This is a genomic window from Streptomyces sp. NPDC048411, from assembly GCF_040704695.1.
Lineage (GTDB): Bacteria > Actinomycetota > Actinomycetes > Streptomycetales > Streptomycetaceae > Streptomyces.
Genome location: NZ_JBEZKL010000018.1, coordinates 1 through 86688 on the forward strand (window position 1 = coordinate 1; position 86688 = coordinate 86688).

General features: G+C 69.7%; 65 protein-coding genes, 2 tRNA genes and 1 pseudogene. 57 read left to right on the forward strand and 11 right to left on the reverse strand.

Annotated elements, in window-relative coordinates; genetic code table 11:
- Positions 1 to 59: 59 nt before the first annotated feature.
- Positions 60 to 1055 carry a hypothetical protein gene (locus tag AB0915_RS09575; RefSeq protein WP_366690535.1) on the reverse strand — a complete coding sequence of 332 codons (996 nt, stop codon included), beginning with the start codon at positions 1053 to 1055 and terminating at the stop codon, positions 60 to 62.
- Positions 1056 to 1195: 140 nt separating this feature from the next.
- On the opposite strand from AB0915_RS09575, the gene AB0915_RS09580 reads away from it, so the two are divergent.
- The 20 genes from AB0915_RS09580 to AB0915_RS09675 all read left to right on the forward strand — a co-directional run bounded on the left by AB0915_RS09580 (position 1196) and on the right by AB0915_RS09675 (position 30395).
- On the forward strand, positions 1196 to 3817 hold the full coding sequence (locus tag AB0915_RS09580; protein WP_366690536.1) for a valine--tRNA ligase: 2622 nt from the start codon (positions 1196 to 1198) through the stop codon (positions 3815 to 3817).
- 304 nt (positions 3818 to 4121) lie between these two features.
- Positions 4122 to 5645: a folylpolyglutamate synthase/dihydrofolate synthase family protein gene (locus AB0915_RS09585; RefSeq protein ID WP_366690537.1), complete on the forward strand. Its 1524-nt coding sequence runs from the start codon at positions 4122 to 4124 to the stop codon at positions 5643 to 5645.
- A gap of 4 nt (positions 5646 to 5649) precedes the next feature.
- Complete coding sequence (locus tag AB0915_RS09590; RefSeq protein WP_366690538.1) at positions 5650 to 6006, forward strand: DUF4233 domain-containing protein; 357 nt, start codon at positions 5650 to 5652, stop codon at positions 6004 to 6006.
- Positions 6007 to 6310: 304 nt separating this feature from the next.
- Positions 6311 to 6724, forward strand: a complete 414-nt coding sequence (gene ndk, locus AB0915_RS09595) for a nucleoside-diphosphate kinase (protein WP_366690539.1) — start codon at positions 6311 to 6313, stop codon at positions 6722 to 6724.
- 290 nt (positions 6725 to 7014) lie between these two features.
- Positions 7015 to 8034, forward strand: a complete 1020-nt coding sequence (locus AB0915_RS09600) for a rod shape-determining protein (protein WP_266361529.1) — start codon at positions 7015 to 7017, stop codon at positions 8032 to 8034.
- 110 nt (positions 8035 to 8144) lie between these two features.
- Positions 8145 to 9182: a rod shape-determining protein MreC gene (gene mreC / locus AB0915_RS09605; RefSeq protein ID WP_366690540.1), complete on the forward strand. Its 1038-nt coding sequence runs from the start codon at positions 8145 to 8147 to the stop codon at positions 9180 to 9182.
- A gap of 11 nt (positions 9183 to 9193) precedes the next feature.
- Positions 9194 to 9853 (forward strand): rod shape-determining protein MreD, encoded by a 660-nt coding sequence (mreD, locus tag AB0915_RS09610; protein WP_366690541.1) that lies wholly within the window; start codon positions 9194 to 9196, stop codon positions 9851 to 9853.
- 58 nt (positions 9854 to 9911) lie between these two features.
- Positions 9912 to 12086 carry a penicillin-binding protein 2 gene (gene mrdA / locus AB0915_RS09615; RefSeq protein ID WP_366690542.1) on the forward strand — a complete coding sequence of 725 codons (2175 nt, stop codon included), beginning with the start codon at positions 9912 to 9914 and terminating at the stop codon, positions 12084 to 12086.
- Positions 12086 to 13276: a rod shape-determining protein RodA gene (gene rodA / locus AB0915_RS09620; protein WP_366690543.1), complete on the forward strand. Its 1191-nt coding sequence runs from the start codon at positions 12086 to 12088 to the stop codon at positions 13274 to 13276. Before mrdA ends, rodA begins: the two co-directional genes overlap by 1 nt.
- A 279-nt stretch (positions 13277 to 13555) precedes the next feature.
- On the forward strand, positions 13556 to 15082 hold the full coding sequence (locus AB0915_RS09625) for a CYTH and CHAD domain-containing protein (RefSeq protein WP_366690544.1): 1527 nt from the start codon (positions 13556 to 13558) through the stop codon (positions 15080 to 15082).
- A 50-nt stretch (positions 15083 to 15132) separates the two neighbouring features.
- Positions 15133 to 17058, forward strand: a complete 1926-nt coding sequence (locus AB0915_RS09630; RefSeq protein WP_366690545.1) for a TIGR03960 family B12-binding radical SAM protein — start codon at positions 15133 to 15135, stop codon at positions 17056 to 17058.
- Between the two features lie 104 nt (positions 17059 to 17162).
- Positions 17163 to 18392 carry a hypothetical protein gene (locus AB0915_RS09635; RefSeq protein ID WP_366690546.1) on the forward strand — a complete coding sequence of 410 codons (1230 nt, stop codon included), beginning with the start codon at positions 17163 to 17165 and terminating at the stop codon, positions 18390 to 18392.
- A gap of 124 nt (positions 18393 to 18516) precedes the next feature.
- A complete protein-coding gene (locus tag AB0915_RS09640) occupies positions 18517 to 19299 on the forward strand; it encodes a TIGR03936 family radical SAM-associated protein (RefSeq protein WP_366690547.1) in 783 nt (260 codons plus the stop codon).
- Positions 19300 to 19531: 232 nt separating this feature from the next.
- Positions 19532 to 23575 carry an Rne/Rng family ribonuclease gene (locus AB0915_RS09645; RefSeq protein WP_366690548.1) on the forward strand — a complete coding sequence of 1348 codons (4044 nt, stop codon included), beginning with the start codon at positions 19532 to 19534 and terminating at the stop codon, positions 23573 to 23575.
- Positions 23576 to 23840: 265 nt separating this feature from the next.
- The gene (locus AB0915_RS09650) at positions 23841 to 24593 is read left to right on the forward strand and encodes a phosphocholine cytidylyltransferase family protein (RefSeq protein ID WP_366690549.1); all 753 of its coding nucleotides are present in this window, start codon (positions 23841 to 23843) and stop codon (positions 24591 to 24593) included.
- Positions 24581 to 25642, forward strand: coding sequence for an iron-containing alcohol dehydrogenase family protein (locus AB0915_RS09655; RefSeq protein WP_366690550.1), 1062 nt, complete (start codon positions 24581 to 24583; stop codon positions 25640 to 25642). Before AB0915_RS09650 ends, AB0915_RS09655 begins: the two co-directional genes overlap by 13 nt.
- A 195-nt stretch (positions 25643 to 25837) precedes the next feature.
- Complete coding sequence (gene rplU / locus AB0915_RS09660) at positions 25838 to 26158, forward strand: 50S ribosomal protein L21 (protein WP_030921216.1); 321 nt, start codon at positions 25838 to 25840, stop codon at positions 26156 to 26158.
- A gap of 14 nt (positions 26159 to 26172) precedes the next feature.
- Positions 26173 to 26430, forward strand: a complete 258-nt coding sequence (gene rpmA, locus AB0915_RS09665) for a 50S ribosomal protein L27 (protein WP_028813462.1) — start codon at positions 26173 to 26175, stop codon at positions 26428 to 26430.
- 142 nt (positions 26431 to 26572) lie between these two features.
- On the forward strand, positions 26573 to 28012 hold the full coding sequence (gene obgE / locus AB0915_RS09670; RefSeq protein ID WP_366690551.1) for a GTPase ObgE: 1440 nt from the start codon (positions 26573 to 26575) through the stop codon (positions 28010 to 28012).
- A gap of 400 nt (positions 28013 to 28412) precedes the next feature.
- The gene (locus AB0915_RS09675; RefSeq protein WP_366690552.1) at positions 28413 to 30395 is read left to right on the forward strand and encodes a glycosyltransferase; all 1983 of its coding nucleotides are present in this window, start codon (positions 28413 to 28415) and stop codon (positions 30393 to 30395) included.
- A gap of 82 nt (positions 30396 to 30477) precedes the next feature.
- Here the strand turns inward: AB0915_RS09675 and AB0915_RS09680 are convergent, their stop codons facing one another.
- Together AB0915_RS09680 and AB0915_RS09685 are read right to left on the reverse strand one after the other, a co-directional pair.
- Positions 30478 to 34053: a CDP-glycerol glycerophosphotransferase family protein gene (locus AB0915_RS09680; protein ID WP_366690553.1), complete on the reverse strand. Its 3576-nt coding sequence runs from the start codon at positions 34051 to 34053 to the stop codon at positions 30478 to 30480.
- A gap of 23 nt (positions 34054 to 34076) precedes the next feature.
- Positions 34077 to 36308, reverse strand: a complete 2232-nt coding sequence (locus AB0915_RS09685; protein ID WP_366690554.1) for a CDP-glycerol glycerophosphotransferase family protein — start codon at positions 36306 to 36308, stop codon at positions 34077 to 34079.
- Positions 36309 to 36589: 281 nt separating this feature from the next.
- Here AB0915_RS09685 and galE point away from each other — a divergent pair, with 281 nt between their 5' ends.
- The 4 genes from galE to rfbD all read left to right on the forward strand — a co-directional run bounded on the left by galE (position 36590) and on the right by rfbD (position 40777).
- Complete coding sequence (gene galE / locus AB0915_RS09690; protein WP_366690555.1) at positions 36590 to 37561, forward strand: UDP-glucose 4-epimerase GalE; 972 nt, start codon at positions 36590 to 36592, stop codon at positions 37559 to 37561.
- 269 nt (positions 37562 to 37830) lie between these two features.
- On the forward strand, positions 37831 to 38901 hold the full coding sequence (locus AB0915_RS09695; protein ID WP_366690556.1) for a glucose-1-phosphate thymidylyltransferase: 1071 nt from the start codon (positions 37831 to 37833) through the stop codon (positions 38899 to 38901).
- Positions 38898 to 39884 carry a dTDP-glucose 4,6-dehydratase gene (gene rfbB, locus AB0915_RS09700; RefSeq protein WP_366690557.1) on the forward strand — a complete coding sequence of 329 codons (987 nt, stop codon included), beginning with the start codon at positions 38898 to 38900 and terminating at the stop codon, positions 39882 to 39884. The genes AB0915_RS09695 and rfbB overlap by 4 nt, the downstream gene beginning before the upstream one ends.
- Positions 39881 to 40777 (forward strand): dTDP-4-dehydrorhamnose reductase, encoded by an 897-nt coding sequence (gene rfbD, locus AB0915_RS09705; RefSeq protein WP_366690558.1) that lies wholly within the window; start codon positions 39881 to 39883, stop codon positions 40775 to 40777. The genes rfbB and rfbD overlap by 4 nt, the downstream gene beginning before the upstream one ends.
- 68 nt (positions 40778 to 40845) lie before the next feature.
- Here the strand turns inward: rfbD and rfbC are convergent, their stop codons facing one another.
- Entirely contained in the window at positions 40846 to 41445 is a 600-nt protein-coding gene (rfbC, locus tag AB0915_RS09710) for a dTDP-4-dehydrorhamnose 3,5-epimerase (RefSeq protein WP_366690559.1), read from the reverse strand.
- A 371-nt stretch (positions 41446 to 41816) separates the two neighbouring features.
- On the opposite strand from rfbC, the gene proB reads away from it, so the two are divergent.
- The 5 genes from proB to AB0915_RS09735 all read left to right on the forward strand — a co-directional run bounded on the left by proB (position 41817) and on the right by AB0915_RS09735 (position 46996).
- Complete coding sequence (gene proB / locus AB0915_RS09715; RefSeq protein ID WP_366690560.1) at positions 41817 to 42923, forward strand: glutamate 5-kinase; 1107 nt, start codon at positions 41817 to 41819, stop codon at positions 42921 to 42923.
- A gap of 143 nt (positions 42924 to 43066) precedes the next feature.
- Positions 43067 to 43579 (forward strand): hypothetical protein, encoded by a 513-nt coding sequence (locus AB0915_RS09720; RefSeq protein WP_366690561.1) that lies wholly within the window; start codon positions 43067 to 43069, stop codon positions 43577 to 43579.
- 79 nt (positions 43580 to 43658) lie between these two features.
- Positions 43659 to 44942 carry a glutamate-5-semialdehyde dehydrogenase gene (locus tag AB0915_RS09725; protein ID WP_366136354.1) on the forward strand — a complete coding sequence of 428 codons (1284 nt, stop codon included), beginning with the start codon at positions 43659 to 43661 and terminating at the stop codon, positions 44940 to 44942.
- A 65-nt stretch (positions 44943 to 45007) separates the two neighbouring features.
- Entirely contained in the window at positions 45008 to 45607 is a 600-nt protein-coding gene (locus tag AB0915_RS09730) for a hypothetical protein (RefSeq protein ID WP_366690562.1), read from the forward strand.
- 228 nt (positions 45608 to 45835) lie between these two features.
- Positions 45836 to 46996: a hypothetical protein gene (locus AB0915_RS09735; protein WP_366690563.1), complete on the forward strand. Its 1161-nt coding sequence runs from the start codon at positions 45836 to 45838 to the stop codon at positions 46994 to 46996.
- Here the strand turns inward: AB0915_RS09735 and AB0915_RS09740 are convergent.
- Positions 46941 to 48047, reverse strand: coding sequence for a M48 family metallopeptidase (locus AB0915_RS09740; protein WP_366690564.1), 1107 nt, complete (start codon positions 48045 to 48047; stop codon positions 46941 to 46943). The genes AB0915_RS09735 and AB0915_RS09740 overlap by 56 nt on opposite strands.
- 109 nt (positions 48048 to 48156) lie before the next feature.
- Here AB0915_RS09740 and AB0915_RS09745 point away from each other — a divergent pair, with 109 nt between their 5' ends.
- The 7 genes from AB0915_RS09745 to AB0915_RS09775 all read left to right on the forward strand — a co-directional run bounded on the left by AB0915_RS09745 (position 48157) and on the right by AB0915_RS09775 (position 52340).
- On the forward strand, positions 48157 to 48309 hold the full coding sequence (locus AB0915_RS09745; protein ID WP_366690565.1) for a hypothetical protein: 153 nt from the start codon (positions 48157 to 48159) through the stop codon (positions 48307 to 48309).
- 84 nt (positions 48310 to 48393) lie between these two features.
- Positions 48394 to 48558, forward strand: a complete 165-nt coding sequence (locus AB0915_RS09750; protein WP_366690566.1) for a hypothetical protein — start codon at positions 48394 to 48396, stop codon at positions 48556 to 48558.
- A 38-nt stretch (positions 48559 to 48596) separates the two neighbouring features.
- Complete coding sequence (gene nadD, locus AB0915_RS09755; RefSeq protein WP_366139088.1) at positions 48597 to 49214, forward strand: nicotinate-nucleotide adenylyltransferase; 618 nt, start codon at positions 48597 to 48599, stop codon at positions 49212 to 49214.
- Between the two features lie 20 nt (positions 49215 to 49234).
- Entirely contained in the window at positions 49235 to 50911 is a 1677-nt protein-coding gene (locus tag AB0915_RS09760) for an LCP family protein (protein ID WP_366690567.1), read from the forward strand.
- A gap of 115 nt (positions 50912 to 51026) precedes the next feature.
- Entirely contained in the window at positions 51027 to 51458 is a 432-nt protein-coding gene (gene rsfS / locus AB0915_RS09765) for a ribosome silencing factor (RefSeq protein ID WP_366690568.1), read from the forward strand.
- Positions 51455 to 52111: a histidine phosphatase family protein gene (locus AB0915_RS09770; RefSeq protein WP_366690588.1), complete on the forward strand. Its 657-nt coding sequence runs from the start codon at positions 51455 to 51457 to the stop codon at positions 52109 to 52111. The genes rsfS and AB0915_RS09770 overlap by 4 nt, the downstream gene beginning before the upstream one ends.
- A gap of 156 nt (positions 52112 to 52267) precedes the next feature.
- Positions 52268 to 52340, forward strand: a tRNA-Ala gene (locus AB0915_RS09775).
- 93 nt (positions 52341 to 52433) lie between these two features.
- Here the strand turns inward: AB0915_RS09775 and AB0915_RS09780 are convergent.
- Positions 52434 to 53213 carry a helix-turn-helix transcriptional regulator gene (locus tag AB0915_RS09780; protein ID WP_366690569.1) on the reverse strand — a complete coding sequence of 260 codons (780 nt, stop codon included), beginning with the start codon at positions 53211 to 53213 and terminating at the stop codon, positions 52434 to 52436.
- Between the two features lie 348 nt (positions 53214 to 53561).
- On the opposite strand from AB0915_RS09780, the gene AB0915_RS09785 reads away from it, so the two are divergent.
- The 10 genes and pseudogenes from AB0915_RS09785 to AB0915_RS09830 form a co-directional block, all read left to right on the forward strand.
- The gene (locus AB0915_RS09785; protein WP_366690589.1) at positions 53562 to 54929 is read left to right on the forward strand and encodes an MFS transporter; all 1368 of its coding nucleotides are present in this window, start codon (positions 53562 to 53564) and stop codon (positions 54927 to 54929) included.
- A 217-nt stretch (positions 54930 to 55146) separates the two neighbouring features.
- Complete coding sequence (locus tag AB0915_RS09790; protein WP_018487125.1) at positions 55147 to 55380, forward strand: hypothetical protein; 234 nt, start codon at positions 55147 to 55149, stop codon at positions 55378 to 55380.
- A gap of 126 nt (positions 55381 to 55506) precedes the next feature.
- Positions 55507 to 55579, forward strand: a tRNA-Ala gene (locus tag AB0915_RS09795).
- Between the two features lie 580 nt (positions 55580 to 56159).
- Positions 56160 to 59033: a leucine--tRNA ligase gene (gene leuS, locus AB0915_RS09800; protein WP_366690570.1), complete on the forward strand. Its 2874-nt coding sequence runs from the start codon at positions 56160 to 56162 to the stop codon at positions 59031 to 59033.
- Positions 59034 to 59190: 157 nt separating this feature from the next.
- Positions 59191 to 59940, forward strand: a complete 750-nt coding sequence (locus AB0915_RS09805) for a hypothetical protein (protein WP_366690571.1) — start codon at positions 59191 to 59193, stop codon at positions 59938 to 59940.
- 231 nt (positions 59941 to 60171) lie between these two features.
- Entirely contained in the window at positions 60172 to 61017 is an 846-nt protein-coding gene (locus tag AB0915_RS09810; RefSeq protein ID WP_366138805.1) for a DegV family protein, read from the forward strand.
- A 102-nt stretch (positions 61018 to 61119) separates the two neighbouring features.
- On the forward strand, positions 61120 to 62196 hold the full coding sequence (locus AB0915_RS09815) for a helix-hairpin-helix domain-containing protein (RefSeq protein WP_366690572.1): 1077 nt from the start codon (positions 61120 to 61122) through the stop codon (positions 62194 to 62196).
- Positions 62193 to 64745, forward strand: a complete 2553-nt coding sequence (locus AB0915_RS09820) for a ComEC/Rec2 family competence protein (protein WP_366690573.1) — start codon at positions 62193 to 62195, stop codon at positions 64743 to 64745. The genes AB0915_RS09815 and AB0915_RS09820 overlap by 4 nt, the downstream gene beginning before the upstream one ends.
- Positions 64746 to 65104: 359 nt before the next feature.
- A complete protein-coding gene (locus AB0915_RS09825) occupies positions 65105 to 65989 on the forward strand; it encodes a YceI family protein (protein ID WP_366690574.1) in 885 nt (294 codons plus the stop codon).
- A 7-nt stretch (positions 65990 to 65996) separates the two neighbouring features.
- Positions 65997 to 66119 (forward strand): annotated as a pseudogene (locus AB0915_RS09830) (IS5/IS1182 family transposase); the annotation flags it as partial.
- Between the two features lie 78 nt (positions 66120 to 66197).
- Here AB0915_RS09830 and AB0915_RS09835 read toward each other — a convergent pair.
- Complete coding sequence (locus AB0915_RS09835; RefSeq protein WP_366690575.1) at positions 66198 to 66836, reverse strand: LysE family translocator; 639 nt, start codon at positions 66834 to 66836, stop codon at positions 66198 to 66200.
- Positions 66837 to 66900: 64 nt separating this feature from the next.
- Positions 66901 to 67146, reverse strand: coding sequence for a hypothetical protein (locus tag AB0915_RS09840; RefSeq protein ID WP_366690576.1), 246 nt, complete (start codon positions 67144 to 67146; stop codon positions 66901 to 66903).
- Positions 67147 to 67229: 83 nt separating this feature from the next.
- Between AB0915_RS09840 and holA the strand changes: the two genes are divergently transcribed.
- Positions 67230 to 68219 (forward strand): DNA polymerase III subunit delta, encoded by a 990-nt coding sequence (gene holA / locus AB0915_RS09845; protein WP_266985789.1) that lies wholly within the window; start codon positions 67230 to 67232, stop codon positions 68217 to 68219.
- 365 nt (positions 68220 to 68584) lie between these two features.
- Here the strand turns inward: holA and rpsT are convergent, their stop codons facing one another.
- Positions 68585 to 68851, reverse strand: coding sequence for a 30S ribosomal protein S20 (gene rpsT / locus AB0915_RS09850; protein ID WP_030921110.1), 267 nt, complete (start codon positions 68849 to 68851; stop codon positions 68585 to 68587).
- A 215-nt stretch (positions 68852 to 69066) separates the two neighbouring features.
- On the opposite strand from rpsT, the gene lepA reads away from it, so the two are divergent.
- The 4 genes from lepA (at position 69067) to hemW (ending at position 76576) form a co-directional block, all read left to right on the forward strand.
- Positions 69067 to 70941 carry a translation elongation factor 4 gene (gene lepA, locus AB0915_RS09855; protein WP_366690577.1) on the forward strand — a complete coding sequence of 625 codons (1875 nt, stop codon included), beginning with the start codon at positions 69067 to 69069 and terminating at the stop codon, positions 70939 to 70941.
- A 327-nt stretch (positions 70942 to 71268) separates the two neighbouring features.
- On the forward strand, positions 71269 to 73158 hold the full coding sequence (locus AB0915_RS09860) for an AMP-binding protein (protein WP_366690578.1): 1890 nt from the start codon (positions 71269 to 71271) through the stop codon (positions 73156 to 73158).
- Positions 73159 to 73375: 217 nt separating this feature from the next.
- A complete protein-coding gene (locus tag AB0915_RS09865; protein WP_366690579.1) occupies positions 73376 to 75301 on the forward strand; it encodes an ATP-binding SpoIIE family protein phosphatase in 1926 nt (641 codons plus the stop codon).
- A 42-nt stretch (positions 75302 to 75343) separates the two neighbouring features.
- Complete coding sequence (hemW, locus tag AB0915_RS09870; RefSeq protein WP_366690580.1) at positions 75344 to 76576, forward strand: radical SAM family heme chaperone HemW; 1233 nt, start codon at positions 75344 to 75346, stop codon at positions 76574 to 76576.
- Positions 76577 to 76752: 176 nt separating this feature from the next.
- On the opposite strand, the gene AB0915_RS09875 is transcribed toward hemW, so the two are convergent.
- Entirely contained in the window at positions 76753 to 77571 is an 819-nt protein-coding gene (locus tag AB0915_RS09875; RefSeq protein ID WP_366690581.1) for a DUF3097 domain-containing protein, read from the reverse strand.
- A gap of 24 nt (positions 77572 to 77595) precedes the next feature.
- Positions 77596 to 78318: an MBL fold metallo-hydrolase gene (locus AB0915_RS09880; RefSeq protein WP_366690582.1), complete on the reverse strand. Its 723-nt coding sequence runs from the start codon at positions 78316 to 78318 to the stop codon at positions 77596 to 77598.
- Between the two features lie 181 nt (positions 78319 to 78499).
- Between AB0915_RS09880 and hrcA the strand changes: the two genes are divergently transcribed.
- The 6 genes from hrcA to AB0915_RS09910 all read left to right on the forward strand — a co-directional run bounded on the left by hrcA (position 78500) and on the right by AB0915_RS09910 (position 86583).
- Positions 78500 to 79516 (forward strand): heat-inducible transcriptional repressor HrcA, encoded by a 1017-nt coding sequence (gene hrcA, locus AB0915_RS09885; RefSeq protein ID WP_266985805.1) that lies wholly within the window; start codon positions 78500 to 78502, stop codon positions 79514 to 79516.
- Entirely contained in the window at positions 79517 to 80653 is a 1137-nt protein-coding gene (gene dnaJ, locus AB0915_RS09890; protein WP_366690583.1) for a molecular chaperone DnaJ, read from the forward strand.
- A 143-nt stretch (positions 80654 to 80796) separates the two neighbouring features.
- Entirely contained in the window at positions 80797 to 81870 is a 1074-nt protein-coding gene (locus AB0915_RS09895) for a nitronate monooxygenase (protein ID WP_366690584.1), read from the forward strand.
- Positions 81867 to 82613 carry a 16S rRNA (uracil(1498)-N(3))-methyltransferase gene (locus AB0915_RS09900; RefSeq protein WP_366690585.1) on the forward strand — a complete coding sequence of 249 codons (747 nt, stop codon included), beginning with the start codon at positions 81867 to 81869 and terminating at the stop codon, positions 82611 to 82613. Before AB0915_RS09895 ends, AB0915_RS09900 begins: the two co-directional genes overlap by 4 nt.
- A gap of 94 nt (positions 82614 to 82707) precedes the next feature.
- Positions 82708 to 83250 carry a hypothetical protein gene (locus AB0915_RS09905; RefSeq protein WP_366690586.1) on the forward strand — a complete coding sequence of 181 codons (543 nt, stop codon included), beginning with the start codon at positions 82708 to 82710 and terminating at the stop codon, positions 83248 to 83250.
- A gap of 81 nt (positions 83251 to 83331) precedes the next feature.
- A complete protein-coding gene (locus AB0915_RS09910) occupies positions 83332 to 86583 on the forward strand; it encodes a PDZ domain-containing protein (RefSeq protein WP_366690587.1) in 3252 nt (1083 codons plus the stop codon).
- Positions 86584 to 86688: the final 105 nt, after the last annotated feature.

Genomic DNA, 86688 nt, shown 5'->3' on the forward strand with positions numbered 1-86688 from the left:
TCACCCGCGGGGGGCCCGGGCTTTTCACGGGGCCGGGCGCCCCTTCGGCGTTCGGGAACCTACTCCTTGACGCGGATCTCCTTGCGGAGATCCGTCGTGATCTTGGCAGCGGTGTCCTTGTCGATGTTCTTGGTGGCGTCGCCGGGTGACACCATCGCCATGGTGCTGTAGTCCGACCAGGCGCAGAACCAGTCGGTCTTCAACTTGCCGGACGCGGCGTCCTTGCCCTTGGCGGCCTGGCACTTCATGATGCCGTTCTCGAAGCCGGAGGGAGACACCTCCTCCGGTTCGCCGACCAGCTGGGTGTCCTTCTTCGAGTCCTCGGATGCGCTCTTCTTCAGCGTGGCGAAGAATGTGTCCAGCGCCTTGGCAGGGTCCTTGACCTTGCCGTAAGCACCGATATAGGTGATGCCCTTCGCGGTTGCGATGTCGGGCGCGGTACTTGGATCGCTGGGGTCGAAATTGCTGAGATCCGCGGTCGAGTAGATCCCGGTGACGGCCTTGCCGTTCTCGATGCCGCTGGCCGTCAGTTCCTTCGTGGTCTTGTCGTCCTGCTTCACGCCCGAGTTGTCACCGCCGAAGCGGTTGTACTCGCCCAACACCTTCGCCGGCGTGGCCAGCTTGTGCGGACCGTCGTCGCTGAGCGTGTTGCTGCCGCCGCCCGACGTCAGGAAGTACGCCCCGCCCGCGATGACCGCCAGCGCCACGACCGCGCCGCCGATGATCAGGCCGGTCTTCTTCTTCGGAGGGGCCGGGGGCATCGGCATCTGGCCGCCGTATGGGGCCTGGCCGTACGGAGCCTGGGGCTGCTGGCCGTACGGGCCCGGCTGCTGGGCCTGCGGGTACCCGTAGCCCGGCTGAGGCTGCTGCGGAACACCTTGGGGGGCCTGCTGCGGGTACCCGTAACCCGGCTGGCCGCCCTGCGGCGGCTGGCCGTACGGGCCCGGCTGCTGGTCGTACGGGCCGGGCTGACCCTGCGGAGGCTGGCCGCCGTACGGTCCGGGCTGGCCCTGCGGAGGCTGGCCGCCGTACGGGCCCGGCTGGTTGTAGCTCATCTGCGGTGTCCCCTGTTCGTCATGCTTATGCGTTCCGAACATCCTGACGGAAGCTTCACCCGCGTGGAGCAACGGGAGTCACACCGTTACTCGACAAACCAGTTTCAGTACACGACTGTGGCGGCCCTAAACTGTCCCCCGTGACCGAGAACACTCAGCAGACGCCAGCCAGCAACCCCGAACTGCCGACCCAGTACGCACCGGCCGAGGTAGAGGGGAAGCTGTATGAGCGCTGGGTAGAACGTGGTTACTTCGAAGCCGACGAGCACAGCGAGAAGCCGCCGTACTCCATCGTCATCCCGCCGCCGAACGTCACGGGCAGCCTGCACCTGGGGCACGCCTTCGAGCACACGCTGATCGACGCCCTTGTCCGGCGCAAGCGCATGCAGGGCTTCGAGGCGCTGTACCAGCCCGGCATGGACCACGCCGGCATCGCCACCCAGAACGTCGTCGAGCGTGAGCTCGGCAAGGAGGGCAAGTCCCGCCACGACCTGGGCCGTGAGGCCTTCGTCGAGCGCGTCTGGCAGTGGAAGAACGAGTCCGGCGGCCAGATCTCCGGACAGATGCGCCGCCTCGGCGAGGGCGTCGCATGGTCCCGTGAGCGCTTCACCATGGACGAGGGTCTCTCCACCGCCGTCCAGACCGTCTTCAAGAAGATGTACGACGACGGGCTGATCTACCGCGCCGAACGCATCATCAACTGGTGCCCCCGGTGTCTGACCGCGATCTCCGATATCGAGGTCGAGTACCAGGACGACGACGGCGAGCTCGTCTCCATGAAGTACGGCGACGGTGACGCGACCATCGTCGTCGCCACCACCCGCGCCGAGACGATGCTCGGTGACACCGCCGTCGCCGTCCACCCCGACGACGAGCGCTACAAGCACCTCGTCGGCACGCGCATCAAGCTGCCGCTCACCGACCGTACGATCCCCGTCGTCGCAGACCACCACGTCGACCCGGAGTTCGGCACGGGCGCCGTCAAGGTGACGCCCGCGCACGACCCGAACGACTTCGAGATCGGCAAGCGCCACGACCTGCCGTTCCTCACGGTCATGGACGAGCGCGCGGTCATCACCGTCCCCGGCCCCTTCGAGGGACTCGACCGCCTGGAGGCCCGCTCCGCCATCGTCGGCGCGCTGCGCGCCGAGGGCCGGATCGTCACCGAGAAGCGTCCGTACCTCCACTCCGTCGGCCACTGCTCGCGCTGCAAGACCACCATCGAGCCCCGGCTGTCCCTCCAGTGGTGGGTCAAGGTCGCCCCGCTCGCCAAGGCGGCCGGTGACGCCGTCCGCGACGGCAAGGTCAAGATCCACCCGCAGGAGATGGAGAAGCGGTACTTCGACTGGGTCGACAACCTCCACGACTGGACGATCTCGCGCCAGCTCTGGTGGGGTCACCGCATCCCCGTCTGGTACGGCCCGAACGGCGAGGTCGTCTGCGTCGGACCGGACGACGAGGCCCCCACGGGCGAGGGCTGGACGCAGGACAGCGACGTCCTGGACACCTGGTTCTCCTCCGGCCTGTGGCCGTTCTCCACGCTCGGCTGGCCGGAGCAGACCGACAGCCTCGCGAAGTTCTACCCGAACTCCGTCCTCGTCACCGGCTACGACATCCTCTTCTTCTGGGTCGCCCGGATGATGATGTTCGGCCTGTACGTCAACGATGGTGTCCCGCCCTTCGGGACCATCGTTCTGCACGGCATGGTCCGTGACGAGTTCGGCAAGAAGATGTCGAAGTCGTTCGGCAACGTCGTCAACCCGCTCGACTGGATGGACAAGTACGGCTCGGACGCCCTGCGGTTCACCCTGGCGCGCGGTGCCAACCCGGGCGTCGACGTCCCGATCGGCGAGGACTGGGTCCAGGGCTCCCGCAACTTCGCCAACAAGATCTGGAACGCCACGCGCTTCGCGCTGATGAACGGCGCCACGATCGAGGGCGAGCTGCCCGACCCGTCGCAGATGTCGGCGACGGACCGCTGGATCCTGTCGAAGCTCAACAAGACCGTCGCCGAAGTCGACGCGTTCTACGACGACTTCCAGTTCTCCAAGCTCAGCGAGGCGCTCTTCCACTTCGCGTGGGACGAGGTCTTCGACTGGTACGTCGAGCTGTCGAAGACCACGTTCTTCGCGGGTGGCGAGCAGGCGAAGGTCTCCGGCCGGGTCCTCGGCGAGGTCCTCGACGTGATGCTGCGGCTCCTGCACCCGGTCGTCCCGTTCGTCACCGAGACGCTCTGGACCACGCTGACCGGCCGCGAGTCCGTCGTCATCGCCGACTGGCCGAAGGACTCCGGCTTCCGCGACGCGGCCGCCGAGCAGGAGATCGAGCTCGTCCAGCAGGTCGTCACCGAGGTCCGCCGGTTCCGCTCCGACCAGGGCCTCCAGCCCGGCCAGAAGGTGCCGGCCGAGCTCACCCTGACCGGCACGGCGCTCGCCCCGCACGAGGCGGCCATCCGCCAGCTGCTGCGCCTGCAGCCCGCCGGTGACGGCTTCCACGCCACCGCGTCGCTGCCGGTCGCGGGCGCCACCGTCGCCCTCGACCTGTCCGGCACCATCGACGTGGAGGCCGAGCGCAAGCGCCTGACGAAGGACCTCGGCGCCGCCGAGAAGGAGAAGGCCCAGGCGGGCGCGAAGCTCGGCAACGAGGCGTTCCTGGCCAAGGCTCCGGACAACGTGGTCGACAAGATCCGTACCCGGCTCGCCAAGGCCGACGCGGACATCACGCGGATCACCGCTCAGCTGGCGAACCTGCCGCAGAGCTGATGATCTGAGCGCGAAGCCCCCGTGCCCCTGACCGACCAGGGACACGGGGGCTTCGCCGTACCCGTTCCGGCGCCCGCGCCGCGGCCGGGTCCGCGGCAGCGGCTCGTACGGCGTGTCCGGTACAGGGCAGCCGTCCGCCCGGACTCCGGGGCGCGCACCGCTCGGGCGCCGCAGTCAGGCCCAGAGGGCAGGGACCATCATGTGCCCCCTGGGCGCGTCGTGCCGTCAGCGGCTCGGGAGGGCGATTCGTGACCGTTGCCGGGCCCCGCGCCGGATGTCCGTCCCGATCCGTAGACTGGGACCCGTGAGTGAGCCCCGCCCTTCAGACCGGCACGACGCGTCCGAGTCCGACGACACCTTCGCGGAGATCGTCGACGAAGCGACCCAACGCGACCCCGACCTGGCGGTGATCGAGGCCGGCAGCCGCACCCTGCGCACGGTCTCGGGACCGGTCCCGGGTGACGAGGTCCCCGCCCGACCCGCCGACCCGGAGGTGGACAAGGCGCTGCGCGCGGTGGAGCAGGAGCTCGCCGGCCGCTGGGGCGAGACGAAGCTCGAACCGTCCGTGTCGCGGATCGCCGCACTGATGGACGTGCTCGGCGAGCCGCAGCACGCGTACCCGTCGATCCACATCACCGGCACCAACGGCAAGACCAGCACCGCCCGCATGATCGAGGCCCTGCTCGGCGCCTTCGAGCTGCGCACCGGCCGCTACACCTCGCCGCACGTCCAGTCGATCACCGAGCGGATCAGCCTGGACGGTTCGCCGATGGACCCGGAGCGGTTCATCGAGACGTACAACGACATCAAGCCGTATGTCGAGATGGTCGACGCCCAGCAGCCCTACCGGCTCTCCTTCTTCGAGGTGCTGACCGGCATGGCGTACGCGGCCTTCGCCGACGCGCCGGTCGACGTCGCGGTCGTCGAGGTCGGCATGGGTGGCAGCTGGGACGCGACGAACGTGATCGACTCCTCGGTCGCCGTCGTCACCCCCATCTCGCTGGACCACACCGACCGGCTCGGCGCCACGCCCGCCGAGATCGCCGGTGAGAAGTCCGGGATCATCAAGCAGGACGCCACCGTCATCCTGGCCCAGCAGCCGGTCGACGCCGCGCAGGTCATGCTGAAGAAGGCCGTCGAGGTCGACGCCACGGTCGCTCGCGAGGGCATGGAGTTCGGCGTCGTCTCCCGCGAGATCGCGGTCGGCGGCCAGCTTCTGACGCTGCGCGGCCTCGGGGGCGAGTACGAGGAGGTCTTCCTCCCGCTGTACGGCGCCCACCAGGCGCACAACGCGGCGGTGGCGCTCGCCGCGGTCGAGGCGTTCTTCGGCATCGGCGCCGAGCAGCCCGGCTCGCTCGACATCGACACGATCCGCCGGGCCTTCGCCTCGGTCCGCTCGCCGGGCCGCCTCGAAGTCGTCCGGAGCAGCCCGACCGTCGTCCTGGACGCGGCCCACAACCCGGCGGGCGCCCGCGCCACCGCCGACGGGCTGTCCGAGGCGTTCGGCTTCTCCCGGCTGATCGGCGTGGTCGGCGCGAGCGACGACAAGGACGTCCGGGGGCTCCTCGAAGCCTTCGAGCCGATTTTCGCCGAGGTCGTCGTCACCCAGAACTCCAGCGGCCGCGCGATGGACACCGACGAGCTGGCCGCTGTCGCGGTCGAGGTCTTCGGCGGCGACCGCGTCCAGGTCGAACCGCGCCTCGACGACGCGCTGGAGGCGGCGATCACCCTCGCCGAGGAGGAGGACGAGTACGCGGGCGCCGGCGTCCTGGTGACCGGCTCCGTGATCACGGTCGGCGAGGCCCGGCTGCTTCTGGGAAGGCACTGACCCTGTGCGTACGCTCTGCGCGTCGACGCTGATCGGCGAATTCTTCGTGATCGGTTTCGCCGGACTCGTCGCCATGAAGTCCGACGACCTCTCGAACACCACCGTCTGGTCGGTCTGCGGCATCGGCATGCTGCTCTCCGTCCTGCTCTGCGGGATGATCACCCGCCCCGGCGGCACAGCCCTCGGCTGGGCGCTCCAGGTGGCACTCGTCGCCAGCGGGTTCGTCGTCCCGATGATGTTCATCCTGGGGCTGGTCTTCGGCGGACTGTGGTGGGCCTCGGTGCACTACGGTCGCAAGGTCGACGAGGCGAAGGCGCGCTGGGCGGCGCAGGCGGCGACCGAAGCCTCGGCCGGCAGCTGAGAGCCTGTCGGGTGACCTCTGATCGGGCGGCCACGCCCTGGCACGCACGCTTCCCGCGTTGCCGAAATGCCCTAGTAGCTCCTTCCCCGAGCTCTCAGCTTCGTTCGAGCAGGGGAGACCCCATCCGAGGACCTTCCAGCGCCTTGGAATCGCACGCACCAGACCGCGTCCGCTTTCCGGTCAAGGTCACCCGACAGGCTCTGAAACCTGAAGCCGGGCACGTCGGGCAAACCCGGCCGCCGGCCCGTCTCCGTGCCCCTGTAACCTCGCCTCACCGCACCCGCATGCCCTCAAGGAGCCACACATGACTCAGCGCACCCTCGTCATTCTCAAGCCCGACGCTGTCAGGCGTGGGCTGATCGGCGAGATCGTCGGCCGGATCGAGCGCAAAGCCGGCTGGCAGGTCACCGCGCTGGAGCTGCGCACGCTCGACCGTGCGACCCTGGAGCAGCACTACGCCGAGCACGTCGGCCGCCCGTTCTACGAGCCGCTCGTCGAGTTCATGCAGTCCGGCCCCGTCGTCGTCCTGGTCGCCGAGGGCGAGCGGGTCATCGAGGGCGTCCGTGCCCTGGCCGGCCCGACCGACCCGATCGCCGCCGCGCCCGGCTCCATCCGTGGCGACTTCGGCACGATCACCCGCGAGAACCTCATCCACGCCTCGGACTCCGAGGAGTCTGCTGAGCGTGAACTGAAGCTGTTCTTTCCGGGGCTTTCCTGACCTCGAATCAGCCAAACAGCGCTCATGGCCCGGGGCGACCGAAGTAATTCGGTCGCCCTTCGGCATAGGGTCCCCGATCGCGGGAACGCATCCCTCCGACTTAACGTCACCATGAGTGGAACGGCCACCCGTTCCGCCCACAATGGCGAAGGACCCTCGCGCGGTGTCCGTGAACACGGCACTACGATGGAATCTTCCACGCCCGCAGCGCTCACCTCGCCTACCAAAACAAGCCATAACCGCTTCTTGGGAAGGCCCGACGCATCCTCATGGGGAACAAGGGGAACTCAATGTCGTTCATCGGCCGTGACATGGCTATCGACCTAGGGACTGCCAACACGCTGGTGTACGTCAGGGGGCGCGGCATCGTTCTGAACGAGCCGTCCGTCGTGGCCATCAACACCAACACCGGCGGCATTCTGGCGGTCGGTTCCGAGGCCAAGAAGATGATCGGGCGTACACCGGGCAACATCGTTGCCGTACGGCCCTTGAAGGACGGCGTGATCGCCGACTTCGAGATCACGGAGCGGATGCTTCGCTACTTCATCCTGAAGATCCACAAGCGCCGCTACCTGGCCCGCCCGCGGGTCGTCGTCTGCGTGCCCTCGGGCATCACCGGGGTCGAGCGACGCGCCGTCATCGAGGCGTCGACGCAGGCCGGGGCGCGGCAGGTGCACATCATCGAGGAGCCCATGGCCGCGGCCATCGGTTCCGGGCTGCCGGTCCACGAGGCCACCGGCAACATGGTGGTCGACATCGGTGGCGGCACCACCGAGGTCGCCGTGATCTCGCTCGGAGGAATCGTCACTGCCCAGTCGATCCGGGTCGCCGGTGACGAGCTGGACAACGCGATCATCCAGCACATCAAGAAGGAGTACTCACTCCTCCTCGGTGAGCGCACCGCCGAACAGATCAAGATCACGATCGGCTCGGCGTACGACCTGGACAAGGACGAGCACACCGAGATCCGCGGCCGCGACCTGGTCTCCGGCCTGCCCAAGACGGTCGTCGTCTCCGCCGCGGAGGTCCGCAAGGCCATCGAGGAACCGGTCAACGCGATCGTCGACGCGGTGAAGACCACGCTCGACAAGTGCCCGCCGGAGCTCTCCGGCGACGTCATGGACCGCGGCATCGTCCTCACCGGCGGCGGCGCGCTGCTGCGCGGACTGGACGAGCGGCTGCGCCGTGAGACCGGCATGCCGATCCACATCGCCGAGGACCCGCTGGACTCGGTGGCACTCGGATCCGGTAAGTGCGTCGAGGAGTTCGAGGCGCTCCAGCAGGTGCTGGACGCCCAGCCCCGCAGGTAACACCGGGAACGACAACACAGCGGTCCGCCGTACGGGCGCTGCCGCCCCATACGGCGGATCGTTGATATACAGGCACGAACATTCCGACGAGGAAGGCACGGCCGCCGCACGTGAGGGACACACGAGAGAGCCGGCTGCTCCTGGTGCTGCTGATCGCCATCGCATTCGCACTGATTACGGTGGACATCCGCGGCGGCGAGGAGTCACCGGTGGACGGCGCCCGGCGGGCCGCCGCAACGGCCTTCGGGCCGGTCGAGAACGGCGTTGCGGCAGCCGTCGATCCGGTGGGCAACGCCATAGGGGCGATCCGCGACTCCGGTGAACGGCACAACCGGATTGCCGCCCTGGAGCAGCAGAACACCGCGCTGAAGATGAAGCTCGGCAGCGACGACCGCAACCGCAACCGGGTGCGCGAACTCGACAAGATGCTGAAGAAGTCCGCCGCCGGGCAGTACGGCATCAAGGCCGCCGAGGTCATCGCCATAGGAGCGGCCCAGGGCTTCTCCTGGACCGTCACCATCGACGCGGGCTCCAACGACGGCCTCAAGCGCGACATGACCGTCATCAACGGCGACGGACTCGTCGGCCGCGTCACCACCGTCGGCCCGGACACCGCGACGGTGCTCCTCGCCAACGACCCCGACTTCACCGTCGGCACCCGGATGGAGAAGACCGACGAACTCGGCTTCGCCACCGGCCAGGGCGACCGCCCGATCTCCGTTCAATTCCTCAACGGCAAGGCCCAGGTGAAGAAGGGCGACCGGCTGGTCACCTTCGGCTCCAGCAAGGACAAGCCGTTCGTGCCCGGAGTCCCGGTCGGCGAGGTGGTCCGCGTCGACCCGTCCGGCGGCGACCTCACCCGTACCGTCTATGTCCGCCCGTATGTCGGCTTCAGCCGACTCGACATCGTCGGCGTCGTCGTCCAGGCACCGCGCGAGGACCCGCGCGACATGGTCCTGCCGAAGCAGCCCGCCAAACCGAAACCCACCCCCACCCCGACGGTCACCGTCACCATCTCGCCCAACGGTGACATCGTCGATACCAACGGAAAGGTCGTGGGGAACGTCAACGGGACCCCGAGCGGCAGTCCCAGTGGGAGTCCCAGCCCCACCGGAACCACCGGCAACGCGGTCAACGAGCAGAGGTAGAGCTGATCCCCATGCGCTTCAACCGGACTCTGCTCTCCGCCGTTCTGGTCGTGTTCGCCCTGGTCGTCCAGGTCTCCGTACTCGCACGCCTCCAACTCCCCGGCGCCGTCCCCGATCTGCTGCTGCTCGTCGTCGTCGGCCTTTCCCTGGTGTACGGGCATGTGGCCGGTGCCCTGATCGGCTTCGGCGCGGGGCTCCTCACCGACCTGGCGCCGCCCGCCGACCACGCCGCCGGGCGCTACGCCATGGTCCTGTGCATCATCGGCTACGCCGCCGGACTGGCCCGGCCGGAGAACGGCCGGCTCAAGTCCGCGTTGGCGCCGATGACCGTGGTCGTGGCCGCCGCAATCGGATCCACGCTGCTGTACGCCCTCGTCGGCGCCCTCGTCGGCGACACCGCCGCCCGTCATGTCGGCCTCGGCGGCCTGGTGTTCACCGCCGCTGTCTACGATCTGCTTCTCGCGCCGTTCACCGTTCCACTGATCATGGCGCTCGCCAGACGCACCGAGAACGACCCGATCTCCGAACCCTCCGGCGGAGACGTGGCCTCGGGCTGGCTCTCCTCCGGCACCGGACTCAGGATCGGCAGCCAGCGCGGCGGACTGCGGGTGAAGGTCGCCCGCAACCGGTCGGCACGGGCCGGACGGATCAAGGGAGCCAAGCGACTGTGAGGCTGTATCTCCCAGGGGGCACCCCCCGGACACCCGGCCCGACCACCGGGGGCGCCCCGTGAGCAACATTCCGGAGACGGGCCGGACCCAGCGGGTCCAGATCAGGCTCATCGTCATCCAAGTCCTCGTCTTCTCCCTGCTTCTGACACTCGGCGGCCGCCTCTGGTACCTCCAGATCCGCAACGGCCGGGAATACACCGACGAGGCGAGGAGCAACCACGTCCAGCAGGTCGTGCAGCCCGCCGTCCGCGGCTCCATCCTCGACGCCCGCGGCGCGCCCCTCGCCGATAACGAGACCCGCCTCGTCGTCTCCGCCAGCCGCACCGAGCTGCTGAAGATGGACGACGACGGCAAGAGCGTTCTGACCCGGCTCGCCGATGTGCTCGACATGAAGCCGAAGGACGTCCTCGACAAGGTCCGGCTCTGCGACGCGAAAACCCCGCAGCCCTGCTGGAACGGCTCGCCGTACCAGCCGATCCCGGTCACCGACAAGGCCACCACCCAGCAGGCCCTGACGATCCGCGAACGCGCCGAAGACTTCCCCGGCATCACCGCCGAACCCACCGCCGTACGCCGCTACGCCTCTCCCGGCAAGTCCAACACCGCCCAGGTCCTCGGCTACCTCTCGCCCGTCACCGACGAAGAGATCACCAAGGCCCAGAACACCAACTCGCCGTACCTCCGCTCCGACCAGGTCGGCCGCTCCGGCCTGGAGCGCACGTACGACAAGGAGTTGCGCGGCAAGGCCGGCGTCACCCGCTACGAGGTCGACAACCTCGGCCGGGTCATCGGCCAGGCGAAGAACGACAAGGCGGAGCCCGGATCGAGCGTCGTCACCTCCATCGACGCCCGGGTCCAGGCCGTTGCGGAGTACGAGCTCAACGAGGCCATGAAGACGGCCCGTAAGACCTTCGACAAGAACACCGACCAGAACTACAAGGCCGACTCGGGCGCCGTCGTCGTCATGGAGGCCAAGACGGGCCGAGTCGTCGCGATGGCGTCCAACCCCGACTACGACCCCAACGCCTGGGTCGGCGGCATCTCGGGCAAGGACTACGCCCGGATGACCAGCAAGAAGTCCAACTATCCGCTGCTCAACCGGGCCATCCAGGGCCAGGCTGCACCGGGCTCGATCTTCAAGGTCATCTCGACCGCGGCCTCCGTCAGGGCGGGCTACCCGTTCGACGGCCGCTACAACTGCGGCAGCTCGTACAGCGCCGACGGCCAGACCTACAAGAACTTCGAATCGCAGAGCCACGGCCCGATCACCCTGGGCCAGGCGCTCGAGGTCTCCTGCGACACCGTCTTCTACGCCCTCGGCCACCAGCAGTGGCAGAAGGACGGCGGGCTGAAGCCCAAGAAGAACCCCAAGGACTGGTTCTTCAAGACCGCCCACCAGTTCGGTCTCGGCAAGGAGACCGGCATCGACCTTCCCAACGAGGTCACCGGCCGGGTCCCCGACCGCCAGTGGAAGAAGGACTTCTGGAAGGCCAACAAGGACGCCTGGTGCGAACAGGGCAAGCAATGGCCCAAGAAGAAGGACTTCGGCACCGTGCTCGCCCACGAGAACTGCCTCGAGGGCATGAAGCTGCACGCCTATGACGCGATCAACTACTCCATCGGCCAGGGCGACACCCTCGTCACCCCGATCCAGATGGCGACCATCTACGCCGCGATCAGCAACGGCGGCACGCTCTACGACCCGACCGTCGGCAAGGCGATCATCAGCCCCGACGGCAAGAACGTCCGCATGATCGAGCCCCATTCGCACGGCAAGCTGCCGGCCAGCGCCAAGACCCTGAAGCAGATGGAGGGGGCGCTGGCGGGAGTCGCGACCCGCGGCACCGCCGCCTGGCGATTCGGCGGTTGGCCGCAGGACAAGATCCCGATGCACGCCAAGACGGGCACGGCCGAGGTCTACGGCAAGCAGACGACCTCCTGGTTCGCCACGTACACCAAGGACTACTCGGTCGTCATGACGATCTCCCAAGGTGGTACGGGCTCCGGCGCCTCCGGGCCCGCCGTCCGCAACATCTACGACGCGATCTACGGACTCGACGACTCCGGCAAGCAGGACCTCAAGAAGGCACTGCTGGCCACCCCGCAGAAGTCCCTGCCCAAGATCCAGCACGACGGCTCGATCGACGCCCCGACGATCAAGCCCTACGACCCGAACTCACAGAAGACCCCGGAGGAGCAGACACTCGCCGCGGTGCTCGGGAGGCGCGACTGATGGCCGGCTTCTCCGTCTCCCGGTACGCCCCCGACCGCGGCATCTGGGGCAGACTCACCGCCCGCGACTCCGTCGTGCGCCGGCTCGACTGGCCGATGCTCGGCTCCGCGGTCGCGCTCTCCTTCATCGGCGCGGCCCTGGTCTACTCGGCGACCCGCGGCCGGGAATCCCTCAACCACGGCGACCCGTACTACTTCCTGCTGCGGCACGCCCTCAACACCGGCATCGGCTTCGCCCTGATGGTCGGCACGATCTGGCTCGGCCACCGCACCCTGCGCGGCGCCGTCCCGGTCCTCTACGGCCTCTCGGTACTCCTGATCCTCGCGGTCCTCACCCCGCTCGGCGCCACCGTCAACGGTGCCCACGCCTGGATCATCATCGGCGGCGGCTTCTCCCTGCAGCCGTCCGAGTTCACCAAGATCACCATCATCCTGGTGATGGCGATGGTCCTCGCCGCCCGCGTCGACGCCGGCGACCAGCTGTACCCCGACCACCGGACCGTCGCCAAGGCACTCGGTTTCGCGCTCGTCCCGATGGTGATCGTCATGGGGATGCCGGACCTCGGCTCCGTGATGGTCATGGCCGTCATCGTGCTCGGCGTCCTCCTGGCCTCCGGCGCGTCGAACCGCTGGGTCTTCGGACTCCTCGGCGCCGGCGCGGCCGGAGCCATCGCCGTCTGGCAGCTCGGCCTGCTCGACGACTACCAGATCGCCCGCTTCGCCGCCTTCGCCAACCCGGCGCTCGACCCGGCGGGCGTCGGCTACAACACCAACCAGGCCCGCATCGCCATCGGCTCCGGCGGACTCACCGGCACCGGCCTCTTCCATGGCACCCAGACCACCGGCCAGTTCGTTCCCGAGCAGCAGACCGACTTCGTCTTCACCGTCGCGGGCGAGGAACTCGGCTTCCTCGGCGCCGGACTGATCCTCGTCCTCCTCGGCGTCGTCCTGTGGCGCGCTTGCCGGATCGCCCGCGAGACCACCGAGCTGTACGGCACGATCGTCGCCGCCGGAATCATCGCCTGGTTCGCCTTCCAGGCGTTCGAGAACATCGGGATGACGCTCGGCATCATGCCGGTCGCCGGACTCCCGCTGCCGTTCGTGTCGTACGGAGGGTCATCGATGTTCGCCGTCTGGGTGGCCATCGGACTGCTCCAGTCGATCCGGGTGCAGCGGCCGATGTCGGCGTAGGCGTGTCCTCGCCGCGTGCAGTCCCTAGCCGGAACCGGGTGTGCACCAGGTCCCGGCAAGGGACTGCTCAGGGAACGGAATCGATCGCGATGCGAGCGAGCGAGCGTCTAGATTCGGTTCGTGACTCCTCCGCCCCGAGAACGGGGCGGCTTCTCACTCGGTTCAGATGAACCTCCTGACGGCCAAGCCCTGACCGCTGCCCGAGGACAGGTGTACAACTTAGAACACGCCTCAGCGTTGCTGCGGGTGAAGCCGACGGTTCACTCGAAAGTAGGTCCGATGGCGGACTCGAAGCGTGAAATCGAGCGAAAGTACGAAGCCACCGTCGATACCCGGCTTCCCGATCTGACCCGGGTGGCCGGCGTCGCGGCCGTGGACCACCGCGGCGTCACGGAGCTGGACGCCGTCTACTACGACACCGAGGACCACCGGCTCGCGGCCGACGCGCTCACCCTGCGCCGCCGCACCGGCGGCGCCGACGCCGGCTGGCACCTCAAATTCCCGGTCGCCTCCGGGATCCGCGACGAGATCCAGGCCCCGCTCTCCGACACCCTTCCGAACAGCCTCGCAGGGCTGCTGCGCTCCCGGGTCCGCGAGACGGAGCTCGTCCCCGTCGTCCGGCTGCTCTCCACCCGGGACGTCCACCACCTGCTCGACGCCGACGGCACGCTGCTCGCCGAACTCAGCGTCGATGAGGTCCGGGCCGAGCGTCTCACGGGCGGCGGCGGCACCGCCGCCTGGACCGAGATCGAGGTCGAACTCGCCGACGACCAGGACCCCGCCTTCCTCGACGCCGTCGAACGCCGGCTGCGCAAGGGCGGCGTACGTCCCTCCGCGGCGGCGTCCAAACTGGCCAGGGCCCTCGACGAGACAGCCCCGAAACAGAAGCAGCGCCCGAAGGGGGACGGCAAGCCGCGGCCCCGGACGGCGGGCGACCACGTCCTGGCGTACGCACGCGACCAGATCACGGCGATCGTCGCCCTCGACCCCGCCGTACGCCGCGATCTGCCCGACTCCGTGCACCAGATGCGGGTCGCCACACGCCGGCTGCGCAGCGCCTTCAGGACGTACCGGAAGATCCTGGACCGGACGGTCACCGATCCGATCGGTGACGAACTGAAGTGGCTGGCCGCGGAGCTCGGTGTCGACCGGGACCAGGAGGTCCTCGACGAACGGCTCCGCACCCGGATCGCGGACCTGTCCCGCACCCTCGTCCTCGGCCCCGTCCGCAGCCGCCTGCGCATCTGGTCCACCGCCCGCCGCTCAGGTTCCCGGCGCCGGACCGTCGGCGTACTCGACGGGAAGCGGTATCTGACGCTCCTCGACACACTCCACGCGTTCCTCGCCGACCCGCCGCTGCTGCCCGGCGCGGACCGCGGCCCGCGGGACGCCCTGCCGCGCGCCGTCCTGAAGGACTACGCGCGGCTGGCCACCCGGATCGGCCACGCCCTGGACCTCCCCGCGGGCCAGAGCCGGGACGTGGCGATGCACGAGGCCCGCAAGGCCGCCAAGCGGGCCAGGTACGCGGGGGAGGCGGCCACCCCCGCGCTGGGCAGGCCCGCCGAGAAGTTCGCCAAGCGGATGAAGGCTGTGCAGACCGTGCTCGGCGACCACCAGGACAGCGTCGTAGCCCGCGAAGCCCTGCGCACCGTGGCCGCCCAGGCGCACGCGGCGGGGGAGTCCACCTTCACGTGGGGTCTGCTGTACGGGCGGGAGGAGGCGGACGCGGCCGCCCGCGAACGGGAACTGCCCGGGGTGTGGGAGCGGGCCTCCCGGCCGGAATTGCGGTCGGAGCTGACAAGCTGAGCGCCGGGGTACGCTGGATGGTCACCACTGCCGGCTCTCGAAAGTTCGCGATGTCTGTCGATTCGGTCTTCCCACAGCTCGAAGCTCTGCTCCCGCATGTGCAGAAGCCCATCCAGTACGTCGGCGGTGAGCTCAACTCCACCGTCAAGCCGTGGGACGAATGCGACGTCCGCTGGGCGCTCATGTACCCGGACGCGTACGAGGTCGGGCTGCCCAACCAGGGCGTCATGATCCTGTACGAGGTACTCAATGAGCGCCAGGGCGTCATGGCCGAGCGCACGTACAGCGTGTGGCCGGACCTCGAAGAGCTGATGCGCGAGCACAAGGTGCCGCAGTTCACGGTGGACAGCCACCGCCCGGTGAAGGCGTTCGACGTCTTCGGACTGAGCTTCTCCACGGAGCTCGGCTACACCAACATGCTCACTGCCCTCGACCTCGCCGGCATCCCGCTGGATGCCAAGGACCGCGGTCTCGACGACCCGATCGTCCTCGCCGGCGGCCACGCGGCGTTCAACCCCGAGCCGATCGCGGAGTTCATCGACTGCGCGGTCATCGGCGACGGCGAGCAGGCGGTCCTGGAGATCACCGAGATCATCCGCGCCTGGAAGGCCGAAGGCCGGCCCGGCGGGCGCGAGGAGGTGCTGTTCCGCCTCGCGCGGACCGGTGGCGTCTACGTACCGCGGTTCTACGACGTCGAGTACCTCCCGGACGGCCGTATCGGCCGCGTCGTGCCGAACAAGTCGGGCGTGCCGTGGCGCGTGTCCAAGCACACCGTCATGGACCTCGACGAGTGGCCGTACCCGAAGCAGCCTCTCGTCCCCCTCGCCGAGACCGTCCATGAGCGGATGTCCGTCGAGATCTTCCGCGGCTGCACCCGCGGCTGCCGTTTCTGCCAGGCCGGCATGATCACGCGCCCCGTGCGGGAGCGAAGCATCACCGGCATCGGCGACATGGTCGAGAAGGGTCTCAAGGCGACCGGCTTCGAAGAGGTCGGCCTCCTTTCGCTCTCCTCCGCGGACCACAGTGAGATCGGCGACATCGCCAAGGGGCTCGCGGACCGGTACACCGAGGACAAGATCGGCCTCTCACTGCCCTCCACCCGCGTCGACGCGTTCAACGTCGACCTGGCCAACGAGCTGACCCGCAACGGCCGCCGTTCGGGTCTCACGTTCGCCCCGGAGGGCGGCTCCGAGCGCATGCGCAAGGTCATCAACAAGATGGTCTCGGAGGAAGATCTCATCCGGACGGTTGCCACCGCGTACGGCAACGGCTGGCGCCAGGTGAAGCTGTACTTCATGTGCGGCCTGCCCACCGAGACCGACGAGGACGTCCTCCAGATCGGCGACATGGCGGTCAATGTGATCGCCAAGGGCCGCGAGGTCTCCGGTCAGAACGACATCCGCTGCACCGTCTCCATCGGCGGCTTCGTACCCAAGCCGCACACCCCGTTCCAGTGGGCCCCGCAGCTGAGCGCCGAGGAGACCGACGCCCGGCTGGAGAAGCTGCGCGACAAGATCCGCGGCGACAAGAAGTACGGCCGCTCGATCGGCTTCCGCTACCACGACGGCAAGCCCGGCATCGTCGAGGGCCTGCTCTCGCGCGGCGACCGCCGTGTCGGCTCGGTCATCCGCGCCGTTTACGAGTCCGGCGGCCGCTTCGACGGCTGGCGCGAGCACTTCTCGTACGACCGCTGGATGGCCTGCGCCGAGAAGACGCTTCCCGAGTTCGGCGTGGACGTCGACTGGTACACCACCCGCGAGCGGACGTACGAGGAGGTCCTGCCCTGGGACCACCTGGACTCCGGTCTGGACAAGGACTGGCTCTGGGAGGACTGGCAGGACGCGCTCGACGAGACCGAGGTCGAGGACTGCCGCTGGACCCCGTGCTTCGACTGTGGCGTGTGCCCGCAGCTCGGCCTGGACATTCAAATCGGTCCGACGGGCAAGAAGCTGCTCCCGCTGACGGTCGTCAAGTAACACCGGACATCGCGTCACACAGGGCGTCACCGTTCGGGTGACAACTCGATGACGAAGGCCCGGCCCGGGAAACCCTGGGCCGGGCCTTTCGCGTCCTGTGTCCCATGGACCAGGAGAAGCAGCCCCACGTGTACGGCGGGCATCAGGCACCCGCGCACTACGAAAACGGCGACGGCTGCCTGACCACGCTCATCAGGATTCCGGTACGGGTCGTGGTGCTGGTCGTCGTCCTGCCCGTACGGATGGTCTGGGACGCGCTCGTCGCCACCGCCCGCGCCGCCGACCGGGTCCTGCTACGCCCCCTGGGACGGGCCGTGTCCTGGCTGGGCAGGGTGCTCGTGGTCGTCCCGCTGGTCTGGCTGTACGAGTCGGTCCTCACCCCGCTGGGGCACGGGCTGCGGTGGCTGGCCGCCGCGGTCGGGCAGGGACTGCGATGGCTGGGCGCGGCCGTCTTCGTGTGGCCGTGGGTGGCGCTGTGGCGGTATGTGGTCGTGCCCGTGGTCCGGTACGGGGTCGTGGCGCCGCTGGTCCGGCTGTACAGGTGGGTGCTCACCCCGGTCGGGCATGGGCTGCGGTGGGTGTACCGCGAACTTCTCACCCCTGCCGGACGGGGCGTCGCCACCGCGGTCGGCCTGTTGCTCACCGTGCTCTTCGTCCGGCCTGTTGTCGGCGTGTGGCGCTACCTCCTGGTGCCGCTCGCGACCGCCGTCACCTGGCTGGTGGAGCACCTGGTCGTGCTGTCGCTGGCATGGACGTACCGGGAACTGCTCACCCCGCTCGGCCACGGCATCGCCTGGCTCGCCGCCCTGCTGGCCCGTGGCGCCGTCGCCGCCGCCCGCGGGTTCGGGGCGGCCGTCGCCCGGCTCTTCACGACGCTGCTCGTCGCCCCCGTGACCTGGCTGTACCGGCGGGTCCTCGCCCCGGTCGGCCGCGAGATCGCCGCCGCGATCGGCGTCGCCTGGCGTATCGCAGGACACATCTCGCGGGCCGTCGGCCGTGGCCTTGCCTGGCTGGCGTGGCATCTCATCGGCGCCCCGATGGCCTGGGCGTACCGCACGGTGTGCACCCCGGTCGGCCATGTCGTGCGCGACGCGGTCTGGGCCCCCGCGAAGCGCGCCGCGGTCGAGGCGGGACGTGCGGCCCGCAGCGCGCTGCGCACCGCACGCGAGACCGTGCGGCAGGCCCGCCGCGACGCATGGCGCGCACTGGTCGGCAAGGGCCCGGTCCACGAGCCCCGGGAACCGGTGGGCCGCCTTGCGCGTACTCTGGGTAGTACAACGACTGTGCCCAGCGCGGCGCCCGAACCCGAGATCTCCCTGCGCAAGCAGGGGTGAGCCGGACCGGACACCCCCGGGCCACCCCGTATTTCGAGGGCGGCGTGCCACCGCGTCCGCTCCGCACCGAGGAGAAGAACCACTGGGCAAGCGACAGCCCGAAGGCCCGCCGCCCGCACCGGCAGTGCAGCGCATCCGACTGCGCTACACCAAGCGCGGCCGCCTCCGGTTCACCAGTCACCGCGACTTCCAGCGCGCTTTCGAGCGGGCGCTGCGGCGCGCCGAGGTGCCCATGGCCTACTCGGCGGGCTTCACCCCGCACCCCAAGGTTTCGTACGCCAATGCCGCACCCACCGGCACAGGCAGCGAGGCCGAGTTCCTGGAGATCGCCCTCACCGAGCCGCGGGACCCCGACACGTTGCGCGCACTGCTCGACGCGTCGCTCCCGGACGGCCTCGACATCACCGACGCGGTGGAGGCCCGCACCTCGGGTCTCGCCGACCGGCTGACCGCCTCCGTGTGGGAGATGCGGCTCGACGGGGTCCCCTTCGAGGACGCCGAGAAGGCCGTCGCCGGATTCCTCGGCGCCGAGACCGTCGAGGTCCAGCGCCGTACGAAGAACGGCATGCGGACCTTCGACGCCCGTGCGGCAGTCGCCGGTCTCGAGGCCGTCGATCCCGGCGCTGATAGGCCGGTGGACACGCCCTGTGCGATACTGCGGCTGGTTGTTCGGCACGTGACACCTGCCGTGCGACCTGACGACGTCCTGTCCGGTCTCCGCGTTGTGGCCGACCTGGCGCCGCCGGTCCCCGCAGCGGTGACCAGGCTGGCGCAGGGGCTCTTCGACGAGGAGTCCGGCACGGTGACCGACCCGCTCGCGCCCGACCGCGAGGCAGCCCCGGCCGTGCCATCCACGGCCACCGGGACCGCTGTCGCGACGGCGTCGGAAGGTGCAGGTTCCGCGTAAGGCGGTCGTTGTAGCGCAGCCCTCGGGCTCGGGAGCCACCTGGGCCGGGCCGCGCGCTGACCCATAAGACTTTCGCCAGGCCGTACGCACATCGCGGACGGAACCGGCGAGCCAGACATCAAGCTCCCGTGCGGCGCCCGCGCCCCGGACGGCGGTACCGCGTTTTGCATGCGGACCGTGTCGGACCGGAATCAGGCGCGGCGCCCGGGAGCGTGACGGGAGAACCGCCCGCATGCTCGAACCGATCGAACCCGGTACGTCCGGGAACGCCGAAGAGAACAACGCCCCCGGCGACAAGCTGCCGCCGCGCCGCAGGCGCCGTGCAGCGTCCCGCCCGGCAGGCCCGCCGTCGGCGACTGCCACGGGCGCGGAAGCCGCCGAGGCAGTCGCGCCGGCCATACCGGCCGTTGACGCCGAAGCGTCCGGCACCGCTGCCGCCGAGGCGGACGCCGCGCCGCCGGCGCGTACCCGCCGCCGCGCGGTCCGCAAGGCGACCACCCCCGCGGGCGCCCCGCAGGCCGCCGAGGCCGTCGAGGCCGTCGAGGTGGAGAAGCCTGCCGAAGCCGCTGCTCCCGCCGAGGCGCCCCGTGCGCGTCGTCGGGTGACCCGCAAGGCAACCGCTCCCGCGGGTGCGCCGAAGGCCGAGGAGACCCCCGAGGCTGCTGCGCCTGTCGAGGCCGCAGAGCCCACTGAGGCCGCTCCGGCGCCGCGTGCGCGTCGCCGCGCGACGCGCAAGGCCACGGCTCCCACTGGTGCCCCGCAGGCCGCTGAGGTCGTCGAGGCGGCGCCGGTCGTCGAGACCGCCGCTCCGGTCGAGGCGCCCGTCGCCGAGCCTGTCGAGGCCGCCGCCCCGCGTGGCCGTACCCGCCGCCGGGCGTCCGCTCCGGCGGGTGCCCCGCAGCCTGTGTCGGGCGACACCACGAGCGCCGAGATCGTCGAGCCCGTCGCGGCCCCGGAGGCCGTACAGGTCACCGAGACCGCAGAGGTTGCCGAGCCGGCTGCCCCGCGTGGTCGTCGTCGGGCCTCCCGCAAGGCCACCTCGCCCGCGGGCGCCCCGCAGGCCGCCGAGATCGTCGAGCCCGTCGCGCCGGTGGAGGCCGTGGTCGAGACCGAGGCCGCCGAGGAGCCGGTCGCCGAGCCGGAGGAGGAGACCGAGGCCGCCGCGCCGCGTGGCCGTCAGCGCCGCCGGGTCACCGCCCCCGCAGGCCGGCCGGAGTTCACCGGCAACGTCGAGGAGCCCGCCCGCGAGAGCCGTCGGGCGACGCGTCCCGCCGTGGCCGTCTTCCAGGCGCCGGTCTTCGCCGAGCCGATGTTCCAGACCCCGGAGACCGCCGCTGCCGCCGCTGCGGCCGCTGGTCCCGCGTACTACGACGAGGCCGAGGAAGAGATCGAGACGGTCGAGGAGACCCCGTCGGTCGAAGAGGCGGCTCCGGCCGCCGAGGCCGCACCGCAGGCCGGTTCCCGTCGCCGTCGCCGCCGTCGCGGTGAGGCCGTCGAGGCCGAGCCGGTCGCCGACCGGGCGCCCGCCCCTGTCGCCCCGGTGGAGGAGCACGCAGAGGACGAGCTCGAGGCGGAGGCCGAGGGCGAAGCCGAGCACGAGGGCGAGGAGTCGGACGAGTACGGGGACCGTCCTTCGCGTCGTCGCCGTCGTGGTGGCCGTCGCCGTCGCCGCGGTGAGCCCAGCGAGGCGGACGAAGCCGCGGAGCAGCACGCCGACGAGCACGCCGCCGACACGTCCGAGGACGAGTACGAGCGCGGTCACGAGGCCGAGGAGGAGGAAGAGGACCACGAGGCGGCCGCCTCCGGTTCCAGCAGCAGTCGTCGCCGTCGTCGTCGCCGCCGTCGCAGTGGTGACGTGTCGCCCGAGGCCGAGTCCGGCACGGACGACCCGGAGCGTACGGTCGTCAAGGTCCGCGAGCCGCGCGAACGGCGTGGGAAGGAAGCGGCCGAGCGCGAGCCCGGCACCGGCTTCGACGAGGTCCAGTCCATCAAGGGCTCGACCCGTATGGAGGCGAAGAAGCAGCGTCGCCGCGAAGGTCGCGAGCAGGGCCGGCGCCGCGTCCCGATCATCACCGAGGCGGAGTTCCTGGCCCGCCGTGAGGCCGTCGATCGCGTGATGGTCGTCCGCCAGAACGGCGACCGCACCCAGATCGGTGTCCTCGAGGACAATGTGCTCGTCGAGCACTACGTCAACAAGGAGCAGGCCACCAGCTACGTCGGCAACGTCTACCTGGGCAAGGTGCAGAACGTACTGCCGTCCATGGAGGCCGCCTTCGTCGACATCGGCAAGGGGCGCAACGCCGTCCTGTACGCCGGTGAGGTCAACTTCGAGGCGCTCGGCATGGCCCACGGGCCGCGCCGGATCGAGACCGCGCTGAAGTCCGGCCAGTCCGTCCTCGTTCAGGTGACGAAGGACCCGATCGGCCACAAGGGTGCCCGCCTGACCAGTCAGGTCTCGCTGCCCGGCCGCTACCTGGTCTATGTGCCCGAGGGCTCCATGACCGGCATCAGCCGCAAGCTGCCCGACACCGAGCGTGCCCGGCTGAAGACCATCCTCAAGAAGATCGTCCCCGAGGACGCGGGCGTCATCGTCCGTACCGCGGCCGAGGGTGCGAGCGAGGACGAGCTGCGCCGTGACGTCGAGCGGCTGCAGCAGCAGTGGGAGGACATCCAGAAGAAGTCGAAGAGCAACGGCAGCGCCAGCGCGCCGACGCTGCTCTACGGCGAGCCGGACATGACCGTCAGGGTCGTCCGCGACATCTTCAACGAGGACTTCTCGAAGGTCATCGTCAGCGGTGACGACGCGTGGCAGACCATCCACGGTTACGTCGCGCATGTCGCCCCCGACCTGACGGACCGGTTGTCGAAGTGGACCTCCGAGGTCGACATCTTCGCGACGTACCGGATCGACGAGCAGCTGATGAAGGCGCTCGACCGGAAGGTCTGGCTGCCCAGCGGCGGTTCGCTGGTGATCGACAAGACCGAGGCGATGGTCGTCGTCGACGTCAACACCGGCAAGTTCACCGGTCAGGGCGGCAACCTCGAGGAGACCGTCACCAGGAACAACCTGGAGGCGGCCGAGGAGATCGTGCGTCAGCTGCGGCTGCGCGACCTCGGTGGCATCGTCGTCATCGACTTCATCGACATGGTCCTGGAGTCCAACCGCGACCTGGTGCTGCGGCGCCTGCTGGAGTGCCTGGGACGCGACCGTACGAAGCACCAGGTCGCCGAGGTCACCTCGCTGGGCCTGGTCCAGATGACCCGCAAGCGGGTGGGCCAGGGGCTGCTGGAGTCGTTCTCCGAGACCTGCGTTCACTGCAATGGGCGCGGCGTGATCGTGCACATGGAGCAGCCGAGCTCGATCGGTGGCGGCGGCAACGGCAAGCGGGCCAAGAAGCGCGGCCGCGGTGGTGCCGGTGAGCAGCCCGAGGCTCTCGTCGAGCACGAGCACGTAGAGGCCGAGGTGGAGACCGAGGCCGAGGTGGCTGCCGAGGTCGCCGCTCCGGTGGCGCTCCCCGAGCCGGAGTTCGTACCGGACGAGGAGCTGTACAGCAGCGCGGCCGAGGCCGAGGCGGCTGCCTCGCGTGGCCGTGGCCGTCGGCGTGCGACCCGTAAGGCATCGGCCCCGGCCGGCGCCCCGAAGTCCGCACCGGCGCCCGCTGCAGGCGTGGAGCCGGAGCCGGTCGTCGAGCCCGAGCCGGCCGTCGAGGTCCCGGTGGCTGTCGAGGCCCCCGTGGCCGAGGCGCCGCAGGGCCGTACGCGCCGCCGGGCGACCCGTAAGGCGACTGCTCCGGCGGGATCGCCGGCCCCGGCCGAGCAGGTCGCGCCGGTCGAAGCGCCGCTGTCCGTCGCGGACGTGGTGGCCGAGGCCCCGGTGGCCGAGGTGCCGCAGCCGGAGGCAGCACCGGAGGAGGTGGCCGCTCCGGCCGCCCCGCCGCGTGCCCGACGCCGGGTGACCCGCAAGGTCACCGCCCCCGCGGGATCGCCCGCGGGTGCGGACGGCGCCGAGGTCGTCGTGGTGACCGGCTCCACCGAGCCGAAGCCCGAGGCCGAACCGGCCCCGGCCGACGTCACCGCCGTTGCCCCGGAAGTCGCGGAGACCGCGGAGACCGAGGCCCCGGCGAGGAAGACGGTCCGCAAGACCGCCAAGAAGGCAGCCACCAAGAAGACGGCTGCCAAGAAGACCGTCGCGAAGAAGACGGCTGCCAAGAAGACCGTCGCGAAGAAGACGACGGCCAAGAAGGCGGCAGCGAAGAAGACGGCGGCGGAGCAGTAGTCGCCGCAGCTTTCCAGAGGCCGGGCCTGGCGGGCCCGGCCTCTGCAGCAGCCGACGCACCCGGACCGGCCCCACCGGCCGGTCGGCGTGCGTCAGGCGCACCCGCCGCACCCGACCCGGTCCTCCGAGACTGCGAGGATCCGGGCCCGGCCGGGGCGGCTTCGCTCAAGTGACCGAGGCAACTGTCCTCGGGGCGTCGGTGGACGCGCCGTGACCGGACAACGAACTCGTAGAGCACGAGAACCAGGAAGCAAGGAGAACCTTCATGATCGGCCTGATACTCGCAGCCGGTGCCGGACGGCGTCTGCGCCCGTACACCGACACCCTTCCGAAGGCCCTGGTGCCGGTGGGTCCCGAGGGCGACGAGGAGAGCCTCACCGTCATCGACCTGACGTTGGGCAACTTCGCCGAGGTGGGGCTGACCGAGGTCGCGATCATCGTGGGTTACCGCAAGGAGGCCGTGTACGCCCGCAAGGAGGCTCTTGAGGCGAAGTACGGCGTCACGATCACGCTCATCGACAACGACAAGGCCGAGGAGTGGAACAACGCGTACTCCCTCTGGTGCGGCCGCGACTCGATCAAGCAGAGCGTGATCCTCGCCAACGGCGACACCGTGCACCCGGTCTCCGTCGAGAAGACGCTGCTGGCCGCCCGTGGTGACGGCAAGAAGATCATCCTTGCCCTCGACACGGTGAAGCAGCTCGCCGACGAGGAGATGAAGGTCGTCGTGGACGCCGAGAAGGGTGTCCAGCGGATCACCAAGCTGATGGACCCGGCGGACGCAACGGGCGAGTACATCGGTGTCACCCTGATCGAGGGCGACGCGGCCGACGAGCTCGCGGACGCGCTGCGGACGACCTTCGAACGCGACCCTGACCTGTACTACGAGGACGGCTACCAGGAGCTCGTCAACCGCGGCTTCAAGGTCGACGTGGCCCCGATCGGCGACATCCAGTGGGTCGAGATCGACAACCACGAGGACCTCGCCAAGGGCAGGAAGATCGCGTGCCAGTACTGACCCGCCTCATACCGGCGCCGATCGTCGTCGATATCCGTGCGGGTGCCCTGGCCGACCTCGCGAACGTCCTCGCGGACCAGAGGATCTCCAGCTCGGGCAAGCTGGCGGTGGCGATCAGCGCAGGGTCCGGTCAGGCGCTGCGCGAGCGGCTGTCGCCGAGCCTGCCGAGCGCTTCCTGGTTCGAGGTGGGCGGCGGCTCCCTCGGGGACGCGGTCAGGCTCGCCGAGGCCATGAAGTCCGGGCGGTACGACGCCGTGGTCGGTCTCGGCGGCGGCAAGATCATCGACTGTGCGAAGTTCGCCGCGGCGCGTATCGGGCTGCCGCTGGTCGCGGTGGCGACGAACCTCTCCCACGACGGTCTCTGCTCGCCGGTCGCCACCCTGGACAACGACGCGGGCCGTGGCTCGTACGGAGTCCCGAACCCGATCGCGGTCCTGATCGACCTCGACATCATCCGTGAGGCCCCGGCTCGTTTCGTGCGCTCCGGGATCGGCGACGCGCTGTCCAACATCTCCGCGGTCGCGGACTGGGAGCTGGCCCATCAGGTCAAGGGCGAGGACATCGACGGCCTCGCTGCCGCGATGGCCCGCCAGGCCGGTGAGGCGGTGCTGCGCCACCCCGGCGGCATCGGGGACGACAGCTTCCTGCAGGTGCTGGCCGAGGGGCTGGTGATGACCGGTATCTCGATGTCGGTCGCGGGCGACAGCCGTCCGGCTTCCGGCGCCTGCCACGAGATCAACCACGCCTTCGATCTCCTCTTCCCGCAGCGTGCCGCCAGCCATGGCGAGCAGTGCGGTCTGGGTGCGGCGTTCGCGATGCATCTGCGCGGTGCCCGCGAGGAGTCCGTACAGATGGCCCGGACGCTGCGGAGCCACGGCCTGCCCGTGCTGGCCGAGGAGATCGGCTTCACTGCGGACGAGTTCGTCTCGGTGGTCGAATTCGCTCCCCGGACCAGGCCCGGGCGCTACACGATCCTCGAGCACCTGAACCTGTCCGCAGACAGGATCCGGGATGCCTACGCCGAATACGTGAAGGCCGTCGAGGCCTGAACGAGAGGCCCGGTTTGACCGGCTGTCCAAGGCCCCGTAGCCTTGACCGTCGGCGTTTGTTCGCCGCACCTCTGAGCACTGGCCTCCCGCTCGTACGGGAGAGGCCGCTCGTCCAATCCGGATCGTCACGGGTCTTCGGGCCCGTGTGAGCGGCTGGCATCAGGGGTTTCCGTTCCGAGCGAGAGTGAGATCCGCGTGTACGCCATCGTGCGCAGCGGTGGCCGCCAGCACAAGGTTGCTGTCGGTGACATCGTTGAGGTTGACAAGATTTCCACTGCCCAGGTTGGCGACACGGTCGAGCTCTCGACCCTGCTCGTGGTCGACGGCGACGCCGTGACCAGCGACCCGTGGGTGCTGGCCGGGATCAAGGTCCAGGCCGAGGTCGTGGACCACCACAAGGGTGCGAAGATCGACATCCTTCGCTACAAGAACAAGACCGGCTACCGCCGTCGCCAGGGTCACCGCCAGCAGTACACGGCGATCAAGGTCACCGGTATCCCCGCGGCTGCGAAGTAAGGGACTGAGGAGAGATGGCACACAAGAAGGGCGCATCGTCCACCCGGAACGGGCGCGATTCCAACGCTCAGCGGCTCGGCGTCAAGCGCTTCGGCGGCCAGGCCGTCAACGCCGGTGAGATCCTGGTCCGCCAGCGCGGCACCCACTTCCACCCGGGCACGGGCGTTGGCCGTGGCGGCGACGACACGCTGTTCGCGCTCGCCGCTGGTGCGGTCGAGTTCGGCACCCACCGTGGCCGCAAGGTCGTGAACATCGTTCCGATCGCCGAGTAATTTCGGCGCTCGTCGAGCGGTTTCTGTGGAGGCGGACCTCACTTCCCGTATGGGAAGCGGGTCCGCCTTTCGCGTGTTTCTCCCAGGAGAGACAGCATGAGCTTGAAACATTTCTGCATGTATGTAACTGGAGGTTTCCACCATGACCACCTTCGTGGACCGCGTCGAGCTGCATGTCGCCGCGGGTAACGGAGGTCACGGCTGTGCCTCCGTTCACCGTGAGAAGTTCAAGCCGCTCGGCGGCCCGGACGGCGGCAACGGCGGCCGTGGCGGCGATGTGACCCTGGTCGTCGACCAGGACATCACCACGCTCCTCGACTACCACCACAGTCCGCACCGCAAGGCCACCAACGGCCAGCCCGGCGCGGGCGACAACCGCTCCGGCAAGGAGGGTCAGGACCTCGTCCTGCCGGTTCCCGACGGCACGGTCGTGCTCGACAGGAGCGGCAACGTGCTGGCCGACCTGGTCGGTCAGGGCACCACGTTCGTGGCCGGCCAGGGCGGCCGCGGCGGCCTCGGCAACGCGGCACTCGCCTCCGCCCGTCGCAAGGCCCCCGGCTTCGCGCTGCTCGGCGAGCCGGGCGAGTCCCGGGACATCGTTCTGGAGCTCAAGACCGTCGCCGACGTGGCTCTGGTGGGCTACCCGAGTGCCGGCAAGTCCTCGCTGATCTCGGTTCTGTCCGCGGCCAAGCCGAAGATCGCCGACTACCCGTTCACCACGCTCGTCCCGAACCTGGGCGTGGTCACCGCGGGCAGCACCGTCTACACCATCGCCGACGTCCCGGGCCTGATCCCGGGTGCCAGCCAGGGCAAGGGCCTCGGTCTGGAGTTCCTGCGGCACGTCGAGCGCTGCGCGGTCCTCGTGCACGTGCTGGACACGGCGACTCTGGAGTCCGACCGAGACCCGGTCTCCGACCTCGACATGATCGAGGAGGAGCTGAAGCAGTACGGCGGTCTCGACGAGCGGCCCCGGATCGTCGTTCTCAACAAGATCGACATCCCGGACGGCCAGGACCTCGCCGACATGATCCGACCGGAACTGGAGGAGCGCGGCTACCGCGTCTTCGAGGTGTCCGCCGTCGCCCGTACCGGCCTCAAGGAGCTCTCCTACGCGCTCGCCGGTGTGATCGCCGAGGCGCGTGCCGCCAAGCCCGTGGAGGAGGCGACCCGCATCGTCATCCGCCCGAAGGCCGTGGACGACGCGGGCTTCACCGTCACGCTGGAGGAGGATGGCATCTACCGGGTGCGCGGCGAGAAGCCGGAGCGCTGGGTGCGCCAGACCGACTTCAACAATGACGAGGCCGTCGGCTATCTCGCGGACCGGCTCAACCGTCTCGGTGTCGAGGACGAGCTGATGAAGGCCGGTGCCCGTGCGGGCGACGGTGTGGCCATCGGTGCCGAGGACAACGCGGTCGTCTTCGACTGGGAGCCGACCATGGCGGCGGGCGCGGAGATGCTCGGCCGGCGTGGCGAGGACCACCGTCTCGAAGCCCCGCGTCCGGCTGCTCAGCGCCGCCGCGACCGCGAGGCGGAGCGCGACGAGGTGGGCAAGGCGTACGAGGAGTTCGACCCGTTCGGATAGAAGACCCCCGGAGCCCGGAGCCCGGAGCCCGGAGCCCCGTCCCGCTTCTGTACGTCCCCGATCCCGGCCCTTGACCAGGTGGCCGGGATCGGCCGTTCCGACTGCTCCCGCAGGGGCTCGGCCTCCGGGTGATTCATGCTGCTCACCGGGAAGATGTGACTGTATGATCGCCGCGCTGTACGGAAATACTGAGTAAAGATTTGCATGGGGTGCAACCCTGTGATGCTTCCGCATGTCATGCCAGGCGAGGGATGCGCGGGTGCGTCCTCAACCAGGGGCGCGTGGGAGCGCGGAGACGCGCACGACGCCGCCCGGGGATCGCCGCGACTCGCGGCCCAGTCGAAAGACGCTAGTGAAGATTTCTTTTCTGGTACGAGACCTGTGCCACATGGGCGGGGTTGTGAGCGCCACGCAGAACCTCGCGGGCGCACTCGCTGCACGGCACCAGGTCGAGATCGTCGCCCTGCGCAAGGTGCGGGACGAGTCCTACTTCCCGCTCGATCCCAGGGTGTCCGTGCGCGTCCTCACCGACCTGCGCAAGCACTCCCCGGTGTCCGACCTGGACAACCCGCTGGTCGAGGTGTTCCCGAAGGTCTATCCGGTCGACCCGGCGGAGAAGAAGCCCGTGGTCAGCCGGCTCGCCGAGCTGCGGCTCCTGGAATTCCTCGCCACCACCGACGCGGATGTCGTGGTGAGCTCCAGCCCGCGGAACACGATCATGCTCTCGTACGCCGAGGGTGACTATCTGCGGGTCGCACAGGAGCACTCCATGCCCTCGATCTATGCGGAGTACTACCAAGGCCGGCTGTTCGAGGCGTATCACTCGCTGGACGCGCTCACCGCTCTCACGCCCGAAGAGGTTGAGAGCATCGGCAAGCAGGTGCCCGGCGTACGCAACCGGCTGGCGGTCATGCCGAACTGTGTGCCCGCCGCCCCAGTGCAGTCCAAGAGCACCAATAAGGTCATCATTGCCGCGGGTCTCCTCAAGGAGAACAAGAACTTCGCGGCGGTCGTGGACGCCTTCGCCACCGTGGTGCGCAAGCGTCCCGACTGGCGGCTGCGCATCTACGGGGGCGGCACCGAGAAAGCCAATCTGCGCAAGCAGATCGAGGGTCTGGGCCTCCATAACGCGGTGACGCTGATGGGCCCGGCCGCCCCGGTTTCCCCTGAGTTCAGCAAGGGCTCGATCTTCGTCCTCCCGTCGAAGCGCGAGGCATTCGGGAACGTGATCGTCGAGGCGATGGCCGCGGGACTGCCCGTCGTCAGCACCGATGCCGACCACGGACCCCGCAACATCATCACGCAGGGCGAGGACGGCCTCATCGTCCCGGGCGGCGACACGGGCGCCATGGCCGAGGCCATCCTCGAACTGGCCGAGGACGACGGGCGCCGTCGGCGGATGGGTGAGGCCGCGGTACGTAACGCCGTGCGCTTCCACGAGGCAGCCAGCTGCGAGCGCTTCGAGGCGATCCTGCACGAGGCGTTCGCCCGCCGGGCGCTGCCCACGCACGCCACCGCGCGGGTGGACGCCGAGGGCTCGGTCCACATCGAGGTCGGTGCGCTGCCCGAGGGCGTGCACCAGGCCGATGTGGTCTGCAACCGGGTCGGGAAGCTGGACCAGGAGGAAAGTTTTGCCCTGACGCCCGGGGGCGCCACGGTGATCCCGTGGCGCGGCGGACTTCCGACCGGGACCTGGGAGCTGTCCATCCGTACGGCTGTGGGCCACGAGGTCCCGCTCCGCACGGATGGTTACGGCGTGGACGTGAGAGATCTGCTCAATGTGCCGTTGCCGCGTGAGAACGGCGCCCCCGCCATGGAGCTGCTCCTGCCGCACCGGGGCGGGAACGACCGCCTTCGGATCCGCAGCGTGGTGCGCGACTCCCATGTGGAGGTCGACACCCTGATGGTCTCCACCGAGACCGTCGAGGTCGAGGCAGGCTACTGGGGCGGTGAGCTCGGCCGTGGCGCCGTGCTGGAAGCTGTGCACCGCAGGAACAAGAAGCGGGTGCTGTCCTTCCCGGTGGTGGCCGTGGAAGGCACTCGGATCACCGCGCGGATCGACTGTGATCTGCTGGTCGCCGAGCACGACGGCCCGGAGCTGATCTGGGACATGTGGCTGCGGCCCGCGGAAGGCGCCGAACGCACCGAGGTCGGCAAGCTGGCCACCGATGTACTGGAGCCGATTGGGGTGTTCACCTTTCCCCGGCCGGTGATCCAGGTGCCCGAGCCGAAGGCCACGCTGCTGGCCAAGCTGAGCCGCCGGGTGAACCGTACGCTGCACGGTGCCAAGCCCGAGCCGCGCCCGGTGGCCGGGATCGAGATCAGACCGTATTTCACGACGCGTTCGCAGCTCGCCTTCAAGACGGTGGACGTACTGCCGTAGCGGTCGGACACGGCAAAGGGGCGGGCCCCGGGGATTCCCCCCGGGGCCCGCCCCCTTCTCTCGTTCCTCGCTTCGCGCGCGGTTACTCCTTGTCGGCGAGCTCGGTGGCCTGCTGCAGCATGTGGTCGATGACCCGCTGGGACGCCGAGCCGTCGTCCAGGTCGCAGAACAGGTGGTGGAAGCGGTCGAAGCGCTCGCTGTACCGGGGCCAGACAGTGTCGATGTCCCGGATCGAGTCGATCAGTTCGGTCGAGGTGCGGACCAGCGGGCCGGGGGAGTCCTCCTCGAAGTCGAAGTAGAACCCGCGCAGGGTGTCGCGGTAGTGCTCCAGGTCGTACGTGAAGAAGAGCATCGGCCGCTTGAGGTGGGCGTAGTCGAACATCACGGACGAGTAGTCGGTGATCATGATGTCGGAGGCCAGATACAGATCGGCGATGTCCGGGTACTCGGAGACGTCCCAGACGAAGCCGTTCCCGGCCCCCGGCACGGCGTCGACCACGTTGGAGTGGCGGCGGATCAGCAGGACGTGGTCGTCCCCGAGACGGCGGCGCGCGTCGTCCAGGTCCAGTCGCAGATCGAACAGGTACTGGCCGGCGCTGTGCGACTGGTCGTCGCGCCAGGTCGGCGCGTAGAGGACGACCTTCTTTCCGGCGGGCAGACCGAGCTTCTCCTTGACCCGCTCGACGATCTTCTCCCGGTCGGGGGAGTAGAGATAGTCGTTGCGCGGGTAGCCGGCCTCGAGGATTTCGCCGTTGTACGAGAAGGCGCGCTTCAGGATGGGCGTGCTGAACCGGTTGGACGAGACGAGCAGGCTCCAGTTGTTCGCCTCGAGCGCCAGCCGGTTCTGGTACTCGCGGTCGAAGTAGAGCGTCTCGATGTCATGGCCGATCTTCTTCAGCATCGTGCCGTGCCAGGTCTGCACGATCACCTGGCCGGGGCGGCGCACCACCCACTCGGGCAGGTGCCCGTTCGTGACGATGTACCGGGACCTGGACAGGGCCTCGAACCACTCGCGGCCCCACATGCGGACCTTCTCCGTGGCCGGTGGCAGGACGACCTGCCCGTCGCGGACGGCCCACAGGTGCTTGAGGTCACTGCCGCGGCGCAGCAGCTCCTCGTGGATGGCACGGGGGCTGTCGGAGTACTGCTTGCCGTTGTAGCTCAGGTAGAAGACCTGGTCGAGCAGCGGCTTCTCGCGGCCGGGCTCGTACACCTCGCGGCGCAACTGCAGCTGCCGGTACGGGCCGAGCTCCATGTCGCTCAGCTCGGAACGGCAGTTGAGCTGCGGGAAGTCGCCCCAGCGGTGCTCGAACCAGTAGCGGCGGCCGCCCAGTTCGGTGCGCAGCGGGAACTGGGCGGTGGCGAGCCGGTCGATGACGAAGGCCGCGTCCGGGACGTCCTCCTGTCCGGACCTCAGGAAGAGGTTCCACCGTCCCGCCTTGAGCGGAACCTGGCCGGAGCCGCCCATGACCGACGGGTCGAAGGAGGTGGTGAAGGTCCCGTCCGCGGCCCACTGGACGGCTGTCACTCGCTCGTCGAAGCGGTTTCGGGCCTTGAGGACCAGATCGGCGCCGACGAGCCGGGGGCTCGTGTGGCCACTGACGACGATGTGGCCGTCGCGCTCGGCGACGTCGGTGATCACGACACGCCGCGTCCGGCCGATGATCTTCAGATAGCCGTTGTGGCCCGAGACCAGGGCCAGCTCCTGATGGGCGCCCTCGTCGCCGAAGCTCTCCGGCAGGTCGAGGCGGAGGTCGGCCAGGCCCTCCCGGACGACGCTGCTGAACTGGCGCTCCGTGCCGTCGGAGTCCGTGGCGAGCAGGGCCGTGCTCCACAGCCGGCGCTCGGGACGGGCCTTCTCGTCCACCGCGTCGGTGGCGAGCAGGGCCACCTCGGCGACGGGTACGCGCACGCGGAACGTGGCGGTGTCGCCGGTCCGCTCCACGGCTGCCGGGAACTTCTTGATCTCACCGCTCTTGGGGTTGGTCAGCCGCAGGTCGAGCGTCTCGCTCTGCTTCAGCGTGACCCGCAGCTCGCCCCGGATCTCCAGCTGGTCGCCGTCCAGCCGGCGGTCGGTGACGAGGGCGAGGACCTTCTCGATGCGGAGCTTGAGCGCGCTGCGCTCGACGCTGGGCAGCAGCCGGAAGTCCTTGTCGAGCCACTGGTACGGCGGGAAGTTGGCCGCAGACCCGCCGCGCGCCCACACACCGCTGCGCCGCACCAGGCCCGAGGAGTAGACGTTGATGCCGACGTGCCACAGACCCTCCTGCCAGGTGCCGCCCTTACGGAACTTGGCGGGGTCGAGTTCGAGCTCCCAGCCGGCCCAGTCGTAGTTGTAGCGCTTCTGGCCGGAGCCGGTGGTGCACTCGGGGCGGTGGACGTTCTTCGCGGGCAGGAACAGCCGGCGCCGCGAGTTGTCCCGCTTGAGCTGGACGACCTTGATACTGCTGCGCTTCGACGACATGTCGATCTTGTCGATCCAGGCGTCGCCGGACAGTACCAGCCGGCCGTCCTTCCACTCGACCGAGCGCAGCGGCGCGCGCAGGTCCAGGTCCCGGTCGATACGCAGCGCGGACTTGGGCAGCTCGACGGAGCTCGACTCCAGCGGTGCGAAGCTCGCGTACTTGCGGAAGCCGCCGGAGACCTCGACGGGCTCCTTGCGGCGCTGCGAGGCCAGCAGCGCGATCAGCTCAGGCATGGCGTGCTTACGCACGAGGAGCCACTGCACCCGCAGGTCCGCGGGCAGGGCCATGACGATCTGCGGGTCGATCGTGTCGAGGTAGCGGTTGGCGGCCTCGAGGAACGCCTCGTGGAACTCTGCGGTCGCGTCGGGCAGCACCCGCAGGAACAGCCGCAGGTCGTCACGGAGTACGCGGTCGTCGTACTGCCGCTTGTACTCGGCGAACTCGGGGCCCTGCTGCTGGGAGAGGAAGTCGCTGACCAGGCTCACCGCGGTGACCCGGTCCCTGATCGCCTGGGGCTCCCGGCGGCGTTGGGTGATCGACGGGGCGGACTCGCCCTCGCGCAGCCGCCAGAAGTAGGTCGGCTCACCGATGATGTCGACCGCTTCGGCCTGGTAATGGGCCGGCAGGACGACGGGGATGTCCTCGTGCAGGATGCCCTCGGGGAAGGCGAACCCGTGCTTCTCCCAGAAGGTGCGCCGGAACACCTTGTTGCAGGCGATGCGGTCGGCGACGAGCTTGGGGTTCTTCGAGATGTGCGTCCGCTTGCGGGCCTCGCCCGCCAGCATCTTGAGCAGCGGCACCTGCCAGGACTTCTCGCCCTTGAGGTGGAAGACGTTCCCGGTGGCGAAGTCGGAGCCGCTTTCGTCGAGGCTCGCGGTCATCATCCGGTAGGCGTCCGGCGGGATGATGTCGTCGCTGTCGACGAAGGTCAGGAACTCCGCGTGGGGCGATATGTGCGCGATACCCGTGTTGCGGGCCGCGCCGAGACCGCCGTTCTCCTTGCGTATGAGGGTGAACCGAGGGTCGCGGGCCGCGTATTCGGCGGCTATCGCCGCGGAGTTGTCCGGGGACCCGTCGTCCACCATCAGGACTTCGATCTCACGCAGCGTCTGCGACGCCAGCGAGGCGAGGCAGGCCGGGAGATAGCGCTCCACGTTGTAGATGGGGACGATGACACTGAGCCGAGGGGCCATGTCTTTTCAGGATTCCTTTCGGGTCAGACCCGCTCGACCGGTTCGAGCGCCTGGACTGGGGTGGGTACCGGCTTGCGGTCGGCGAGCGGCACGACGGGAAGGAGTTTTTCCTCGCCCAGGAAGACTTTGCGGACGACACGCTCCGACGCGTGTCCGTCGTCGTAGTCGCAGAAGCGATCGCGGAACGCGCTGCGGAGGGCGGCGGCGCTCTCGCTGCGCCACTCGTCGGACCGGAGCGTCTCGGTGAGCTGCGCCTGGCTGGTCGCAACGGCGCCGGGGGGCTCGGCCATCAGATCGAAGTACGTACCGCGGACCACCTTGTAGGTGTCCCAGTCGTCGGCGAAAATTACGATCGGCCGGTCAAGATTCGCATAGTCGAACATCGCTGACGAGTAGTCGGTGATCAGGGCGTCCGAGGCCAGGTAGAGGTCCTCGACGCGCTGGTGCGCCGAGACATCGATGATGCGGCCGCTGGTCTGGAGCTCGGCCAGCCGGCCGTTCGGCTTGTAGAAGTAGTGGCCGCGCACCAGGAGGGTGACGTCCTCGCCCAGTTCATCGGCCAGCCGAGGCAGGTCGAGCCGCGGGGTGAAGTCCTTCTGGTACTCGCGATGGGTCGGCATGTACAGGAAGACCCTGGCGCCGTCCTTCAGCCCGAGCTCGCGGCGGGCCCGGGCCACATCCGAGGCGGTGGCGTTGACCAGGACGTCATTACGCGGATAACCGGTCTCCAGGGAGGTGTACCGGCACGGGTACACCCGCTCCCACACCGTGGTCGAGAACCGGTTGGCGGAGAGACTGTAGTCCCAGCGGTCGCAGCGCTTGAGCAGGTCCTCGAAGTCCATGTTCGTGGACGCCGGGAAGTTCATCTGATCGAGCCCCATGATCTTCAATGGGGTGCCGTGATGGGTCTGCAGATGGATCTGGCCCTCGCGCTTGACCACCGCGTTGGCGAAGTTCACGTTGTTGACCAGGTATTTGGCGCGCGCCACCGCCGTCCAGTACGAACGGGAGCCCACGACCACCACGTCGACACCCTTGGGCACGCGGCCGACCTGGTCGGCCCTGACCGCCCAGACCCGGCGGATGTGCGGGGCCAGCCGGGCCAGTTCGGCGTCGATGGCCGCGGGGTTGCAGGAGTAGCCGCGGCTCCAGTAGGCGGAGAACACGGCCAGATTGTCGTCCAGTCCCATCCTCAGCTGGGACTGGTAGAACATCCCCATGGCGGCGCGCTTGGCACGGCCGACGCGCTCGCGGTTGCGCAGGCGGGACCGGTTGCGCAGCCGACGGGCCCGGGTGGCGGCAGCCAGTGTCGGATAGGAGCCCATGCCGAGCAGCGCGTATTTGTGGCCGCGGCCGCCGGGGGGGCGTACGAAGCCGTCCGGCAGCCTGCGCTTGTAGTCCGCGGACGCGCGGTGGAAGAACTCGGACCGTGCGTTCCGCGGCAGCCGGCCCGGCTTTTCCATGATGGTCAGATAGTGGTCGGTCATTTTCCGGAAGAGCGCCGGCCGCCACTGGTCGAGCTCGGGGCGCGCGTCCAGATAGGAAAAAACGCGGTCGTACTGGTCGAACACATCGAAGTGCTTGCGGCTGACCGTACGGAGGATGTTGCCGCCCTCGCGGCGCTGCCGGTAGAGGACGCACGTGCGGTCGAGCACCGCCATCCGGTCCGCTGTTATCAGCGTCGAGTACGTCCAGGGGGCGTCCTCGTAATAACCGGGCGGGAACTGGAAGCCGTGCTGGGTGACGAAATCGCGCCGGTATGCCTTGTTCCATACGATCTGCAACAGGTCCAGCAGCTCCGGCCGGTCCGCCAACGAGAAGACCGCGGGGCCGGTCTCGGTGAGCAGGTCGGCGCGCTGGTTCGGGAAGAGCCGGCCGTCCCAGTAGGCGCGCGTGTAGTCGAAGATCAGGACGTCGGGGTCGTCCGTCGCGTCGAGCCGCCGCGCGATGGCGCTCAGGGACCCGGGCGCAAGGGTGTCGTCGCTGTCCAGGAACAGCAGGTAGTCACCGGTTGCCAGTTCGATGCCGGCGTTGCGGGCGCGGCCGAGGCCCACATTCTCGGCGAGGTGCAGGACACGCACGCGGGAGTCGCGACGGGCGAACTCGTCCATGATCTCGCCTGAACCGTCCGGCGAGCAGTCGTCGACAGCAACGACCTCGAAGTCGGTGAAGTCCTGCTGGAGTACGGAGTCGATGCACTCCCGGATGTACCCCTGCACATTGTATGCAGGCACGATGAGTGTCAGTCGAGGCATCCTTCACCCGTCCAGAGAGCTGTCGAGGGGCCATGTGGCGGCACCGATTCCTGCTGCCGGACGGCGAGACGGCCCCGGAGCACCCGGACAGCCTAATTGATCGTCGTCGTCGCGCCGTGGCCCTGCGTTGGCCTGGACGTCACCCGGCAGTGTTCGTCCTGGCATCTTCCCCACGAGGGGGCATATTGAACGGTAGTACTGATCTGTTCTATTTGCTCGACTCCATTTTTCCCACACGTAGAGTGAAGCCGATGGTTTGACCTTGCATAGGAGACGCGCAAATGGCCTGGATGGTTACAGGTGGGGCGGGATACATCGGCGCGCACGTCGTGCGTGCGATGCTCGCGGGCGGTCAGTCGGTCGTCGTGTACGACGACCTGTCGACGGGAAGCGCCGAGAAGGTGCCCGCCGGGGTGCCCCTGGTGATCGGCAGCGTACTCGACCGACAGCAGCTCGACGCGGCGATCCGTGACCACGGTGTAACAGGTGTGGTGCACGTCGCGGCAAAGAAGCAGGTGGGAGAGTCCGTCGAGCGGCCGCTCCACTACTACCGGGAGAACGTGACCGGGCTCGAGACTCTTCTGGAGAGCATGGTCGCGGCGGGCGTCGACCGGCTGGTGTTCTCCTCTTCGGCCGCCGTCTACGGCATGCCGGATGTGGAACTCGTCACGGAGGACACCCCGTGCCTGCCGATGAGCCCGTACGGCGAGACGAAGCTCGTCGGCGAATGGCTGATCCATGCGGCCGCTCGGGCCCACGGGCTGCGCTGCGCCTCGCTCCGTTACTTCAATGTCGCGGGTGCCGCCTCCCCCGAGCTCGCCGACACCGGGGTGTTCAATCTCATCCCGATGGTCTTCGAGCGACTGGAGGCCGGTGAGGGCCCGAGGATCTTCGGCGACGACTATGAGACGCCCGACGGCACGTGCGTCCGCGACTACATCCATGTGGAGGACATCGCCTCCGCGCACCTTGCGGCTGCGCGCCGGCTCGACGAGGCCGAGCGCGGTACCGACCTCACGCTCAATATCGGCCGCGGTGAGGGCAGCTCCGTGAAGGAGATGGTCGACCGGATCCTCAAGGTGACCGGCCGGGGCGAGCTCACCCCGGAGGTGACGGCCCGCCGTCCCGGCGACCCGGCGCGCGTCGTCGCCGGGGCCGACCGGATCCGGACGGAGCTGGGCTGGTCGGCTGTGTACGGAGTGGACGAGATGATCGACTCCGCGTGGCAGGGCTGGCTCCATCACCACCCGTAACGCCGCTCCGCCGCCACTCGTAGGCTCCGCCACTCGTGACGAACAGCGACGGTGAAGGGGCCCGCATTCCTGCGGGCCCCTTCACCGTCGTGTCGATTATCTGTCACAGGGGAAGAAATGTGCGATGCGGGAAAATGTTTTCTGGTGTCAATCGGGCGCATCTCGATTCCGTGGGTCCATTCGTGGCAGATCGGACAAAGAATCTCAGTAAAATCGCCCCGAAGGTCGCGGCCGCGACATGGCCGGAGTCTCACCATCGGGCAGGGAAAATGAAAGCTCTCGTACTTTCCGGTGGGGCCGGCACCCGGCTCCGTCCCATTACGCACACCTCTGCCAAACAGCTGGTACCGGTGGCGAACAAGCCGGTGCTGTTCTACGGCCTGGAAGCCATCGCGGAAGCGGGCATCACCGAGGTCGGCATCATTGTGGGCGACACCGCCGCAGAGATTCGCGCGGCCGTCGGTGACGGTTCCCGGTTCGGCATCGAGGTCACGTACATTCCGCAGGACGAGCCGCTCGGGCTGGCGCACGCGGTGCTGATCGCCCAGCGCTTCCTGGGGGGCGACGACTTCGTCATGTACCTCGGTGACAACTTCATCGTCGGCGGGATCGCCGGTCTGGTCGAGGAATTCCGTGTCGACCGGCCCGATGCGCAGATCCTGCTGACCCGGGTGCCCGACCCGAGCGCCTTCGGTGTCGCCGAACTCGACGGCGACGGCCGGGTGGCGGCGCTGGAGGAGAAACCGAAGGAGCCGAAGAGCGATCTGGCGCTGGTCGGCGTCTACCTCTTCACCTCCGTCATCCATGAGGCCGTGCGCTCCATCGCACCCTCCTGGCGGGGCGAACTGGAGATCACGCACGCCATCCAGTGGCTGATCGACCAGCAGCGCGACGTCCGTTCCACCACGATCCGCGGGTACTGGAAGGACACCGGCAACGTCACCGACATGCTGGAGGTCAACCGGACGGTGCTGGAGACCGTCGAGCCCTCGGTCGAAGGCGCCGATGTCGACGGCGAGAGCGAGATCATCGGCCGGGTCCGGATCGAGGCGGGCGCCAAGGTGAGCGGCAGCCGGATCGTGGGTCCCGCGATCATCGGAGCCCGTTCGGTGATCAGTGGCGCGTATGTCGGTCCGTTCACCTCGGTCTCGGAGGACTGCCGGATCGAGGACAGCGAGATCGAGTACTCCATCGTCCTGCGGGGCGCCTCGATCGACGGTGTCCGCCGCGTCGAGGCGTCGCTCATCGGCCATGACGTCGAAGTGACCCCCGCGCCCCGTTCCCCGTCCGCTCACCGACTCGTGCTCGGTGACCACAGCAAGGTGCAGATCTCCTCATGACCACCCGCATCCTGGTGACCGGCGGGGCCGGTTTCATCGGCTCGCACTACGTCCGTACGGTGCTCGGCCCGCAGGGGCCCGGACATGTCGCCGTCACGGTGGTCGACAAGCTCACCTACGCGGGCAACCCCGCCAACCTCGACGAGGTCCGCGACCACCCCGGCTTCGCGTTCGTGCAGGGGGACATCTGCGATGCGGAGCTGGTCGCCGAACTGATGGCTGAGCACGACCAGGTGGTGCACTTCGCCGCCGAGTCCCACGTGGACCGCTCCATCGACGGCGGCGCCGAGTTCGTCCGTACGAATGTGGTGGGCACCCACACGCTGGTCCACGCCGCGCATCTGGCCGGCATCGAGACCTTCGTACACATCTCCACCGACGAGGTCTACGGCTCGATCGACGTGGGCTCCTGGCCCGAGACCGACCCGCTGGTACCCAACTCGCCGTACTCCGCGGCCAAGGCGTCCAGCGACCTGATCGCCCTCTCGTACCACCGCACCCACCGACTCGACGTGCGCGTGACCCGCTGCTCCAACAACTACGGGCACCACCACTTCCCCGAGAAGGTCATCCCGCTGTTCGTCACGAACCTGCTGGACGGCAAGCCGGTCCCGCTGTACGGCGACGGTGCCAACGTCCGCGACTGGCTGCACATCGACGATCATGTGCAGGGCATCGAACTGGTCCGCACGAAGGGCCGCGCCGGAGAGGTCTACAACATCGGCGGCGGCACCGAGCTCTCCAACAAGGAGCTCACCGCCCTGCTACTGGACGCCTGTGGCGCCGACTGGGAGACCGGTGTCATCCAGGTGGAGGACCGCAAGGGCCATGACCGCCGCTACTCCGTCGATTGCACGAAGATCCGCACGGAGCTCGGCTACGAGCCCCGCAAAGACTTCCGTACCGGTCTTGCCGAGACCGTGCAGTGGTACCGGGACAACCGGCCCTGGTGGGAGCCGCTGAAGGAGAGGGCCGCGCTGTGAGCCCCGTCTGGCTGGTCACCGGAGCTGCCGGGATGCTCGGCCGGGACGTCCTGGCCCGGCTCGCAGGCGAGTCTGTCACCGCGGTCGCCGCGAACCGCGTGGCCCTCGACATCGCGGACCCCGCCTCGGTGCATGCGGCCTTCGATTTCCACCGCCCGGCCCTCGTGGTGAACTGCGCCGCCTGGACAGCCGTCGACGACGCCGAGTCCCAGGAGGAGGCGGCACTGCGGGTCAACGGCACGGGCCCCGAGACCCTCGCCGCGGCCTGCCGTGAGCAAGGCGCCGTGCTCCTTCACGTCTCCACCGACTATGTCTTTGCCGGGGACGCCGAGAAGCCGTACCCGGAGGACGCCGCCGCCGGGCCGCGCAGCGCCTACGGTCGGACCAAACTGGCCGGGGAACGCGCGGTGTCGGACACCCTTCCGGACACCGGGTACGTGGTCCGTACCGCCTGGCTGTACGGGGCGGGCGGACCCAACTTCGTGCGTACGATGATCAAACTCGAGGGCGTCAAGGACATCCTCGACGTGGTCGACGACCAGCGCGGGCAGCCCACGTGGACTGCCGATCTGGCCGACCGGCTCGTCCGGCTCGGACAGGCCGCGCTGGCCGGCACCGCCCCCGCGGGCATCTACCACGGCACCAGCGGCGGGGAGACGAGCTGGTTCGGCTTCACCCGGGAGATCTTCCGGCTGCTCGGGGCCGACCCGGCGCGCGTCCGCCCCACCACCAGCGACGCCTTCGTCCGGCCCGCTCCCCGACCCGCCTTCAGTGTGCTCGGCCACGACCGCTGGGCGGCTGCCGGAATGGGGCCGATCCGTGACTGGCGGACGGCGCTGGAAGAAGCGTTTCCGGACCTGCTCGCAGCGGAACGGCGCAGCGCGCAGCAGTGACCTCGGCCTGTGAGCTCCGCTGACTCGCGCTCGGGGGCGACCGCACTTCCCGCGCTGTCCCGGTCGGTTCAGCCTCGGGCGCGCAGCTCCGCGTAGTACGCCTGACAGGCGTCGTACGACGGCAGCAATCCCTGCTCCTCGGCCTCGGCCAGCGAGGGTGCGGCGGCATCCTTGTCGGAGAGCAGGGGCGTGACGCCCTCGGGCCATGTGATGCCCAGCTCGGGGTCGAGCGGATTGATGCCGCGTTCACGACCGGGCGCGTAGCCCTCGGAACAGAGGTAGACGACCGCCGTGTCGTCGGTCAGCGCCATGAAGGAGTGGCCGAGCCCCTCGGCGACGTAGACGGCGTGATGAACCACGTCATCGAGGCGTACGGCTTCCCACTGCTTGTACGTGGGCGAACCGACCCGGATGTCCACGATGACGTCGAGCACCACGCCCCGTACACATGTGACGTACTTGGCCTGGCTCGGCGGCACATCGGCGAAGTGGATGCCGCGCAGGGTTCCCCGGCTGGAGATCGAGAAGTTGGCCTGCGCCAGCTGCAGACCGTGTCCGGCGGCATCGTTGAGGTCGGATCTCTTGAACCACTCGTGGAAGCTGCCGCGACTGTCCGGGAAGAGCTTGGGCTCATGCACCCAGGCCCCTGGGAAGGAGAGCTGCCGCATGCGATCACATCCTTGTTCCGGCGCTTGAGGCGGACGGGATTGGCAACGGTCAATTAAACGGGAATTGTCGCCGCCCATGGCCGCGATGAATGAGATGTCCCGAGGGTCAATTGGATTGACGCACAATGGTGGGGACCGTCTACAGCGGTACGCAATATGTGAATAATTTGATGTGACTTTCGTTGTCGCGCCACTCATCGGCTGTGCGGTCATTACTTCGCGACCGGAAGACGGAAAACGGGAATCCGATTATCGGGAGCGTCTGTTCGGTCCGGCGATCCACCCCACTCGCGTACCCTGACGGCCAGGCAGACGCAGCCGATGAAGACGACGAGGGCAGGAACGTGCACGTGGCAGGGGCAAGGCAGGGCGTGACCGAAGCGCACAGGATCGTGATCAAGGTCGGTTCCTCGTCCCTCACCACCGCGGCCGGGGGCCTCGACGCCGACCGGGTCGACGCACTCGTCGACGTGCTCGCCAAGGTCAGGAGCGGCGGGGAGAAGGAGATCGTCCTCGTCTCCTCCGGTGCCATCGCGGCCGGACTCGCACCGCTCGGCCTGGTGCGCCGGCCCAAGGACCTCGCCAGGCAGCAGGCCGCGGCCAGCGTGGGCCAGGGGCTGCTCGTCGCCCGCTACACCGCCTCCTTCGCGCGGTACGGCGTACGCGTCGGCCAGGTGCTGCTGACCAGCAACGACACCAGCCGCCGCGCCCACTACCGCAACGCCTACCGCACCCTGGACCAGCTTCTGGACATGGGTGCGCTCCCGATCGTCAACGAGAACGACACCGTGGCCACCGACGAGATCCGGTTCGGCGACAACGACCGGCTCGCCGCGCTCGTCGCCCACCTCGTCCGCGCCGACCTGCTGGTTCTCCTCTCCGACGTCGACGGTCTCTACGACGGCGACCCCAGCACCCCCGGCACCACACGCATCGCCGAGGTGACGGGCCCCGCCGACCTGGCGGGCGTCACCATCGGCAGCGCCGGAAAGGCGGGCGTCGGCACCGGCGGCATGGTCACCAAGGTCGAAGCCGCCCGGATCGCCACGGCCGCCGGGGTGCCGGTCGTGCTGACCTCCGCGAGCCGCGCCGCCGACGCCCTCGCGGGCCGCGACACCGGTACGTACTTCCACCGCACCGGACGCCGCTCGGCCGACCGGTTGCTCTGGCTGGCGCACGCCTCCACCCCGCAAGGATGGCTGACCCTGGACGACGGGGCCGTACGGGCCGTCGTCGAGCGCCACAGCTCGCTCCTGCCGGCCGGAATCGCCGCGGTCGACGGCGAGTTCACCGCGGGGGACCCGGTGGAGCTGCGCGACCTGCGCGGCCGCCCCGTGGCCCGCGGACTCGTCAACTTCGACGCCAAGGAAATTCCGCAGCTGCTCGGGCGCTCCACCCGTGACCTGGCACGCGAGCTCGGACCGGCGTACGAGCGCGAGGTCGTACACAGGGACGATCTGGTTCTCCTGCACCACTGACCGGCCCCCTGAATCGGCTGAAAGTCCGGACTTCCGGCGGAGACCTTCACGAAAACCGCCCCACGCCCGGCCCTGGACTGGTCAACTTTGTAACGGGGACACAGCGGGGTACAGCACAGCAACGCATTCACAGGAGGCCGCCGGTGAGACGAGCGCGCCCGGGGGCACCGCCCGGAGGAACGGGTGGCCGCACCCTGACCAGCGTCGGAGCAGATGCCGGCTTCGACGGGAACCGGTCCGCGGACAGAACCGTCGACGGGGCCACCGACCGAACCACCGGCCCCGAGCCGGTGGGGGTGAAGGAGGAACGCACCCAGTCGAAACTGTGGCACATCACGCTCAGCGTCTCGGGCACCGAGACGCCGCTGAGGGAGGTCAGACGCGGTCTGGAACAGCTCGCGCATGACCACCCCTTCCTGCTGACCAGTCGGTACGCCAACGACCACGCGGAGATCCGCTACTGGGAGGAGGCCCGCGATCTGCACGACGCGGCGGCGGTCGCGCTGCGGCTGTGGGGCGAGCACCGCTCCAGCGCCAAACTGCCGCCCTGGGAGATCGTCGGCCTGGAGGTCATCGACCGGGAGACGTACCACCAGCGGATCGCCGAGGGATACGGGCCGCCGCCGGCTGCACCGGTCGGCGTCCACCCGTACTGAACCGGCCCGTCCTGGGACGGTTGTCTCGCATCACGGGATACGTGCGGGATGCCCGCAGTGTGCGCACTACCCTGCGGGCATGACCACGCTTTCGCCGTACGACAACATGTCCCCGGTCGCCCAGGCCGCCTACCGGGCACGCTCTGCCGCCGCCGACATCGCGCCACTGCCGCGTGCGGCCAAGGACGACGCACTGCTGGCGATCGCGGACGCGCTGGAAGTGCGGACGAGTGAGATCGTCGAGGCCAACGCCGAGGACGTCGCCCGCGCCCGCGAGGCCGGCACCAGCGAGTCGATCGTCGACCGGCTCACCCTCACCCCCGAGCGGATCCGGGCCATCGCCGCCGATGTGCGGCACGTGGCGGCCCTGCCCGACCCGGTCGGCGAAGTGGTGCGCGGCTCGACCCTGCCCAACGGCATCGACCTGCGCCAGGTCCGGGTGCCGCTCGGCGTCGTCGGGATCATTTACGAGGCCCGGCCCAATGTGACGGTGGACGCCGCGGCGCTCTGCCTGAAGTCCGGCAACGCCGTCCTGCTGCGCGGCTCGTCGTCCGCGTACGCCTCCAACACCGCCCTCGTCCGGGTGCTGCGCGACGCGGTCGGAGGGTCCGGGCTGCCGGCCGACGCGGTGCAGCTGGTGCCGGGCGAGAGCCGCGACTCGGTACGTGAACTGATGCGGGCCCGTGGTCTCGTCGACGTACTGATCCCGCGCGGCGGCGCCTCGCTGATCCGTACGGTCGTGGAGGAATCGACGGTTCCGGTCATCGAGACCGGAACCGGTAACTGCCACGTGTACGTGGACGCTCGGACCGACCTCGACATGGCCGTCGACATCCTGATCAACTCCAAGGCCCAGCGCCCGAGCGTCTGCAACTCCGCCGAGACACTGCTGGTCCACAAGGACATCGCCGCGGAGTTCCTGCCCCGGGCCCTGGACGCGCTGGCCGACGCAGGGGTGACGGTCCACGGTGACGAGCGGGTGCTGGAGTACGCCGACGGGTCCAAGGCCACCGTCGTGGCGGCGACACCCGAGGACTGGGAGACCGAGTACCTCTCGTACGACATCGCGGCAGCCGTCGTCGAATCGCTGGACGCTGCGGTGGCGCACATCCGGCTCTGGTCCTCGGGTCACACCGAGGCGATCGTCACCACCTCGCAGGCCGCTGCCCGCCGGTTCACCCAACTGGTGGATTCCACGACGGTCGCCGTAAATGCGTCCACCCGGTTCACCGACGGCGGGCAGTTCGGGTTCGGTGCGGAAATCGGGATCTCCACGCAGAAGCTGCATGCCAGGGGCCCGATGGGGCTGCCGGAGCTGACCTCGACGAAGTACATCGTGACCGGTGACGGTCACGTTCGGTGATCTCCGGACCCGGCGATTTTGCGCTCTCCCTGCCTAAAACGACCGGCCGGGGCTACGCTGAAGCTGTGCCGGACGACGTGGGGGGCAGGCCGTTTCCGGACGGCTGGGAGCCCGACGACGACCGCGGGGGCGCGGACGAGGACTTCGCCTCCGTGGTGTTCGACGAGGACTTCGTCCGGGCCGCCGGGTACCATGAACCCACCGCGGTGGAGCGGCTGTTGGCCGCTGCCGAGGCGCGTGCCGAGGCCGAGGCGGCCCGAGCCCGCGCAGGCGGCGGCCCCAGCGACGACGAGTTCTTCGACGATGGGTACGGCCCGGGCGGCGACTACGGCCGCGGAAGCCCCTACGGCGACCCGATGGACCCCGATGGGCTGGGCGACGACGACAACGGCCCCTACGGGCGCCACGGAGGCGCCCTGCGCCCCTACCGGGGTGGCGCACGCTGGCACCGGCCGGTGGCCTGGCTGCTCGCGCTGCTGATGGGTATCGGCATGGTCGCGCTGGCCTTCAGCGCGGTCTACCGGGGCGCCTCCGCCAACCGGCAGGACCAGGTGCCGCCGCCCGCCTCGACCGGCGTGGACAGCGCACCGGGTGTCGATGCCGCCCCGTCCGCCCCCTCCGGATATTCCCGGCCTGCGGTCTCCATGGTGCCGCGCACGCCCTGAAGCGAAGCCGCCCCGGCGCATGAGAACCCGGCCCGAGTTCTCACCCGCCAGGGCGTTTACCTTCTTGGCAATCGACCTACTCTGAAGGTGTGACCCCTCCCCCCGGAGGGGGCTTCTCACTCGTCCGCACAGGCGAACTCGTGACGGACAGGCCCTGCCCGAGGCCTATCGGCCGAAGCAGAGCGTAGCGTGTCGGCCTCGGCCGGTGACGTGGAGTCGGGAGAAGTCATGGCAGGCCGTGAAGAACCGCCAGAAGGAGCATCCGGGAACGCAGCCGGTGGCGGCGAGGACGAGTACCGATCCGTCGTCTTCGACGAGTCGTTCGTCCGTGCTGCCCGGCTCCAGGAATTCTCCGCCCAGGAACGCATGGGCGAGCACGCCCGCGCCGTACGCAGCCTCCCCGCCCGGCGCCTGCGCACCGGCTCCCGGGCCGTCCTGGCCCTCGTCGTCCTGATAGCCCTGGCCTTCGCCGCGGCCGTCTACATAGGCTTCCGGCATCCGTACCAGGCGCCCGTCGGCCGACGGGCCGAGGCACTTCGCTCGACCGTCATACCTCTGGCACCCCGAGGCGCCGTGCCCGGCGGAACGGCCGCCGGTCTCTTCGCCACCAGCCCCGCCGCACAGTTCCGGACAGGTGCCTCAGGCATCAACTTCCCGATGGTCCGGCGGACGGACAACTTCTCGGACAGTCAGGTGATCACGGCCCTGACCACGGTCAAGGACTACCTGGTCGCGTCCTCCCTCGACCCCGATGTCCTCACCCGCGGCGCCACCCGGCCGGTGAAGCTCCTGCTCGACCCGGACCAGGTGAGTCAGTTCGACCGGAGCATGAGCCGACCGGACGACGACGGGCGGCACGCCGCGGCCGGCTGGCTGGTGCGGTTCGACCCGGCGAAGGTGGCACTGGCCGACCCCGGCATTCGGGTCCAGGGCACCCTGGCCTACTCGGAGGAGGGGTCCGACACCCTGGAGGTGGTGTCGGACCACACCTTCACGTACGCCCTTCGCCCGGCTGTCTCCGGCCCCCAACAGGCGGGCGGCGTCTCCTTGTTCACCGTCCGGCGCGAGCTGCAGTTCCGCTTCGACCGGGAGGACCTGCGGCTGCACCGGCTGGAGCTGCGGACCAGCTACGTCCAGGCCGGACCGCAGGCGTGCTCGGCCGACACGACCGGCGCACTGCTTCCGCTGCTCGCCGGCCAGCGGGCGGTATCCCGCGGACCGGCGGGCACCGACCCGTACGCCACGGGCAGGCCCGCTGGGGCGCTCTGCGGGGCGCTGGAGCTCAGCGCCCGCCCGTCCCGGGCTCCTGTGAGCGCTAGTGCCCCTCCCGTTACTAGCTCTCCGGGTCTTCCGGCCCCGACTGCCGGGTCCCTTCGGAGCCACCCGTAGCGCCACCCTTGCCGGCCGAGCCGCCGCCGGTGAACTTGTCGCGGAGCTTGCCGCCCAGGTCCCCGGCGCCGCCCGCTATGTCGCCGACCAGCTTCATCAGCGGATCCTTGCTGGTTCGCACCGAATCGGCGTAATGAGAGGCGGACTCCCGGAACGAGTCCGTCACCGAGGCGTCCTTGTCCTCATCACGCCGCAGGTAGTGGCCATCCATGATCCGCTGGTAGTCGCGGCTCTCGGACCACTTCTTCAGCTCGGCCGCGCGCACCGTGGTGAACGGGTGGGAGCGGGGCAGCATATTGAGGATCTTGAGCACGGAGTCGCGCAGGTCGCCGCCCTTCTCGTACTCGTCCGCCTGGGCGAGGAAGGCGTCCACGTTCATCTCGTGCAGATGGTTGCCACCGGCGATCTTCATCAGGCCACGCATCGACGCCTGTAGATCCTGGCCGACCAGCAGTCCCGCCCGGTCCGAGGAAAGCTCCGACTTGCGGAACCACTCACGCAGCGCCGTCACGATCGCCATGATCGCGACATTGCCGAGCGGAATCCAGGCGACCTTCAGCGCAAGATTGGTGAGGAACAGCAGAATCGTGCGGTACACGGCGTGGCCGGAGAGGGCGTGTCCCACCTCGTGGCCGACGACCGCCCGCATCTCCTCCTCGTCGAGCAGCTCCACCAGCCCCGTCGTCACCACGATGATCGGCTCGTCGAGACCGATACACATGGCATTGGGCTTCGGGTCCTGGGTGACGTACATCGGCGGGACCTTCTCCAGGTCCAGGATGTAACAGGCGTCGCGCAACATGTCGTTGAGATGGACGAACTGGGCGTCGCTCACCCGAACGGAGTCGGAGAGGAAGAGCAGCCGCAGACTGCGCTCGGGGAGCAGTCCGCTGAGGGCCTTGAACACGGTGTCGAACCCGCTCAGCTTGCGCAGGGCCACCAGGGCCGAGCGGTCCGCCGGGTGTTCGTACGCCCGGGACGAGATGCCTGCGAAACGCCTGCGCTGCCTGCTCGGCACGTTCTCGTGACTCGTGTGGCTGTTGTCGGTCATGGATGGCCCCCTCTTCGTACGAGACGTCGCTCGCCCCCTGACAGATCCCAGCGTAGGTGCTGGGGCTACGGTGTGCGGGGGGCTGTGGACAACTGAGGAGACGCCCAACATGCCGCACACCGTTGCTCTGCTCGCCGCCGCATCCGATGACCAGGGCCCGGGCAACACCATCCGGATCGTGCTGCTCGCCTCACTCATCGGCTCGGCGCTGCTCGCGTGGTTCCTGCTCCGCGGATACCGCAACGACGACAACAACGACTGAGTCGGCGTGAGCGTGTCCGAGGCACCCGCATACGATGTCCGCGACGTCTTCCTTCCGACTCCCGATCGATAGGTCCTGCCGAAGATGAGCCTCACAATCACCGCGCACCAGCTGGTCACTCTCGCCTCCGAGGGCGGCGAGCACGGTGGTAACCACGAAAGCCTCAACCCGTACCTGACCGGTGGCGGTGCGTTCGTCGTACTGCTGCTCCTGCTGTGGATCACCACCCGCTTCAACCGCGACCGCTGAGGCCGAGGCGTACAGCTGTGCCAGTAGGGTCTGCACGCATGGGAGAGCAGGAAGTGCCTACCGGTGCCGCAAGACGCCGACTCGGTGTGATGGGCGGGACGTTTGACCCGATTCATCACGGACACCTGGTGGCGGCCAGCGAGGTGGCCGCCCGGTTCCACCTCGACGAGGTGATCTTCGTGCCGACCGGGCAGCCGTGGCAGAAGAGCCACAAGAATGTGTCCCCGGCCGAGGACCGCTATCTGATGACAGTCATCGCGACGGCGTCCAACCCGCAGTTCTCGGTCAGCCGCAGCGACATCGATCGTGGCGGACCGACGTACACGATCGATACGCTGCGGGACCTTCGTGCCATCCACGGCGACGCGGACCTCTTCTTCATCACCGGTGCCGACGCGCTCTCCCAGATCCTCACCTGGCGGGACGCCGAGGAGCTGTTCTCGCTGTCCCACTTCATCGGTGTGACGCGGCCGGGGCATGTGCTCACGGACGACGGGCTGCCGGAGGGCGGTGTCTCTCTTGTGGAGGTCCCCGCGCTCGCGATCTCGTCCACGGACTGCCGTGAGCGGGTCGCGCACGGGGATCCCGTCTGGTACCTGGTGCCCGACGGCGTGGTCCGATACATCGACAAGCGCCAGCTGTACCGCGGCGAATGAGCCACGGAGAGGGGGGACCGGTGAGCGACCGACAGAACCCGTACGACCCGTACTACCAGCAGCCGCAGATCGTCGGCTACGACGAGTACGGGCAGCCGGTGTATCAGCAGCCCGGGCAGCAGCAGGAACAGCAGCCGCAGCAGTACGACCCGTACGCGCAGCAGGGGCAGCAGGCGCAGCAAGGGTACGGATACGACCCGTACGGCCAGCAGCAGTCGCAGCAGTACGACCCGTATGCCTCCCAGCAGCAGGGTTATGGCTACGACGGGTACGGCTACGACACCGGCCGGCAGCCGGCCGCGGTCGACGCCACCGCGCAGTGGAGCATCCCGCAGCAGGCTCCCGCGCCCGCTCCCGCGCCCGCCCCGCAGCAGCCTGAACCGCGGTCCGGGTTTGACTCCGAGCCCGAGCCGGCCGTTCCGGAGCAGCGCCGCGGGGACCGTGAGGACGGCACCGGGCAGTACTCCTTCATCGAGGAGCCGGACGAGGACTCCGAAGATGTCATCGACTGGCTGAAGTTCACCGAGAGCCGCAGCGAGCGGCGCGAGGAGGCACGGCGACGCGGCCGCAACCGGATGGTCGCGCTCGTGGTCGTGGTGGCCCTCGTCGTCGTCGGCGGTGTCGGCTACCTCTGGTCCGCGGGCAAACTCCCGGGCCTCGGCGGCTCGGAGAAGGAGAACACCGCGACGACGGGTCCGCAGCAGCGCGATGTCATCGTGGTCCATTTGCACAACACCAAGAAGGGCGGCACCTCCACGGCGCTGCTCGTCGACAACGTCACCACCAAGCAGGGGACCACGGTCCTGCTCCCCAACTCCCTCGCCGTCTCCGACGAAGAGGGCAACACGACCACCCTCGGCAAGTCCGTCGACGACGACGGTTCGAGCGGCACCCGCGAGTCGATCGACACGTTGCTCGGCACCAGGATCTCCGGTTCGTGGCGGCTGGACACCCCGTACCTGGAGAACCTCGTCGACCTGGTGGGCAACATCGAGGTCGACACCGACACCGATGTACCCGACACCAAGAAGGGCGTGTCTCCCCTCGTGAAGAAGGGCGAGGCGCAGACCCTGAGCGGGCAGATGGCCGTCGCGTACGCCACCTATCGGGGCCCCGGTGAGGCCGAGGCGAAGCAGTTGATGCGGTTCGGGCAGGTCATGCGTGGCGTGCTGCGGAAGATCTCGGACGATCCGAAGGCCGCCACGGTCACTGTGCAGACGCTGGCGCAGATCCTCGACCCGTCGTTGCCGGAGAAGGACCTCGGCGCGTCCCTGGCGAAGCTCGCCGAACACGCCAAGGTCGGCGACTACAAGACCGCGGTGCTGCCGGTGCAGGCCGACGGAACCCTGACCGACGCGGCCACCGAGAGTGTCGTCAAGGACATCCTCGGCGGCACGGTGAAGTCACCGGACCAGGACGCGGCCGTGCGGGTCGGGGTCAGGAACGGCACCGGGAACGCGGGCGGTACGGAGTCCGCCCGGATCGAGCTGGTCAACGGTGGCTATGCCTTCGTCGGCGGCGGGAACACCGGCACCGAGGTGTTGTCCGAGGTCCTCTACCGCGATGCGGCCGACAAGGAGAAGGCGACCCAAGTCGCCAAGACCCTGGGCCTGCCGGTGAGCGCGGTGAAGCAGGGCAAGCCTGCCGCGAACGCGGATGTGTCCGTCGTTCTCGGCCAGGACTACAAGATCAAATAATCGGGCTCCACTTCCTGGGCGATCTCCGGGAACGATCTCCGGAAGATCGCTGCGTGGGCTGTCGGCGGTCCGTGAGACCCTAGAGGTTGATCTGACCGCCGACGAAAGCCTGCTTGTGACCGCCACGGACCGCTCCATCGAGCTCATCAACGCCGCCGCCCAGGCGGCCGCCGACCGGCTCGCGCACGACATCATTGCGTACGACGTCAGCGACGTGCTGTCGATCACAGACGCCTTCCTGCTGGCCTCGGCCCCCAACGACCGCCAGGTCAAGTCGATCGTCGACGAGATCGAGGAGCGGCTTCAGAAGGAGCTCGGGGTCAAGCCGGTGCGCCGTGAGGGTGAGCGCGACGCCCGCTGGATCCTCCTCGACTACGTCGACATCGTGATCCACGTCCAGCACAGCGAGGAGCGCGTCTTCTACGCGCTGGAGCGCCTGTGGAAGGACTGCCCCGAGATCGCGCTGCCCGAGGACGCCGTCAAGACCCGGGGGAAGGCCGCGGAGCACGCCCAGCTCACCGGCGGCATGGAAGGTGACCAGAGCTGAAAGGCAGCAGCAGCGGCAGCAGGGGTCGCAGGATCGTCCTCTGGCGACATGGCCAGACTGCGTGGAACCTGGAGCGCCGATTCCAGGGCTCCACGGACATCGAGCTCACCGAGACCGGCGTCGGGCAGGCCCACCGGGCCGCCCGGCTGCTCGCCTCACTGAAGCCGGATGCCATCGTCGCCTCGGATCTGCGGCGGGCGGCGGCCACGGCCGCCGAGCTCGCCGCGATCACCGGGCTCGACATCGCCCATGACGCGGGACTGCGCGAGACCTACGCGGGTGCCTGGCAGGGTCTCACCCACGAAGAGATCGTCGAGCGGTACGAGGAGCAGTACGCCGCGTGGAAGCGGGGCGAGCCCGTACGGCGCGGCGGCGGCGAGCTGGAGACCGAGGTCGCCGACCGGGCCGCCCCCGTCGTGCTCGATCACGCCGACAAGCTGCCCGACGGCGGCACGCTCGTCGTGGTCAGTCACGGCGGCACCATCCGCACCACCATCGGGCGGCTGCTCGGCCTGGAAGCGCGCCACTGGGAAGGGCTGGGCGGGCTCTCCAACTGCTGCTGGTCGGTGCTGGGCGAGGGCGCGCGCGGCTGGCGCCTGCTGGAGCACAACGCAGGCACCCTGCCCGAACCCGTGCTCGGCGATTACGCCTAACGGCCTCCCCCACGATGGGGAGCCCACTCCCTGTCGCGGGGGAGGCCGTAAGACGTCTCTCCGGGCGGCGTCGGCCGGATTTCACTTTCTGGCTGGTCACAGGCTAAAGTTCTTCTTGTTCGCAGCGCGGAAACGCAGGGAAACACAGCGAACAGCGGGGCTATAGCTCAGTTGGTAGAGCGCCTGCATGGCATGCAGGAGGTCAGGAGTTCAATTCTCCTTAGCTCCACAATCAGGTATCCCGTCCCCGGCAGGGGGCGGGATACTTGCGTTCCTCCAGGTGTTCCTGGATCCGGCTGTGTTCCCGCACGGGTGCGGCCACTCACCCTTGGCGGCGTCGGCGCAGCGCCGCGACCTGCTCCGCGCTCTCCTCGTCAGCGGGTGTGTACGCCACGATCCGGCACTCCGGAAGTCCGTTGATGGACAGTGACACCGACGTCATCCGTATCTCGTGCTCCGCCGCCCGGTGACGGAACGTCTTCACCCGTGGACCCGGCGGGGCGACATCCCCGCTCCGCCAGAGCTCGGCGAAGTACGGGCTGGCCGTGGAGAGGCGCTCCACCAATGACTCCCAGGCCGGCTCGCCGGCATGGCGCCCGTAGGCCCCGCGCAGCGTCGCCACCATGATCGGCAGCTCCTGGGTCCGGTGCACGACCGGGCAGTCCTCCTCGGCCACCGTGAACAGCTCCCACAGCACGTTCCGTGCCCCCGACTCCGTCAGCGCGGGCACGTTGAACAGGTCGAGGTAGGCGGCATTGGTGGCGAGGACGTCGTACCTCGTGTTGTAGACGACCGCCGGATGCGGGTCGAGGGCGTCGATGATGCCCTGGATCTCCGGGCCGACCTCGATCGTGTCGGCCTGCCTGCCCGGCGCGTACGCCACCTCCGCCAGCTGATAGAGGTGTTCGCGCTCGGGGCCGTCCAGCCGGAGCGTCCGCGCCACGGCGTCCAGCACCTGTGGTGAGGCATTGATGGGGCGGCCCTGCTCCAGCCACGTGTACCAGGTGACACCGACCCCGGAGAGCTGGGCGACCTCCTCGCGGCGCAGGCCCGGAGTGCGGCGGCGCAGGCCCGGCGGCATGCCCACGTCGGCGGGCGTCACCCGTGCCCGGCGACTGCGCAGGAAAGCGGCGAGCTCCGACCGCCGACGGTGCGACTGATGTCGTCGCCGGGCCGGCCGGCTCGGGGCCGGATCTCGCTCGTGGTCCTGCGTGTTCTGCGTGTTGCGCTGTGTCGTCACCGTCATCACACACCCATGGTCGGTGCCCCGTGGCGGAGTTACCAGGTGCTGCCAGTACCAGCATCAGCGGGCTCTCGTTACCGGTATGGGGCCGGCGGCACGCTTCGAGTCATGACATCGGCATCCGAGGCAACTCCACGTTCCGTACCCAGTAAAGACGGCACCACTGACAACGGCGTCACGGACGGACGTCCCGGCCGGCTGCTCGCCCTGGTCCTGGCCGCCCAGTTCATGGCCCTGCTCGACACCTTCATCGTCAATGTCGCCGCCCCGACGATCCGCACCGAACTCGGCGCCTCCGGTGCCGGGTTACAGCTCGTCGTGGCCGGCTACACCATCACATACGCCGTTCTGCTGATCACCGGCGCCAGGCTCGGGGGGCTGCTCGGCCACGGACGTGCCCATCTGGCCGGGCTTGCGGTCTTCACCGCTGCGTCACTCGCCTGCGGACTGGCCGCGGACACCGGACAGTTGATTGCCTTCCGGCTGACCCAGGGGATGGGTGCGGCGGTGATGATTCCGCAGGTGCTCAGCCTGATCCAGCGGCACTTCACCGGTGCGGCGCGCATCCGGGCGCTCGGTGCCTACAGTGCGGTCCTCGCCACCGGCGCGGCCGCCGGGCAGGTCGCGGGCGGGGTGCTGGTCAGCGCCGATCTGTTCGGGGCGGGTTGGCGACCGGTCTTCCTGGTGAACGTACCGATCGGGCTGGTTCTGCTGGTGCTCGGCCGACGCGTGCTGCCACGCGAACCGCGTACCGGGCAGGCCAGGGAGGGAGCGCGGGCCCGTGGGCTCGATCTGCCGGGCCTGGTCCTTCTCACCGCCGCCGTCACGCTGTTCGTCGTGCCCCTCGTCCTCGGGCAGGAGTTGGACTGGCCGGGCTGGTCCTGGGTCTGCCTGCTCGCCTCCGTTGTGTTCTTCACCGGGTTCGTCGCGTACGAGACACGGCTGGCCGCTGGCGGCGGCGCACCCCTGATCGCCCTCAGGGTGCTGCGTATTCCCGGAATCGCGTCGGCGGCGCTGCGGATTCTCCTGGTGATGGCGATCAACGCGGGCTTCCTCTTCGCGACGACGCTGCACGTCCAGGGCGGTCTCGGCTACTCGGCGCTGCGCGCCGGACTGATGTTCGCACCGACCGCGGTGGTCTTCGGTGCGGTCGGGCTGACCTGGCGCCGGTGGCCGGCGGGTCTCCAAAGGGGGCTGGTTCCGGTCGGGTTCGTCCTGGTGGCCGTCGCCTCGGTGGGGATCGGACTGGTGATGCGCGACGGCGGGGACGGCGGATTCATGCTGTATGCGGCTTTGGTCGCCATGGGGGCGGGCGTGTCGCTGGCATTCAGTCCCCTCCTCACCCGCGCACTGGCCGACGTGCGGCCCGAGGATGCCGCCGACGCGAGTGGTGTGCTGGTGACCGTCACTCAGCTGGGTCAGCTCATCGGTGTCGCGACGTTCGGCACGCTGTACCTCAACCGCCTTGACACGTCAGGGGCGCACGGGTCCGGCCATGCGCTTTGGGTGTGCTCCCTCGCGCTGTCGGCGGCCGCGATCGTGGGCGTGTCGGTCGGTCTCGTAAGGCGTCGGTAACGGGTCGATTCCCAGCAGGGCTGCCCCCCTTGCGGGGTCATGGCAGAATCGGACCGCCGGAGGGGGCGACGGACCGAACGGGAGGGAGCGCGCGATGCCTGCGAGCCGCCACGAGGTCGCGGACCTGCCCCTCGTTCCCGGAGTTCCTGAAGTTCCGAGAGAGAACGGCGGCATCTCCCGCATGCGCACGGCCCGTGGCCACGGCCGGAGCTGACCCATGGGTGCACACAGGCGGAAGTGCGACTGGTGTGGCAGCGGTACGCCCATTGTCCGGGACATGGATCCGATCAATGCCGAGTACCAGTACTGGTGCGAGGAGTGTGCGCGGGCGCTGATCATAAAAGGCGACCCGATCGAGACGTACCGGGAGCTGGAGGGGGAGCCGATCTACGGGCGGCTGTTGGAGGAGCACTGCACCCTGAAGCGCTTCTACTCCTTCGCGACCGCCTGAGCACTGTGTCGCACAACCTTCCGGAATTGGGGCAAATCGGTTCCTGGGGGAATCGATTTGGTGGTGGGCCGGGGTGACCGTGTAATGTTCTCGATGTCGCCAGGGAAACCGGGCGGAAAACAGCACGGGGCTATAGCTCAGTTGGTAGAGCGCCTGCATGGCATGCAGGAGGTCAGGAGTTCAATTCTCCTTAGCTCCACAGGGAAGTAGCAGGAAGCGGGTCATCCGAATCGGATGGCCCGCTTCCTGTCTGTGCAGGTCAATTACGGCCGGCAGGCCAACTACGGCCGCTGCCGAGAGTCTTCCGGCCGACGCCCGGCGACAGCGCGGGTCGCTCCGCGGGCGGCTGTTCGATGCGGAGTGCCAGCGCCGGACACCGCCGCACGGCACGCTGTGCGCGCGGTCCCGTTGCCGCATGCCAGGTCGCTCCATACCGACCAGTACGGGGTTTGAGCGGTTGCCCCGATAGAGGGCATTACGCGGAGTAACCTCCCCTTCCCGGACGTTCCGCCATGACCCGGTGCGTGCTCCGTCACCGCCTCGCCGGTGCTCCGGCCGTCCGCCGTCGTCCACGGAGCGGAATCGCCCGGCTGCGCTCCGGGCCCGTGCGGTACCCTGACGCCATGCGTGCCGTACGCCTTCTGCTTAGCGAGCCGCGCTGATCAGTCCCGACCGGTGTGAATGCCTGGTTGGAATCGGCGCGGCGTCCCCTCCTGTGCGAGGGGCTTTTTCGTTTCCGTAAGCGCTGGCAGATGACGATCGATGGAGCTTTGAGGATCATGAGCGAGACGAATTCCGCAGTCGACGTGGCTGCGCCGCACCGCTATACGGCGGCGATGGCCGCCGACATCGAGGCACGCTGGCAGGACTTCTGGGACGCCCACGGCACGTACGAGGCGCCGAACCCGACGGGCGATCTGGCGGGCGACGCGGAGCTGGCCGCCAGGCCGAAGAAGTTCATCATGGACATGTTCCCTTACCCCTCGGGTGCGGGCCTGCACGTCGGTCACCCGCTGGGCTACATCGCCACCGATGTCTACGCCCGCCACCAGCGCATGACCGGGCACAACGTGCTGCACACCCTGGGCTTCGACGCCTTCGGCCTGCCGGCGGAGCAGTACGCCGTACAGACCGGTACGCATCCGCGCGCCTCCACCGAGGCCAACATGGTCAACATGAAGTCCCAGCTGCGCCGGCTGGGCCTGGGCCACGACAAGCGCCGCTCGTTCGCGACGATCGAGGCGGAGTACTACAAGTGGACCCAGTGGATCTTCCTGCAGATCTTCAACTCCTGGTACGACACGGAGGCGGACCGGGCCCGGCCGATCGCCGACCTGGTCGCGCAGTTCGAGAACGGTGAGCGCCCGACCCCGGACGGCCGCGATTGGAGCGCGCTGAGCGCCGTCGAGCGCGCCGATGTCCTGGGCGAGTACCGCCTGGCGTACGCCTCCGACGCCCCCGTCAACTGGTCTCCGGGGCTGGGCACCGTGCTGGCCAATGAAGAGGTGACGGCGGACGGCCGTTCCGAGCGCGGAAACTTCCCCGTCTTCAAGGCCAAGCTGCGCCAGTGGAACATGCGCATCACCGCCTACGCCGACCGGCTGCTGAACGACCTGGACGGGCTGGACTGGCCCGAGGCGATCAAGCTGCAGCAGCGCAACTGGATCGGGCGTTCCGAAGGTGCGCGCGTTGACTTCCCCGTCGACGGCGCCGGTGACATCACCGTCTTCACCACCCGCCAGGACACCCTGTTCGGCGCCGCATACATGGTGCTGGCGCCCGAGCACGAGCTGGTGGAGCGGATCATTCCGGCCGCCTGGCCCGAGGGCACCCACCCGGTGTGGACAGGCGGACACGCGTCCCCGGCCGAGGCCGTCACCGCGTACCGCAAGCAGGCCGCCGCCAAGTCCGATGTGGAGCGCCAGGCCGAGGCCAAGGACAAGACCGGTGTCTTCACCGGTGCGTACGCGACCAACCCGGTCAGCGGCGAGAAGGTGCCCGTCTTCATCGCCGACTACGTCCTGATGGGCTACGGCACCGGCGCGATCATGGCCGTGCCGGCGCACGACGTGCGCGACTTCGCGTTCGCGCGCGCCTTCGAGCTGCCGATGCGCTGCGTCGTCGAGCCGTCGGACGACCGCGGTACGGACACCTCCACGTGGGACGACGCGTTCGCCTCGTACGACGCGAAACTGGTCAACTCCGCCAACGACGAGATCTCGCTGGACGGCCTGGGTGTCGTCGACGCCAAAGCGAAGATCACCGAGTGGCTGAAGGCGAAGGGCCTGGGCGAGGGGACCGTCAACTTCCGGCTGCGCGACTGGCTGTTCAGCCGCCAGCGCTACTGGGGCGAGCCCTTCCCGATCGTCTACGACGAGGACGGCATCGCCCACCCGCTGCCCGAGTCGATGCTGCCGCTGGAGCTGCCGGAGGTCGACGACTACTCGCCGCGCACCTTCGATCCGGAGGACGCCGACACCCAGCCCGAGACTCCGCTGTCCCGTAACGCCGACTGGGTCAACGTCACGCTGGACCTGGGCGACGGCAAGGGCCCGAAGAAGTACCGCCGCGAGACCAACACCATGCCCAACTGGGCCGGTTCCTGCTGGTACGAGCTGCGCTACCTGGACCCGAACAACGACCGGAAGCTGGTCGATCCGGCGATCGAGCAGTACTGGATGGGGCCGCGCGAGGGCCAGCCGACCGGTGGTGTCGACCTGTACGTGGGCGGCGCCGAGCACGCCGTACTGCACCTGCTGTACGCCCGCTTCTGGTCCAAGGTCCTGCACGACCTGGGGCACATCTCGTCGGCGGAGCCGTTCCACAAGCTGTACAACCAGGGCATGATCCAGGCCTTCGTCTACCGGGACAGCCGCGGCATCGCGGTCCCGGCGGCCGAGGTCGAGGAGCGCGACGGCACGTTCTACCACCAGGGCGAGAAGGTCAGCCGCGTCCTGGGCAAGATGGGGAAGTCCCTGAAGAACGCCGTCACGCCCGACGAGATCTGCGCCGAATACGGGGCGGACACGCTGCGTCTGTACGAGATGGCGATGGGCCCGCTGGACGTGTCGCGTCCGTGGGACACGCGCGCCGTCGTCGGTCAGTACCGGCTGCTGCAGCGGCTGTGGCGCAACATCGTCGACGAGGAGACCGGTGAGGTCACCGTCGTGGACACCGAGCCCGGCGAGGACACGCTGCGCGCGCTGCACAAGGCCATCGACGGCGTCGGCCAGGACATGGCCGGGATGCGCTTCAACACCGCCATCGCCAAGGTCACCGAGCTGAACAACCACCTGACCAAGGTGGGCGGCCCGCTGTCGCGGTCCGTCGCCGAGCGGCTGGTGCTGCTGGTCGCACCGCTGGCGCCGCACATCGCCGAGGAGCTGTGGCGCAGGCTGGGCCACACCGAGTCGGTCGTGCACCAGGACTTCCCGGTCGCCGACCCGGCGTACGTCGTGGACGAGACCGTGACCTGCGTGGTGCAGGTCAAGGGCAAGGTCAAGGCGCGGCTGGAGATCTCCCCGTCGATCTCGGACGAGGATCTGGAGGCGCTGGCCCTGGCCGACCCGGCGGTGGTCGCGGCCCTGGACGGGGCCGGGATCCGCAAGGTGATCGTGCGGGCGCCGAAGCTGGTCAACATCGTCCCCGCGTGACGGTCCGCATCCGAGGCTGACCGCCGGTTGTCGTACGGCGGTGTGAGGGCTTTCCCCTACGGGCAGGTTGGGGGTTCCGACGGAACCCCCAACCTGCCTGTTCCGTTTACGGTTGAGGGGCCGGTACCCGGCAGCCGAACCGACATCAAGGGGCGTCATGGAAGCCGTGATCCTGATCCTGGGACTGCTCTTTGTCGCGCTCATGGCCCTGGGCGTCTATGTGAGCGTCAAGGTCATCGGCGCGGCGAAGCGCGGCGTCGACCGCACGATCACGCAGGCGCGCCGCACCGTCGAGGACACCGCGCTGCGGGCGAAGAGTTATGGCCAGCCGGGCGTGGCCGGTGAGCTGGCACAGCTCCGGCTCGCGCTGCGTACGTCGATGCGGGCCACGCAGGAGGCGCTGCAGACAGGGGTGGCCGAGGATGCCTCGCTGTCGGAGTCGCTGGGGCTGTTCCAGCGGCTGAGCGTCCACGGGCGGGAGCTCGACGAGGAGCTGAAGAGGCTGGAGCGCGAGCCCGACCGGGCGACGGTCGCCTCGCTGCTGCCCGGGCTGAAGCAGCGCACGCAGCGGATCACGCACTCCGCGGAGTCGCTGCGGTGGGCCGCGCGCGACCGGGCACGTCAGTTCGCCGACGACGATCTGGCGGCGCTGAACACGCAGATCGACGTGGAGGCGGGGGCGCTGCGGCACTGGACGGTGGAGGAGGCTGTGGAGCCTTCGGCGGGGGCGGAGGCCCGTGCCGAAGGGCGGGCCGGCACCGGCGCGGGGGCACGCCCGGGTGGGGACGGACGGGCGTGGAGTGCGCCGGTCGGCGAGGAGGGGCCGGAGGCGCTCACGGCTCGGGATCCTCGGGGGCAGACTGGCTATCCGTGGCAGAAGGCCGCGCGGCCCGAGACGACGAACTGAGGCGGCGGAGCGGACCCGACCGGGGGACTTCGGTCGCGCGCAGGGGCGGCTGCGGGCACGGTACGCACGCGTGTGGCCGTCGGGTCCGGGTGTGTACAGGCGTGTGGCCGTCGGGTCGGGCTCGAACCGACGTGACTGGTGGTGGCAGGATGCGCCCTGAAGCGACCGGATGTGATCACTCGCTCGGGGGCGGACTGCCGAGCCACCGCCCCGGCAGGTAACCTCCCGCTCATGTCCCGCCATGTCGCGATCGTCACCGATTCCACGGCCCACCTGCCACCCCAGACGATGGAGCGGCATGGCATCACCGCGGTGCCCCTGACCGTCGTCCTCGGCGATCAGGCGCTGGAGGAGGGCACCGAGATCTCGGCCCGCTCCCTCGCGCTGGCGCTCCAGAAGCGCCGGCCCGTGACAACATCCCGGCCCAGCCCCGAGGTCTTCGCCGCGGCGTACCGGGCGGCGGCCGAGGCGGGCGCAACCGGCATCGTCTCGCTGCACCTCTCGGCCGAACTCTCGGGTACGTACGATGCCGCGCTGCTTGCCGCGAAGGACGCTCCGGTGCCGGTGCGGGTCGTGGACACCGGGATGGTGGCCATGGCCCTGGGATTCTGCGCCCTGGCGGCGGCGGAGACGGCGGAGGGGGGCGGCAGCCTGGACGAGGCGGTCGCGGCCGCCGAGAAGCGGGCCGCGGGCACCTCCGCGTACTTCTACGTCGACACGCTGGACTATCTCCGCCGCGGTGGACGCATCGGCGCGGCCCAGGCCCTGCTGGGGTCGGCGCTCGCGGTGAAGCCGCTGCTGCAGCTGGACGGCGGCCGCATCGAGCTGCTGGAGAAGGTACGGACGGCCTCGAAGGCGATCGCACGGCTGGAGGAGATCGTCGTCGAGCGGGCGGGCACGGGCCAGGTGGACATCGCCGTGCACCACTTGGCAGCGCCCGAGCGCGCCGAGCGACTGGCGGAGAGGCTGCGCGTGCGAGTCCCGGGACTGGCCGAACTGCATGTCAGCGAGGTGGGTGCCGTGATCGGTGCGCACACCGGCCCGGGTCTGCTGGGAGCAGTGGTTTCGCCGCGTTGATCTCACTCCTGGGAGTGAGCGAGATATTCACAACGGGTCGGTTGTCCACCGGATACGGGCCTGCTCAGCGGGTTCGCGCAGCTGTGCCTAGCGTCGTGAGGCATGGCTCCCCGATCACATCGTGCAAGCAGCGGAAGTGGACCTGGCCGCGCTGCGGCCTCGGACGTGCGGGACCGACGCAGGCCCGGTGCGGGCCAAGGCGTTGATCCCGGGCCCGGTCCTGGACCCGGGCGGCGACAGCCTTCGCGCGGGCGCGCCGCCGTGGTCGCTGCCGCTTCGCGGCGGCGTGCGGACGCGCTCATGGCGGGGGCGTACGGAGGACGTGCGGACCTGTCGGTGACGGGATCGGCCCCGACCCCGGACACGGCCCCCGCACCGGCCCCGGCAGCTCCTCGTCCGGGGAGTGCCGCGCCGTCCGACGAGCCGGCGCGGGTGGTCGACCCGGCTCCGGCTGCGCCGGGGCGGTGGGAGCGGATGGTGCCCGCGGTGCGGGAGCGGCTCCCGATGTGGTTGCGGCTCAGGTGCGGTCTGGAGCCGAGAACCCTTGCCGCGCTCACCGTCGTACTGGTCGCTGCCGCAGTTTTCGCGGCGGTCCACTTCTGGTCCGTACGGCCCCAGACCGTACGCGCGCCCGACCCGGTCAACGAGCGTGCGCACGCTCCGGCACCGGACCCGATGACGGATCCCGTCCATACCCCCGAACCGTCACCCGGACCACCGGCCACCCCGGGACCGGACGGGCGGATCGTCGTCGACGTCAGCGGCAAGGTGCGGCGGCCGGGCATCTACCCCTTGCCGTCCGGAGCGCGGGTGGCCGACGCGCTACGGGCGGCGGGCGGGGTCCGGCCGGGCGTGGACATCACCGGGCTCAACCGGGCACGGGTGCTGCTGGACGGGGAACAGGTCGTGGTCGGCGCGCCACCCGGCGCACTCGCCTCCGGTGCCACGGGCGGCGCCGGCACGGGCAGCCCTGGTGGCCCGGCAGCCGGGCCGGTCAGCCTCAACAGCGCAACCGTGGAACAGCTGGACACCCTGCCCGGCGTCGGTCCGGTCCTAGCCCAGCACATCCTCGACTACCGCACGCAGCACGGCGGCTTCCGTTCCGTCGACGAACTCCGTGAGGTCAACGGGATCGGCGACCGCCGGTTCGCCGATCTCCAACCGCTGGTACGGCCATGACCCGCCCGCACGTCCCACCGGACGTCCATACGGCGTCGGGCCGACGGCTCGGCGCCTCCGACCCGCGGCAGGAGGGCCCGGTCGATCTACGGCTGGTCCCGCCGTCCCTCGCGGCCTGGGCCGCCGCGGCGCTCGCCGTGGGTGCGCCGTGGCGCTGGACGGCCGCGGGGACGGCGCTCTGCCTCGCCGCCGCCCTGGTGCTCCTCGGCCTCTCACGGGCCTCGACGAGCCGCGCAGCGCGCGCCCGGCCGGCCGACCACCGGGAGTGCGAGGACGGTGAGGGCAGCGCTGGACGCGACCGGCACAGGCTCCATGCCACCGCGGCGGCCGCGGTGCTGCTCTGCGCGGCGGCCGGAGCGACGGCGGCGGGCCTGCACGGCGCGGACGCACGGCAGGGGCCCGTTCCCGGTCTGGCCGACCGTTTCGAGAGGGTCGAAGCGGAGGTGACGGTCACGTCCGACGCACGCCGGACCCGCCCCCAGGTCCAAGGCGACCACAGCACCCCGGCCGCTCTCCTCCTGGACGCCGAGATCACCGGGCTCACGGCACCCGACGGCGCCACCACCCGTCTCCGCACCCCAGTGCTGCTGATCGTGTCGCCCTCCGGTTCGACAGCGCGATGGGAGCGGCTGCTGCCGTCCACGAGGCTGCACGTGAGCGGCCGACTCGCGCCACCGCTGCACAGCGGGCAACGCAACGCCGCGGTCCTGCGTCCGGACGGCAAGGGACCGCCTCGCGTCACCGGGCCGCCGACTCCTCTCCAGCGCATGGCCGGCGAACTGCGCGCGGGCCTGCGACGCGCGACGGACGGGCTGGATCCCGATGCGCGGGCGCTGCTCCCGGGGCTGGTCGTCGGCGACACCTCCAGGGTCACCCCCGAACTCCACGAGGCCTTCCAAGCAGCCGACCTCACACACCTGATGGCGGTCTCCGGTGCCAACCTGGCGATCCTGCTCGTGTTGTTCATCGGACCGCCCGGCGCCGCGCTCCGGGTCGAACGCCGTGGTCTGGCAGCCCGGTTGGGCATCCCACTGCGGATGACCGCGCTGCTCGGCGGCGGACTCACGCTCGCCTTCGTCCTGGTGTGCCGACCGGAGCCGAGCGTGCTGCGCGCCGCGGTCTGCGGGCTGATCACACTGCTCGCGATCGGTACGGGCCGCCGCCGCTCGCTGATTCCCGCACTTGCCGCCGCCGTTCTGCTGCTCGTGCTGTACGACCCGTGGCTGACGCGCAGTTATGGCTTCGTCCTCTCCGTGCTGGCGACAGGCGCCCTGCTCACGGTCGCCCCGCGATGGAGTGCCGCGCTGCAACGGAGGCGGGTGCCGCCCCGGCTCGCGGAGGCACTGGGTGCGGCCGCCGCGGCGCAAGCGGTGTGCGCGCCCGTCGTCGTGGTGCTCGCCTCGCGGGTCAGCCTGGTGGCGATTCCATGCAACCTGCTGGCCGAGTTCGCCGTGGCACCCGCCACCGTCCTCGGGTTCGCCGCGCTCGCCGCGGCACCGGTGGCCATGCCCGTGGCCGAGCTGCTCGCCCGGATCGCGGGCTGGCCGGCCGGATGGATCGCCTCCGTGGCCCGCACCGGGGCGGCTCTTCCCGGGGCGGAGATCGACTGGCCCGACGGCTGGTGGGGAGCGCTCCTGCTGACCGCCCTCACGGCCCTGGCGGCGCTCTCCGCCCGCCGTATCGCGCGTCACCCATGGGTCTGTTCGGCTGCCGCGCTGCTGCTGGTCCTCGCGGTGCTGCGCCCGGTGCCGCTCACCCGGGTGCTGACCGGATGGCCGCCGCCGGGCTGGGCGTTCGTGATGTGCGATGTGGGTCAGGGCGACGCCATGGTGCTTGCGGCGGGGGACGGCGAGGGCGTGGTGATCGACACCGGGCCCGATCCACGTCTGGCCGACCGCTGCCTGCGTGACCTGGGCATCACCCGGGTACCGCTCCTGCTGCTCACACACTTTCATGCCGATCATGTCCGGGGTCTGCCCGGCGTGTTGCGGGGCAGGGCGGTCGGCGCGATCCAGACGACCAGTCTGGACGAACCACCGGACCAGGCGGCGTTCGTACGCAGAACAGCCGCCGCGGCGCGGGTCCCCCTGGTACGGGCGACAGTGGGAGAGCGCCGCCGTATCGGCGCGCTCGACTGGCGAGTCCTGTGGCCGGCGGGAGGCGCGACGGCAGGTCCCTTACCGGAGGAGCCCAACAACGCCAGTGTCGCGCTGTTCGTCCGGACCGGCGGACTGAGCCTATTGCTCCTCGGTGACCTCGAACCCGCGGCCCAGCAAAGGCTGTTGCACCAGTACCCGACGCTTCCGCGGGTGGACGTCCTCAAGGTCGCCCATCACGGATCCGCCCACCAGGACCCGGCGTTGCTGCGCAGCGCGCGTCCCCGGCTCGCCCTGGTGAGTGTGGGCAGGGACAACCCGTACGGGCACCCGGCGGCCCGGACCGTCGAGGCGCTGAGGGCCGGTGGAGCGGTAGTGCTGCGCACGGACGTGGACGGCGCGATCGCGGTGACGGGTGCCGGGTCGCGGCTGCGGGCGGTCGGGCGCTCATGACCACCGTCCGGCCGACCGCGCCCCGTGCATCCGCATGGTGGCCGACCGCACCCCGCTCGGCCGTACTCGCGACGGCGCCGCGGCAAGCGCTGCGAGCGCTGCCGGAACTTCGGGGTGCGTCTCCACCGGCTGCCCACGGTCCATCAGGTTGAGTTTTTCGCACGCAACCGCTGATGCAGATAAGTGGAACGTTCAATTCGGACCTTCGGTAACACCTCCACCCAAGCCCCTGCCAGTCCCTCCGTTTGCCTCGAACACCCCAAGAGTGATCGAATGCATGCTCGTCGGCGGGCCGCTGCTCCGACAACGACGTCCAGCCGTACGGCCCCAAGGTGAATCTCCCCCGGGGGTAAGTGAAGATGTTCGGCCGTTGGCTGGGAAGAAAAAACGCAACGGGTGCGGCGCAGGGCAACCCGCTCGTGGGACTCGCGGTGCCGCGCACCGCGGGAGTCCTGAGCTGCCGCGTCCTTGATCCGGTCAACGAGGCTGTTCAGCAGGCCGAGTTCGTCGTGACGGACAGTGCGGGCCGCAAGGTCGTCGGCGGTGAGACGGACCCCTTCGGGAACGTCCTCGCCGCCGTACCGGCAGGTGACTACCGGCTGGCTGTCACGGCCGAGGGCTTCACCCCGTTCCACGGTTCGGCCACGGTCTCCGAGAGCGGCCACTCGGGGCTCGGGGACGTCATGCTCCAGGTGGCCGCGCCCCCACAGCTGCCCGACCCCGGTGAGTGGGTGATCGAGCCGAACCACTCGCAGATCGGCTTCACGGCCCGCCACATTGGGCTGGCCCGTATCCATGGCCGATTCAACACATTCGCAGGTGCGATACGGATCGCCGACCGCATGGAGGACTCCGCCATGCACGTGATCATCGATGCCTCGTCGATCGATACCAACGTGCAGATGCGCGACGACCATCTGCGGTCCAGCGACTTCTTCGACGTCGGGCGCTATCCGACGATGGAGTTCTACAGCGACCGTTTCGTTCACCGGGGCGGCAGCCGCTGGGGCGTGAGCGGCGCGCTCACTCTTCACGGCGTCAGCCGTACCGTAATGCTGGACACCCAGTACCTCGGCGTCGGCAACGGTGTGGAAGGGGAGACCAGGGCGGCCTGCCGGGCCACCACCGAGCTGCACCGTGAGGACTTCACCCTCACTTGGCAGACCATGCTGGCCCGCGGTATCGCCGCCGTCGGCTCCAGCATCGCCATCGACATGGACATCCAGATCGTCCCCAAGGGCTGAGCTCTGAGGCCGCCCGCCCGGCTTTGACGCTGAGGGATACAAGCAGCGCAACACCGTCGAGCGATGTATCGCACGCCTCAAGCAGTGGCGCGGCCTGGCCAAACGAACCGACAAACTCGCTATCGCTTACCAGGCCGCACTTCACCTTGCCGCCATTCTGATGTGGGTCGGCACTGAGCCGGGCTGCGGACGAGGGCGGGCCGGATGCTCAGTCGCCGAGAGCCAGCCGGATACCGAAGGCGGCGATGACGGTTCCGGTGATCCGGTCGAGCAGGCGGCGGGCTTGCGGCTTGCGGAGCCAGCCGTGCAGCACGCGGGCAAAGCCGACGAGGACGGCCGACCACATCAGACCGATGAGGATGTGTACGGAGGCGAGCAGGAGCCCCATCGTGAAGTGGCTCGTGCCAGCCGGGATGAACTGGGGCAGGACAGCGACGTAGAAGGCACCCATCTTGGGGTTGAGGAGGTTGGTGAGCGCTCCCTGCCGCCAGCCACCGACGAACGAGTCCGTGCCGGAAAGGAGGGCGGAGTCGTCCGTGCCGGTGGCGGGCAGCCCCCGGAAGGTGTCGCGGAGCATGCGGGCGCCCATCCAGACCAGATAGGCGGCGCCGACCCAGCGCAACGTCACATAGGCGAGGTGGGAGGCCGTGAAAAGTGCGGTCACTCCGAGGGAGGTGAGCACACCCCACAGCAGAGTGCCGGACTGGATTCCAAGGACGACGCCCCAGGCTCTCCTGCGTCGGCCCACGGCCGAGGTACGCAAGATCAGAGCGGTATCCAGTCCGGGAGTCAGCGTGAGAAGCCCTACAACCAGGGCGAAGGGCCACAGCGCGTTGCTTATTGCCATGGAAGGCCAGGCTACGCCACGTGATCAGCGGTGCGGTTCGTGCCACCGGTCGAAGAAACAGGCTCTATGGCGCCTCCAGCCAGCCCTCGTACTCCGTCGCCAGCGCGTCGAGTGCCGATGGGTCGAGCCGGCCGTCCGCGTCCTCCACGACCACCAGCCACTGGGCGTCCTCCGCGTCGTCCTCGCCGGCCAGCGCGTCGCGTACGAGTTGAGGTTCCTCGGCGACCCCGAAACGGTCGGCGAGCTCCCCGGCCACCTCCTCCGCGGTATCGCGGTCGGGTAGCACCAGTACATGTCTCACATCGCTCACCTGCCCATTCTCCGGTACGGCGACGGGTGCGCGGGGAGGCGTCGAAGGCGGGCTGTCAGAGGGGCGTGGGATGCTGGACGGCGATGGCCACCAGAAGGAATTCCACCGACGATCCGCTCGCCCCCCTCACGCTCGCCGTGGGCCAGGAGGACCTCCTCCTCGACCGTGCGGTGCAGCAGGTGGTGGCGGCAGCCCGCGCGTCCGACGCCGACACGGACGTCCGCGACCTCACCTCCGACCAGCTCCAGCCGGGCACCCTTGCCGAGCTCACGAGCCCGTCGCTCTTCGCCGAGCGCAAGGTGGTGATCGTGCGCAATGCGCAGGATCTCTCCGCCGACACGATCAAGGACGTCAAGGCCTACCTCGACGCCCCGGCCGAGGAGATCACGCTCGTCCTGCTGCACGCGGGCGGCGCCAAGGGCAAAGGGCTGCTGGACGCTGCGCGCAAGGCGGGTGCGCGGGAGGTCGCCTGCCCGAAGACCACGAAGCCTGCGGAGCGGCTCTCGTTCGTCCGGTCGGAGTTCCGGGCGCTGGGGCGTTCTGCGAGCCCCGAGGCGTGCCAGGCGCTCGTCGACTCCATCGGCAGCGATCTGCGGGAGCTGGCGAGCGCGGTGTCCCAGCTGGTCGCGGATGTCGAGGGCACGATCGACGAGGCGGTCGTCGGGCGCTACTACACAGGTCGTGCGGAGGCGTCCAGCTTCGCGGTCGCCGACCGGGCGGTGGAAGGGCGGGCGGCGGAGGCGCTGGAGGCATTGCGCTGGTCGCTGTCGACCGGGGTGGCGCCGGTGCTGATCACCAGTGCGCTGGCGCAGGGCGTGCGGGCGATCGGCAAGCTGTCCTCGGCGCGCGGGGGCCGGCCTGCGGATCTTGCGCGCGAACTGGGCATGCCGCCGTGGAAGATCGACCGGGTGCGGCAGCAGATGCGGGGGTGGACGCCCGACGGGGTGGCGGCGGCTCTGCGGGCGGTCGCGGATGCGGATGCGGGCGTGAAGGGCGGTGGGGACGACCCCGAGTACGCCCTGGAGAAGGCCGTGGTCGCTGTTGCGCGGGCGGCGCGGGCCGGGCGGCGCTAGTTGCTCTGCCCCGGCAGGCTTTGCCCCGTCGCGAGGCAAATGTTGCCGGTCACAGCGCTGGACGGTATTCAGCGGATCACGGCCGGGCTCTGAGCCGCCGGACACCCCTGGCGCGGAGACGCGGGGTGCGGGCCGGGCGGTTGACGTGTTGCCGTCGATCGACGGGCGGGGTTGACGGGACCGGCATGTCCGGGCATGCCGAAGGCCCCGGCTGTCGCTCTGGGGAGAACGATGGCCGAGGCCTCGGTTTCACGCTTGGTGCGCCGCACCCGCGTGGCGAACGCAGGTTCGGTGTGCGGCGCGGGGGCCGGGCAGGGGCGGGAGAGAGGGCCCGCTGGTCCGTTCCGGCGGTTACATCAGAAAGCTCAGCCCTGGAGGGCGGCAACCTTGGAGGCCAGCGCCGACTTCTTGTTGGCGGCGGCGTTCTTGTGGATGACGCCCTTCGAGACAGCCTTGTCGAGCGCGCGCGAAGCGTCGCGAACAGCCGTGGTGGCCTTCTCGACGTCGCCCGCAGCGGCAGCCTCACGGGCCTTGCGGATCGCGGTCTTGAGCGAGGACTTGACGGCCTTGTTGCGCAGGCGCGCCTTCTCGTTCGTCTTGTTCCGCTTGATCTGGGACTTGATGTTCGCCACGAAAGAGCCTTTTCAGGTTCGTTGGATCTTCGATGTGTGCCGCGCCGCCCGAAAGGGCCACGAAGCACAGCTGTCAACGGTACCAGTCGCGCTCCGACCGGCCCAAACCGGTCTCTGCCCCGCGGTCGTGGGACCATGGAAGCTACGTATCGATCCGACCGACCCGACATCGACCCGAGACACGGCGTTCGGCGTCTCAAGAATCAGGACCCTGCGTGCCCGCGACTCCTATCCACGTGCCCGAGCCGAGCCGTACCGACCCGGCGCTGATCCGCAACTTCTGCATCATCGCGCACATCGACCACGGCAAGTCGACCCTTGCCGACCGGATGCTTCAGCTGACGGGTGTGGTCGACCAGCGGCAGATGCGCGCTCAGTACCTCGACCGGATGGACATCGAGCGCGAGCGCGGCATCACCATCAAGTCCCAGGCGGTACGTCTGCCCTGGGTGCCCACCACGGGCGAGGGCCAGGGCAGCACCCATGTCCTCAACATGATCGACACTCCGGGCCACGTGGACTTCACGTACGAGGTCTCCCGCTCGCTCGCCGCCTGCGAGGGCACGGTCCTGCTGGTCGACGCCGCGCAGGGCATCGAGGCCCAGACGCTGGCCAACCTCTACCTGGCGATGGAGAACGACCTCACCATCGTTCCGGTGCTCAACAAGATCGACCTGCCGGCCGCGCAGCCGGAGAAGTTCTCCGAGGAGCTGGCCAACCTCATCGGCTGCCAGCCCGAGGACGTCCTCAAGGTCTCCGCGAAGACCGGCATCGGTGTGGACGCCCTGCTGGACCGGGTGGTCAGGGACGTCCCCGCGCCCGTCGGCAAGGCCGACGCACCGGCTCGCGCGATGATCTTCGACTCGGTCTACGACTCGTACCGCGGCGTCGTCACGTACGTCCGTGTCGTCGACGGTCAGCTCAACAAGCGCGAGCGCATCAAGATGATGTCCACCGGCGCCACCCACGAGCTGCTGGAGATCGGTGTCTCCTCCCCGGAGATGACCCCGGCCGACGGTCTCGGTGTGGGCGAAGTGGGCTACATCATCACCGGTGTGAAGGACGTCCGGCAGTCCAAGGTCGGTGACACGATCACCTCCCTGAACAAGGGCGCGACCGAGGCGCTGGGCGGCTACAAGGACCCCAAGCCGATGGTGTTCTCGGGGCTGTACCCGCTGGACGGCTCGGACTATCCCGACCTGCGCGAGGCCCTCGACAAGCTCCAGCTCAACGACGCCGCCCTGGTGTACGAGCCGGAGACCTCCGCGGCCCTCGGCTTCGGCTTCCGTGTCGGCTTCCTCGGTCTGCTGCACCTCGACGTGATCCGCGAGCGCCTGGAGCGCGAGTTCGGTCTGGAGCTCATCGCCACCGCCCCCAACGTGGTCTACCGCGTGGACATGGAGGACGGCAGCGAGCACATCGTCACCAACCCGAGCGAGTTCCCCGAGGGCAAGATCGACAAGGTGCACGAGCCGGTCGTGCGCGCCACCGTCCTCGCCCCCAGCGAGTTCATCGGCGCGATCATGGAGCTCTGCCAGAACCGGCGCGGCACCCTGATCGGCATGGACTACCTCTCCGAGGACCGGGTCGAGATCCGGTACACCCTGCCGCTCGCCGAGATCGTCTTCGACTTCTTCGACCAGCTGAAGTCCAAGACCCGCGGGTACGCCTCGCTCGACTACGAGCCCACCGGCGAGCAGACCGCCCAGCTCGTCAAGGTCGACATCCTGCTGCACGGCGACAAGGTCGACGCGTTCTCCGCGGTCACGCACAAGGACAAGGCGTACGCGTACGGCGTGCGGCTCGTCGCCAAGCTGCGCGAGCTCATCCCGCGGCAGAACTTCGAGGTGCCGATCCAGGCCGCCATCGGCTCCCGGGTCATTGCCCGTGAGACCGTCCGCGCCATCCGCAAGGACGTCCTCGCCAAGTGCTACGGCGGTGACATCTCCCGTAAGCGGAAGCTGCTGGAGAAGCAGAAGGAAGGCAAGAAGCGGATGAAGATGGTCGGCAATGTGGAGGTGCCTCAGGAGGCCTTCATCGCCGTGCTGTCGACGGACGAGTCGGGCGGCGAGGGCAAGGGCAAGAAGTAGTTCCCGGCGGATTCCCGCGTTTGGGCAGGCTCCGGCCTCCGTACCCGCTACTGGGTGGTAGCCCAACGGGCCCCTGTACCGCAGCATGCTGCGGTACAGGGGCCCGTTCGTTATGAAGCGGCGTCCGATTGCCTCTTACGCGGCGGACGCGGGCGCTCTACCCTGATCACGGCTTCGTGGTTACTCGCCAGTTAAACAAGCGGAACCATCCGCGCGGACAAGCACGCAGGACAAGCACGCAGACGGACGTACCCAAGCAGGAACAAGCAGCAGCACGCAGCAACCACCAATCGGTCGTGAAGCACTGCCGCAGGCCCGGAGGATGTCGTGAGCGACACACAGACCATGATCGATAACCGGCCGCCCTCCGTGGCGGGCCTTTTCATCGAGCGCGTGGCGGCCACTCCGGACGGGGAGGCCTACCGCTTCCCGGTCCCGTCGGCCACTGGCCAGGGCCCCGATGAGTGGAAGTCGGTGAGCTGGGCACAGGCCGCGGAACGTGTGTACGCGATCGCCGCCGGGCTCATCGGTCTGGGTGTGGAGCCCGAGCAGCGGATCGCGCTGTCCTCCGCCACCCGCATCGAGTGGATCTTCGCCGACCTCGGTGTGATGTGCGCGGGCGCCGCCACGACCACGATCTACCCGTCGACGAACGCCGAGGAGTCGGCGTTCATCCTCGCCGACTCGGAGAGCCGGGTGCTGATCGCGGAGGACGCCGGCCAGCTGGCCAAGGCCCGTGAGCGCCGCGCCGACCTGCCGGAGCTTTCCCATGTCGTCGTCATCGACCCGCAGGGCGTCGAGCCCGACGCGGCCGACCCCGAGGGCTGGGTGCTCTCGCTGGCCGACCTGGAGGCCCGCGGCGCCGAGCTCCTGACGAAGAACCCGTCCGTGGTCCAGGAGCGGGTCGGCGCGATCTCCGCCGACCAGCTGGCCACTCTGATCTACACCTCGGGCACCACCGGCCGCCCCAAGGGTGTGCGACTGCCGCACGACAACTGGTCGTACATGGCCAAGGCCACCGTGGCGACCGGCCTGATCACCGAGGACGACGTCCAGTACCTCTGGCTGCCGCTCGCGCACGTCTTCGGCAAGGTCCTCACCTCCGGCCAGATCGAGGTCGGTCACGTGACCGCGGTCGACGGCCGGATCGACAAGATCATCGAGAACCTGCCGGTCGTCCAGCCGACGTACATGGCCGCCGTGCCCCGGATCTTCGAGAAGGTCTACAACGGGGTCGCGTCCAAGGCGCGGGCCGGTGGCGGCGCCAAGTACAAGATCTTCCAGTGGGCGGCCGGGGTCGCCCGCGAGTACGCCAAGGTGTCCCAGGACAACTTCCGGCGCACCGGCACGGCCTCCGTACCGTTCGCACTCGGCGCCAAGCACAAGGTCGCCGACGCGCTCGTCTTCGCCAAGATCCGCGAGGCCTTCGGCGGCCGGCTCCGCGCCTGTGTCTCCGGCTCGGCGGCGCTCGCCCCCGAGATCGGCTACTTTTTCGCCGGCGCAGGCATTCACATCCTGGAGGGGTACGGGCTCACCGAGTCCAGCGCCGCCTCCTTCGTCAACCCGGGCGAGGCCTACCGCACGGGTACGGTCGGCAAGCCGCTCCCTGGCACCGAGGTACGGATCGCGGACGACGGCGAGATCATGCTGCGCGGCCCCGGCATCATGCAGGGCTACCACCGCCAGCCGGAGAAGACCGCCGAGGTGCTGGAGCCCGACGGCTGGCTGCACAGCGGTGACATCGGCGAGCTCTCGGTGGACGGCTACCTGCGGATCACCGACCGCAAGAAGGACCTGATCAAGACGTCGGGCGGCAAGTACGTCGCCCCGGCGGAGGTCGAGGGACAGTTCAAGGCGGTGTGCCCGTTCGTCTCCAACATCCTGGTGCACGGCGCGGACCGTAACTACTGCACCGCTCTGATCGCCCTCGACGAGCCGAGCGTCCTCGGCTGGGCCGCCGAGAACGGCCTGGCGGGCAAGCCGTACGCCGACGTGGTCGCGTCCCCGCAGACCGTGGAGCTCATCGACGGTTATGTGAAGCGGCTCAACGAGAGGCTGCAGCGCTGGCAGACCATCAAGCAGTTCCGGCTGCTGCCGCGCGACCTCGACGTCGAGCACGGCGAGCTCACGCCGAGCCTCAAGCTCAAGCGGCCGGTCGTCGAGCGCGAGTACAAGAACCTCATCGACGAGATGTACGTGGGGGCCCGCGAGGCATAACGCGAGGCGTCACGAAGCGCGCGCGGTGCGGACGGGGTGAGCTGCCCCGTCCGCACCGTCGTTTCGCGTCGCCGGTTCTGACAAACGGTCCGGCGTCCTTCTCTGTTCACTTCGGTAACTCGGCGCTTATGAACAGGGCCGGTCTGTCACTCTGTCCGTGTCGTCAGCGGCACACGGCAAGAGACAGGCCGTGCGAGAACACGTCAGGAGCTGCGCCATGGGGCCCATTCCCTTGCAGCGGGACACCGTTCAGCGTCCCGGTACGTACGTCGGCCAAGCGGAAGCGCAGCCGGTCGCCCGGACGAGTCTGCCCGGGAATCTCCTCGCGCCGGCCGCCGCCCGCCGGTTTGTCCGGGCCGCGCTGGCCGAGTGGACCGGACTGGGGCTGCCCACGGCCGTGGGGTTCAGCGACCGGTTGGCGGACGACGCGGTGGTTGTCGTCGATGAGCTCGTCACCAATGCCGTCGTGCACGCCGGGACCACCGTCGAGCTGCTCTTCCGGCTGGAGGAGGCGGCCGGGGACGAGGCCGCCGCCCTGGTGCTGGAGGTCGCCGATCATCACCCCGCCCGTTCCGTGCGCAGCGAACGCCCCGGCCCGTTATCGGCCGCGGACCGGGACGGACCGGCCGAGTGCGGGCGTGGACTGCAGGTCGTGGCCACGCTCGCCGAGCGCTGGGGCATCACGTACCGCACCGGCCTGAAGACCGTCTGGGCCCGACTGCCCGTCGACGACTGGACCGACGCGCCCGATCCGGCAGCCGAGCCCGAACTGCACGCCGCCGAGCTGCTCGCCCCCAGCGCCCGCCGCGCCGTCCGCGACGACGCGGACTGGGCCGGGCGCGGGGCGCTCTCGTTCCTCGCCGAGGCATCGGATCTGCTCGCGGGGCAGCTCGACGAGGACATCGTGGCGGCGCTCGCCGGGCAGCTGCTGGTTCCCCGGCTCGGCGACTGGTGCGCGATCTGGCTGCAGGGCGAAGGCGGCGGGCCCTCGGCCGCGCCACGGCTGGTGCGGGTCTGGCACGCCGACGAGGACAGCACGGAGCAGCTGCGCACGGTCCTGGAGGAGGAGCCGCTCCTGCTGTCCGACGAGGCCGGCACCGGGCCGGTTCCGGTTCCGTGGCCCCTGAGCGAGGGGGAGGGCGAGGGGACAGCCCTGGGGTTTCGGATGACGTCGGGGGACCGCACGCTCGGCGCCGTTCTGCTCGGCCGGGAGGGCGCCGCCCGGGTGCCGCACGAAGTGGCCGCTCTGGTCGAGGATTTCGTACGCCGCGTCGGCCTCGCCGTCGGTGCCGCTCGCGCGTACACCCGGCAGGCCACCATCAGCCGCGTCCTGCAGCGCGGTCTGCTGCCCAGCAAGGTCGCGGAGATACCCGGTGTCACCAGCTCGCTGGTGTACGAGCCCTCCGACGACGGTGTCGTCGGAGGTGACTTCTACGACATTTTCCCGTGCCCCGGCGACCGCTGGTGCTTCGTCCTCGGCGATGTGCAGGGCAGCGGCCCCGAGGCCGCAGTCGTCACCGGTCTCGCCCGGCCCTGGCTGCGGCTGCTGGCCCGGGAGGGGTTCCGCGTCGGCGAGGTGCTGGACCGGCTCAACCGGCTGCTCCTCGACGACGCGATGGAGACCGCCGAGGCCGCCGCGCTCATGGTCGCGGCCGCGGGCGGGCAGCACCTGGCGGAGGGCGGCCAGCATCTGCGGGAGGACGGTCCGCAGCTGCCGGACGGCGGGCAGCCCCGGTTCCTCTCCCTGCTGTACGGGGAGATGGTGCCGCTGCCCGGTGGCGGAGTGCGCTGCACGCTCGCCAGCGCGGGCCATCCGCTGCCGCTGCTGCTGCGGCCGGACGGCACCGTGCGGGCCGCCGCCGAGTCGCAGGTGCTGCTCGGGGTCGTCGAGGACGTCGCGTACGAGAGCCAGAGCTTCGACCTGGCGCCGGGGGACAGCCTGCTCTGCGTCACGGACGGGGTCACGGAGCGGCGCTCCGGGCCGGCGATGTTCGATGACGGGGACGGTCTCGCCCGGGCACTGGCCGGGTGCGCCGGGCTGACCGCGGAGGGGATCGCGGACCGGATCAAACGCGCTGTTCACGAGTTCGCCGAGCGCCCGCCGGACGACGATCTGGCGCTGGTGGTCCTGCAGGCCCGGTGAGCGCGGGCAGGGAAAGACCGGCGACGAGTGACAATGGACGGTATGCCTTCCGTACTGCCCGATGGTGAGCCCGTGCCCGACGACGGGGCGCTGCCCCGCCATGCCCTGGAAGGCGCCGCCGACCGGCAGCTCGGCTTCTACCTGCATGTGCCGTACTGCGCCACGCGCTGCGGGTACTGCGACTTCAACACGTACACGGCGACCGAGCTGCGGGGGTCGGGCGGTGCGCTGGCCTCCCGGGACAACTACGCCGCCCATCTGATCGGCGAGGTCCGCCAGGCCCGCAAGGTGCTCGGCGAGGACCCGCGACCGGTCCGTACGGTGTTCGTCGGCGGCGGTACGCCCACGCTGCTGCCCGCCGGGGATCTCGTCCGGATGCTGGCGGCGATCCGTGACGAGTTCGGGCTCGCCGACGACGCCGAGATCACCACCGAGGCCAATCCGGAGTCGGTCGACCCGGCGTATCTGGCGGAGCTGCGGGAAGGCGGCTTCAACCGGATCTCGTTCGGGATGCAGAGCGCCCGGCAGCACGTGTTGAAGATCCTCGACCGTACGCATACGCCGGGGCGGCCCGAGGCGTGTGTCGCCGAGGCCCGGGAGGCGGGCTTCGAGCACGTCAATCTCGACCTGATCTACGGCACGCCCGGGGAGTCCGACGACGACTGGCGGGCCTCGCTGGACGCGGCGATCGGAGCGGGGCCGGACCATGTGTCCGCGTACGCGCTGATCGTCGAGGAGGGCACGCAGCTGGCGCGGCGGATCCGGCGCGGCGAGGTTCCGATGACGGACGACGACGTCCACGCCGACCGGTATCTGATCGCCGACGAGGCCATGGCCGCGGCGGGCTTCTCCTGGTACGAGGTGTCGAACTGGGCCCGGACGGTGGACGGGCGGTGCCTGCACAACGAGCTGTACTGGCGGGGCGCCGACTGGTGGGGGGCCGGGCCGGGGGCGCACAGCCATGTGGGCGGGGTGCGCTGGTGGAACGTGAAGCATCCCGGCGCGTACGCGCAGGCGCTCGCGGAGGGACGGTCACCGGGCGCGGGACGGGAGATCCTGTCGGCGGAGGACCGGCGGGTCGAGCGGATTCTGCTGGAGCTGCGGCTGGTCGACGGATGTCCGCTGTCGCTGCTGGCGCCCACCGGACTGGCAGCGGCGGGGCGCGCGGTGGAGGACGGGCTGCTGGAGGCGGCGCCTTATGCGGCGGGGCGGGCGGTGCTGACTCTGCGCGGGCGGTTGCTCGCGGATGCGGTGGTCAGGGACCTGGTGGACTGACAGGCGCGGGGGTACTGGGTGAGCCGGCGGCGGGCCTGTACCCCCGCCCGCCCCCTTTCCCGGAACCGGAGGCTCCATCTTCGGGCCCCTGGAACCCCGGGCCCCCGGACCTCGGTCGCTGGACAGGCTGAACGGCGAACCTGTGCCGTGACAGGCAAGGCTTGCCGGGAGGGGCGCTACGCCGGAGCTGTCACGAAGTCGATCAGGTGTTCAACCGAGCCCAGCAGTGCCGGCTCCAGATCCTTGTACGAGCGGACCGTCGACAGGATGCGCTGCCACGCCGCGCCCGTGTTCTCCGGCCAGCCCAGTGACCGGCACACGCCCGTCTTCCAGTCCAGGCCGCGGGGCACCATCGGCCAGGAGCCGATGCCCACCGACGCCGGCTTCACCGCCTCCCAGATGTCGATGTACGGGTGGCCCACCACCAGCACGTTCGCGTCGGTGACCTCGGCCGCGATTCTCGACTCCTTGGAGCCGGGGACCAAGTGGTCGACCAGGACGCCCAGTCGCGCATCCGGGCCGGGGGCGAACGAGCGGACGATGGACGGGAGGTCGTCGATGCCTTCCAGGTACTCCACCACCACACCCTCGATGCGCAGGTCGTCACCCCAGACCCGTTCGACCAACTCCGCGTCGTGCCGGCCCTCCACGTAGATCCGGCCCGCCCGCGCCACCCGGGCCCGCGCCCCGGGGACCGCCACGGAACCGGAGGCCGTGCGGGCGGGACGGGCCGGGCCGGTCGCCGAGGGGCGTACGAGAGTGATGACGCGGCCCTCCAGGAGGAAGCCGCGCGCTTCCATCGGGAACACCCGGTGCTTGCCGAAACGGTCCTCCAGAGTCACCGTCGGGCCCTGCGCCGTCTTCTCGCAGCGGATCACCGCACCGCAGAAGCCGGTGGAGACCTCCTCCACGACCAGATCGGGCTCGGCGGGGACCTCGGGCACGGGGGCGGACTTCTTCCAGGGCGGGGTCAGGTCCGGGTGGTAGCTGCGCATCGGACGACGATAGGAGGAAACCGGTCACGACACGCCGAAGGCGGCGGACAGCCGGTCACGTTGGGCCCGTACGAACGCCGCGTCCACGACGGCCCCGTGCCCCGGCACATACACCGCGTCCTCGCCGCCCAGTGCCAGCAGCCGGTCCAGCGCGGCCGGCCAGCGCGACGGGATCGCGTCCGGGCCCGCCTGCGGTTCGCCCGATTCCTCGACCAGGTCGCCGCAGAGGACCACGGCCGGGGAGTCGGGCACGAGGGCGACGAGGTCGTGGCCGCTGTGGGCAGGGCCCACGTTCGCCAGCAGTACCTGACGGCCGCCGCCCAGGTCGAGCGTCCATTCGCCGCACACCTGGTGATGCGGCGCCACCAGGACGTCCGCCGCCTGCGCCGCGTCCTCCTCGGACACCCCGTGGCGTACCGCGTCGGCGTACAGCTCGTCCGCACCGTTGGTGAGGAGAGCGGCCGTACCGATCGCGCCGTACACCTCCGCCCCGGCGAATGCCGCGGTGCCGAGCACATGGTCGAAATGAGGGTGGCTGAGTGCGATATGCGTCACCCTCCGGCCGGTCATGGCCTGCACCTGGGTCCGTATCTCCACACCTTCGCGCAGCGTCGATCCCGTGTCGAAGAGCAGGGCTGCCTCCGCTCCGACCACCAGTGCGACCGTGGCATCCCACCCGGGGAGCCTCCGGCGGCCCACACCGTTGCCCAGTCGCTCCCAGCCGAACTCTTCCCAAGACGCGTCCATGCGGAGACGCTATCGGCAACGACCTGCGCAGTCTCGGGGTGGCGTGGCCGGTCGCCCTTGCTAGGGCCCCACCCGACCGCCGTACACTGGCGGGGGTCGCTGGCACTCGTACGCATCGAGTGCCAGGAATCACCGGAGATCCACCAGAACCGCCGAGGAAACACAGCTGGAGGTGTGCGCCATGCTCAGCGAACGCAGACTCGAGGTGCTGCGCGCCATCGTCCAGGACTATGTCGGCACCGAGGAGCCGGTCGGCTCCAAGGCGCTCACCGAGCGGCACAAGCTGGGGGTCTCCCCGGCCACCGTCCGTAACGACATGGCTGTGCTCGAGGACGAGGGTTTCATCGCCCAGCCCCACACCAGCGCGGGTCGCATCCCGACGGACAAGGGCTACCGGCTCTTCGTCGACAAGCTCGCGGGGGTCAAGCCCCTGTCGTCGCCGGAGCGCAGGGCCATCCAGAACTTCCTCGACGGCGCGGTCGACCTCGACGATGTCGTGGGCCGCACCGTACGGCTGCTCGCGCAGTTGACCCGGCAGGTCGCCGTCGTGCAGTACCCCTCACTGACCCGGTCCACGGTTCGGCATGTGGAACTGCTGTCGCTGGCGCCCGCCCGGCTGATGCTCGTGCTGATCACGGACACCGGCCGAGTCGAACAGCGCATGATCGACTGTCCCGCGCCGTTCGGTGAGACCTCTCTTGCCGATCTGCGGGCCCGGCTCAACAGCCGGGTCGTGGGGCGCCGGTTCTCGGACGTCCCGCAACTGGTGCAGGACCTGCCGGAATCCTTCGAGAGCGAGGACCGGGGAACCGTGTCCACCGTGCTCTCCACCCTGCTCGAAACCCTTGTCGAGGAGACGGAGGAGCGGCTGATGATCGGCGGCACCTCCAACCTCACCCGCTTCGGGCACGACTTCCCTCTGATGATCCGGCCGGTGCTGGAGGCGCTGGAGGAGCAGGTCGTGCTGCTGAAGCTGCTCGGCGAGGCCAAGGACTCGGGCATGACCGTACGTATCGGGCACGAGAACGCCCACGAGGGGCTCAACTCCACGTCCGTCGTCGCGGTCGGCTACGGTTCGGGCGACGAGGCAGTCGCCAAACTCGGCGTGGTCGGACCGACCCGCATGGACTACCCCGGAACGATGGGAGCGGTACGCGCAGTGGCACGTTACGTCGGACAGATCCTGGCGGAGTCGTAAGTGGCCACCGACTACTACGCCGTTCTCGGCGTGCGCCGCGACTCCTCTCAGGACGAGATCAAGAAGGCCTTCCGGCGGCTCGCACGCGAGCTGCATCCGGACGTCAACCCCGATCCGAAGACCCAGGAGCGGTTCAAGGAGATCAACGCCGCCTACGAGGTGTTGTCGGACCCGCAGAAGAAGCAGGTCTACGACCTCGGCGGCGACCCGCTGTCCGCCTCCGGCGGCGGTGGCGCGGGCGGATTCGGACAGGGTGGCTTCGGCAACTTCTCCGACATCATGGACGCGTTCTTCGGCACGGCGTCGCAGCGCGGACCGCGGTCGCGCACCCGGCGCGGCCAGGACGCGATGATCCGGCTGGAGATCGATCTCGCCGAAGCGGCGTTCGGTACCACCAAGGACATCCAGGTCGACACGGCCGTCGTCTGTACGACCTGCAGTGGCGAGGGCGCCGCACCCGGCACCTCCGCCCAGACCTGTGACATGTGCCGCGGCCGCGGCGAGGTCTCCCAGGTCACCCGGTCGTTCCTCGGTCAGGTCATGACCTCACGGCCCTGCCCGCAGTGCCAGGGCTTCGGTACGGTCGTGCCGACCCCGTGCCCGGAGTGTGCCGGTGACGGCCGCATCCGTTCGCGGCGCACGCTCACCGTGAAGATCCCCGCCGGTGTCGACAACGGCACCCGCATCCAGCTCGCGGGCGAGGGCGAGGTCGGCCCCGGCGGCGGCCCGGCCGGCGACCTGTACGTCGAGATCCATGAGCTGCCGCACCCGGTGTTCCAGCGCCGCGGCGACGACATGCACTGCACGGTCACCATCCCCATGACGGCGGGCGCGCTCGGCACGAAGGTGCCGCTGGAGACGCTCGACGGCCTGGAGGAGGTCGACATCCGGCCGGGCACCCAGTCCGGCCAGTCGGTCCCGCTGCATGGCCGCGGCATCACGCATCTGCGGGGCGGCGGGCGCGGCGACCTGATCGTGCACGTCGAGGTGACGACCCCGTCGAAGCTGGACCCGGAGCAGGAGCGACTGCTGCGGGAGCTCGCGAAGCTGCGTGGCGAGGAGCGGCCCACCGGTCAGTTCCAGCCAGGGCAACAGGGACTCTTCTCCCGCCTGAAGGATGCGTTCAACGGCCGCTGAGGACCGTCCGTACCCCGCTGTTCCCTTGCGCCGTAGCGCCCGCCCGTCCCCGGACCGGCGGGCGCTACGGCGTTCCGCGTATACCGCTCCGGCCATGCCGTGGCTGATTCGGCAGGGTGCACCGAACGTGACACGATGCGGTCATGTCATCTGCGTTGACCGATCTCTGCCGGTATCCGATCGTGCAGGCCCCCATGGCGGGCGGTGTGTCCTGTCCGCAGCTCGTGTCGGCCGTTGCCGAAGCCGGTGGGCTCGGCTTCCTGGCCGCCGGGTACAAGACAGCGGACGGCATGTACAACGAGATCAAACAGCTGCGCGGAATGACCGGTCAGCCGTTCGGCGTCAACCTCTTCATGCCGCAGCCGAACCTCGCCGACCCGAGCGCCGTCGAGGTGTACCGGCACCAGCTCGCCGGTGAGGCCGCCTGGTACGAGACCCCGCTCGGTGACCCGGACTCCAGTGGTGACGATGGCTACGAGGCCAAACTCGCGATTCTCCTGGAGGACCCCGTTCCGGTGGTCTCCTTCACGTTCGGCTGCCCCACCCGCGACGCCCTCGACGCGCTCGCCGGAGTCGGTACGTACACCGTCGTAACGGTCACCTCGCCCGAGGAGGCCCAGGCCGCCCAGTGGGCGGGCGCCGACGCGATCTGTGTCCAGGGCGTCGAGGCGGGCGGCCATCGGTCCACCCACCGCGACGACCCGCAGACCGACGACACCGGCATCGGGCTGCTCTCCCTGGTGGCCCAGGTCCGTGAGACCGTCCAGCTGCCGCTCATCGCGTCCGGCGGCATCATGCGCGGCTCCCAGATCGCGGCGGTCGTCGCGGCGGGCGCGGAGGCGGCGCAGCTCGGCACGGCATTCCTGGTCTGTCCCGAGTCCGGCGCCCATCTGCTGCACAAGCAGGCGCTGACCAACCCGCTGTTCGTACGGACGGCCCTGACCCGGGCGTTCTCCGGACGCCCCGCCCGCGGCCTCGTCAACCGCTTCGTGCGCGAGCACGGTCCGTACGCCCCCGCCGCCTACCCGCAGGTGCACCATGTCACCAGCGGGCTGCGCAAGGCCGCGGCCAGGGCCGGGGATGCGCAGGGCATGGCCCTGTGGGCGGGCCAGGGCCACCGCATGGCACGCGAGTTGCCGGCCGGCCGGCTGGTCGAGCTGCTCGCCGAAGAACTGGACGCCGCGCACGCGGCACCGAGCACAAGGAGCACGCAGTGACCGCACCGGTCTTCGTCGTCGAACAGGTCCCCGCCGGGCCCGAGTTCGTCCTGGACGGTCCTGAGGGGCGGCACGCCGTTTCGGTCAAGCGGCTGCGGGCCGGTGAGGACGTCGTCCTGACGGACGGACACGGCCGGTGGACGGAAGGGGTCGTGCGGGCCGCCGAGGGCAAGGACCGGCTGGTGGTGACGGACCTCTGCACGGTCCACGAGGAGCCCCGTCCCACACCCCGCATCACCGTGGTCCAGGCGCTCCCCAAGGGTGACCGCGGCGAGGTCGCCGTCGAGACGATGACGGAGACGGGCGTCGACGCGATCGTGCCGTGGCAGGCTTCGCGCTGCATCACCCAGTGGAAGGGCGACCGCGGTCTCAAGGCCCTCGCGAAGTGGCGCAACACGGCTCGCGAGGCGGGCAAGCAATCGCGCCGGGTGCGATTCCCGGAGGTGACGGACGCACTGACGACCAAACAGGTTGCCGCACTTCTGGCCACAGCCGACTTCGCGGCCGTCCTGCACGAGGACCGGGGGTACGACAGCGAGCCGCTGGCCACCGTCGGACTGCCCGCAGGGGGCGAGATCGTCCTGGTCGTGGGCCCCGAGGGCGGTGTGGCGCCCGAGGAACTAGCGGCCTTCGCCGAGGCGGGTGCCCGGACCTGCCGGCTCGGCCGGAGCGTCCTGCGCACCTCGACGGCGGGCACCGCGGCGACGGCACTGCTGCTGGGGCGCACCGGCCGTTGGGCGTAACCGCCGTATACAACACGTCCGGTGTGGCTGCAAGAGGTCTACCGCACCGCGGGGAAGTGGTGGGACCCTGCCACGTATGGGGACATTGAGGGCATTGAGTCCATGGGGTCGCGGCCGGACCCATCGCATTCCGGCCGTACTGTGCCTCGTCGGTGCGGCGGCTGCGGGGGCCGTCGCCTGCGAGCCGATCGACGGGCTGAACACCGCGTCCGTCGCCCTGACCACCGACCGGACCGGCACCGCGGCGCTGGAGCGCAAAGGGGTCGATGTGCAGTGGCTGAACTGCACGGCCGAGGTCGAGGGCGGCGGTAAGACGCCGTCCTCGCCCTCGCGCTCCGCGTCCGTGCGGCAGGTGGCGCACGTCGACTGCCGCGGCCGGACCGTCGGCGGAAAGGACATCACCCTCGTCGGCAAGGTCACGAAGGAGGTCAGCGGGCTTTGTGTACGGGGGGACTTGACCGGGAAGGTCGGCGGCAGGACCGTCCTGCGGGCCGATGTACTCGGCAACTGTCACGCCGCCCCCTCGACCGGCGGCGTGACACCGCCGACGGGCGGTGGAAAAGGCGGTGGTGGTGGCCGTGCCCGGCCGACCGTCACGGTGACCGTCACGGTGACCGGATATCCGCAGGGCAAGTGAGTGGGTTCGACACGCGGGCAGAGGGGCGGACTCCGGCCAACCCCGTTCCCCGGAGCACGACCGCAGCCTAGGGTGATCGATGTGACACAGCCTGCCTATCTCCGGTACCCCCATGTCCAGGGCGAATTGATCGCCTTCACCGCCGAGGACGATGTCTGGCTGGCGCCGCTCGACGGCGGCCGGGCCTGGCGGGTCAGCGCCGACAACCGGCCCGTCCGCCAGCCACACATATCGCCCGACGGCACCCACGTCGCCTGGACATCCACCCGGGACGGCGCCCCCGAGGTGCACCTCGCCCCCGTCGACGGAGGCCCTTCGAAGCGGCTGACCTACTGGGGCGACGCGCGGACCACCGTGCGCGGCTGGACCCCCGAGGGCGACGTCCTGGTCACCAGCACCCAGGGGCAGGTGTCGCTGCGCCGAAGCTGGGCCCGGGCCGTCCCGGTCGACGGCGGACCCGCGCGGACCCTGCCGTACGGACCGGTCGGCTCCCTCGCGTACGGACCCGGCGGCCGGGTCCTGCTGCTCTCCGCCACCATGGGGCGCGAGGCCGCCACCTGGAAGCGTTACCGGGGCGGCACGGCGGGCAAGTTGTGGCTCGCGCAAGCACCCGGGGAAGGCCAGGGGCCGGACGGCGTCGCGGACTTCGTACGGATCCACGAGGGCCTCGACGGCAACATCGAATGCCCGATGTGGGTAGGCGACCGTCTCGCCTTCCTCTCCGACCACGAAGGCGTCGGCGCGCTCTACTCCTCGCTCCCCGACGGCTCCGACCTGCGCCGGCACACCGAGGCCGAGGGCTTCTACGCCCGCCACGCGACGACCGACGGCACCCGCGTCAGCTACGCCTCGGCCGGTGAGCTGTGGCTGCTCGACGACCTGGAAGGCGCCGGTCCCCGGCGTCTCGACATCCGCCTCGGCGGCCAGCGCGCCGACCTCCAGCCGCACTCCGTGCACGCCGGGAGCCACCTCGACTCGGCGTCCCCGGACCGTACCGGCCGCGGCAGTGCCGTCGGGACGCGCGGCGCCGTCCACTGGGTCACCCACCGCGAGGGCCCGGCCCGCGCACTGGCCGTCGAACCCGGGGTACGGGCCAGACTGCCCCGTACCTTCCAGGCCGACGGCGATCAGCACGTCGTCTGGGTCACCGACGCGGAGGGCGACGACGCCCTGGAGTGCGCACCCGCCACCGGAACCGCTCCGGGCACCGCACCGCGCCGGCTGGCCGCCGGCCGGCTCGGCAGGGTGCTCGACCTGGCGGTGGCCGCCGACGGCAGCCGGTTCGCCGTCGCCTCGCACGACGGCCGGATCCTGATCGTCGAGCGGGAGAGCGGCGAGGTCCACGAGGTCGACCGCAGCGAACACGGCGACGTCTCCGGACTCGTCTTCTCGCCGGACTCGGCATGGCTCGCCTGGTCCCACCCCGGGCCCGAGCCGCTGCGCCAGCTCAAGCTCGCGCACCTCGCCGATCTGTCGGTCGCCGAGGCCACGCCGCTCCGCTTCCGGGACTACGCCCCCGCGTTCACCGTCGACGGCAAGCACCTCGCCTTCCTCTCCGAGCGGGCCTTCGACCCGATCTACGACGCGCATGTCTTCGACCTGGCCTTCGTCGGCGCCTGCCGCCCGCACCTGCTGACGCTCGCCGCCACCACGCCCTCCCCGTTCGGGCCGCAGCGCCACGGCCGCCCGACCGAGAAGGAGAAGAGCTCCGGCGACGGCGACCAGGACAACCCCACCGCGCTGCCCGTCACCCGGATCGATCTCGACGGGCTCGCCGACCGGATCGTGCCGCTGCCCGTCGAGGCCGCCCGCTACTCCTCGCTGCGCGCGGCGAAGGACGGACTGCTGTGGCTGCGGCACCCGGTGACGGGCGTGCTCGGTACGGCAGCGGCGACGCCGGACTCCCGGGGACCGGAGACCGTCCTGGAGCGGTACGACCTGGAGAAGCTGCACAGCGACGAACTCGCCTCCGACGTCAGCCGGTTCGCCGTCAGCGGCGACGGCAAGCGGCTGGTCCTGCACACCCGGGGCAAGCTGCGCGTCGTACCCGCCGACAGCCGTGTCCCGGCGGGCTCCGACGACGACCACGACGGCGGCAGCGACAACAGCGTCACCGTCGACCTCTCCCGGATCCGCCGGACGGTCGAACCGGCCGCCGAATGGCGTCAGATGTACGACGAGGCCGGCCGCATCATGCGCGACAACTTCTGGCGGCCCGACATGGACGGCGTCGACTGGGGCGGCGTCCTCGACCGCTACCGGCCGGTGCTGGCGCGCGTCGCCACCCATGACGACCTCGTCGACCTTCTCTGGGAGGTGCAGGGAGAGCTCGGCACCTCGCACGCGTATGTGACGCCGCCGGGCGGCCGGAACGACGACACAAGTCGGCAGGGGCTGCTCGGGGCCGACATCTCCCGCACGGACGAAGGCCATTGGCGTATCGACCGGATCCTGCCGTCCGAGACGTCCGACCCGGCAGCCCGCTCACCGCTCGCCGCGCCCGGCGTCGCGGTCCGCGCCGGGGACGCGATCCTCGCCGTCGACGGTCAGGCGGTCGACCCCCTGACCGGGCCCGGGCCGCTGCTCACCGGATCGGCGGGCAAGCCGGTCGAGCTGACCGTCTCGCCGGCGGACGGCGGCAACCTGCGTCATGTCGTCGTCGTACCGACCGCGGACGAGGAGGCGCTGCGGTACCACGCGTGGGTGGCGGACCGGCGGGCGTACGTGCACGAGCAGTCCGGCGGACGCCTCGGCTACCTCCACGTCCCCGACATGGTCGGCTCCGGCTGGGCGCAGCTCCACCGGGACCTGCGGGTCGAAGTGGCCCGTGAGGGGCTGGTGGTGGACGTACGGGAGAACCGGGGCGGTCACACGTCGCAGCTGATCGTGGAGAAGCTGGCCCGCCGCATCGTCGGCTGGGACCTGCCACGCGGCATGCAGCCGTACAGCTACCCCTTGGACGCGCCGCGCGGTCCGGTGGTGGCCGTGGCGAACGAGTTCTCTGGTTCGGACGGCGACATCGTGAACGCGGCGATCAAGGCGCTCGGAATCGGGCCGGTGGTCGGTACGCGGACGTGGGGCGGCGTGATCGGCATCGACAGCCGGTACCGGCTGGTCGACGGCACGCTGGTCACGCAGCCCAAGTACGCGTTCTGGCTTGAGGGGTACGGCTGGGGTGTGGAGAACCACGGGGTGGACCCGGATGTGGAGGTCGTGATGGCGCCGCAGGACCATGCGGCGGGGCGGGATCCGCAGCTGGACGCCGCGATCCGGATCGCGCTGGAGGGGCTCGCACAGAACCCGGCGAAGTCGGCACCGGGTCTGCCGGGCTAGCGCGTGTTTCGAACGTCCCGCCTGCCTGGCGGCGTCTGGCACGCACGCTCGCTGCGTTGTCGGGCTCGCCCCGATACGCCCAGTATCGGGGCGACCCTCCGCCTT

What these genes read in the sequence shown, in the direction of transcription:
- AB0915_RS09810 (WP_366138805.1), top strand. Translation starts at nt 60,172, where the DNA reads ATGTCCCGCCATGTCGCGATCGTCACCGATTCCACGGCCCACCTGCCA.
- AB0915_RS09875 (WP_366690581.1), bottom strand. Translation starts at nt 77,571, where the DNA reads ATGCGCAGCTACCACCCGGACCTGACCCCGCCCTGGAAGAAGTCCGCC.
- AB0915_RS09680 (WP_366690553.1), bottom strand. Translation starts at nt 34,053, where the DNA reads ATGGCCCCTCGGCTCAGTGTCATCGTCCCCATCTACAACGTGGAGCGC.
- AB0915_RS09745 (WP_366690565.1), top strand. Translation starts at nt 48,157, where the DNA reads ATGCCGCACACCGTTGCTCTGCTCGCCGCCGCATCCGATGACCAGGGC.
- rfbC (WP_366690559.1), bottom strand. Translation starts at nt 41,445, where the DNA reads ATGCGGCAGCTCTCCTTCCCAGGGGCCTGGGTGCATGAGCCCAAGCTC.
- AB0915_RS09805 (WP_366690571.1), top strand. Translation starts at nt 59,191, where the DNA reads ATGGAAGCCGTGATCCTGATCCTGGGACTGCTCTTTGTCGCGCTCATG.
- holA (WP_266985789.1), top strand. Translation starts at nt 67,230, where the DNA reads ATGGCCACCAGAAGGAATTCCACCGACGATCCGCTCGCCCCCCTCACG.
- rfbB (WP_366690557.1), top strand. Translation starts at nt 38,898, where the DNA reads ATGACCACCCGCATCCTGGTGACCGGCGGGGCCGGTTTCATCGGCTCG.
- galE (WP_366690555.1), top strand. Translation starts at nt 36,590, where the DNA reads ATGGCCTGGATGGTTACAGGTGGGGCGGGATACATCGGCGCGCACGTC.
- AB0915_RS09750 (WP_366690566.1), top strand. Translation starts at nt 48,394, where the DNA reads ATGAGCCTCACAATCACCGCGCACCAGCTGGTCACTCTCGCCTCCGAG.
- rodA (WP_366690543.1), top strand. Translation starts at nt 12,086, where the DNA reads ATGGCCGGCTTCTCCGTCTCCCGGTACGCCCCCGACCGCGGCATCTGG.
- AB0915_RS09825 (WP_366690574.1), top strand. Translation starts at nt 65,105, where the DNA reads ATGTTCGGCCGTTGGCTGGGAAGAAAAAACGCAACGGGTGCGGCGCAG.
- AB0915_RS09790 (WP_018487125.1), top strand. Translation starts at nt 55,147, where the DNA reads ATGGGTGCACACAGGCGGAAGTGCGACTGGTGTGGCAGCGGTACGCCC.
- nadD (WP_366139088.1), top strand. Translation starts at nt 48,597, where the DNA reads ATGGGAGAGCAGGAAGTGCCTACCGGTGCCGCAAGACGCCGACTCGGT.
- AB0915_RS09635 (WP_366690546.1), top strand. Translation starts at nt 17,163, where the DNA reads ATGGACCAGGAGAAGCAGCCCCACGTGTACGGCGGGCATCAGGCACCC.
- AB0915_RS09880 (WP_366690582.1), bottom strand. Translation starts at nt 78,318, where the DNA reads ATGGACGCGTCTTGGGAAGAGTTCGGCTGGGAGCGACTGGGCAACGGT.
- AB0915_RS09685 (WP_366690554.1), bottom strand. Translation starts at nt 36,308, where the DNA reads ATGCCTCGACTGACACTCATCGTGCCTGCATACAATGTGCAGGGGTAC.
- AB0915_RS09600 (WP_266361529.1), top strand. Translation starts at nt 7,015, where the DNA reads ATGTCGTTCATCGGCCGTGACATGGCTATCGACCTAGGGACTGCCAAC.
- hrcA (WP_266985805.1), top strand. Translation starts at nt 78,500, where the DNA reads ATGCTCAGCGAACGCAGACTCGAGGTGCTGCGCGCCATCGTCCAGGAC.
- AB0915_RS09820 (WP_366690573.1), top strand. Translation starts at nt 62,193, where the DNA reads ATGACCCGCCCGCACGTCCCACCGGACGTCCATACGGCGTCGGGCCGA.
- AB0915_RS09865 (WP_366690579.1), top strand. Translation starts at nt 73,376, where the DNA reads ATGGGGCCCATTCCCTTGCAGCGGGACACCGTTCAGCGTCCCGGTACG.
- AB0915_RS09695 (WP_366690556.1), top strand. Translation starts at nt 37,831, where the DNA reads ATGAAAGCTCTCGTACTTTCCGGTGGGGCCGGCACCCGGCTCCGTCCC.
- ndk (WP_366690539.1), top strand. Translation starts at nt 6,311, where the DNA reads ATGACTCAGCGCACCCTCGTCATTCTCAAGCCCGACGCTGTCAGGCGT.
- mreD (WP_366690541.1), top strand. Translation starts at nt 9,194, where the DNA reads ATGCGCTTCAACCGGACTCTGCTCTCCGCCGTTCTGGTCGTGTTCGCC.
- AB0915_RS09725 (WP_366136354.1), top strand. Translation starts at nt 43,659, where the DNA reads ATGACCACGCTTTCGCCGTACGACAACATGTCCCCGGTCGCCCAGGCC.
- rpmA (WP_028813462.1), top strand. Translation starts at nt 26,173, where the DNA reads ATGGCACACAAGAAGGGCGCATCGTCCACCCGGAACGGGCGCGATTCC.
- AB0915_RS09815 (WP_366690572.1), top strand. Translation starts at nt 61,120, where the DNA reads ATGGCTCCCCGATCACATCGTGCAAGCAGCGGAAGTGGACCTGGCCGC.
- AB0915_RS09645 (WP_366690548.1), top strand. Translation starts at nt 19,532, where the DNA reads ATGCTCGAACCGATCGAACCCGGTACGTCCGGGAACGCCGAAGAGAAC.
- AB0915_RS09625 (WP_366690544.1), top strand. Translation starts at nt 13,556, where the DNA reads ATGGCGGACTCGAAGCGTGAAATCGAGCGAAAGTACGAAGCCACCGTC.
- AB0915_RS09630 (WP_366690545.1), top strand. Translation starts at nt 15,133, where the DNA reads ATGTCTGTCGATTCGGTCTTCCCACAGCTCGAAGCTCTGCTCCCGCAT.
- AB0915_RS09835 (WP_366690575.1), bottom strand. Translation starts at nt 66,836, where the DNA reads ATGGCAATAAGCAACGCGCTGTGGCCCTTCGCCCTGGTTGTAGGGCTT.
- leuS (WP_366690570.1), top strand. Translation starts at nt 56,160, where the DNA reads ATGAGCGAGACGAATTCCGCAGTCGACGTGGCTGCGCCGCACCGCTAT.
- AB0915_RS09575 (WP_366690535.1), bottom strand. Translation starts at nt 1,055, where the DNA reads ATGAGCTACAACCAGCCGGGCCCGTACGGCGGCCAGCCTCCGCAGGGC.
- AB0915_RS09735 (WP_366690563.1), top strand. Translation starts at nt 45,836, where the DNA reads ATGGCAGGCCGTGAAGAACCGCCAGAAGGAGCATCCGGGAACGCAGCC.
- AB0915_RS09740 (WP_366690564.1), bottom strand. Translation starts at nt 48,047, where the DNA reads ATGACCGACAACAGCCACACGAGTCACGAGAACGTGCCGAGCAGGCAG.
- AB0915_RS09895 (WP_366690584.1), top strand. Translation starts at nt 80,797, where the DNA reads ATGTCATCTGCGTTGACCGATCTCTGCCGGTATCCGATCGTGCAGGCC.
- AB0915_RS09650 (WP_366690549.1), top strand. Translation starts at nt 23,841, where the DNA reads ATGATCGGCCTGATACTCGCAGCCGGTGCCGGACGGCGTCTGCGCCCG.
- hemW (WP_366690580.1), top strand. Translation starts at nt 75,344, where the DNA reads ATGCCTTCCGTACTGCCCGATGGTGAGCCCGTGCCCGACGACGGGGCG.
- obgE (WP_366690551.1), top strand. Translation starts at nt 26,573, where the DNA reads ATGACCACCTTCGTGGACCGCGTCGAGCTGCATGTCGCCGCGGGTAAC.